This is a genomic window from Bacillus sp. SIMBA_005 (assembly GCF_046535585.1).
In the GTDB taxonomy this organism is placed as follows: Bacteria; Bacillota; Bacilli; order Bacillales; family Bacillaceae; genus Bacillus; species Bacillus pumilus.
Map to the genome: position 1 here is coordinate 57,672 of NZ_JAWRWI010000008.1, position 113,788 is coordinate 171,459.

The 113,788-nt window shown below is 40.9% G+C and carries 131 protein-coding genes, 2 other RNA genes and 1 riboswitch (2 of these 134 only partly in view); of the genes, 96 read left to right on the forward strand and 37 right to left on the reverse strand.

From position 1 onward, the window contains the following. Positions 1-442 carry the 5' portion of a Holliday junction resolvase RecU gene (recU, locus tag SB660_RS14485; protein WP_058014838.1) on the reverse strand. 170 nt of this gene lie to the left of the window's left edge, so 442 of the gene's 612 nt are visible here — the first part of the coding sequence; it begins with the start codon at positions 440-442; the stop codon falls past the left edge of the window. A 46-nt stretch (positions 443-488) separates the two neighbouring features. Here recU and SB660_RS14490 point away from each other — a divergent pair, with 46 nt between their 5' ends. Then, positions 489-1,445 (forward strand): DUF2515 domain-containing protein, encoded by a 957-nt coding sequence (locus SB660_RS14490; protein WP_169057109.1) that lies wholly within the window; start codon positions 489-491, stop codon positions 1,443-1,445. A 23-nt stretch (positions 1,446-1,468) separates the two neighbouring features. Here the strand turns inward: SB660_RS14490 and sspM are convergent, their stop codons facing one another. Beyond that, the gene (sspM, locus tag SB660_RS14495) at positions 1,469-1,573 is read right to left on the reverse strand and encodes an acid-soluble spore protein SspM (protein WP_012010346.1); all 105 of its coding nucleotides are present in this window, start codon (positions 1,571-1,573) and stop codon (positions 1,469-1,471) included. Positions 1,574-1,769: 196 nt separating this feature from the next. Here sspM and SB660_RS14500 point away from each other — a divergent pair, with 196 nt between their 5' ends. From SB660_RS14500 to SB660_RS14510, 3 genes are all read left to right on the forward strand, one after another. Beyond that, the gene (locus tag SB660_RS14500; protein WP_223251159.1) at positions 1,770-2,003 is read left to right on the forward strand and encodes a DUF5446 family protein; all 234 of its coding nucleotides are present in this window, start codon (positions 1,770-1,772) and stop codon (positions 2,001-2,003) included. 57 nt (positions 2,004-2,060) lie between these two features. Further along, entirely contained in the window at positions 2,061-2,432 is a 372-nt protein-coding gene (locus SB660_RS14505) for a YppE family protein (RefSeq protein WP_169057111.1), read from the forward strand. Between the two features lie 106 nt (positions 2,433-2,538). Beyond that, complete coding sequence (locus SB660_RS14510) at positions 2,539-2,991, forward strand: YppG family protein (RefSeq protein WP_058014840.1); 453 nt, start codon at positions 2,539-2,541, stop codon at positions 2,989-2,991. A 20-nt stretch (positions 2,992-3,011) separates the two neighbouring features. Here SB660_RS14510 and SB660_RS14515 read toward each other — a convergent pair whose 3' ends face one another. After that, on the reverse strand, positions 3,012-3,431 hold the full coding sequence (locus tag SB660_RS14515; RefSeq protein ID WP_003215994.1) for an Hsp20/alpha crystallin family protein: 420 nt from the start codon (positions 3,429-3,431) through the stop codon (positions 3,012-3,014). A gap of 167 nt (positions 3,432-3,598) precedes the next feature. Here SB660_RS14515 and SB660_RS14520 point away from each other — a divergent pair, with 167 nt between their 5' ends. After that, positions 3,599-4,105 (forward strand): PTS sugar transporter subunit IIA, encoded by a 507-nt coding sequence (locus SB660_RS14520; RefSeq protein WP_144462821.1) that lies wholly within the window; start codon positions 3,599-3,601, stop codon positions 4,103-4,105. 50 nt (positions 4,106-4,155) lie between these two features. Here SB660_RS14520 and SB660_RS14525 read toward each other — a convergent pair whose 3' ends face one another. Next, the gene (locus tag SB660_RS14525) at positions 4,156-5,274 is read right to left on the reverse strand and encodes an NADH-dependent flavin oxidoreductase (protein WP_235567057.1); all 1,119 of its coding nucleotides are present in this window, start codon (positions 5,272-5,274) and stop codon (positions 4,156-4,158) included. A gap of 160 nt (positions 5,275-5,434) precedes the next feature. Between SB660_RS14525 and SB660_RS14530 the strand changes: the two genes are divergently transcribed. From SB660_RS14530 to pbuX, 12 genes are all read left to right on the forward strand, one after another. Beyond that, entirely contained in the window at positions 5,435-7,681 is a 2,247-nt protein-coding gene (locus tag SB660_RS14530; protein WP_339162883.1) for a DEAD/DEAH box helicase, read from the forward strand. Positions 7,682-7,704: 23 nt separating this feature from the next. Continuing rightward, positions 7,705-8,952, forward strand: coding sequence for a ribonuclease H-like domain-containing protein (locus SB660_RS14535; protein WP_339162880.1), 1,248 nt, complete (start codon positions 7,705-7,707; stop codon positions 8,950-8,952). A gap of 315 nt (positions 8,953-9,267) precedes the next feature. After that, entirely contained in the window at positions 9,268-9,504 is a 237-nt protein-coding gene (gene cotD / locus SB660_RS14540; protein ID WP_080984739.1) for a spore coat protein CotD, read from the forward strand. A 49-nt stretch (positions 9,505-9,553) separates the two neighbouring features. Further along, positions 9,554-10,096 (forward strand): SLOG family protein, encoded by a 543-nt coding sequence (locus SB660_RS14545; RefSeq protein WP_313956009.1) that lies wholly within the window; start codon positions 9,554-9,556, stop codon positions 10,094-10,096. Between the two features lie 75 nt (positions 10,097-10,171). Beyond that, entirely contained in the window at positions 10,172-10,477 is a 306-nt protein-coding gene (gene gpsB / locus SB660_RS14550; RefSeq protein ID WP_012010336.1) for a cell division regulator GpsB, read from the forward strand. 60 nt (positions 10,478-10,537) lie between these two features. Continuing rightward, an RNA gene (rnpB, locus tag SB660_RS14555) (RNase P RNA component class B) lies at positions 10,538-10,921 on the forward strand. Positions 10,922-11,031: 110 nt separating this feature from the next. Beyond that, positions 11,032-12,186, forward strand: a complete 1,155-nt coding sequence (locus tag SB660_RS14560) for a THUMP domain-containing class I SAM-dependent RNA methyltransferase (protein ID WP_339162876.1) — start codon at positions 11,032-11,034, stop codon at positions 12,184-12,186. 106 nt (positions 12,187-12,292) lie between these two features. Then, a complete protein-coding gene (locus tag SB660_RS14565) occupies positions 12,293-12,490 on the forward strand; it encodes a hypothetical protein (protein WP_003215966.1) in 198 nt (65 codons plus the stop codon). Between the two features lie 74 nt (positions 12,491-12,564). Continuing rightward, positions 12,565-14,502, forward strand: a complete 1,938-nt coding sequence (locus SB660_RS14570; RefSeq protein ID WP_410583088.1) for an ATP-dependent DNA helicase — start codon at positions 12,565-12,567, stop codon at positions 14,500-14,502. Between the two features lie 127 nt (positions 14,503-14,629). Further along, a complete protein-coding gene (locus SB660_RS14575) occupies positions 14,630-16,135 on the forward strand; it encodes a carboxypeptidase M32 (RefSeq protein WP_410583090.1) in 1,506 nt (501 codons plus the stop codon). Positions 16,136-16,271: 136 nt separating this feature from the next. Then, a riboswitch (purine riboswitch) is annotated at positions 16,272-16,371 on the forward strand. Positions 16,372-16,488: 117 nt separating this feature from the next. Further along, positions 16,489-17,073, forward strand: coding sequence for a xanthine phosphoribosyltransferase (gene xpt / locus SB660_RS14580; protein WP_144462829.1), 585 nt, complete (start codon positions 16,489-16,491; stop codon positions 17,071-17,073). Next, positions 17,070-18,389 (forward strand): xanthine permease PbuX, encoded by a 1,320-nt coding sequence (pbuX, locus tag SB660_RS14585; RefSeq protein ID WP_144462831.1) that lies wholly within the window; start codon positions 17,070-17,072, stop codon positions 18,387-18,389. Before xpt ends, pbuX begins: the two co-directional genes overlap by 4 nt. Positions 18,390-18,580: 191 nt before the next feature. Here pbuX and SB660_RS14590 read toward each other — a convergent pair whose 3' ends face one another. Next, a complete protein-coding gene (locus SB660_RS14590) occupies positions 18,581-19,435 on the reverse strand; it encodes a polysaccharide deacetylase family protein (protein WP_410583092.1) in 855 nt (284 codons plus the stop codon). A 570-nt stretch (positions 19,436-20,005) separates the two neighbouring features. On the opposite strand from SB660_RS14590, the gene SB660_RS14595 reads away from it, so the two are divergent. The 6 genes from SB660_RS14595 to SB660_RS14620 all read left to right on the forward strand — a co-directional run bounded on the left by SB660_RS14595 (position 20,006) and on the right by SB660_RS14620 (position 26,983). Beyond that, positions 20,006-21,106, forward strand: a complete 1,101-nt coding sequence (locus SB660_RS14595) for a type III polyketide synthase (RefSeq protein ID WP_410583094.1) — start codon at positions 20,006-20,008, stop codon at positions 21,104-21,106. After that, positions 21,103-21,612 (forward strand): isoprenylcysteine carboxyl methyltransferase family protein, encoded by a 510-nt coding sequence (locus SB660_RS14600; protein ID WP_410583096.1) that lies wholly within the window; start codon positions 21,103-21,105, stop codon positions 21,610-21,612. Before SB660_RS14595 ends, SB660_RS14600 begins: the two co-directional genes overlap by 4 nt. Positions 21,613-21,697: 85 nt before the next feature. Next, positions 21,698-21,784 carry a Fur-regulated basic protein FbpC gene (locus SB660_RS14605; RefSeq protein WP_223251174.1) on the forward strand — a complete coding sequence of 29 codons (87 nt, stop codon included), beginning with the start codon at positions 21,698-21,700 and terminating at the stop codon, positions 21,782-21,784. Between the two features lie 132 nt (positions 21,785-21,916). After that, positions 21,917-25,516, forward strand: a complete 3,600-nt coding sequence (gene dynA, locus SB660_RS14610; protein WP_410583098.1) for a dynamin GTPase — start codon at positions 21,917-21,919, stop codon at positions 25,514-25,516. Positions 25,517-25,557: 41 nt separating this feature from the next. Then, positions 25,558-25,821: a YpbS family protein gene (locus SB660_RS14615; RefSeq protein WP_058014851.1), complete on the forward strand. Its 264-nt coding sequence runs from the start codon at positions 25,558-25,560 to the stop codon at positions 25,819-25,821. Between the two features lie 274 nt (positions 25,822-26,095). Next, the gene (locus SB660_RS14620) at positions 26,096-26,983 is read left to right on the forward strand and encodes a 5'-3' exonuclease (protein WP_058014852.1); all 888 of its coding nucleotides are present in this window, start codon (positions 26,096-26,098) and stop codon (positions 26,981-26,983) included. Positions 26,984-26,999: 16 nt separating this feature from the next. Here SB660_RS14620 and SB660_RS14625 read toward each other — a convergent pair whose 3' ends face one another. From SB660_RS14625 to SB660_RS14635, 3 genes are read right to left on the reverse strand one after another with little or no spacing between them, the layout of a single operon-like run. Then, positions 27,000-27,125 (reverse strand): hypothetical protein, encoded by a 126-nt coding sequence (locus SB660_RS14625; protein ID WP_003215584.1) that lies wholly within the window; start codon positions 27,123-27,125, stop codon positions 27,000-27,002. A 44-nt stretch (positions 27,126-27,169) separates the two neighbouring features. Further along, entirely contained in the window at positions 27,170-27,565 is a 396-nt protein-coding gene (locus SB660_RS14630; protein WP_169057123.1) for a reverse transcriptase-like protein, read from the reverse strand. 1 nt (position 27,566) lies between these two features. Beyond that, entirely contained in the window at positions 27,567-28,256 is a 690-nt protein-coding gene (locus SB660_RS14635) for a queuosine precursor transporter (protein WP_058014855.1), read from the reverse strand. A gap of 94 nt (positions 28,257-28,350) precedes the next feature. Between SB660_RS14635 and SB660_RS14640 the strand changes: the two genes are divergently transcribed. The 3 genes from SB660_RS14640 to SB660_RS14650 all read left to right on the forward strand — a co-directional run bounded on the left by SB660_RS14640 (position 28,351) and on the right by SB660_RS14650 (position 29,558). Further along, complete coding sequence (locus SB660_RS14640) at positions 28,351-29,022, forward strand: ribonuclease H family protein (protein ID WP_410583100.1); 672 nt, start codon at positions 28,351-28,353, stop codon at positions 29,020-29,022. Between the two features lies 1 nt (position 29,023). Next, on the forward strand, positions 29,024-29,206 hold the full coding sequence (locus tag SB660_RS14645; protein WP_003215998.1) for a zinc-finger domain-containing protein: 183 nt from the start codon (positions 29,024-29,026) through the stop codon (positions 29,204-29,206). 169 nt (positions 29,207-29,375) lie between these two features. Then, complete coding sequence (locus SB660_RS14650) at positions 29,376-29,558, forward strand: hypothetical protein (RefSeq protein ID WP_003215507.1); 183 nt, start codon at positions 29,376-29,378, stop codon at positions 29,556-29,558. 45 nt (positions 29,559-29,603) lie between these two features. On the opposite strand, the gene cspD is transcribed toward SB660_RS14650, so the two are convergent. Further along, a complete protein-coding gene (gene cspD / locus SB660_RS14655; RefSeq protein ID WP_003215784.1) occupies positions 29,604-29,804 on the reverse strand; it encodes a cold-shock protein CspD in 201 nt (66 codons plus the stop codon). A gap of 259 nt (positions 29,805-30,063) precedes the next feature. Between cspD and SB660_RS14660 the strand changes: the two genes are divergently transcribed. Beyond that, positions 30,064-30,765 (forward strand): AIM24 family protein, encoded by a 702-nt coding sequence (locus SB660_RS14660; RefSeq protein ID WP_058014857.1) that lies wholly within the window; start codon positions 30,064-30,066, stop codon positions 30,763-30,765. Positions 30,766-30,799: 34 nt separating this feature from the next. Here SB660_RS14660 and SB660_RS14665 read toward each other — a convergent pair whose 3' ends face one another. Continuing rightward, complete coding sequence (locus SB660_RS14665) at positions 30,800-31,951, reverse strand: diglucosyl diacylglycerol synthase (RefSeq protein WP_058014858.1); 1,152 nt, start codon at positions 31,949-31,951, stop codon at positions 30,800-30,802. Between the two features lie 228 nt (positions 31,952-32,179). Then, positions 32,180-33,088 (reverse strand): homoserine O-acetyltransferase MetA, encoded by a 909-nt coding sequence (gene metA / locus SB660_RS14670; RefSeq protein ID WP_058014859.1) that lies wholly within the window; start codon positions 33,086-33,088, stop codon positions 32,180-32,182. Positions 33,089-33,226: 138 nt separating this feature from the next. Here metA and SB660_RS14675 point away from each other — a divergent pair, with 138 nt between their 5' ends. The 12 genes from SB660_RS14675 to SB660_RS14730 all read left to right on the forward strand — a co-directional run bounded on the left by SB660_RS14675 (position 33,227) and on the right by SB660_RS14730 (position 44,033). After that, positions 33,227-34,909: a formate--tetrahydrofolate ligase gene (locus SB660_RS14675; RefSeq protein WP_061408284.1), complete on the forward strand. Its 1,683-nt coding sequence runs from the start codon at positions 33,227-33,229 to the stop codon at positions 34,907-34,909. Positions 34,910-34,983: 74 nt separating this feature from the next. Beyond that, a complete protein-coding gene (locus tag SB660_RS14680) occupies positions 34,984-35,466 on the forward strand; it encodes a glutathione peroxidase (RefSeq protein WP_003216059.1) in 483 nt (160 codons plus the stop codon). Between the two features lie 13 nt (positions 35,467-35,479). Further along, the gene (locus SB660_RS14685) at positions 35,480-36,121 is read left to right on the forward strand and encodes an HD domain-containing protein (RefSeq protein ID WP_410583104.1); all 642 of its coding nucleotides are present in this window, start codon (positions 35,480-35,482) and stop codon (positions 36,119-36,121) included. Further along, on the forward strand, positions 36,122-37,258 hold the full coding sequence (locus tag SB660_RS14690; protein WP_410583106.1) for a conserved virulence factor C family protein: 1,137 nt from the start codon (positions 36,122-36,124) through the stop codon (positions 37,256-37,258). It abuts the gene before it with no gap. A 306-nt stretch (positions 37,259-37,564) separates the two neighbouring features. Beyond that, on the forward strand, positions 37,565-39,241 hold the full coding sequence (gene ilvD, locus SB660_RS14695; RefSeq protein WP_012010311.1) for a dihydroxy-acid dehydratase: 1,677 nt from the start codon (positions 37,565-37,567) through the stop codon (positions 39,239-39,241). An 81-nt stretch (positions 39,242-39,322) separates the two neighbouring features. Next, complete coding sequence (locus SB660_RS14700) at positions 39,323-39,757, forward strand: BrxA/BrxB family bacilliredoxin (RefSeq protein WP_003215999.1); 435 nt, start codon at positions 39,323-39,325, stop codon at positions 39,755-39,757. A 66-nt stretch (positions 39,758-39,823) separates the two neighbouring features. Next, a complete protein-coding gene (locus tag SB660_RS14705; RefSeq protein ID WP_339162858.1) occupies positions 39,824-40,612 on the forward strand; it encodes a class I SAM-dependent methyltransferase in 789 nt (262 codons plus the stop codon). 234 nt (positions 40,613-40,846) lie between these two features. Continuing rightward, positions 40,847-41,464 carry a YpjP family protein gene (locus tag SB660_RS14710; protein ID WP_058014865.1) on the forward strand — a complete coding sequence of 206 codons (618 nt, stop codon included), beginning with the start codon at positions 40,847-40,849 and terminating at the stop codon, positions 41,462-41,464. Between the two features lie 18 nt (positions 41,465-41,482). Further along, the gene (locus SB660_RS14715) at positions 41,483-42,010 is read left to right on the forward strand and encodes a phosphatidylglycerophosphatase A family protein (RefSeq protein ID WP_339162855.1); all 528 of its coding nucleotides are present in this window, start codon (positions 41,483-41,485) and stop codon (positions 42,008-42,010) included. Between the two features lie 103 nt (positions 42,011-42,113). After that, on the forward strand, positions 42,114-42,908 hold the full coding sequence (locus SB660_RS14720; protein WP_339162853.1) for a thymidylate synthase: 795 nt from the start codon (positions 42,114-42,116) through the stop codon (positions 42,906-42,908). Continuing rightward, a complete protein-coding gene (gene folA / locus SB660_RS14725; protein ID WP_058014868.1) occupies positions 42,905-43,390 on the forward strand; it encodes a type 3 dihydrofolate reductase in 486 nt (161 codons plus the stop codon). Before SB660_RS14720 ends, folA begins: the two co-directional genes overlap by 4 nt. Positions 43,391-43,409: 19 nt before the next feature. Continuing rightward, entirely contained in the window at positions 43,410-44,033 is a 624-nt protein-coding gene (locus tag SB660_RS14730) for a lysophospholipid acyltransferase family protein (protein ID WP_339162851.1), read from the forward strand. Positions 44,034-44,068: 35 nt separating this feature from the next. Here SB660_RS14730 and trhA read toward each other — a convergent pair whose 3' ends face one another. Then, a complete protein-coding gene (gene trhA / locus SB660_RS14735; protein WP_058014870.1) occupies positions 44,069-44,707 on the reverse strand; it encodes a PAQR family membrane homeostasis protein TrhA in 639 nt (212 codons plus the stop codon). A 14-nt stretch (positions 44,708-44,721) separates the two neighbouring features. Further along, positions 44,722-45,690 carry a sigma 54-interacting transcriptional regulator gene (locus SB660_RS14740; RefSeq protein ID WP_410583111.1) on the reverse strand — a complete coding sequence of 323 codons (969 nt, stop codon included), beginning with the start codon at positions 45,688-45,690 and terminating at the stop codon, positions 44,722-44,724. A gap of 181 nt (positions 45,691-45,871) precedes the next feature. Between SB660_RS14740 and ilvA the strand changes: the two genes are divergently transcribed. From ilvA to ypmT, 7 genes are all read left to right on the forward strand, one after another. Beyond that, the gene (ilvA, locus tag SB660_RS14745; protein ID WP_410583113.1) at positions 45,872-47,140 is read left to right on the forward strand and encodes a threonine ammonia-lyase IlvA; all 1,269 of its coding nucleotides are present in this window, start codon (positions 45,872-45,874) and stop codon (positions 47,138-47,140) included. A 36-nt stretch (positions 47,141-47,176) separates the two neighbouring features. Next, complete coding sequence (locus tag SB660_RS14750) at positions 47,177-47,428, forward strand: YpmP family protein (RefSeq protein ID WP_003215729.1); 252 nt, start codon at positions 47,177-47,179, stop codon at positions 47,426-47,428. Positions 47,429-47,617: 189 nt separating this feature from the next. Then, positions 47,618-48,460 (forward strand): DegV family protein, encoded by an 843-nt coding sequence (locus SB660_RS14755; protein ID WP_012010299.1) that lies wholly within the window; start codon positions 47,618-47,620, stop codon positions 48,458-48,460. A gap of 60 nt (positions 48,461-48,520) precedes the next feature. After that, complete coding sequence (locus tag SB660_RS14760; protein ID WP_058014966.1) at positions 48,521-49,075, forward strand: SCO family protein; 555 nt, start codon at positions 48,521-48,523, stop codon at positions 49,073-49,075. 69 nt (positions 49,076-49,144) lie between these two features. Beyond that, on the forward strand, positions 49,145-49,906 hold the full coding sequence (locus SB660_RS14765) for an SGNH/GDSL hydrolase family protein (RefSeq protein WP_058014873.1): 762 nt from the start codon (positions 49,145-49,147) through the stop codon (positions 49,904-49,906). 9 nt (positions 49,907-49,915) lie between these two features. Next, entirely contained in the window at positions 49,916-50,482 is a 567-nt protein-coding gene (locus tag SB660_RS14770) for a YpmS family protein (protein ID WP_044141181.1), read from the forward strand. Positions 50,483-50,504: 22 nt separating this feature from the next. Further along, positions 50,505-50,702 carry a protein YpmT gene (gene ypmT / locus SB660_RS14775; protein WP_012010295.1) on the forward strand — a complete coding sequence of 66 codons (198 nt, stop codon included), beginning with the start codon at positions 50,505-50,507 and terminating at the stop codon, positions 50,700-50,702. Positions 50,703-50,733: 31 nt separating this feature from the next. Here the strand turns inward: ypmT and SB660_RS14780 are convergent, their stop codons facing one another. From SB660_RS14780 to SB660_RS14790, 3 genes are all read right to left on the reverse strand, one after another. Next, the gene (locus SB660_RS14780; RefSeq protein WP_058014875.1) at positions 50,734-51,399 is read right to left on the reverse strand and encodes a DUF4397 domain-containing protein; all 666 of its coding nucleotides are present in this window, start codon (positions 51,397-51,399) and stop codon (positions 50,734-50,736) included. A gap of 119 nt (positions 51,400-51,518) precedes the next feature. Next, the gene (locus SB660_RS14785) at positions 51,519-51,779 is read right to left on the reverse strand and encodes a hypothetical protein (protein WP_061408261.1); all 261 of its coding nucleotides are present in this window, start codon (positions 51,777-51,779) and stop codon (positions 51,519-51,521) included. A 54-nt stretch (positions 51,780-51,833) separates the two neighbouring features. Further along, a complete protein-coding gene (locus tag SB660_RS14790) occupies positions 51,834-52,247 on the reverse strand; it encodes a MarR family transcriptional regulator (protein WP_370339267.1) in 414 nt (137 codons plus the stop codon). A gap of 155 nt (positions 52,248-52,402) precedes the next feature. Between SB660_RS14790 and msrA the strand changes: the two genes are divergently transcribed. Continuing rightward, the gene (gene msrA, locus SB660_RS14795) at positions 52,403-52,939 is read left to right on the forward strand and encodes a peptide-methionine (S)-S-oxide reductase MsrA (RefSeq protein WP_044141185.1); all 537 of its coding nucleotides are present in this window, start codon (positions 52,403-52,405) and stop codon (positions 52,937-52,939) included. After that, positions 52,936-53,367: a peptide-methionine (R)-S-oxide reductase MsrB gene (msrB, locus tag SB660_RS14800; protein ID WP_012010290.1), complete on the forward strand. Its 432-nt coding sequence runs from the start codon at positions 52,936-52,938 to the stop codon at positions 53,365-53,367. The genes msrA and msrB overlap by 4 nt, the downstream gene beginning before the upstream one ends. Positions 53,368-53,418: 51 nt before the next feature. Here msrB and SB660_RS14805 read toward each other — a convergent pair whose 3' ends face one another. Beyond that, on the reverse strand, positions 53,419-54,447 hold the full coding sequence (locus tag SB660_RS14805; RefSeq protein ID WP_061408258.1) for an SDR family NAD(P)-dependent oxidoreductase: 1,029 nt from the start codon (positions 54,445-54,447) through the stop codon (positions 53,419-53,421). Between the two features lie 244 nt (positions 54,448-54,691). On the opposite strand from SB660_RS14805, the gene SB660_RS14810 reads away from it, so the two are divergent. Then, the gene (locus SB660_RS14810; protein ID WP_339162841.1) at positions 54,692-55,408 is read left to right on the forward strand and encodes an acylneuraminate cytidylyltransferase family protein; all 717 of its coding nucleotides are present in this window, start codon (positions 54,692-54,694) and stop codon (positions 55,406-55,408) included. A gap of 34 nt (positions 55,409-55,442) precedes the next feature. On the opposite strand, the gene SB660_RS14815 is transcribed toward SB660_RS14810, so the two are convergent. Continuing rightward, positions 55,443-56,405: a CgeB family protein gene (locus tag SB660_RS14815; RefSeq protein WP_061408253.1), complete on the reverse strand. Its 963-nt coding sequence runs from the start codon at positions 56,403-56,405 to the stop codon at positions 55,443-55,445. A 15-nt stretch (positions 56,406-56,420) separates the two neighbouring features. Next, positions 56,421-56,822, reverse strand: coding sequence for a hypothetical protein (locus tag SB660_RS14820; RefSeq protein WP_058014881.1), 402 nt, complete (start codon positions 56,820-56,822; stop codon positions 56,421-56,423). A 207-nt stretch (positions 56,823-57,029) separates the two neighbouring features. On the opposite strand from SB660_RS14820, the gene cgeC reads away from it, so the two are divergent. From cgeC to SB660_RS14855, 7 genes are all read left to right on the forward strand, one after another. Beyond that, positions 57,030-57,350: a spore maturation protein CgeC gene (cgeC, locus tag SB660_RS14825; protein ID WP_058014882.1), complete on the forward strand. Its 321-nt coding sequence runs from the start codon at positions 57,030-57,032 to the stop codon at positions 57,348-57,350. Between the two features lie 17 nt (positions 57,351-57,367). Beyond that, positions 57,368-58,663: a glycosyltransferase family A protein gene (locus SB660_RS14830; RefSeq protein ID WP_339162837.1), complete on the forward strand. Its 1,296-nt coding sequence runs from the start codon at positions 57,368-57,370 to the stop codon at positions 58,661-58,663. A 158-nt stretch (positions 58,664-58,821) separates the two neighbouring features. Continuing rightward, on the forward strand, positions 58,822-60,198 hold the full coding sequence (locus tag SB660_RS14835) for a sigma-54 interaction domain-containing protein (protein ID WP_410583119.1): 1,377 nt from the start codon (positions 58,822-58,824) through the stop codon (positions 60,196-60,198). A gap of 117 nt (positions 60,199-60,315) precedes the next feature. Next, on the forward strand, positions 60,316-61,716 hold the full coding sequence (gene kamA / locus SB660_RS14840; protein WP_058014884.1) for a lysine 2,3-aminomutase: 1,401 nt from the start codon (positions 60,316-60,318) through the stop codon (positions 61,714-61,716). Between the two features lie 2 nt (positions 61,717-61,718). After that, a complete protein-coding gene (locus tag SB660_RS14845) occupies positions 61,719-62,000 on the forward strand; it encodes a YokU family protein (protein ID WP_012010281.1) in 282 nt (93 codons plus the stop codon). 79 nt (positions 62,001-62,079) lie between these two features. After that, positions 62,080-62,304 (forward strand): YozE family protein, encoded by a 225-nt coding sequence (locus SB660_RS14850; RefSeq protein WP_044141194.1) that lies wholly within the window; start codon positions 62,080-62,082, stop codon positions 62,302-62,304. Between the two features lie 144 nt (positions 62,305-62,448). Beyond that, entirely contained in the window at positions 62,449-63,129 is a 681-nt protein-coding gene (locus SB660_RS14855) for a hypothetical protein (protein WP_012010279.1), read from the forward strand. On the opposite strand, the gene SB660_RS14860 is transcribed toward SB660_RS14855, so the two are convergent. Beyond that, a complete protein-coding gene (locus SB660_RS14860; protein WP_410583121.1) occupies positions 63,126-63,260 on the reverse strand; it encodes a hypothetical protein in 135 nt (44 codons plus the stop codon). The two genes, SB660_RS14855 and SB660_RS14860, sit on opposite strands and share 4 nt — an antisense overlap. 119 nt (positions 63,261-63,379) lie before the next feature. On the opposite strand from SB660_RS14860, the gene SB660_RS14865 reads away from it, so the two are divergent. The 5 genes from SB660_RS14865 (at position 63,380) to SB660_RS14885 (ending at position 66,288) form a co-directional block, all read left to right on the forward strand. Continuing rightward, entirely contained in the window at positions 63,380-63,550 is a 171-nt protein-coding gene (locus SB660_RS14865; protein WP_012010277.1) for a YozD family protein, read from the forward strand. A gap of 48 nt (positions 63,551-63,598) precedes the next feature. Continuing rightward, a complete protein-coding gene (locus tag SB660_RS14870; RefSeq protein ID WP_058014885.1) occupies positions 63,599-64,207 on the forward strand; it encodes a phosphatase PAP2 family protein in 609 nt (202 codons plus the stop codon). A 55-nt stretch (positions 64,208-64,262) separates the two neighbouring features. Next, complete coding sequence (locus SB660_RS14875) at positions 64,263-64,580, forward strand: YodL domain-containing protein (RefSeq protein ID WP_058014886.1); 318 nt, start codon at positions 64,263-64,265, stop codon at positions 64,578-64,580. A 113-nt stretch (positions 64,581-64,693) separates the two neighbouring features. Next, on the forward strand, positions 64,694-65,389 hold the full coding sequence (gene deoD, locus SB660_RS14880; protein ID WP_012010274.1) for a purine-nucleoside phosphorylase: 696 nt from the start codon (positions 64,694-64,696) through the stop codon (positions 65,387-65,389). Between the two features lie 68 nt (positions 65,390-65,457). Next, a complete protein-coding gene (locus tag SB660_RS14885; RefSeq protein ID WP_058014887.1) occupies positions 65,458-66,288 on the forward strand; it encodes a M15 family metallopeptidase in 831 nt (276 codons plus the stop codon). 50 nt (positions 66,289-66,338) lie between these two features. On the opposite strand, the gene SB660_RS14890 is transcribed toward SB660_RS14885, so the two are convergent. Both SB660_RS14890 and SB660_RS14895 read right to left on the reverse strand, forming a co-directional pair. Next, positions 66,339-66,590, reverse strand: a complete 252-nt coding sequence (locus SB660_RS14890) for a hypothetical protein (protein WP_003216113.1) — start codon at positions 66,588-66,590, stop codon at positions 66,339-66,341. Between the two features lie 92 nt (positions 66,591-66,682). Beyond that, positions 66,683-67,381 carry a class I SAM-dependent methyltransferase gene (locus SB660_RS14895; protein WP_180310638.1) on the reverse strand — a complete coding sequence of 233 codons (699 nt, stop codon included), beginning with the start codon at positions 67,379-67,381 and terminating at the stop codon, positions 66,683-66,685. 151 nt (positions 67,382-67,532) lie between these two features. Here SB660_RS14895 and SB660_RS14900 point away from each other — a divergent pair, with 151 nt between their 5' ends. Next, positions 67,533-68,918: a S41 family peptidase gene (locus SB660_RS14900; RefSeq protein ID WP_144462872.1), complete on the forward strand. Its 1,386-nt coding sequence runs from the start codon at positions 67,533-67,535 to the stop codon at positions 68,916-68,918. A 40-nt stretch (positions 68,919-68,958) separates the two neighbouring features. On the opposite strand, the gene SB660_RS14905 is transcribed toward SB660_RS14900, so the two are convergent. The 3 genes from SB660_RS14905 to SB660_RS14915 form a co-directional block, all read right to left on the reverse strand. After that, positions 68,959-70,452, reverse strand: coding sequence for a sodium:solute symporter family protein (locus tag SB660_RS14905; protein WP_268497046.1), 1,494 nt, complete (start codon positions 70,450-70,452; stop codon positions 68,959-68,961). Next, positions 70,452-70,655 carry a DUF3311 domain-containing protein gene (locus tag SB660_RS14910; RefSeq protein WP_003215965.1) on the reverse strand — a complete coding sequence of 68 codons (204 nt, stop codon included), beginning with the start codon at positions 70,653-70,655 and terminating at the stop codon, positions 70,452-70,454. Before SB660_RS14910 ends, SB660_RS14905 begins: the two co-directional genes overlap by 1 nt. Before the next feature lie 237 nt (positions 70,656-70,892). Continuing rightward, on the reverse strand, positions 70,893-71,510 hold the full coding sequence (locus SB660_RS14915; RefSeq protein WP_058014891.1) for a nitroreductase family protein: 618 nt from the start codon (positions 71,508-71,510) through the stop codon (positions 70,893-70,895). Positions 71,511-71,649: 139 nt separating this feature from the next. On the opposite strand from SB660_RS14915, the gene SB660_RS14920 reads away from it, so the two are divergent. Together SB660_RS14920 and SB660_RS14925 are read left to right on the forward strand one after the other, a co-directional pair. Next, the gene (locus SB660_RS14920) at positions 71,650-71,982 is read left to right on the forward strand and encodes a winged helix-turn-helix transcriptional regulator (RefSeq protein ID WP_058014892.1); all 333 of its coding nucleotides are present in this window, start codon (positions 71,650-71,652) and stop codon (positions 71,980-71,982) included. Between the two features lie 75 nt (positions 71,983-72,057). Beyond that, positions 72,058-72,276 (forward strand): hypothetical protein, encoded by a 219-nt coding sequence (locus SB660_RS14925; RefSeq protein WP_003215921.1) that lies wholly within the window; start codon positions 72,058-72,060, stop codon positions 72,274-72,276. A 40-nt stretch (positions 72,277-72,316) separates the two neighbouring features. Here SB660_RS14925 and SB660_RS14930 read toward each other — a convergent pair whose 3' ends face one another. Beyond that, entirely contained in the window at positions 72,317-72,790 is a 474-nt protein-coding gene (locus SB660_RS14930; RefSeq protein WP_058014893.1) for an Hsp20/alpha crystallin family protein, read from the reverse strand. Positions 72,791-72,885: 95 nt separating this feature from the next. Here SB660_RS14930 and rarD point away from each other — a divergent pair, with 95 nt between their 5' ends. From rarD to bshB2, 4 genes are all read left to right on the forward strand, one after another. Next, the gene (gene rarD, locus SB660_RS14935; protein ID WP_180310641.1) at positions 72,886-73,791 is read left to right on the forward strand and encodes an EamA family transporter RarD; all 906 of its coding nucleotides are present in this window, start codon (positions 72,886-72,888) and stop codon (positions 73,789-73,791) included. Positions 73,792-73,869: 78 nt separating this feature from the next. Further along, on the forward strand, positions 73,870-74,151 hold the full coding sequence (locus SB660_RS14940; protein ID WP_339162822.1) for a hypothetical protein: 282 nt from the start codon (positions 73,870-73,872) through the stop codon (positions 74,149-74,151). Next, positions 74,148-74,498 (forward strand): YojF family protein, encoded by a 351-nt coding sequence (locus SB660_RS14945; RefSeq protein WP_012010262.1) that lies wholly within the window; start codon positions 74,148-74,150, stop codon positions 74,496-74,498. Before SB660_RS14940 ends, SB660_RS14945 begins: the two co-directional genes overlap by 4 nt. A gap of 18 nt (positions 74,499-74,516) precedes the next feature. Further along, a complete protein-coding gene (gene bshB2, locus SB660_RS14950; RefSeq protein WP_012010261.1) occupies positions 74,517-75,182 on the forward strand; it encodes a bacillithiol biosynthesis deacetylase BshB2 in 666 nt (221 codons plus the stop codon). 44 nt (positions 75,183-75,226) lie between these two features. Here bshB2 and SB660_RS14955 read toward each other — a convergent pair whose 3' ends face one another. Together SB660_RS14955 and SB660_RS14960 are read right to left on the reverse strand one after the other, a co-directional pair. Next, on the reverse strand, positions 75,227-76,588 hold the full coding sequence (locus SB660_RS14955; RefSeq protein WP_144462876.1) for an MATE family efflux transporter: 1,362 nt from the start codon (positions 76,586-76,588) through the stop codon (positions 75,227-75,229). A 58-nt stretch (positions 76,589-76,646) separates the two neighbouring features. Next, complete coding sequence (locus SB660_RS14960) at positions 76,647-76,772, reverse strand: hypothetical protein (RefSeq protein ID WP_003215647.1); 126 nt, start codon at positions 76,770-76,772, stop codon at positions 76,647-76,649. Positions 76,773-76,850: 78 nt separating this feature from the next. On the opposite strand from SB660_RS14960, the gene cdaS reads away from it, so the two are divergent. The 7 genes from cdaS (at position 76,851) to odhB (ending at position 87,088) form a co-directional block, all read left to right on the forward strand. Next, positions 76,851-77,477 (forward strand): sporulation-specific diadenylate cyclase CdaS, encoded by a 627-nt coding sequence (gene cdaS / locus SB660_RS14965; protein WP_058014897.1) that lies wholly within the window; start codon positions 76,851-76,853, stop codon positions 77,475-77,477. 405 nt (positions 77,478-77,882) lie between these two features. Further along, positions 77,883-79,208 carry a C40 family peptidase gene (locus SB660_RS14970; RefSeq protein ID WP_058014968.1) on the forward strand — a complete coding sequence of 442 codons (1,326 nt, stop codon included), beginning with the start codon at positions 77,883-77,885 and terminating at the stop codon, positions 79,206-79,208. Between the two features lie 75 nt (positions 79,209-79,283). Further along, entirely contained in the window at positions 79,284-79,862 is a 579-nt protein-coding gene (locus SB660_RS14975; protein WP_058014898.1) for a superoxide dismutase family protein, read from the forward strand. An 89-nt stretch (positions 79,863-79,951) separates the two neighbouring features. Beyond that, positions 79,952-80,830 (forward strand): ATP-binding protein, encoded by an 879-nt coding sequence (locus SB660_RS14980; protein ID WP_003215912.1) that lies wholly within the window; start codon positions 79,952-79,954, stop codon positions 80,828-80,830. Positions 80,831-80,841: 11 nt separating this feature from the next. After that, on the forward strand, positions 80,842-82,758 hold the full coding sequence (locus SB660_RS14985) for a vWA domain-containing protein (RefSeq protein ID WP_061408219.1): 1,917 nt from the start codon (positions 80,842-80,844) through the stop codon (positions 82,756-82,758). Positions 82,759-82,982: 224 nt separating this feature from the next. After that, on the forward strand, positions 82,983-85,817 hold the full coding sequence (gene sucA / locus SB660_RS14990) for a 2-oxoglutarate dehydrogenase E1 component (protein WP_058014900.1): 2,835 nt from the start codon (positions 82,983-82,985) through the stop codon (positions 85,815-85,817). Positions 85,818-85,831: 14 nt separating this feature from the next. After that, positions 85,832-87,088 carry a 2-oxoglutarate dehydrogenase complex dihydrolipoyllysine-residue succinyltransferase gene (odhB, locus tag SB660_RS14995; protein ID WP_058014901.1) on the forward strand — a complete coding sequence of 419 codons (1,257 nt, stop codon included), beginning with the start codon at positions 85,832-85,834 and terminating at the stop codon, positions 87,086-87,088. A gap of 34 nt (positions 87,089-87,122) precedes the next feature. Here odhB and SB660_RS15000 read toward each other — a convergent pair whose 3' ends face one another. The 4 genes from SB660_RS15000 to SB660_RS15015 all read right to left on the reverse strand — a co-directional run bounded on the left by SB660_RS15000 (position 87,123) and on the right by SB660_RS15015 (position 92,495). Continuing rightward, on the reverse strand, positions 87,123-88,073 hold the full coding sequence (locus tag SB660_RS15000; protein ID WP_268497051.1) for a bile acid:sodium symporter family protein: 951 nt from the start codon (positions 88,071-88,073) through the stop codon (positions 87,123-87,125). Positions 88,074-88,219: 146 nt separating this feature from the next. Continuing rightward, entirely contained in the window at positions 88,220-89,041 is an 822-nt protein-coding gene (locus SB660_RS15005) for a superoxide dismutase (RefSeq protein ID WP_268497053.1), read from the reverse strand. Further along, the gene (locus tag SB660_RS15010) at positions 89,034-90,908 is read right to left on the reverse strand and encodes a terpene cyclase/mutase family protein (protein WP_339162815.1); all 1,875 of its coding nucleotides are present in this window, start codon (positions 90,906-90,908) and stop codon (positions 89,034-89,036) included. Before SB660_RS15010 ends, SB660_RS15005 begins: the two co-directional genes overlap by 8 nt. 102 nt (positions 90,909-91,010) lie before the next feature. Continuing rightward, positions 91,011-92,495, reverse strand: coding sequence for an aldehyde dehydrogenase family protein (locus SB660_RS15015; RefSeq protein WP_058014905.1), 1,485 nt, complete (start codon positions 92,493-92,495; stop codon positions 91,011-91,013). Positions 92,496-92,707: 212 nt separating this feature from the next. On the opposite strand from SB660_RS15015, the gene SB660_RS15020 reads away from it, so the two are divergent. The 8 genes from SB660_RS15020 (at position 92,708) to SB660_RS15055 (ending at position 98,423) form a co-directional block, all read left to right on the forward strand. Further along, positions 92,708-92,920, forward strand: a complete 213-nt coding sequence (locus SB660_RS15020; protein WP_058014906.1) for a DUF6501 family protein — start codon at positions 92,708-92,710, stop codon at positions 92,918-92,920. 49 nt (positions 92,921-92,969) lie between these two features. Next, positions 92,970-93,107 carry a DUF4025 domain-containing protein gene (locus SB660_RS15025; protein ID WP_223250615.1) on the forward strand — a complete coding sequence of 46 codons (138 nt, stop codon included), beginning with the start codon at positions 92,970-92,972 and terminating at the stop codon, positions 93,105-93,107. A 278-nt stretch (positions 93,108-93,385) separates the two neighbouring features. Next, positions 93,386-93,724 carry a PH domain-containing protein gene (locus SB660_RS15030; protein WP_024422682.1) on the forward strand — a complete coding sequence of 113 codons (339 nt, stop codon included), beginning with the start codon at positions 93,386-93,388 and terminating at the stop codon, positions 93,722-93,724. Positions 93,725-93,901: 177 nt separating this feature from the next. Further along, positions 93,902-94,549: an SDR family oxidoreductase gene (locus SB660_RS15035; protein ID WP_058014907.1), complete on the forward strand. Its 648-nt coding sequence runs from the start codon at positions 93,902-93,904 to the stop codon at positions 94,547-94,549. Between the two features lie 92 nt (positions 94,550-94,641). Beyond that, entirely contained in the window at positions 94,642-95,142 is a 501-nt protein-coding gene (locus tag SB660_RS15040; RefSeq protein WP_410583133.1) for a TraR/DksA family transcriptional regulator, read from the forward strand. 132 nt (positions 95,143-95,274) lie between these two features. Further along, a non-coding RNA gene (gene ssrS, locus SB660_RS15045) (6S RNA) lies at positions 95,275-95,460 on the forward strand. Positions 95,461-95,593: 133 nt separating this feature from the next. After that, positions 95,594-97,375 carry a DNA helicase RecQ gene (gene recQ, locus SB660_RS15050; protein ID WP_180310649.1) on the forward strand — a complete coding sequence of 594 codons (1,782 nt, stop codon included), beginning with the start codon at positions 95,594-95,596 and terminating at the stop codon, positions 97,373-97,375. Positions 97,376-97,631: 256 nt separating this feature from the next. Beyond that, the gene (locus tag SB660_RS15055) at positions 97,632-98,423 is read left to right on the forward strand and encodes a LysM peptidoglycan-binding and 3D domain-containing protein (RefSeq protein WP_007500712.1); all 792 of its coding nucleotides are present in this window, start codon (positions 97,632-97,634) and stop codon (positions 98,421-98,423) included. 152 nt (positions 98,424-98,575) lie between these two features. Here the strand turns inward: SB660_RS15055 and SB660_RS15060 are convergent, their stop codons facing one another. Beyond that, positions 98,576-99,088, reverse strand: a complete 513-nt coding sequence (locus SB660_RS15060; protein ID WP_257474632.1) for a hypothetical protein — start codon at positions 99,086-99,088, stop codon at positions 98,576-98,578. Positions 99,089-99,286: 198 nt separating this feature from the next. On the opposite strand from SB660_RS15060, the gene SB660_RS15065 reads away from it, so the two are divergent. The 4 genes from SB660_RS15065 to prpB all read left to right on the forward strand — a co-directional run bounded on the left by SB660_RS15065 (position 99,287) and on the right by prpB (position 103,508). Continuing rightward, positions 99,287-99,826 (forward strand): DUF420 domain-containing protein, encoded by a 540-nt coding sequence (locus tag SB660_RS15065; RefSeq protein ID WP_012010243.1) that lies wholly within the window; start codon positions 99,287-99,289, stop codon positions 99,824-99,826. Positions 99,827-99,994: 168 nt separating this feature from the next. Further along, positions 99,995-101,137: a citrate synthase gene (gene mmgD / locus SB660_RS15070; protein ID WP_410583135.1), complete on the forward strand. Its 1,143-nt coding sequence runs from the start codon at positions 99,995-99,997 to the stop codon at positions 101,135-101,137. A 2-nt stretch (positions 101,138-101,139) separates the two neighbouring features. Beyond that, positions 101,140-102,576, forward strand: a complete 1,437-nt coding sequence (locus SB660_RS15075; protein ID WP_410583137.1) for a bifunctional 2-methylcitrate dehydratase/aconitate hydratase — start codon at positions 101,140-101,142, stop codon at positions 102,574-102,576. Between the two features lie 14 nt (positions 102,577-102,590). After that, entirely contained in the window at positions 102,591-103,508 is a 918-nt protein-coding gene (gene prpB, locus SB660_RS15080) for a methylisocitrate lyase (protein ID WP_058014912.1), read from the forward strand. Between the two features lie 34 nt (positions 103,509-103,542). Here the strand turns inward: prpB and SB660_RS15085 are convergent, their stop codons facing one another. Both SB660_RS15085 and SB660_RS15090 read right to left on the reverse strand, forming a co-directional pair. After that, positions 103,543-104,205, reverse strand: coding sequence for a lysozyme family protein (locus SB660_RS15085; protein WP_003215897.1), 663 nt, complete (start codon positions 104,203-104,205; stop codon positions 103,543-103,545). Between the two features lie 97 nt (positions 104,206-104,302). Then, entirely contained in the window at positions 104,303-105,628 is a 1,326-nt protein-coding gene (locus tag SB660_RS15090; protein ID WP_410583140.1) for an APC family permease, read from the reverse strand. A 187-nt stretch (positions 105,629-105,815) separates the two neighbouring features. Between SB660_RS15090 and czrA the strand changes: the two genes are divergently transcribed. Next, entirely contained in the window at positions 105,816-106,145 is a 330-nt protein-coding gene (czrA, locus tag SB660_RS15095) for a Zn(II)-responsive metalloregulatory transcriptional repressor CzrA (RefSeq protein WP_007500691.1), read from the forward strand. A 32-nt stretch (positions 106,146-106,177) separates the two neighbouring features. On the opposite strand, the gene SB660_RS15100 is transcribed toward czrA, so the two are convergent. Then, entirely contained in the window at positions 106,178-106,702 is a 525-nt protein-coding gene (locus SB660_RS15100; protein ID WP_339162796.1) for a CcdC protein domain-containing protein, read from the reverse strand. 118 nt (positions 106,703-106,820) lie between these two features. Between SB660_RS15100 and SB660_RS15105 the strand changes: the two genes are divergently transcribed. From SB660_RS15105 to SB660_RS15135, 7 genes are all read left to right on the forward strand, one after another. Next, a complete protein-coding gene (locus tag SB660_RS15105) occupies positions 106,821-107,753 on the forward strand; it encodes a helix-turn-helix transcriptional regulator (protein WP_058014915.1) in 933 nt (310 codons plus the stop codon). Between the two features lie 54 nt (positions 107,754-107,807). Beyond that, positions 107,808-108,281: a GyrI-like domain-containing protein gene (locus SB660_RS15110; RefSeq protein WP_058014916.1), complete on the forward strand. Its 474-nt coding sequence runs from the start codon at positions 107,808-107,810 to the stop codon at positions 108,279-108,281. A 37-nt stretch (positions 108,282-108,318) separates the two neighbouring features. Beyond that, entirely contained in the window at positions 108,319-109,038 is a 720-nt protein-coding gene (locus SB660_RS15115) for an MBL fold metallo-hydrolase (protein WP_058014917.1), read from the forward strand. A 3-nt stretch (positions 109,039-109,041) separates the two neighbouring features. Beyond that, the gene (locus SB660_RS15120; RefSeq protein ID WP_058014918.1) at positions 109,042-109,614 is read left to right on the forward strand and encodes a TetR/AcrR family transcriptional regulator; all 573 of its coding nucleotides are present in this window, start codon (positions 109,042-109,044) and stop codon (positions 109,612-109,614) included. A 149-nt stretch (positions 109,615-109,763) separates the two neighbouring features. Then, positions 109,764-110,645, forward strand: coding sequence for a hypothetical protein (locus SB660_RS15125; protein WP_169057176.1), 882 nt, complete (start codon positions 109,764-109,766; stop codon positions 110,643-110,645). Further along, positions 110,608-111,213, forward strand: a complete 606-nt coding sequence (locus tag SB660_RS15130; RefSeq protein WP_339162786.1) for a DUF4166 domain-containing protein — start codon at positions 110,608-110,610, stop codon at positions 111,211-111,213. The genes SB660_RS15125 and SB660_RS15130 overlap by 38 nt, the downstream gene beginning before the upstream one ends. Then, the gene (locus SB660_RS15135; protein WP_339162783.1) at positions 111,206-112,831 is read left to right on the forward strand and encodes a YndJ family protein; all 1,626 of its coding nucleotides are present in this window, start codon (positions 111,206-111,208) and stop codon (positions 112,829-112,831) included. Before SB660_RS15130 ends, SB660_RS15135 begins: the two co-directional genes overlap by 8 nt. Here the strand turns inward: SB660_RS15135 and SB660_RS15140 are convergent. Further along, on the reverse strand, positions 112,821-113,300 hold the full coding sequence (locus SB660_RS15140) for a site-2 protease family protein (RefSeq protein WP_003216048.1): 480 nt from the start codon (positions 113,298-113,300) through the stop codon (positions 112,821-112,823). The genes SB660_RS15135 and SB660_RS15140 overlap by 11 nt on opposite strands. Positions 113,301-113,531: 231 nt before the next feature. Here SB660_RS15140 and csaA point away from each other — a divergent pair, with 231 nt between their 5' ends. Beyond that, on the forward strand, positions 113,532-113,788 hold the 5' portion of the coding sequence (gene csaA / locus SB660_RS15145; RefSeq protein ID WP_003215734.1) for a chaperone CsaA. It continues 76 nt past the right edge of the window; only the first 257 of its 333 coding nucleotides appear in the window; the start codon lies at positions 113,532-113,534; its stop codon lies off the right edge, out of view.

A 113,788-nucleotide genomic window follows, 5' to 3' on the forward strand; every position in this document is an offset into this window, starting at 1 on the left:
GCAAATAATAAACGGAGCCAAATGCGGATATAATAACGAAACAAATACCGCCTTGCTTTTCAACCTGTTTCATATGCTCAATTTGATGGTCGTGGAAATTTTTGAGCGGAAACGAGGTGGTGCTTTTGGTTTCCTTTGCTTCAAAATCGATATAGCGCCCTTTGTACACTCCATTATAGTCTGTTGTGGATGATTGTTTAAAGTAGGCTTCTTTGATCACAGCAGCGCTTCTTTTAGGATAATCCACATTCACAATTTGAACGGGGGTAGGCTTTTTATGAATGACTGCGATCCCGTTGACCAAATAGTACTGGTTGGTTTCATTTAAGTCAGCCTCAAGCGTCATCCCGCGGTTACTATAAGAGGATTCGCCGCTGATTCTTTTTTTTGTCCCAATTGGTTGAATGGGCTGATACGATTTTCCGTTTGGATACCGAATCATCAAGTTTCAGCCTCCTTTTAATGCATTTTGTATTGGAGAGATACCTATGTTGTCACAAAAAGAGCACATCATCACTCAGCATATATTGCGTGAAACGAAAGTGAAAAATAAAGACAACCTGACGAGGACAAATGCTTACAAGCGCTTTTATGACCGTCATCCAGAGATGAAATGGTCGCTGCTTGCTTCCTTTGTCTCGAGAAATGCCGGATGGTCTATGACGGATCTAAAGGGCGAGCTCTTCCATCCAGGTTTAACAGATCGAGAGGGGCACCTTTTCTTCACAGCATATGAAAGAGCGAATTGGCTGATCTTTTCGGATGCTTACCCTCAGCTTCTTTTATATGAATGGTCTAAGCGGTGCGGCAAACCCTTGTTTCATCTGCTTCCGTATTTTTCTGTATCTCGTTTTATGAGCACTGAGTGGGAACGATTTTGGTTAAAGCGTGACACAGAGCGCCTGCTTTATGCACTCATCATAAATGAACAATATACTATACAATCTCCTATTATACAAAATCCTCTTCTGAAAAAGAATGTTTTTCACTCGATTCAATATCTGTTCAGCGAGTGGGGACATTTTCAAACCGTTGTTTTTCCAACGGTGGACGGGCATTTATACGGGTTAACCATACGGAAGTTTTCCCACGTAAAGGAGCGTATTACATTAGGGAAAAAACTAGCGAAACTATTATTTCGGGCCGATTTATTTTCGGATTTTTATCATTTTTTGCATACTGTTCCGCATACCGGATCACGGTTTGATTTTGAGCCGTTTTTAGGGATCGCTAGGAGGTCAACACCTTTTCTTCGAACTGTTTATCCAGTGATGACACATTCATTAGACGATCAAAGAGAAGATTGGTTTCAAAAGAAATTGAGCCCATCTTTGTTTGATGCAGAGACGCTGCCAAAACAAATTGAGCTGACCGACTGGTATTTTCATAAAAAAAGACAGCTTCGTTTTCTTTTCTCATTAGAGCACTATTTTTTGCATAAATAAAAAGCAGGGGGTACCTGCTTTTTTTACGTGGATGGTCGATTAGGACCGCCGAGCTTTTTATCAAGCTGATCTGTACTGTTTTCTTTCCCTTTTGGTTTTTGCTCTTTTGGTGCTGGCTGCTTTTTCATGAAATCTACCTCCTTTGTCCTTAGAATTTACACAATCGGACGCAATCATACAAAGAAGGACAAGCATATGTCGAAAAGGGAGAAATAGCGCTCATCTACACTTAGATTGGCGATTTGCTTCTAGTTTTGTCATGTGTGAAGGAGGGTGTGAAAGAAAAGAGAATGTAACGAGAGACGATAAAGGAGGAATCTGATGATGAGCGAATTTGTATCAAAAGAATCCATTTTGCAGTTATTAGAGGAAATCGAGCGAAAAATTGATGCGGTGGAAGAAGAGCTGTCTCTTGCTGTGAACGAAACAACACGTGCAGCCATAGAAGAGCAAGAGCAAATGATAGACCGGCTTGAATCGGAAGTAAAGGACTGTGAAGTGAAGATTCACGCAGCTGAGTATCAACTGGCGGCAAGACCGGCATACCACGCAGGGTAGCTTTCTATTTGAGCAATAAGTAAACGTTTGATAGGATGGTTCATAGAGGTGAACACTTTGGATAATCAAACATTACTTAAACATACACAAGAGCTGAGAATATGGATCGAAGAGGCGTATGAGCAGTACCAAAAGGGAAAGGCTGAAGAGGAATATCCGGTTTATGATTTTCACACAGAAATTCAGCCAGCCGTTGAGACATTTGATCAGAAAATGGAAGAGTGGCTCACTGCTGCGATCTCGTTTATTCATCTGGCGAAACCTAGATATTTACACGAAGAACAGCTTGAAGCCGTCAAAGAAAATGGGAAAGAGGTTGTCCTGCAATCTTATTTTGGCAAACAGCATGCACCCCGTGTGAAAAATTTAGTTGAGTCAGTGATTTACACACTGAACCTTTTAATAGAAGAAATTAACAAGCGCAGCTGAAGATATCGCTGCGTTTTTCTTATGGCTGCTTTAGGCACATCTTCTGTTTTTCATCATAATATATGAGTGACAAGACTATGTGTTGAGAGCGAGAGGAGCGAGATATATGATCCCTTATTCAAACCAGCAGCCGTATGAATTCAATCCATTCAATCAAGGGCCTTTTCCGTATCCAGAAATGCAGCAGCAGCCTCCGCAGCCTCCAGAATATTTCATGCCGCCACATCAAGGTGGCATGAGCCAGGCATCACCTGCTGTCTATCAGCCGCCTTATGGATACCAAGAAAATGGACCGCCTTATCAGCCGCCCGAAGCGATCAATCAACCCCAGATGCAGCCACCAGGCATGATGCCCATGCAGCAGCCTATGAACCCTTATCCTTTGCCTAGACCGCAAAAACAGCAATCATCTCAATTTAAAAGTGTGCTATCGCAATTCAAAAAAACGAATGGACAATTCGACTTTAACAAAATGTTTGATACAGCTGGGCAAATGATGAGTACGATGAATCAAGTAGGCTCATTAGCGAAAGGATTTACGAGCATTTTTAAAGCATAGTGAAAACCCAATAGAAGGATCTATTGGGCTCTTTGCTTTGGTGCCGTTACACGAAGTGTTTGATCTTTCCACACGCTTTTCATGTTCGTTTCATCTATTTTTGCCGGCATTAAAATGGTTTTTGTAAAGCTCGAATACGAGGAAGTTGTATCCGTTTTGATTGTTTCTTGCACGGATAAGTGTAAATATTGGGCTTTTACTTCTAGCGCGATATCGCCTTCAACAAAATGGTCGGGAAATTGGATTGCGATATACACAAACTGCTCATCCTCTGTCACATCGGTCGTAATCGATGCAAGTGAATGCGATGTGGTCATGAGCGCCTCCGCACTATTTAATATCTCATGAAACGGGGAGGATGCGAAAAATTGTTCAATCGCTTCATAGAGAATATCTTCATTTGCCAGCAATTCATGTTTCTTTTCGCCTTCATGTTCCATTTGAATCACCTCTCATCTACAGCCTATGCAGAAAGGAGTCAGGCGGTTATCAATTGATGAGAGGAAAAAATTATGATTAAATAGTGTTGAATGAAGCAAGGTGTATGAGCGTATCGTTTCATACACGGAATAGATCTAGAAGCAAAGCTTGAAGGGAGCAATTGACATTGCTGAAAAAATTATTCGGTTTCGGGAAAAACCAAGATGATGTAAAGGAAGAAATCATTTATTCTCCAGCTGATGGAGAGTTAATGGATATGACGGATGTACCAGACCCTGTTTTTTCTCAAAAGATGATGGGAGACGGCGTAGCAGTCAAACCAAAAAGTGGTACGATTGTGTCACCAGTAGAGGGTGAAATCATCCAGCTCTTCCATACAAAACATGCAATTGGCATTCGAACACTCTCAGGGCTTGAGCTTCTGATTCATATCGGACTTGAAACAGTGGGATTAAATGGTGAAGGATTTGAAGCGCACATCAAAGAGGGAGATAAAGTGAAGATCGGTGACCCTCTCATTACGTGTGATTTAGAACTGATTGAAGAGAAAGCGTCAAGCACAGTGACACCGATTGTCATTATGAATGGTGACTTGATCGAGCATCTCGAAAAAGAGCCAAAGGGATCTGTTGAAAAACAAACATCTAAGCTTTTTACCGTTAAATTAAAATAATCAGGACAAAAAAACTACCCAATCGCATGAGGGTAGTTTTTTTGCTGACATTAATCTTCCATCGGAACCCAGCCTTGACTCGCTTCCATAACAGACCACAATCCTTCTGGGATCAAATACTGATCTTTTTGGCTTCGTTTAATGACAGTTTCAATCTCGCTTTCTCTGCCTTCTTTAATCTTCTTTGCCCAATCTGGATCGACGATCAGTTCACGTGCGACAGCGATAAGCGGAATTCCTTGGTTATAGGCATTTAGTGCATCTTCGGCTGTAATCACGCTGCCTACGCCGATGAGCGGAAGTGTATCGCCGCAGCGATTCTTTAGCAGCTCCATCCGAGTCTTATCCGTATCTGCACCGCGTCTTGCTTTAGAGTCAATCTCCATTAAAGAGATATGCAAATAATCAAGGTTTTTAGTTTTAAGAACATCGACTAAGGTAAACGTCTCTGTCATCGTTAAACCAGGTGTTTCTGGTTCTTCAGGGGATAATCGATATCCAAAGATAAACGGTTTTGTCGCATGTTTTTCGATTGCCTCTTTCACTGCATCCACAACAGCGATAGGGAAAGCTAGACGCTTTTCTTCATTTCCTCCCCACTGATCTGTCCGCTGATTGCTATGCGGAGAGTAAAATTGCTGTAATAAATAACCGTTTGCACCGTGGATTTCCACGCCGTCAAATCCTGCTTCGACCGCTCGTCTTGCTGCTTCTTTAAAAGAGTCAATGATATGGACAATTTCCTCTTCTTTTAAAGCGCGTGCTATCTGATTTCCATCTTTAAACACATCACTTGGCGCAACCACATCACCATTTGGAACTAAGTGAGGGAGAGCCTGAGAGCCGCCGTGATGAATTTGAATGATGGCTTTTGTTCCCTTTGCCTGAATCGCAGAAGCTAGTTTTTTCAGACCGGGTATATCTTCATCTCTTGCGATAGAAGGCTGTCCTTCAAATGCCTTACCATCTGGAGTCACGTTTGCACATGCTGTGATCACCATGCCCATCTCACTAGATCTAGCTGTAATGAAATCAATTTCCTCTTTAGAAATGGTGCCATCCTCGTGAGAACCGAAGTGTGTCATTGGCGCAACGACTAACCGGCCATTAATAGACGCACCTCCTGGAAACGTAAATGGTTCAAATAAAGGCTTAAATTCGTTTTTCACTCTCATCATCTTCTTCCTTGATAAAATCATTTCACTATAGAAGTGTAATAGATACTGTTACAACACTTCAAAGTATTTGCTCATAAGCTGCGCATCAAAAAATTGCCGCCTAGTCATGCAAACAAATATTCGGTACACTATGTAAGAGAGGTGATGCGATATGAAAAAGAAAACAATGAACGAACTCATAGAAGAATTAAAAAAAGATGAACAGGTAGAACATTGGCATGAAATTGAAGCGAAGCCCGCACAGACCTCTCCAGTGCCTGAAAGAGTGAACGAAAAGCTGAAAAAGGCGCTTGAGAAACGAGGCGTGAGTGAACTCTACATTCATCAAAAGGAAGCCTTTGAACGTGTGATGGACGAGGAGCATGTTGTAACTGTCACACCAACAGCTTCAGGTAAAACACTTTGCTACAATCTGCCTGTCCTTCAGTCGATCGTAGAAGATCAGACAAGCCGCTCCCTTTATTTATTCCCAACAAAAGCGCTCGCACAAGACCAAAAGAGTGAACTTAACGAGATCATCCACGAGATGGATGTTCCGATTCATAGTGAAACATATGATGGGGATACCTCACCCGCCATTCGGCAGCGAGTTAGACAAGCAGGACATATTGTCATCACAAACCCGGATATGCTGCATTCAGCCATTTTGCCTCATCATACGAAATGGGTCAGCTTGTTTGAGAATTTGAAGTATATTGTCATAGACGAGCTTCATACATATCGAGGCGTATTTGGCAGTCATGTAGCCAATGTGATTCGCAGGTTAAAACGAATTTGTGCTTTTTATGGAAGTGATCCGATTTTCATTTGTACGTCCGCAACGATTGCAAATCCAAAAGAGCTTGCGCAGCAGCTAACGGGAAGCAAGATGCATTTGATTGAGCGAAACGGGGCACCTAGCGGTAAAAAGAATTTTGTGTTTTACAACCCGCCAGTTGTGAATAAACCACTAAATATTAGACAAAGTGCTGCCACTGTCGTCAATCAACTGGCTAAAACTTTTTTAAAGGAAAAAATCCAAACGATTGTTTTTGCTAGAAGCAGAGTAAGAGTAGAAGTGATTTTAAGTCATATTCAAGAACTAGTGAAAAAAGAAATCGGTCCAAAATCAATTCGTGGATATCGTGGAGGCTATTTACCAAAAGAGCGGCGCGTGATTGAAAAAGGATTGAGAGAAGGAGACATTCTAGGTGTCGTCAGTACGAACGCACTAGAATTAGGTGTAGACATAGGTCAGCTAAAGGTCTGTATCATGACCGGGTATCCTGGCAGTGTAGCGAGTACATGGCAGCAGGCAGGCCGTGCTGGAAGGCGTCATGAGGAAGCACTCATTATCATGGTGGCAAGCTCCTCACCCCTTGACCAATATATTGTCAGACACCCAGAATATTTCTTTAATAGACCACCTGAAGCTGCCAGAATTAACCCTGAGAACCTCATCATTTTAGTGGATCATTTAAAATGTGCATCCTACGAGCTCCCGTTTCGGGAGGATGAACAGTTTGGCGGCATGGACGTAGAAGAGATTTTGCAATACTTACATGAGGAAGGCGTTCTCCATTTTAGCGGGAACCGGTATTATTGGTCAGATCAATCGTTCCCAGCGCATGGCATCAGCCTCCGGTCTGCAAGCCAGGAAAATGTCGTAATTGTGGATCAATCAGATGTGGCGAATGTTCGGATTATTGGCGAGATGGACCGTTTCAGTGCGATGACGCTTCTTCATGATGAAGCCATTTATTTACACGAAGGGGTTCAGTATCAAGTGGAAAAGCTAGATTACGAGCATCTGAAGGCTTATGTGAAACAAGTAGATGTAGAATACTATACAGATGCGAATTTAGCCGTCCAACTTAAGGTGCTTGAAATCGATCAGACGACAGAGAAGGAAGCTGTATCTGTTCACTACGGTGATGTGACCGTCAACGCAATGCCGACGATTTTTAAAAAAATCCGTCTGAGTACCGGTGAAAATATCGGGTCTGGACCGATTCACTTACCGGAAGAAGAAATTCATACGAGTGCTGCTTGGTTTGAATTACATGAGGCAGAGCTGAGATTTGAAGAGAAAACTCTTGAACAGCTGCTTCTAGGCATTGCAAATGTTCTTCAGCACATTGTACCTGCTTTTGTGATGTGTGACCGTTCTGATATTCATGTGGTTTCACAAATTAAAGCGGCACATACCGGAAAACCGACGGTCTTTTTATATGACCATTACCCTGGCGGAATCGGCTTAAGTAAGGAAGTACAAGCTCGCTTCGATGAAATAGCAGGCGCAGCCATTCAGCTCATTGAGCGGTGCCGCTGTGACAATGGCTGTCCATCCTGCATTGGCATGGAAATGAAAGAGGTCAACGGAAAAAGCAGCATCGTTGAATTGATGTCCGTATTTTAAGGGAAAGGAGGGGACACCTGCTCATGTCTTTAAAAGGGAAATTAAACAGAATGAAAAAGCATCTATCGCACAATCAGACACATGAAAACCGGCAGAAAACATCGGAAGGAATACCTCAGCCTGTGACTTCAGAAAATATCCCATTTTTAAAAGAATGGGAAGCATTAGGTGTGTCTCCTTATCATTTTGAGGAGTCCTTTTGTCTGATTCGCGAAGTTACCTACTCATTAGATCATCAGCATGGGCGCTATTCGTTTGCGGAACTGCCGAAAATCATTGAGCAATGGAACGAAAGCGGCATCCAGCATTCGCTATCGGCTAAAGGGTACGAGCCGCACGAGCTGTTTTTCTTTGATACAGAAACAACAGGATTATCTGGCGGTACGGGAAATATGATCTTCTTGCTTGGACACGCACGTGTCTTTTCGGGCAAAGTGGTGGTGAAACAGCACCTGCTCACCAATCCAGGAAATGAAGCGGCTCTTTACAAAAGCTTTCTGGATGAAGTAAACGTAGAATCGTTAGTTACATATAATGGTAAATCATTCGATTGGCCGCAAGTGAAAACGAGACATACGCTTTTACGAGGTCAAATTCCTGCACTTCCTGAATACGGCCATTTTGATCTTCTGCACGGATCTAGACGATTGTGGAAGCATAAATATGAACGAATGGCGCTATCCGTTGTGGAAAAAGAAGAGCTGCACGTGCAGCGTGAAAACGACACGCCGGGGTTTTTGGCACCGATGATTTATTTTCATTTTTTAAAGGAACAAAACCCGAAGCTGATTGAAGGAATCTTGACTCATAATGAACTAGACGTCTTATCGTTAATCAGCCTCTACATTCACCTATCCAAAAAAATACTATCTGAGGATGCGGTAAAGGAACACAATGAGAAATATGCGCTCGCTAGGTGGCATCTTGCTCATCGTGATGTACAGGAAGCAACGAAGCATTTGCAGGAATTAACGAATGCTGACTTTGAGCATGCGAATCAGGCGTCTTATGATCTTTCCTTGCAATATAAACGACAAAACGAGTGGGATCAAGCGGTTCAAATTTGGGAGAAATTATTTGCATCAAGCGATGTCCATTTAGCATTAAAAGCGGGTATAGAGCTTGCGAAGTATCAAGAACATCGTGAAAAAGATGCAAGATCAGCTCTATCTGTTACTGAATCGTTATTATCTTTTTCTACGTTAAGTCAGCGAGAAACTGAAGAACTTGAAAAGCGAAAAAAACGGCTATTGAGAAAAGCTGGGCAATAAACATTATTGCCCGGGAAAGCGCAAAACATGACAACGTTCGGCTCTCGACCGAAAATGAAAATTGTTTAGCACTTTTATTGTAGAAAAGTCACGAATCCTGTAAAATAACGTTAGATATTGAATGAGGAGCGTAGAGCATGTATAAGGGTCTTTTCTACTTGTTTTTTCTTGTTGTCATTTTGGTCGCTTTTGTGTTTTCAAACTATAAGGATGTTTTCCTTGCAAACTTTTAAAATAGGTTAATGCATTAGTACATGTACACCTCTTAATTCATACATTATTAATGTAAGAAAATTAAGGAGAGGGGAATGCTACATGTACCATCATCATCATTGCCAGCCTAATGTTACACAGCCAATTGTTCATCCGACGAATCATTGCTGTACACACAGTGATTCAACAACAATTGTGCCGCATATCCATCCGCAACATGTGACAAATGTTCACCATCAAAATTTCAAACATGTTCACTACTTCCCGCATACGTTTTCTCAGGTGGACCCGGCAACACATCAACACTTTAACTGCGGTGGACCTTGCTGTAACAGATAAAGTGGAATGGGACTTTTATAAGTCCCTTTTTTTAAAAGCAGGTGAAAAAATGAAAATTATTGCTGTCACAGGGTACAAGCCATTTGAGCTTGGGATATTCAAACAAGACGAGCCTGCACTTCAATACATAAAAGCGGAGCTTCAAAAAAGGCTGACAGCTTTAATTGAAGATGGCCTCGAGTGGGTTCTCATATCAGGCCAGCTTGGTGCAGAAATCTGGACGGCCGAAGTAGTATTTGAGCTTCAAGAGGAGTATCCAGCGTTAAAACTTGCCGTCATTACGCCATTTTATGAACAGGAAGAGCGCTGGAATGAACAAAACAAAGAGTTGTATGAAGGAATTCTTGCACAGGCCGATTTTGTAGAAAGTGTCACGCATAGACCGTATGAAAGTCCGGCACAATTTAAACAAAAGAACCGTTTTTTTATTGAAAAAACAGATGGACTCCTCGCCCTTTATGATCCGGAGCATGATGGCTCGCCAAAGTACATGATCAAAGAAGCGGAAAACTGTACCGATTACCCCATTATGTACATCACAATGGATGATTTGAGAGCGCAAGTTGAGGCGGAAGATCCGTTTTTTGACTAAAAGCAAGAGAAAATTTGACAACGTCACGTATTTCTGAAAAAATATACTATGAATTCACGATATGAGGTGAAAAAGATGCTTGCTGATAAAGTAAAGCTTTCTGCGAAAGAAATTTTAGAAAAAGAATTTAAAACAGGTGTCAGAGGATACAAACAAGAAGAAGTCGATAAATTTTTAGATATGGTCATTAAAGACTATGAGACCTTCAACCAAGAAATCGAAAAGCTTCAACAAGAAAACCTCCATTTGTCAAAACAGCTTGAAGAAGCCGTTGAGCAAGGGAAAAGACAGCCTGCACAGTCTAATACAACAAACTTTGATATTTTAAAAAGACTATCTAACCTTGAGAAACACGTTTTCGGAAGCAAACTTTATGATTGAGCCTTGCTGAAAAAGCTTGTGCCTCATGTCATTGTCGTTTATAATAACGCATGTTGATTAACGTTCGGGTAATCGCTGCAATGCGTTTAGACTTTGCAGAGGAAAGTCCATGCTCGCACGGTGCTGAGATGCCCGTAGTGTTCGTGCCTGGCGAAAAAATAAGCCAGGGCAGCCTGGGAAAGGCTGACGGCAGGAAAAATGCCTACGTCCTTTTAGGATATGGCAAAGTATCCTTGAAAGTGCCACAGTGACGAAGTCTCACTAGAAATGGTGAGAGTGGAACGCGGTAAACCCCTCGAGCGAGAAACCCAAACTTGGTAGGGGAACTTTCTCAAAGGAACCAAACGGAGAGAAGGACAGAGTATTCTGTAGATAGATGATTACCACCTGAGTACGAGGCATTTGCCGTTTGCAGTACAATGGAACAAAACATGGCTTACAGAACGTTATATCCGTTATTATAAACATGATGAAAACAAAGCTCTCCTATTTCAACATATGGAGAGCTTTTATCTTGGAATACATAAAAGGACGAGAAAACAGGTGATAAATCAATGAAAACCTATACACTTATCGCAACGGCTCCAATGGGAATTGAAGCGATTGTTGCAAAAGAAGTAAGAGACCTTGGCTATGAATGCACAGTAGACAACGGAAAAGTGATTTTCGAAGGGGACGCGCTTGCGATTTGCCGTGCGAACCTTTGGCTGCGTACAGCAGACCGAATAAAGGTACAAGTCGCTGAATTTTCGGCAAAAACATTCGATGAGCTGTTTGAACGCACAAAGGCGATTGACTGGGCCGCTTTTTTACCGAAAAACAGCACGTTCCCTGTCATCGGTAAATCTGTGAAATCACAGCTTGCCAGTGTGCCGGATTGTCAGCGTATCGTCAAAAAGGCGATTGCGCAAAAGCTCATCTCCTCTTACAACATACAGTCTGAATGGCTTGAAGAAACAGGACCTGAGTATAAAATTGAGGTTGCCCTTTTAAAAGATAAAGCTGTGCTCACGCTTGATACATCTGGTGTAGGTCTTCATAAACGGGGGTACCGCATGGATCAAGGCGGAGCACCTATTAAAGAAACCCTTGCGGCTGCACTCGTGCTATTAACGAATTGGACACCTGACCGTCCGTTTGTTGATCCTTTCTGCGGATCAGGAACAATCGCTATTGAAGCGGCCATGATTGGACAAAATATTGCCCCAGGATTTAACCGGGATTTTGCATCCGAGTCATGGGATTGGATTGGTGAAGACGTATGGAACAAAGCGCGTCACGAAGTGGAAGAAAAGGCAAACTATGATCAGCCGCTCCACATTATTGCAAGTGATATCGATCACCGGATGATAGACATTGCAAAAATGAATGCGGAAGAAGCTGGACTAAGTGAATTGATTGAGTTTAAACAAATGCAAGTGAAAGACTTTCAAACAAAAGAAGATTACGGTGTGATTGTCGGAAATCCGCCTTATGGAGAACGACTCAGTGATAAACCAGCTGTTGAAAAAATGTATCAAGGAATGGGCGAAGCATTTAAAAGCCTAGACACATGGTCCATTTACATCTTAACGTCACACGAAAAGTTCGAAGAGTGCTTTGGTAGAAAAGCAACGAAAAAGAGAAAACTGTTTAATGGTTTTATTAAAACAGACTATTACCAATATTGGGGAAAACGCCCGCCTAGAAAACAGACAACTGAATCATAAAAAATGGTCACACCTACAGAAGGTGTGGCTTTTTTTATCGCAGAAAGGTATAAACCTTCACGGGACGGAATAAACTGAACTTGATTTTAAAAAAAGAGGTGTCTCCATGATACAATATGATCAATTTCAGTTAATCCAAAAAGCACTCGCTTCGACTGCTCAAGAAATTGAAGGGCAAGAAGGTGGACAATCTGCTCAGCTGACTGCAGCCATCGAAGATTTAGCGCTTGCTCAGGCTTACATAGAGCGATCTGAGCATGCATTTTTAATGAAGGAAACCTACCAACATCGTTTGCGGTCATAAAAAAGATTGTCATTCCCCAGCATAAATGTTACTATAGAATGTCTGAATGATTCAAAAGTTGGGGGTTGAAGCAGGTGACAGCATCTCGTTTGCCTTTTTCATTATCAAAAGAACATAATTTTTACGAAGAACTGGGCAACTGGATTGGTGATGTGTTCTATGACATTTTGCCAGAAAAGGGCTTTGATCTTCGAGATGAACAAATATTCATGGCTTTTCAACTAGAAAGAGCCTTTAAAGAAAAAAGTGTGATGTTTGCCGAAGCTGGGGTAGGCACAGGCAAAACCATCGTTTATCTATTATTTGCGGTCACATATGCAAGGTATACAGGGAAACCTGCGATTATTGCATGTGCAGACGAAACGTTAATTGAACAGCTAGTGAAACAAGAGGGTGATATCTATAAAATTGCCAATCACCTTGATATTCAAATAGATGCGAGATTAAGTAAATCGCATGATCAATATTTATGCTTAAAGAAATTAGAGAAAACCATGCAGCGTGAAGATGATGAGAAGTGGCTCGATATTTATGAAACGCTTCCTTCGTTTGTTCATGAATCACATGGGATGCAGAATTTTTATCCGTATGGTGATCGAAGAGAGTACCCAGAGCTATCCAATGATGAATGGTCACGCATTGGCTATGATTCGTTTCAGGACTGCTTGACGTGCGATATGCGTCATCGCTGTGGTTTGAATTTATCAAGAGATCATTACCGGAAAGCAACAGACCTCATCATCTGTTCTCATGATTTTTATATGGAGCATGTGTGGACGAAGGAATCCCGCAAACGCGAGGGTCAGCTTCCGCTGCTTCCAGAACATAGCTCTGTTGTATTTGATGAAGGGCACCTTCTTGAATTTGCCGCACAAAAAGCACTGACATACCGAGTGAAGCAATCAATGCTCGAAACCTTTTTAGAGCGCCTGCTTCAAAACGATATACGCGAAGAGTTTGCCGAGCTCGTTGAAGATGCACTAGCTACAAACGATGAGTTCTTTTATCTCTTAAAAACACATGCCAAAGAAATCAAGGGCTCACATCGACTTGAAATTGGCCGGGTGGATGAGGTGAAGCGTTCTGCAAGTGAATTGTGTGATTTACTTGAAAAAATCGGAGAAGCACTCGTATTTGAATCAGAGATGTATACAATCGATCAATACGAATTGTCTGTTGTAGAAGAGTACATTGAACAAATGGCGTATTCTCTGTCGCTTTATCAAAAAAATGCGATTAGCTGGCTTGAAAAGCAGGAATTAGATACGACATTTGTTGTGATGCCAAAGACTGTCGCAGAGGTACTTGGTGAAAAGGTATTCTCGCAAAAAAGACCATACATTTTCTCTTCTGCTACATTGTCTGAAAATCAATCCTTTGATTATTTAGCTGAAAGTCTTGGGATAAAAGACTACTTATCAATGAGTGTCGCTTCGCCGTATGATTACGATGAACAAATGAAGATTTATTTCCACGGGATTCAGCAGCTTCAAGAGCAAGAAGTAAAAGGACAGCAAGTGATCACTCAGCTGAAAGATAATGGAGGACGGTCTCTCATTTTGTTCCCTTCATTTGATGAACTTCATTTCTTTAGAAAGCAGCTTGAAGCATCGGATGAATCACTGCCTTTCGACGTGTACTTTGAGGGAGACGAGGAAATCAGTACGATTGTTCAAAAGTTTCAAGCGGATGAGACATCTGTGTTATGCTCTGTTCACCTTTGGGAAGGGCTGGATATTCCAGGACAATCATTAACAAATGTGATCATCTGGGGACTTCCTTACCCGCCTCATGATCCGGTATTTGAGGCGAAACGGAATGAAGCAAAGGATGCTCGTGCTGAAGTCGACCTTCCGTATATGCTGCTGCGCTTACGACAAGGTATTGGAAGACTGATTCGGACAAGCCAAGATGCAGGAACCATTCATATTTACTTTGACCGTAAGGAAGATACAGAGCTTCAAAGTAAAATTGAATCCGTTCTGCCAGTAAAGCCAATCATCACATCTTAAATCATATATAACGAAAAAAGAGAGGAGGATACCATCTGCGTATCCTCCTTTTTCATTGACAAAAGAACATTCCTTGAAGTAGCCTTGAAACGTACATACATATTTTATCGATTGGGGGAACAAACGTATGAGTCTTGAAGCACAAGAGAAAGCGTTTTATCAATTACTAGGAAAAATCGCCCACTATACGGAGGCGCTCCATTTACTTTATTGGGACTCAAGAACACAGGCGCCTAAAAAAAGCGCCGATTTCAGAGCTGAAACGATCGGTCAATTATCAAGTGATATTTTTAATATGAAGACTTCTGATAAAATGAGAGATCTTCTTGATGCATTAAATAAACACCGAGATGAGCTGTCAAAAGATACACAAAAGGCGCTCGAATTATCACAAAAAGAGTATGATGAAAACAGCAAAATTCCGAAAGAAGAATTTAAAGAATACTCGATTTTACAATCAAAAGCAGAGCATGTCTGGGTTGAAGCAAGGGAGAAATCAGACTTTTCACTCTTTGCTCCATACTTAAAACAGCTCATTGATTTTAACAAGCGTTTTATTCAATATTGGGGCGTGAAACAAACGCCATATGATGTGCTGCTCAATAACTATGAGCCAGATATGACGGTTGAACAGCTCGATCAAAAGTTTGGTGCACTTCGTGATGCCATTGTTCCTCTCGTGAAAAAAATCGAAGCCTCTCCTCATAAACCGGATACTTCATTTTTATCGAAAAGCTTTCCGATCGACAAACAAAAGGAACTGAGTCTTTTCTTCTTAAAAGAATTAGGCTATGACTTTGATGCAGGACGTCTGGATACAACGGTTCATCCGTTTGCTGTGACATTGAGCAGAGGGGACGTTCGTGTGACGACCCGTTATGATGAGCATGATTTTCGGATGGCGATCTTTGGCACCATTCATGAGTGTGGTCATGCCATCTATGAGCAAAACATTGATGAGGCGCTGAGCGGAACGTTATTATGTGATGGCACATCAATGGGTATCCATGAATCACAGTCTCTTTTCTTTGAGAATTTTATTGGCAGACATGAAGACTTCTGGAAAACGTATTATCAAAAGCTTCAAGAAGCGTCTCCTGAGCAATTTAAAGATGTCTCTTTAGAAGACTTTGTGCATGCAGTGAATGAATCGAAGCCAACTTATATTCGAATTGAAGCAGATGAGCTTACATACCCGCTTCACATTATCATCCGCTATGAAATTGAAAAAGCGATATTCAATGAAGAAGTGGCGGTTGAAGACCTGCCTGCACTGTGGAATGAAAAATATAAAGCATATCTTGGCATTACGCCTCCTAATAATGCACTCGGCATCTTGCAGGATGTTCACTGGTCTGATGGTAGCTTTGGATATTTCCCTTCATATGCCCTTGGTTATATGTATGCGGCGCAACTAAAGCACCAAATGATCAAAGATTTACCGAATTTTGATGAGCTGATTCAAAACGGGTCTTTTGCACCAATAAAAGAATGGCTCACAACACATGTTCACCAGCATGGAAAACGCAAAAAGCCTTCTGAAATCATTCAAGATGCAACTGGTGAGGAATTAAATGTACAATATTTAATCGATTATTTAACTGATAAATATACGAAACTGTATTTATCTTAAATAAAAGGCACCCTTTGCTCAGAAGGGTGCTTTTTTGATGCTTGAATATTCTAAAAACGAACGTTTTGATCTGATTTATTATTTAAGTTCGGTATTTTTCTAGAAAAGTGCTTTCCAAGCGTCTGAAATCTTGTTATAATTTGAACACTATAACACTCATATAATCGTGTGATGATGGCACGCAAGTTTCTACCGGACACCGATACCGTCCGACTATGAGTGAGCAAATGAAACAGCTCTTGTTTGAGCTGAAGATCCGTGGATCGTTTTCGCATTGCTTGCTCCTCATGGACAGCAATGCTTTTTTTATGTGAAAAATAAAAATGTTTGCCAATATGCTGGGAGGAAGAATGATGGAATTGTTACGTCAAAAAATTGAGAACGAAGGAATCGTTCTGTCAAATCAAGTGTTAAAGGTAGATGCCTTTTTAAATCATCAAATTGATCCTGTCTTAATGCATGAGATCGGGCAAGAGTTTGCTAGATTATTCAAGCATGATGGCATTACAAAAATTATCACAATCGAATCTTCGGGCATTGCACCTGCTGTGATGGCCGGACTAGCTCTTCAAGTACCCGTTGTCTTTGCTCGAAAACGTCAGTCACTCACACTAACAGAAAATCTATTAACAGCGAATGTGTACTCTTTTACAAAAAAAGTAGAAAGCACGATCGCTGTCTCAAATACGCATCTCGGTGAAAAAGATTGTGTATTAATCATTGATGACTTTTTGGCGAACGGTGAAGCCGCTAAAGGACTTGCCGCAATCGCAAAGCAGGCGAAGGCAAAAGTAGCCGGATTTGGCATTGTCATTGAAAAGTCATTTCAGCCAGGAAGAGATGCGCTTGTTCAAATGGGCTACCGCGTCGAATCCCTTGCACGTATTGAATCACTTGAGGAAGGGAAAGTCACGTTTGTACGAGAGGTACAATCATGAGTACAGCTAAAAAAGCCAAAACACTCTCGCTAGGGATTCAGCATGTGCTGGCGATGTACGCAGGTGCCGTTCTTGTACCACTCATTGTGGGAGATGCACTCGGCCTCACACCTGCACAACTGACTTACTTAATCTCAGCAGATATTTTCATGTGCGGGGCTGCCACGCTCCTTCAAGTTTGGAAAAATCGTTTCTTTGGTATCGGTCTGCCTGTGGTATTAGGCTGTACATTTACTGCGGTTTCTCCTATGATTGCGATTGGCTCTAAATACGGGATTTCGTCTATCTATGGAAGTATTATCGCTTCGGGGTGTATCATCATTCTGCTTTCCTTTTTCTTTGGGAAGCTTGTGAAATTTTTCCCGCCTGTCGTGACAGGGTCTGTCGTCACCATTATTGGCATTACCCTTATTCCAGTAGCGATGAACAATATGGCAGGAGGAGAAGGAAGTGCTGATTATGGTTCTTTTGAAAATTTAGGCCTCGCTTTCCTTGTACTGTTTATCATTGTGCTGCTCTATCGATTCACAACAGGCTTTATGAAGGCGATCGCCATTTTAATCGGTATTCTCCTTGGGACAGGCGTCGCTGCTTTTATGGGGAAAGTGGAAACAGCTGAGGTGGCGAACGCTCAAGTTTTTCGCATGATTGAACCATTTTATTTTGGCATGCCTACCTTTGAATTTGCACCGATTATGACGATGACATTAGTTGCGATTGTGTCATTAGTCGAATCAACAGGCGTTTATTTCGCACTAGGTGATTTGACAAATCGGTCATTAAAAGAGAAGGACTTAGCGAAAGGCTATCGCGCAGAAGGGATTGCTGTGTTATTAGGGGGTATCTTTAATGCTTTTCCTTACACAGCCTACTCGCAAAACGTTGGGTTGATCCAGTTGACAGGGGTCAAGAAAAATCAAGTCATCGTTGTGACAGGCGCATTGCTCATGTTATTTGGACTTTTTCCTAAAATTGCTGCATTTACAACGATTATTCCAAAGTCAGTTCTTGGCGGCGCAATGGTTGCCATGTTTGGAATGGTCATTGCCTACGGTATTAAAATGCTCTCGCGTGTGGATTTTGCCAAACAGGAAAACCTGCTGATTGTCGCTTGTTCAGTTGGGATCGGCTTAGGTGTCACCGTTGTGCCGCAAATGTTTGAGCATCTGCCAGAATCAATCAAATTATTAACAAGTAATGGCATCGTGGCCGGCAGCTTTACCGCTATTTTACTTCATATTATTTATCACATGATTCCTTTTAAAAAAGAAACCGGGCAGGACCTGATGGAAGAGCCTAAGCAATCTGTTATGTAACCCCTTCTCTTGGAGAGGGGTTTAGATGATGGACAAAGAGCTAAAATGATCTTTATTTTAGCTCTTTGTCTTCTTTTTAGCTTGATAAAAAACCTTTGCAGTCCTAGGATCCTAGGAAGGAGCGTGTGAGGGTTTGTCTACACGCTGAAAGCCCGCATCTTTTGGATACGGGCTTGTTGTGATTAGCACTATTAATGTTGTACCGGCTGCATTGTTTCGTTAATGACTGCAAATGTATAGCCCCGTGCTTTTAGCTGTGTAATCAGGCTATCTAAATAGTTTGTGGTAGAGGGTTGATCATGCATTAAAATAACTTTTGGTTCCCATGGTTTATTTTTCTCAAACATTTGCAATTGATTCAATACCTCTGGAACATATTGTGAGTTTTTATATCTCCAGTCAAGGCTATCAATCGTCCAATCCCAGTAAATAAAGCCATGTTGGTTTAAACGTACTTTTTGATGATATGTTAAATTTGGAACACTGCCATAGGGTGTTCTCACAAGACGGGCGTAGACGCCTGTAACAGAAGCAAGAATGCGCTGAGCTTCTCTCATTTCATTTGCGGGAGACTCACTGTTCTGATAAAAGAGGTTTATATCATGCGTCATGCCATGAAGCCCCAATTGATGTCCTTCTTGATAAAGTCTTTTCACAGCTGCTTGGTGTGCTTGGATTTGCGGTCCAAGCATGAAGAACGTCGCCTTCACATGATGTGCTTTTAATACATCTAACAGCTGATTTGATGTAGCAGAAGGACCATCATCAAATGTTAAAAAGACCGTTTTATTCGTTGCCTGTTGGTTTGGATTGGTCTTAAAATGTGTATCCAATGTTCTTGTAGACTGATCTTTTGCTTCCAGACTGATGCTTGTGTCACGGAAGTCACTGCTGGCAACATTTTTTGCTTGCCCGTTTGTCGCCTGCAAATGGGCTTTAGACATATCCCAGATAAAAAAAAGAAACAGTGTAAGAAGCACTAAACCAATTACCTTCGAGAGAAGTACCGTGTTGTAGGGTGTCTTTTTTTGGGGAACCTTTTTCATTACAATCACTCCAGTCAATTAAATTTTGAGCCAAATCATGTAGTAGATTCTGTCTTTTTTCACTGTTTTTCTTGGTGATCATATTGATTAAGTATATAGTGGAAAAAATCCTTTTAATATAGAAAATTCAAATAAATTAGGAATTTATGGTTATTTTTTTGTGTTGATCAGCAAAAAAAGGTGATCCATTCATGTTTAAATGAAATCATTCTGAATAATGATCGAAACGTTAATATTGATACGCTAAGATAGCATCAGATTTAACCATAAATGCGAAGCGAAGGGGAGATTCCGTATGAAAGTGTTGTATAAGTAAAGGGGGGGCTACGGTCTGAACACTTCTCTTTTAGAGGTGTTTTTTTGCATAAAAAAAGCAGGTTCGCTTGGCTTGGAACGAACCTGTGAAGGAGGAAAACTACATCATGTTTTCATTTATATTATCCAATATTTATCAATTGTCGTCAAGACAAAAAGTTAGACGGGGGAAAATGTTTTGACTGAATTGTGACGATTTGGCATGTATATCCTTTTTTCGATAGGGGATATTATCCGAAAAAAGAGGTGAAGCCGATGGCGTACATTCTTTCAGTTGGAACGAGTCACCCGAAGCATCATGTAGATCAGAAAATAGCTGCCGAATTTGCAAGGTCTCAATTTAAACGATCGTTTAAAGACATTGACCGGCTGCTGAGAGCTTTTCAAAATGGAGAAATTAAGAGCAGGCAGTTTGTGCAGCCCATTGAATGGTATCAAACGCACCACTCTTTTGAAGAGAAAAACAATATCTATTTGGAAAAAGCCTTGACTCATGCAAAAGAAGCGATCATACATTGTCTTCAAGAGAAGACGTTTCTGAAAAAACCAGTCCCGGTTGAAGAGATCGATGCATTGTTTTTTATTTCAAGTACCGGCTTATCGACCCCAAGTCTTGATGCAAAGCTTATGAACGTCCTTCCTTTTTCTCCGTATACAAAACGAGTACCGATCTGGGGCCTAGGGTGTGGGGGCGGTGCGGCAGGGCTGTCTCGGGCTTATGAATACATAAGGGCATTTCCAGAAGCAAAGGTACTTGTCGTTGCCTGTGAGCTGTGCAGTTTAACTTTTCAGCCGCAAGATCAATCAAAAAGCAATTTAATCGGCACCTCCTTATTTGGAGACGGGACGGCAGCGGTTCTTTTAACTGGAGAAAAAGCTGCGCTTGAATATGCCCATTTAAAAACAATCCCTAAAGTACTAAGCACGCAATCCGTCACAATGAAGGATTCTGAGGATGTCATGGGCTGGGATTTTACAAGTGACGGCTTTCGGGTTATTTTCTCCCGTGACATTCCGTCGATGATTTCCGGCTGGTTAAAAGAGCAGGTGGATCAATTTTTAGAGGAGCATGGATATTCAACTAAAAACTTGTCCGTTTTTTTAGCCCATCCTGGAGGAAAAAAAGTGATTGATGCCTATGTTGAAAGTCTATCTTTACAAGAGGATCAGCTGTTTTCCTCAAAAGAAGTGCTCAAACAACACGGAAATATGTCCTCTGCCACAGTTTTGTATGTCATCAAGCATTTCCTTGAACATCAATCTGCTGAAGCGGGGGAGATGGGACTTTGCGGGGCGCTTGGTCCGGGCTTTTCCTCAGAGCTGCTGCTTATGAAATGGGAGGAGGTCTTGTCGTGATCATTTGGCTTTTCATCGGTTTTTTCGTTTGTCAGAGGCTCATTGAAATGCTTGTTGCCAAAAGAAATGAAAAGAAAGTAAAAGCACTAGGTGCCATTGAATTTGGTGCTAGTCATTATCCTTATATGGTCGCTATGCATACGGCTTTTTTTCTCTCACTGATAGTTGAGATAACGCTTTTACATAAAGGGCCATCCCAGTATTTTCTTGTACTGCTCCTTTTGCTGATGGCTACACAGATCATTCGGTACTGGGCTTTATGCTCCCTAGGGACGTACTGGAATACAAAGATTTTAGTCGTTCCAAACGCAACGATTATAAAAAAAGGGCCGTATCGCTGGTTGAAACACCCTAACTATGTCGTCGTGGCAATTGAGCTTATACTGATCCCGCTATTGTTTGATGCATATGTCACTGGCATTTTGTTTACATGTTTAAATGCATGGATGATGGCTGTACGAATTCAAACAGAGGAGAAAGCATTAAATCAGTATTTGCTAAATTAATATTGAAAATCATTATCAATTGTGCTACACTTTCATTAATGATAAGCATTCTCAATCATGAAGGATGGACGGTGATCACATGACAATGATTTTCTTACTCGGTACGGTGTGTGTATACAGCCTATTAATTGGCTTCGTATTAAAAGGTGTCTCCAAAAAATCTGCTTCCTGATTCCAGTCAACTGCGACTGATCGGGCAGCAGATTTTTTTATTTCCCCAGATCAGAAGAAAAATCTCTTTATTTTGTGTAAAATGGTATCACATACATAACTGACTTTTCTAAAAACAAAGGGGTTTATCGTCATGAAAGACTTGTCTATTCGAGATTCGCTCGTTCAAACTACAGGAGCTTTATATCAAAGCTTTCTCAAAAGGGATGATTATGAGCGCGCAGCCAAACTTGCATCGATTATCAAAAAGGAAGCAGAAGAAGAAGTATATATCGCATTTACCGGCCATTATTCTGCTGGAAAGTCATCACTTGTAAATTATCTGCTTCATGATCACATTTTGCCAACGAGCCCAATCCCAACAAGTGCAAACTTGGTCGTCGTGAGGAAAGGCGAAAGTGAAGTCCAGCTTCATACCTCTGATGGCCGATTTGCAAAAATGAGCGGCTCTTATGATAAAGAAGCAGTACAGCGTTTCTGTAAGGACGGAGAACAGATTGAAATGGTGGAAATTAGCGGTGACTATAGAGGACTGGAAGAAAAGGTGGCACTGATTGATACGCCCGGAATTGATTCGACGGATCATGCCCACTTTTTATCTGCTGCGTCTATTCTTCATCAAGCAGATGCTCTTTTTTATGTCGTTCACTACAACCATGTTCATTCGGAGGAAAACATTCGTTTCATTCGCTCCATTAAAGAGAAAGTGCCAAATCTTTATTTTATCGTAAACCAAGTCGACCGGCATGATGAGCATGAGACAGCGTTTGAAGACTACAAAAATCAAGTAGTTGATATGCTTCAAAAAGAAGGCATTGAAGAAGAACATCTATACTTTACATCTGTAACCGATGAGACCCATCCAAGAAATGAAATGATTCGTTTAGTCAAAAAACTGCAAGAATTACAGACATTGCCGAAGGCCTCACTTCGGGCTTATACGGAGCAGAAAATTGAGCATGTCCTAAAAGAACACATTGACTCGTTAAAAGAAGACCTGCAAGGTGAGGAGCTTGAGTCACAGCTCGAAGAAAAAAGAAAAGAAGTAAATGAATTGGAAGCGAAAAATCACTTCATTGAAAATGGGGCCAAACAGTTAGAAGAAGAAGTATCTGCTGAAGTCGAGAGCATTTTGAAAAATGCCAACCTCACTCCATTTAAAATGAGAGAACTCGCAAGCGGCTATATTGAATCAAAAGCACCTGGCTTTAAAGTGGGACTGCTTTTTGCTAAAAATAAAACTGAGCAGGAAAAAGAAAAACGCGCAAATGACTTCTTAACAGATGTCAAAACGAGAATGAAGGCAGAAGTGGACTGGCATATTGCTGAGCTACTAAAAAAAGAAGTCAAGAAACATCAACTTGGTGAAGAATTATTAAATCAAGTGATGGCGTTTGAAACGCCTGTACAAGAATCACTTCTTGAAAGTGTGATTCATCATGGAGCAACGTTCTCTAATGAATACGTACTGCAATATGCAAAAGATGCTGGCGAAGCCTTGAGAAGAAAGGCTAAGCAGCAAGTGATGCCACTGATTGAACAAATGGTGGAGTCGCTGAAAGCCAAGCTGATGGAAGATAAAGCAGAACAGCAAGAAAAATGGGCTCAGTCAGCAAAAGAGCTCCAAACACTCGAGCAGTGCACCAGAAAAAATGAACAAATGAAGCGAGATATTTTGCATGTATGGGATATATGGCAAAATGGAACGGATGAAAAGATCGAAGAAGATTGGTTTTATGCGAAAAAGAGACAAATGCAGCATGACCAGCTAAAGCAGGATCAAGCGACCATTCATCCTGAAGAGAGCGACCAAGATAAACCGAACAAGCAGATAGAGCAACCTCAAATGCGTCAGTCACAGCATGTCACGACGGCACAGTCGATTGCCCAATTTGAGCAGCTTTCTCAGATTTTATTGCCATTAGATGCGCTCCAATCTCAAAGGAAGTCCTTTGAAAAACGAACAAAACGGCTGCAAGCGAAAGAATTCACACTCGCTTTATTTGGGGCTTTTAGTTCGGGGAAATCTTCTTTTGCAAATGCTCTCGTCGGGAGAAAGGTGCTGCCATCCTCTCCCACACCAACAACGGCAACCATTAATAAGCTGACGCGGCCGGCAGAAGGTCATCCGCATGAAAGTGTCAAAGTGGTGTTCAAAACAGAACAGGATATATTAGAGGAGCTCAATCAGATCCTAGGATTTCCGATCTCAGAAGAAAAGGGAGAGACGTTTACATCCAAGCTCGAACGAGCCCTGAAAAAAAGACAGCTTGAACAAGATCATCGCGTTATTGTTGAACATTTTTTACAGGCACATACTCGTTTCCTTCATCACATTACGAAGCAAACGCCGCTTCATGTCACCCTTCAAGAACTGAGGCCATACGTGGCGGAAGAAGCTGTTTCTTGTGTGGTGAAAGAAGTGACGGTTTATTTGAGTACACCTCTAACAGATAAAGGGCTGACTATTGTTGATACGCCAGGCGCCAGTAGTATGAATAAGCGTCATACAGAGATTGCTTTTCAATATATGAAGGACGCAGATGCGCTTCTTTATTTAACTTACTACCAGCACTCTTTTTCGAAGGCAGATCGGTCATTTTTACGTAAGCTTGGGCTTGTAAAAGATTCATTTAGCATGGATAAAATGTTCTTTATTATCAATGCAGCTGATCTCGCAAAGGATCAAGAAGAGCTTGACACCGTCTTTGACTATGTAAAAAGTGAGCTCACAAAAGAAGGCATAAGAAACCCAAACCTTCATCATGTCTCCAGTAAGGAAGAGATCGAAGGAAAGGGAGAGACAGCTTATAATCAATACGCAAAGCTTAGAAAGCAGCTCGACTATTTTATTGAGGAAGAATTAACGAAAGATGCGATCGAGCTGTTATATTTTGAAGCCGGTACATTATGTAGAACAGTCGACAAACTGCATGCGACGCTGCATCAGTCAGAAGATGAGAAGCAAGTGGAAAAGAAAAAGATAGATGCATCCTATGGAGCGATTCTTGATCAAATGAGCCATATAAAACAATCTAAGCTAGTGACAGAAAGCGTAAAAAAGGACTTACATGAACAGCTCTATCATATTGTGCAGCGCCTATCACTATTTGCGAATGATCTGTTAAAGACAGCCTTTTATCCTGGAATATCTCAAGGGAATTTCGGACAGCAATTGAAAAAAGCACTTGAGAAGGCGCTAAAGGATTATGAATTTGAATTTATACAGGAGTTAAAGGCGCTTGATATTCGGATGGAATCGTTTATTCATAAATACTTCCAAGAGGAGTGGGAGAAAGGATTGCAGAAGGCATGTGCAGAAGACCCTTACTTTTCTCTCTCGCTGTCGCCGCCAGAAGAGAAAAATGCTGAACTAAAACAAATTGAAGTCGAAGCTGAACTAACACCATTCGAACCGCTCTTAAAGAAACAAAAATCAGCGAAAGTTTTCTTTGAACAGAATGGTAAGGCTGCGTTTATTGAAGCGATTCGAGACATTCTTCATCAGTTAACCATGAAATGGGCAGATAAAGAAAAAGAAGAATTACTGAGCAGGTACGATATGATGGTGAAGACCTTTACGGAAAGATATGAAACAGAAGCGCTCGAGCAGCTAAGTGAACAAAAACAAACATTTATCATGAGCCTAACAACAGATCCCAAAGAGCAGGCCGTTATTGAACAAGTTTATGAACAAACAAATGAGTGGAAGAACCAGTTGAAAACCATTTGATTCATGGTAGACTAAATAAAAAAGAAAGCAGTTGATACAAAATGACGAGCGTACACGAAGAGATTTCCGCACACTCACAAAAGCAGCATGCTCATATCCAGTCCTTTCTTGAGCTTGAACATAAAAGAGAACAAGCAATAGAGAGGGCTGTTGTCAAATGTGAGCAAAACGAGTCATTTACAACAGACGAGATCAACGCCATTACGTCGAAGATGAATGAGCTTGCACGAGGCGGTATTGTTCCATTGCGAAAGCTTGTGACGAATGATATGGTCAGGGAGTATGTCGAGCGCAAACAGAAGTAAAGAGTAACATTCTCTTTTTTGGTCATCTTAATGAATGTACCGAGAAAGGGGAATGATCATGAAAAAAAAGCAACAGACAAAGCAGCAGGATGAGCGTGACCCTAAACAAAAAGACATGCCGTCCTATGCAGAAGCAGAATCGAAAAAAATGCAATATGGTCAAAAGTAAACAGGCTGCCTCTTCTTTTCCAAAAGAAGAAGGCGCCTTTTTTATGTCTAGTTTTGCGTTCTGTGATAGAATAGGAGTATTGTTTTGAAAAGGGAGTTTATAAGAATGAGTAAACACGTACTGCTTGTAGATGGAATGGCGCTTTTGTTCAGAGCGTTTTATGCGACGGCTGTCCATCGCAATTTTATGATAAATGACCACGGTGTGCCAACAAATGGAGTGAATGGCTATTTGAAGCACTTATTAACAGCTGTACAGACATTTGAGCCAACTCATATTGTGTGCTGCTGGGATATGGGGAGTCAAACCTATCGAAACGAATTGTTTCAAGATTATAAAGCAAATCGTGGAGAGGCGCCTGTCGAGCTCATTCCGCAATTCGATTTAGCGAAAGAAGCGACAGAAGAACTAGGAATTGTGAACATTGGTTTAAAGGGCTTTGAAGCAGATGATTGCATTGGTACTCTTGCTGCGCTTTACCAAAAAGAAGCACGCGTGACTGTCCTCACTGGCGACAAAGATTTACTGCAAATTTTAAATGAACAAGTGACTGTTGCTTTGATGCAAAAAGGAATTGGCAATTATAAGCATTATACAAAAGCTTTATTTGAAGAAGAAATGGGAATCTCACCAAAGGCACTCATTGATATGAAAGCACTCATGGGTGATGCAAGTGATAATTATCCAGGTGTCAAAGGAATCGGAGAAAAAACGGCTTTGAAATTTATTCAAACATATGAAACGATTGATGGTTTGTTAGAAAATGTCCATGAACTAACGGCTGCACAGCAAAAGAAAATGCAAGCAGGATTAGAAGATTTGAAACTTTCTCGTCTATTGGCAGAGATCAAATGTGATGTCCCGCTCAGCTGTCCAATGGATGAGGCGAAAATGAACATCAATCAAGAACGAGCTGCTGCTATGCTAAGGCACCATCAAATCAAAGGAATCGAACCGATGATGAATCGTTTAAATACAATAGAGATCAGCTAAAGCCGATCTCTTAGGTTTATCTTTTTGTATTGCTTTTCTTCGCTCTATTTTCCAGCTGAGATAGTGGCTGTTTATCTTTTGTTTGCGCATCACCTTGTGGGGTTGTCCCATTTGTGACACGACCTTTATTTTCTTTATCCAATCAGTATCACCTCACACACATTAGCATAACCGAAAAAAAGCGATTCATCCTTTAGAAAGGTGAATCGCTTTTCTAGCGAGCTGATCTGCTACTTGATTTTCCTTACTCGGAATCCATTTAATAAAAAATAAATCAAACTGGCTTTGGAGCTCGATCATCTCTTTAATAAAATGCTGAAATGCTGGATTTTTAGCAAATCCTGCATTGGCTGCGCGGTCAACTACTTGTGAATCTGTGCGAAAGGAAACGGTACGCAATCCTTTTTCCACGCAGATTTTCATCCCCTCGATCAGAGCAGAAAATTCTGCTTCGTGATTGCTCATGGATTCAAGAGGAATGGAGAATGATTCAGCCTTTCCATCATATTTGATGAAAATGCCGATGCCAGAAGGACCTGGATTACCTGCACTCGCACCATCAATGTATATTTCAGCTGGCAAATTACTTCATCCTTTCATCAAGCGGAACCATTTTTTTCGCTGCATACGCATATGGTGTGGAAATCGCAGCGACGATAAATTTAATGACATATGTCGTGATAAAAATTTCAATCCATACTTGAGTTGGATACGTGCCAAGAAAGGCAATGGTCGTAAAAATCAGTGTATCAAGAAGCTGGCTAATCATCGTACTTCCAGCATTGCGCATCCAGAGCGCACCATCAGAGGGAAATATCCGGCGAATAAACGAATATACATAAACATCTAGCATTTGACTGATGATATAAGCAGCGAGACTGCCGAGTGCCACCCTTGGCATAAAACCAAATATGGTTTCTAGTGATGATTGTGAGATATCAGATGGAGCAGGATCGAAAAGCAAAGCCTCCTGCATGACAACAGTTAGTGTTAAAAGGGTCGTAAAACCAATCCAAACCGCTTTTTTCGCTTCATGTTGTCCATATTTTTCATTCAACACGTCCGTTGCAAAAAAGACACTGCCGTACAAAATATTTCCAAGTGTGGCTGTTAAGCCAAACAATTCAACGGTTTTCACCACTTGTAAGTTAGCGGCAGCCGTCGCAAAGCCAATCCAGACGAAAAGGCCCATCTTGCCAAATCCTTTATAAAATAGAAGAACAATGATAAAATTAATGATCGCAAATAAGATCCAAATACCTTCATTAAACAAGTGACATGAACTTCCTTTCTCATTGTAAAATGTAACTTTTTGATTATAGCATAACGTATGTTTACCTTAAAAGCACGGGAAGGCGATGTGATCAATGAAATTAAGAGCACACTACACAATGAAAGTGAAATCAATTGGGTCCATTGTTTTTTACCAAGAAGATTGGTTGGAGCTAAAAGAGGCCTTGAGATTAGCTAAACATATTGACAAAAAAGAACCACAGTCACTTCTGTTATTTGAAGATGAAAAAGGGGCTATGTGGTCTATAAAAGAGCTTGAAAAGCTAAATGAAGAATTAAAGCTTGAGCCTGATCAGCTTCAAGTCTATTTTGATGCAAGTTTTCATAAAGAAACAGGTGACTCTGGTCTTGGCGTTGTCGTCTACTATAAGCTAGGAAAAGACGCTTATCGATTGAGAAAGAATCAGCCTTTCCAAGGAAGTACCAATAATGAAGCAGAGTATGCGGCTTTATTTGAAGCAGTAAAAGTTTTAAAAGATCTAGGAGCAAGCAGAAATTCTGTCACGATTAGAGGAGATTCACTTGTTGTCATGAATCAGTTAAAAGGAGAATGGCCTTGTTATGATGATGTACATAACAAATGGCTTGACCGAATTGAAGCGGCTTTAAAAGAGCTGAAGCTGACGCCAACCTATGAAGCCATCGATCGGAAACAAAATGCAGAAGCGGATCAGCTTGCAAGACAGATTCTTGCAGACGTCCCAATCGAAAGTACATTGAAATTAGAAGCAGACGGAGCTGAATAATGTGGATAAAAAAACAGCAGTACAAGAATTGACCGATCTTCAAGACACGTATTGTTCAGATTGTTTGATTAAGAAGCATTTTCGAAAAGAATTTGGCAAAAAATATGCCCATTCCTTTTGTATACAGCAATGCACCGTTGGAGAGAAAATAAAAGAATATGGGCAAACGCTGCTCAAAAAATAAGAGGACGCACCGGTTTTCCCTGCTCAAACATCCGTTCTTGAAAAAAAACGGATAGAATGTGTAAAAAAAGAACATATTCCGAAAAATGAGCCGATATAACTATAGAAAGTTTTGGTTGAGTTACTTTTTGACTAAGTGACGGATATTAGAGGAAAAGGGGAAGGCCGGTATGAATAATAAGGAGTTCGAAACGGTATTACATCGAACATTTCAAGAGGTGTACAGCGATCTAGAGCAACTTGTAGATGTAGCGAAGAAGGGAAGACCTTTTCTCGAAAAAGATATCTCTGAAATTGAACAACGACTGAAGCAAAATATTTTAGCAATTGAAATTCAGCTGAAAATCAAATAAGAGAGGCATAAGCCTCTCTTTATTTTGCATCATTGATTTAGTTGATTAGATTTTTGTTACGTTTGCAGCTTGAGGTCCACGATTACCTTCAACGATTTCAAAAGAAACTTCTTGTCCTTCTTCTAAAGACTTGTAACCGTCACCTTCGATAGCTGTGAAGTGAACGAATACATCGTCTCCGCCTTCAACTTCAATGAAGCCGAAACCTTTTTCATTATTGAACCATTTTACTTTACCGTTTTGCATATTGCTTTTTCCTCCTAGTACTGTAGCATACCTTTAGGCATACTAAAAAAAATTTTCATCACCTAACGACTTTGCAGTTGTTAAATGATGGTTCCACTATACACCATCAAAAGTAAAGCGTCAAGCGGGAGAGCCAAATTTTGAGCAGAATGTTTGATTTTTTTTGACAAATAACAATTATAGCTGAACCGTCCCCATTTTCTGAAACTTTATGCACAGTTTGTCCGTATATAAAAAAAATACAGAAAGAGGTGCTATCATGAATCGTTATACACTCGAAGAATTTGTTCAGAATACGCAGCAGGAAGATAAGGGAGAAGGGGTCTTCGAACTTGAAACACCAAGACTTTTAGAAATTAATTTGACTGATACCATTTGGGCAAAAACAGGTTCCATGGTTTCGTACCGAGGCAAAATCAAGTTTGAACGAGAGGGCGTGTTTGAGCATGGCGTCTCAAAGATGTTCAAAAAAATGCTGTCAGGAGAAGGCACTTCACTCATGAAGGCAACAGGTGATGGGAAATTATATGTAGCAGATCAAGGCAAAAAAATCTCAATTCTTCGCCTGGCTCAAGGGGAATCCATTTTTGTGAATGGGAATGATCTGCTCGCATTTGAACCTTCAGTCCGCTGGGATATCAAATTGATGAAAAAAGTATCGGGGATGCTTGCGGGTGGATTATTTAATGTCAAATTAGAAGGACCAGGCCTTGTTGCGATTACGAGTCATTATGAGCCGCTCACATTGATTGTTCAGCCGGGTGACTCTGTCTACACAGATCCGAATGCGACAGTTGCATGGTCAGGGGATTTAAAAACTGAATTTGTGACAGATGTTTCATTCAAAACCTTTATTGGCAGAGGAAGCGGTGAGTCTATTCAAATGAAGTTTAGCGGAAGCGGATTTGTTGTCGTGCAGCCGTTTGAAGAAGTGTACACAACAAATGGAAATCAAGGATAAAGAAAAAAGGTGTCCGTCATTGACGGACGCCTTTTTATGATAATGCGCGAGCATACGTTTTATTATTCGTGATGAGATCCGATTGCTCAACGATATCTTCCAAAATGGTTTGAGAAGAATGCTTTAAGTGAAGTTTTTTTATATTTTGTTTCATGGTTTCTAGTTTTTCTTCATCTTGCAGTAAGTTGGTCACAGATTCTAAAATGTCTTCATGTCTGTTGATGACAATGGCTGCACCATAATCTTCAAAGAAATGAGCATTTTCCTTTTCTTGTCCAGGGACAGGCTTGTAAAGAATGACTGGGACGCCGATTGCTGTTGCTTCTGTTAAAGTAATGCCGCCTGGCTTTGTGATCATACAATCTGTTACTCTGAACAATTCATCAATTTGTTCCACATATCCAAGCGCCTTCAATTGATCTGGATGTGCTTGTTCAAGATCGCTTAGTGATTGTTTCAGCGCTGCGTTCTTTCCGCATACAACAACAATTTGTACTTCACTGTCTAGAAGCAATGCTTCACATAATTCCTTGACATTTTTCAGTACACCATGAGCACCGGCCATAATCAGAAGAACTTTTTTGTTTGATGATAATCCATATTTTTTATAAATCTTCGATTTTGGCACGTCTGCTTCAAATTGTGGTCTAATAGGTATGCCTGTCACTTTGACATCGCTTGGATGTGTGCCGATTTCCACTAATTTTTGTTTCACATAATCGGTTGCAACATAGTACCGGTCGATGTTTTCATGTACCCAAATCTTATGAAGACAGAAATCTGTCATGACATTAAATGTCGGGATGACTTTTCCTGTTTTGTTCCGATATTCAGGAACAACAATCATCGGGAATGTAATAATAATGATATCCGGATTGTGTAATTGAATAAGTTCATCAAGACGCTTATTTCCCATTTTTAAATAAATGTTAAATTTGCGTTTATTGTAAATTTTATCTACACCGTAATAAAACAAGCGATAAAATTGTTTCCCAATGGAAAAGCTCTTCAAGTATAAATATTGAGTCACTTCCGACACAATGGGATTTGATTCTTGATACAAATTAGAAACTACAACATGCTCAAATCCTTGGGATTTACACTCATCATACAGTGTTTTAGCCACCTGCATATGTCCATTTCCATAATTTGCGGTCAAGATTAATATTTTTTTATTGGTATTCAAGAATATTCACCTCAAATGTAATCAACAACAACAAAACTTCGTACGAAAACTATTAATCTCATAGGTCTACATATACATAAAGATAACATATAAACAACCAGAGCATATCATTCGTTACGAAAGAATTAAACTAATTTTAAAAAACAACAAGACTAAATTGATAATGGAAGACAGAGCCATTTGTATTTTAACACATTTTGGCCATTTATCATCAGACTACAGTCTATTTTATTCCCAAACGTATGGTGTTTCTTGATAAACATAATAATTGAGCCAATTCATAAACAGTAAAGTGGCATGGGCTTTCCATCGATTCACTGGGACTAATGTGTCACCATCTTCTATAAAATAGTGGACAGGTTTTTGGACTGTATCATCCTTCAACAAATCTCTTTCATATTCCTGCTTCAATGTGTCCGTATCATATTCAGGATGTCCAGTTAAAAATACTTGTTTATCATCATCTGAAACAATTAAACAAACACCCGCTTCTTCAGAGACACTCAATACTTTCAAATTCGGCGTATTTTTTAATTGTTCTGTATTAATATCTGTATGCCTCGAATGTGGGACATAGTATACTTCATCGAAACCTCTGACTAATCTTTCTTTTTTCTCTTTCACAAGATGCTCAAATACACCAAATTTTTTCTCAGCAAGCTTGATTTTCTCAATACCATAATGGTGATATAGGCCTGCCTGTGCACCCCAGCAAATGTGAAGAGTTGACGTCACATTCGTTTTACTCCAGTCTAAAATCTCCTGCAGTTCTTTCCAATAGGATACTTCTTCAAAAGCTAAATGCTCAATTGGTGCGCCGGTGATGATCATTCCATCAAATTTCTTATGGCGAATCGATTCAAAGGTCGTATAAAATTCATCTAGATGCTCTCTCGACGTATTCTTCGGTGTATGCGTACTTGGAATCAAAAACGTAAAGTACACTTGTAAAGGAGAATTTCCGAGCATTCTTAGCAGCTGCGTTTCAGTTTGTATTTTTTTTGGCATTAAATTTAAGATCACGATATTCAAAGGACGGATATCTTGATTGAATGCCCTTGTCTCATCCATGACGAAAATATTTTCGCTCTCTAGTATTTGTTTTGCCGGCAGATGAACTGGTATGTTAATAGGCAACTCGCCACCCCCTGAATCAAAGCTAATTTCACTTCATTATAGGAACTTTCTGGCGATATTTCAATGTTTCAATTATGTTACAATGAAAAACAGAGCAAAAACAAAGCTGTTTCTCGAAAAAAAGGAGGCCGTTTATTTATGATCACAAAGCATTTATCAGATATTGATATCGCCCAAAAGGCAAAGCTGAGACCTATTCAAGACATCGCAGCTAAGCTGCAAATACATGACGAAGAATTAGAATGCTATGGTTTCACAAAAGCGAAAATATCTTTGACTATTTTTGACCGTTTAAAAGAACAAAAAGAAGGACATGTGATTCTTGTCACATCCATCAACCCAACGCCAGCAGGTGAAGGGAAGTCCACCGTCACAGTCGGACTCGGCCAAGCCTTCGAAAAAATAGGGAAAAAAGCAATCATTGCAATGCGAGAGCCTTCATTAGGTCCTACAATGGGCATAAAAGGCGGTGCAGCAGGTGGAGGATATTCACAGGTGCTACCAATGGAAGAAATCAATCTTCATTTTACAGGAGATTTTCATGCCATTACTTCTGCACATAATGCCTTATCTGCGTTTATTGATAACCATATCCATCACGGAAATGAACTTGGCATCGACGCGCGCCGCATTGTATGGAAGCGAGTGCTTGATTTAAACGATCGTGCATTAAGACAGGTCGTTGTCGGACTTGGTGGACAGGTAAATGGGTATCCTAGAGAAGACGGGTTTGACATCACAGTTGCCTCCGAAATGATGGCCATCCTTTGTTTAGCAGAAGACTTAACCGATTTGAAAAAACGTCTTTCTTCTATTGTTGTTGCCTATAATCAAGACGGGGAGCCAGTCACTGTTGGCGCACTTGGATATGAAGGTGTTCTAACGTTACTTTTAAAAGACGCGCTCAAACCAAATCTTGTACAAACGATTGAAGGAACTCCGGCCCTCGTTCATGGCGGTCCTTTTGCCAATATTGCGCATGGGTGTAATAGTTTAATTGCGACTAAAATGGCTGCGAAATTAGCTGATTATGTCGTAACAGAAGCTGGATTTGGAGCAGATCTTGGAGCAGAAAAGTTCCTGCACATTAAAACAAGAGCTGGTGATTTCAAGCCTGGTGCAGTGGTCATTGTGGCGACAGTCAGAGCATTAAAGATGCATGGCGGAATGAAGAAAACAGAACTCAAAGAAGAGAATGCAGAAGCTGTATTAAAAGGTATACATAATTTAGAAAAGCATATTGAAACCGTCCAATCCTTCGGTCTTCCGTACATTGTCGCAGTTAACAGGTTTATCACTGATACTAAAGAAGAGATTCAAGCGATAGAAGATTGGTGCCACGCACATGGCCACCCAGTCAAGGCAGTGAATGTATGGGAAGAAGGAGGCGAAGGCGGCACAGCACTCGCCGAAGAGCTCGCAACACTTATTGAAAAGAAGAAGAACAGCTTTTCCTATTTGTATGAAGAGCATGATGCCATCGAAGAAAAATTATCTAAAGTTGCCAAAGTGGTTTACGGAGCAGACGGGGTCACACTCACTTCAAAAGCAAGAAAACAGCTGGCAGCCATCGAGGCAAACGGCTGGGGGCATTTACCGGTTTGTATGGCAAAAACGCAATATTCACTTTCGGATGATCCAGCTTTAATTGGGAGACCTAAGGGCTTCACCATTACGATTCGTGAGTTAAAACCATCTGTAGGAGCAGGATTTATTGTTGCTTTAACTGGAAGCATATTGACAATGCCTGGATTACCTAAAAAACCTGCAGCGCTCGAGATGGATTTATTAGAAGACGGCAGTGTGACAGGACTCTTTTAACCGGAAGCATAAAAAGCGATTTTATAAAAGAAGCATGTTACGATAGAAAAAAGTGAATCCTAGGAGGCTATGAGATGTCAATTTATGATATTCAGGTCAAGACCATTAACGGTCAAGAAAAATCAATGGCAGATTATAAAGGAAAAGTACTCATTATTGTCAACACAGCAAGCAAATGTGGACTAACTCCTCAATTTAAACAACTGCAAGAGCTATATGATCAATATCATGAAAAGGGCCTTGAAATTTTAGGATTTCCATGTAACCAATTTATGAACCAAGAACCAGAAGGGGAAGAAGCCATTCAAGAATTCTGTTCTTTGAATTATGGGGTGACCTTCCCTATGTTTGCAAAAGTAGATGTCAATGGTGACAATGCGCACCCGCTTTTCAAACATTTAACAAGTCATGCAAAAGGTGTACTTGGGACGAAAACAGTGAAATGGAATTTCACAAAATTTATCGTGGATCAAAACGGAGAAGTCACTGAGCGGTTCTCTCCGAAAACATCACCAAAAGAATTAGAAAGCTCCATCATCGCTCTTTTGGACAAATAAGGTGCTTACCGTTATGCAGAAAAAACAATTGGAGACAGCTGCCTCCTTTGTTTCAGATCGGCTGAAATATGAACCTACTGGACACGATGCGGCTCATATTGATCGTGTGCGGCAGCTTGCCCGCCAAATTGCTAATCAGGAAGGCGGCTCTCTGTTTGTGATTGAAATGGCAGCGATTGTTCATGATGTCATTGATGAAAAGCTGCCGGGTGAATGGAAGCTTTCACCAAAGCGGCTTGAGCTTCAGCTCCTTTCTTGGGAAGTTCATACGCGGGATATTCGTTATATCATGGACATCATTACAACGATGTCTTTTCGACATCGACATAAGCAGAATAGACCAATAACGTTAGAAGGGGCTATTGTTCAAGATGCAGATCGTCTCGATGCGATAGGAGCAACCGGTATTGCGAGGGTGTTTACGTATGCAGGCGCAAAAGGGGAACCCCACTATTCAAAGGACACGCAGCAGGGCTCCGTGCTAAAACATATGGAAGAAAAACTGCTCAAATTAAAAGACTTAATGAACACTCGTACAGGAAAGCTGCTTGCTGAGGAGCGGCACGATTTGATGAGCCTATTTATCAAGACGTGGAAAGAAGAATGCGGCCTTACAGATGAGTTGGGTCTTTATGTGTGTAAGGAGGATGTATAGATGAAAATAACAGCGATAGAACCGACGCCAAGTCCAAATACGATGAAGGTCATTTTGACAGAAGCACTTGCCGGCGGTAAAAGCAACAATTACAAAAAGGATCAAAAAGACGAAGCGCCAGAGATGATCAAGCGCATTTTGAACATTGAAGGTGTAAAAGGTGTTTATCATGTCGCAGATTTCTTAGCTGTTGAGCGTAATGCAAAGTTTGACTGGCAGGGCATTTTGCAGCAGGTCAGAGAAGCCTTTGGTCAAGAATCAGAAGGCCTTCAGGAAGGATCGCAGTCTGGCGGTGACACATTTGGCGAAGTCAAAGTGTTTGTCCAAATGTTTAATGGGATTCCGATGCAAGTCAAATTAACAGACGGTGAAAGAGAAGAGCGGTTCGGCATGCCTGAACGCTTCCAAGCAGCTATTTTAAAGCTCAGAAGCAGTTCAGACAATGTCGTATTTGAACGTGTGTGGAAAGAACATGGCGTTCGTTTTGGTGACTTTGCAGATATCGGTCAGGAAGTCACAGAAGAGCTGCAAGCAGCCTATGATGATGAGCGTTTAGCACGCTTAACAGAGGCAGTCAAAGAAGGTCAAGAAGCTGTAGATCGACAAGTGAACCGAAAGGCGTATGATGTAACAGAAGATATGCTGCGCGAGGAAGATTGGAAAAAGCGTTTTGCCCATCTAGAGCAAATGCAGCCAGAGCAAAAGGATATACCTGTTTTAATGAAAGCAATGGAAGACCCAAAAACATCCATTCGCAGACAAGCCGTTGTGAATGCTGGAATGATTGAAGATCCTGCTATTCTGCCTATTTTATATAAAGGGCTTAAAGATAAAACAGTGACGGTCCGCAGAACCGCTGGAGACTGCATTTCAGACCTTGGTGACCCGAACGCTATAGAAGCAATGATCGAAGCATTAAAGGATCCAAGTAAGCTTGTCCGCTGGCGTGCAGCGATGTTTCTTTATGAAGAAGGTGACGAAACAGCACTTGACGCATTAAAAGAAGCTGAGCAAGACCCTGAATTTGAAGTCAGCCTTCAAGTGAAAATGGCGATTGAGCGCATTGAGCACGGAGAAGAAGCGAAAGGTTCAGTATGGAAGCAAATGACAGAAAGTAGAAAAAATGCATCAGAATGATGAGACATTTGAACAAGCTGCCAATGATAGGCAGCTTGTTTTCTTAAAGTCATAGACAGAAAAATTTTTTTAGAAAAATTATTTTGAATATTGTTGAAATATACGAAAAAACTCTATATAGTAGTACCAATATAGAATATTGGAGGTCAGATTTTATGACACGAACCTTGCTGAGCGCTAGCTTCAGCAGCCATGTTGGTCATCAGTCATTCATCGGTGGTCAAATAAACAGAAAATTTGTAAAATAAAATCAACTCAAAATCATACAGTCAACAAGACTTGTAGTATAGGAGGCTTTTTAAACAGATGGCAGAATTACGTAGTAATATGATTAAACAAGGAATTGACAGAGCACCTCACCGAAGCTTACTAAGAGCAGCGGGGGTAAAGGATGAGGACTTCGGCAAGCCATTTATTGCTGTATGTAATTCCTATATTGATATTGTCCCAGGACATGTCCATCTTCAGGAATTCGGAAAGATTGTGAAAGAAGCCATTCGTGAAGCTGGCGGAGTCCCATTTGAATTCAATACAATTGGGGTCGACGATGGAATTGCGATGGGGCATATCGGGATGAGATATTCATTACCAAGCCGTGAAATCATCGCTGACTCTGTCGAAACCGTTGTATCTGCTCACTGGTTTGATGGCATGGTTTGTATTCCTAACTGCGATAAAATTACACCAGGGATGATGATGGCAGCGATGCGTGTCAATATTCCAACGGTCTTTGTCAGCGGTGGACCGATGGAAGCGGGTAGAACAAGTGATGGCAGAAAAATTTCTCTTTCTTCTGTATTTGAAGGCGTTGGTGCATACCAGTCAGGTAAAATTAACGAAGAGGAATTAAATGAATTAGAACAGTTTGGCTGTCCGACCTGCGGATCTTGTTCAGGGATGTTTACAGCAAACTCAATGAACTGTTTAGCAGAGGCGCTTGGAATTGCTCTTCCTGGGAATGGCACAATTTTGGCGACATCACCAGAGCGAAGAGAATTTGCGAAAAAGTCAGCAAAACAACTAATGGAGCTCATTAAAAAGGATATTAAACCACGTGATATTGTAACTGAAAAAGCAATTGATAACGCATTTGCATTAGATATGGCACTTGGTGGGTCAACGAATACAGTTCTTCACACACTGGCGATTGCAAATGAAGCAGGTGTTGAATATTCACTTGAACGTATCAATGAAGTAGCAGAGCGTGTGCCTCATTTATCAAAACTTGCGCCAGCTTCGGATGTTTATATTGAGGATTTACATGAAGCCGGCGGCGTCACAGCTGCGCTAAATGAATTGTCCAAAAAAGAAGGCGCACTTCATTTAGATACAATGACCGTCACCGCGAAAACGCTTGGTGAGAACATTGCAGGTCATGAGGTTAAGGACTATAACGTCATTTATCCAATCGACAAACCATTTACTGAAAAGGGCGGCTTAGCCGTTTTATTTGGAAACCTTGCGCCAGATGGAGCCATTATTAAAACGGGCGGGGTACAAGATGGGATCACACGTCACGAAGGGCCTGCGATCGTATTTGAATCCCAAGAAGAAGCTCTTGAAGGCATCATTAATAGAAAAGTAGAAGCAGGACATGTTGTTATCATTCGCTATGAAGGACCTAAAGGCGGACCTGGTATGCCAGAAATGCTTGCTCCTACTTCACAAATTGTCGGGATGGGACTTGGACCAAAGGTTGCTTTAATTACGGACGGACGTTTTTCCGGCGCTTCACGCGGCTTGTCTATCGGACACGTCTCTCCTGAAGCAGCTGAGGGCGGCCCGCTTGCCTTTGTTGAAAATGGTGACCATGTCGTCGTCGATATTGAACAGCGCATTTTAAGCGTCGATGTTCCAGAAGAAGAATGGGAAAAACGAAAAGCGAACTGGAAAGGCTTTGAACCAAAAGTGAAAACTGGCTATCTTGCTAGATATTCAAAACTTGTGACATCAGCCAATACAGGCGGAATCATGAAAATTTAATCTGAAATAGAACATTTGAAAATTGGCTCTCTCTATAGTATCCTTTATTCACAACATAAGGATTTTAGAGGGGGCTTTTTTATGTCAATGGCATATGAAGAATATATGCGCCAGCTCGTTGTGCCAATGCGCCAAGAGCTGACAAGTGCAGGATTTCAAGAACTGACGACGGAAGAAGAAGTAGAACAAACCATGCAAGAGGCTGAAGGAACAACATTTGTTGTTGTTAATTCTGTATGCGGCTGTGCTGCAGGATTAGCGCGCCCAGCAGCGACTCAAGCTGTAATGAAGGCAGAAAAAGCGCCAGACAAAATCGTCACAGTATTTGCTGGGCAGGACCGGGAAGCCACGGCAAAAATGAGAGAATATTTCACAGGTGAAGAGCCATCATCTCCTTCTATGGCCCTTTTAAAAGGAAATGAACTCGTTCATTTTATCCCGCGTGACGAAATTGAAGGTCATGAAATGGAAGATATCATGAAAAATGTCTTAACTGCATTCGAAAAACATTGCTAATACACGTGTTGAAATGCCCTGTAACTAGATCAGGGCATTTTTTCTTGATCATGATGGAGGAACGATATGCTCATTACAACAAGCTTTAGAGCAAATGAACAAACGATTGAAACAGCGAAGGGTCTTGCAGAGGATTTACATGGTGAGTATGTAGAAAGACGCAAACAATCCGTCAAGCAGCTTGCGGTGAAACGAGGAGATGTCCTTGTTGTCGGGAAAGAAAGATTTGAATGGTATCAGCCAAATGGTGAAAAGTTCTTCTTTCATCCAAGCTCAGCGATGTTCAGGGTGAAGCGGCTCTTGCGCGGAGAAAAGGATCCTTTAATTGAAGCAGCACAGCTAAAGCCGGGCGATTCCTTTTTAGATTGCACACTTGGCTTAGGGTCTGATGCGATAACTGCAAGCTGTGCGTTAGGCAGGAAGGGAAGGGTCGTCGGTATTGAAAAGAATCCCATTACGGCATTACTAGTGCGAGAAGGACTGAATACATGGGAGACGGGAATAGAGGAAGCTGATGAAGCGATGAAACGGATTTCTGTTATCAGTGGAGACAGTATCGAGCAGCTAAAGAAGTATCCTGACTGTTCATTTGATATCGTCTATTTTGACCCCATGTTTGAGGAAACGATTCAAGAATCTACAAGTATAGCGCCGCTGCGTCATGCGGCAGAGCACGACTTTGATCACGAATCAGCCGTGCAAGAAGCATTAAGGGTGGCAAGAAAAAGAGTGGTGTTAAAAGATCATTGGAAAAGCACACGATTTAAAGCGGACTCTTACAAATTTCATGTCATCAAACGAAAAACAGCCCAATTTCATTATGGGTATATCGAGAAAGAAAAAAGCCCTCACTAAGGGCTTTTAATCCGTAATTTCCATATAGACAAAATAAAACAGTGTCAGCAAGGAAGCTGTGATGAAAAAGCCTTCAAGCATACCCATTCCTCCCAAATTTTAGTTGCCTGTACTGTTATTGTAAACGTTTTATTATGAAAAAGAAAGTCTCAAATCAGTGACCAAATTGAATGACTGAAAATTCATTATATGCTAGAATAGCAGTATGATAACTTATGGAAGGAATTAGATATCATGAAGATGTGGATGAGAAAAACGCTTGTTGCGCTCTTTACAATTGCAACTTTTGGTTTGGTTTCTCCTCCGTCGGCTTTGATGACAGACAAGCCATCTGAACTTTCTTCACCTGATAAAACGCCTTATACAGCGGTTTATGATACATCAGATGAATTACGCAGCTGGGAACGATCGCAAGAGGCAAGCGAAGAGCAGGTAGACCCCTTTGAGCAATATAAGGAAGAGGTTCTATCAAGTGCAGAAAATCAATCCTTTCTCAAATTCGGCCGTAAAATCACGCCTGTCATTGAAGACGAGTACAGAGAAGAGATTCAACCGAAAATTGAACAAGTGTTAACCGATGTTTTAACAAATTTCAAAGATGACGAAAAATTTCAAGATGTTGTGTTAACTGATCAGCCTTCAAGCGGAAATGGCGAAAAAATCTTTCACATCTACAATCGGAAGACTGGAGAAGATTTGCTCCGTTTTCATGTGAGAAGAGATCAGCCGCCACACAGCGGATATTGGTTTAACTTTCACTACCATACAGCAGAAGATGGATTCCAGACGCATCATGAACTCGGTAATATTTACTGGGACAAAAACACCCCGCCGAGCTGGATGAGCCACTAGAAGGAGATGTCATGCCAATTGAAAAAATATACAATGAACGAAATGGTGCAGATTACAAAACAAATGTTAAACGAACGTGGAGTGAAAATTGAAGATATTGCACATATTGTGCTAAAGCTTCAAGAAAAATACCATCCAAACCTTCCACTTAGTGTCTGTGTTGAAAATGTTGAGAAAGTGTTGAATAAAAGGGAAATTGTCCATGCAGTTTTAACAGGACTTGCCCTTGACCAGCTGGCTGAACAAAAGCTATTGCCAGAACCTTTGCAGCACTTAGTTGAAACAGATGAGCCGCTATATGGAATTGATGAGATTATTCCGCTTTCCATTGTCAATGTATATGGATCAATCGGTTTGACGAACTTCGGTTATTTAGATAAAGAGAAATTTGGCATTATCAGGGAATTAGATGAAGGTCGCCCAGGTGAAGTGCATACTTTCCTTGATGACCTTGTCGCCGCGCTAGCTGCAGCAGCAGCTAGTCGTATTGCTCACTCACACCAAGATATTAAGGACGAAGAGCAGGATCGAGTGAATCAAGTATAAAAAGAAAAACATGTCTGCTCCTCATGCAGGCATGTTTTTTTGGTTTAAACAAAAGCAGAAATAAGGTAAACTACAACAAGAACATAAATAAAGGATGAAAAAAATGAAACAATACAAAGAGTTATGCCGTCATGTATTACAGCACGGGGATGAAAAAGGTGACAGAACGGGAACAGGCACAATCAGCACGTTCGGTTACCAGATGAGATTTGATTTGCAGGAAGGATTTCCACTTTTAACAACAAAGAAATTGCACCTGAAATCAATTATTCATGAGTTACTGTGGTTTTTAAAAGGTGATACAAATGTCAAATATCTTCAGGAAAATGGTGTCCGTATTTGGAACGAATGGGCAGATGAAAATGGCGAACTGGGCCGTGTGTACGGGGCGCAGTGGCGATCTTGGGCTAGTGGGGATGGTGAGACTGTAGATCAGATCACAAAGCTGATCCATGATATCGAGCATAATCCGAATTCAAGAAGACTGATCGTCAGCGCTTGGAACCCGGGTGAAATTGATCAAATGGCGCTGCCGCCATGCCATTGTCTGTTTCAATTTTACGTATCAAATGGGAAGCTTTCCTGCCAGCTCTATCAAAGATCGGCAGATATCTTTTTAGGCGTCCCATTTAATATTGCTTCATATGCTCTTCTTACGATGATGATTGCCAAAGTCACAAATCTTGAGCCAGGAGAGTTTGTTCATACGCTAGGAGATGCACATATTTATCAGAATCATCTTCCGCAGGTGAACATGCAGCTAGAGCGCGAGGAACGCACGCTTCCGCAGCTTCGCATCGCAAGAGATGTGAAGAGCATTTTCGACTTCACGTTCGATGATTTTGTACTTGAGAACTATGATCCGCATCCGCATATCAAAGGAGAAGTCAGTGTATGATTTCGATGATTGTGGCGACAGGAAAAGACAGAGTCATTGGTCAAGATAATCAAATGCCCTGGCATTTACCAGCTGATTTAGCGTATTTTAAGAAGGTCACAGGCGGCCATACGATTGTCATGGGCAGAAAAACGTTTGAATCCATTGGACGAGCGCTACCTAACCGCCGTAATATCGTGCTCACAACAAGTTCTTCTTTTGAAGCAGAAGGATGTGAGGTTGTCCATTCCATTGCTGATATTTTGGCAATTGGAAAAAGCGAGACAGAGTTATTTATCATCGGCGGGTCTAAGCTGTATGAAGAAATGATGCCATATGCGGATCGTCTATATATTACGCATATTCATCATGCGTTTGAAGGAGACCGCTACTTTCCTGATTACGATGAAAACGAATGGACGGTTGTATCACGCGAAAAAGGCCATCGTGACGAAAAGAACCCCTACAATTATGAATTTGTCGTTTATGACAAAAAAGGATAAATGAGTAGGAGGAGTACGGTTGTTTCGTTATTGGTTTTTAACGATTTATGTTGTTGTATCCCTTTTTAAAAGTATGAGGCATTTGCATGCCCATGAATTAACTGATCCGCGCATTTCCTATACGAAACGAATGCATCTCATTCATGAGCATGCAAAAAGGTTTGCCAGGGGCTGTATTGATCAGTCAGGATCAGTCATGACCATTCACCAGCAAAAGAAGCTGCCGGATGGACCCGTTATTTATTTCACACAGGCACTGAATCCAGCCACAACGGCATTATTGATTGGTCACCTTGAGAAACCATTTGCTTTCATGGCAAAGCCGAATCTTTTTCGATATCCTATTTTAAAACAATGGCTGAAGAAGATGGCGGTTATTCATCAGAATCAATCTGATGATGCCTTATTAGAAGAAGCAAAGGAAAAAATCTTATCTGGGCAGAGTGTATTGCTTTCAGAAGCACAGCGTCACATAGCAGAGGCACTTGGTGAAGATTGTGATTGTCCGCTTGTACCGATTGAAACAAGTGGAACGGATCGTCTATTAACTGGGAAAGTCGTGAAAAGACTGCACCCTGTGAATGTTGATATTCATATTAAAGCACCTGTCATGATGAGCGATTACGCCCAAAAGCGCGCATAGAAAAACCAGCATCCACTTTCGGATGCTGGTTTTTTTCATGCAGCAGGAATGTTCACACAGTAGAAAAGAATACAGAAGAACATGGATGCACTGCCGCCTAGAACAAAGCTGTGCCAAATCGCATGATGATAGGGGATCTTCCGCCAAATATAAAAGATGGTTCCGGCTGAATACAATAGACCGCCTAACAGTAAGAGGCCAAACCCTGGGCCTGTTAACCCAATGTAAAGTGGTTTGATGGCAATGATAATCATCCAGCCCATTAATAAATAAACAAGGGTGGACACAATGATAAACCGTTTGACGAAAAAGATTTTAAAGACAATTCCGCCAGCAGCAAGAGCCCATACAATCGCAAGAAGCGTATAGCCGAGTGCGCCTTTTAATGGTCCTAGTAAAAAAGGCGTGTAGGTACCAGCAATCAATACATAAATAGCCGAGTGATCGAGGATTTCAAATACATCTTTTGTTTTTTTGTGCCGAATGCTATGAAGCAAGGTCGAGCTTAAATAGAGCAGCAGCATAGATGCGCCAAATATTGAAAAGCTTACGATCTCTGTGACAGTGCCGTATTGAACAGCGAATAACACAAGAAAAACAATGGCTGGTATGGATAAAATAACGCCTATGCCATGTGTAATGGCGTTTGCAATTTCTTCTTTTACAGTAAACAATGGATGTCCTCCTTTTATTGAACCGGTATATAACCATCAAGTGACTTCAGGAATGAAAGACCTTCAAGAGTAATCTTCGTGCCGGCCCTGCCCTTTCCTTTCGTCACGTATGCTTTTTTCTCAAGGTCATCTAATCGGCTTCTTACCTGCTGAGGGGTCAGCGGGATGTCGCCTTGCTTGCTTAATTCAGACAAGATGCGTCTGCTGGCTGCTTCACCTTTCTCATTGAGAGATTTAATGGCTTCCAGTAGGAAAACAAACTCTTGTTTTTCCATTAAAGTGAGCTGATGTTCTTCTTTTTTTCCTTTTACCTCCGGCGAAAGAGGGGTTAATACAAAAGGCGGCAGGTGATGTAAAAATACCGTTTGCCCTTCGAGAATGACTGCAGCATAATGAACGATATTTTTGAGTTCCTGCACGTTTCCTTCAAACGGATACTCCTGCAAGGTTTCCCAAACACTTGGATCAATATCAGGCGCCATGCTCAGCTCCTGAAAGAAAGCAGTTGTTAACACAGGAATATCTGTTTTTCGATCTGCTAATGACGGTAAAGGTAAATGGAAAACGTTTAAGCGATAAAACAGCTCAGGTAAAAAGGTAGATGAAACCCTCAATGCCTCTATTGATAAAGACGAAGTGGCAATGATTTTTGTTGCAGGAGAGCTTTCTAGAAAACGAATGACCTGATGCTGCATAGGAATACTTAATGCGGCAATTTCGTCTAAATAAAGAATTTGACGTTTTTTTTCAGTGAAGGCTTTTTGCAAGGTATCTTCATCTAGGATGGGACAATATAGATGTGTCAGTGAAGCGTTTGGAGCCGATGCATGAGCAATTTCATGGGCAAAGCGTGTTTTGCCTGTGCCAATTTCTCCTGTGATCAAGACCGGCTGCTCGTGTTTTGTGAATTGATTTGCCAGGTGAATGGCACGCTTCATTTCTTGGTGCTCTCCATATATAGACGTAAACGAATGTGTGGTCATCGGGTGATTCCTTTCTTTGTGGTTCTAATTGGTTCAATTGTAACACCCAATAAAACCAAATGTACAGAGAAACGAAAAAGTTTATGAAATTTATGCTTGATCTATGATCTATTGGTTTATTTTTTGAATATTCATGTTATAATGACAAATTAAATAAGGTTAAAGAGAAAGGATCTTGTACATGAAACCGTTGCTCAAAGAAAACACGCTAATTCAAGTGAAAGACATTTTAAAGGCCCATCAAAATTTGAAGGATGTAGTCATTCATACACCTCTTCAAAAAAATGAGCGACTTTCTGAACGATATGAATGTAATGTCTACTTAAAAAGAGAGGATCTTCAAGTAGTTCGTTCCTTTAAATTAAGAGGCGCTTTTAATAAAATGAGCCAGCTTCCAAAAGATAAACTAAAAAACGGCATTGTTTGTGCAAGTGCAGGAAATCACGCACAAGGTGTTGCCTATTCTTGTAAATATCTAGGTATCCACGGAAAAATCTTTATGCCTGCTACGACACCAAGGCAAAAAGTATCTCAAGTAGAGCTTTTCGGAAAAGAATATGTTGAAATTATCTTAACCGGAGATACGTTTGATGATTCATATCATGAAGCAGTGAAATGTGGAGATGAAGAAAAGCGTGAGTTTATCCATCCGTTTGATGATTTGGATGTGATGGCAGGACAAGGAACGACTGCTGTAGAAATATTAAATGATATCGAAGTGGAGCCTCACTTTTTATTTGCAAGTGTTGGAGGTGGCGGTCTGTTATCTGGTGTTGGTACATATATCAAAAATATCGCCCCAGAAACTGAAATCATTGCCGTCGAACCGCTTGGCGCAGCTTCACTCCATGCTTCCCATGAAAAGGGCAAGGTTGTGACACTTGATTCCATTGATAAGTTTGTAGACGGAGCAGCGGTTCAGCGGATTGGCGAAAAGACGTTTACATCGCTACAATCTGTTGTCGATAAAATTAGTCTTGTACCTGAGGGGAAAGTATGTACAACCATTTTAGAGCTTTATAATCAATGTGCGATTGTAGCAGAGCCGGCAGGCGCACTTCCGATCGCAGCGCTGGATGCCCATCGCGAGGAGATTAAAGGGAAAAATGTTGTCTGTATTGTCAGTGGAGGAAATAATGACATTGGCAGAATGCAGGAAATCAAAGAACGGTCGATGATCTATGAAGGGCTACAACATTATTTCATTGTCAATTTTCCGCAAAGAGCAGGTGCGCTTCGGGAGTTTTTAGATGAAGTATTAGGGTCAAATGATGATATCTCCCGCTTTGAATATACGAAAAAGAATAACCGAAGCAAAGGACCGGCGCTTGTTGGCATCGAATTGAAAGAAAGAGATGACTATGCGGCGCTCATTGAACGGATGAATAAAAAAGGATTCCATTATGTTGAAGTGAATAAAGATCAAGATTTATTCCACCTATTTATTTAGGCGTAACAGAACATTGGAAAAGAGGATTGATCGTTTGTGCTGCTCAAAACAATATGTTTTAGACGGATGGATGGAGCTCAGATCAAGGTAACAGAAGTTCCTGTACTAAAGGGAGATGAGCCGTATCGTTTCATGCTCACCTTTAGACTTGAAGCTTTCTTGAAAAAAGTCTATGTATCTAAAGGAAAGAGAGCTGTGTACTCTTTCAGAGAGGATGTGAAACGTAACGTCAAGTGGAGCACATATGAGCAGATCTATCAGGAGCCTACACTGAAACACAATGCGTAAAAAAGGAATCTTTGTCAAAGGGAGTGAGCGGCTGTTTTAAAATGGCTGCTGCTCAGATTTGGCAAGGATTTTTTTCATGCAAACAAGCAAATGTGACAATTTCAAAAACGTTCTGACAGTTGTTTTCAAGTACGCACGAAATAAGGTAATATCATAAGTAAAGACTAAGACAGCAAGGATGAGACGATAGTGAAACAAATTAAAATTGTAACAGATTCTACTGTGGATCTTCCGCAAGAAAAAATCAATGATCTTTCAATTCACGTGATTCCGCTCAATATCTCCATTTCTGGGGTTGATTATATTGACCGAGTGAATATACAGCCAGATGAATTTATCGAAAAAATGGAGGCCGCTGAAGAATTGCCGAAAACGTCTCAACCTGCGATCGGTCAATTCGTCGAATTATATGAAAAACTAACGGCAGATGGAAGCGAAGTCATTAGTATCCATTTAACGGGCGGAATGAGTGGTACAGTTCAAACTGCTGAAAGCGCTTCGAAAATGGTAGACGGAAACATCACCGTGATTGATTCAAACTTTATTTCCTATGGATTAGGGTTTCAAGTCACCAAAGCAGCCGAACTTGCACAAAATGGTGCAAGCCGTGAAGATATTATCAAAGAAATGGATAAAATCCGTCTTGAAACAAAGCTATTTGTCACAATCGATACATTAGAAAATCTCGTGAAAGGTGGAAGAATTGGGAGAGGGAAGGCGCTGATCGGCTCACTTCTTCACATCAAACCAATTGCCAGCTTAACAGACGGGGTATATACGCCTGAAGCGAATGTGAGAAGCTATTCTGCTCTTGTCCGCTATTTAACCAAACAGTATGTACAGGCGGTGAAAGGAAAAACAGTTCAAGCCATTGGGATAGCGCATGCAGATGCATTAGAACTCGCTGAAAAGCTCAAATCAGCGCTGCTTGATCATACACCTGAAGCACTTGTTGACATCGCCTACACAACACCGATTATTTCGTGTCACACTGGAAAAGGCGCAATAGGCTTTACTTTTTATACCGATTGACTTGAAAAAGGGGATGGACGTACCGTGCTTAAAAAAAGGAGAGCCTTACTTGGTGCGCTTATGATCATAAGCGTGCTTCTTTTAGTCTCATGTTCAAATGGACAAATCAAAGATGCGTTAAATTATCAAATACAGCCGTTTGAATATGAAAATCAGGATGGGAAAAAGGTGTCATTAGATGATTTGAAGGGGAAAGTATGGGTGGCAGATTTTATTTTCACAAGCTGTGAAACGATCTGTCCGCCGATGACTGCACATATGACAGAGCTGCAAAAACGGTTAAAAGAAGAAAAATTGGATGCACATATCATTTCCTTTAGCGTGGACCCGGAGGTAGACTCACCGAAAAAGCTAAAAGAATTTGCAAAAGCATATCCTTTATCCTTTAAAAATTGGGATTTCCTCACTGGCTATTCACAGTCTGCGATCGAAAAATTCGCAATGAAAAGCTTTAAAACCATTGTGAAGAAACCCGAAGATGAAGACCAAGTGATCCATCAGTCATTGTTTTTCCTAGTTGATCAAGAAGGAAAAGTGATGAAAAATTATGATGGTGTACAAAACACGCCATATGATGACATCATCAAGGACATCAAAACGCTGATCCGAAGCTAGCATAAAGATGTTCAAATGAGCAAAAACATGATACACTTTTTTAATCAGAAAAAGGAGGGACATCATCGTTTGAAGGCTCGTTTGATTTTGATTGTGATGTCTCTAGCTTTTGTTCTTTCTGCATGTTCCGCACAAGAGGCTGGCATAAAGGATAAACTAGAAGACACACAAAACGTAAAAGAACATATTACGATCGCAGCGGTTGGAGATTCCTTAACAGAAGGAATCGGAGATCAACAAAAAAAAGGATATGCAGGCATAACCCGTGACAAGTTAGAAGCGGTGGACGGCGTGCAATCTGTCACATTAAAAAACTATGCCATTAAAGGCAGTAGAACGGTAGATTTATTAAAAAGATTAAAAGAAAAAAAGGTGCAAGACGGTCTGAAAGATGCTGACTATATTTTCTTTACGATCGGCGGCAATGACTTAATGCATGTCGTCCGTCAAAATGTGCTCAATTTGACGTTTGCTCCTTTTCAAAAAGAGCAGGGTCCTTTTGAGGAGCGCTTTAAAACCATTCTTGCTCAACTGAGAGAACATAATGACCACGCGAAGATCATGTATGTAAGCATGTATAATCCTTTTAAATTCAGTCTCACTGAGCTGAAAGACATTGATGAAGTCGTCAAAGACTGGAATGCCGTCGCCAAAAAAGAACTGAAAAAAGACGGCAATGCTGATATGGTCAATGTAGCAGATTTATTTGAGGAAGATTCTGATGAAAAATTACTGGCAGATGATGATTTCCACCCAAACCAAAAGGGATACTCTCTTATGGCAAATCGTTTATTCTCCAAAGTGAAAAAAGAAGGACTGCCGAAGGAATAGGGTGAACGTATGAAAAAGTGGAAAAGCTTATTTTTTATTTTACTTGCAATCAATCTATTGATTGTACTTGCCTGCGGTATTTTGATGTTGCTGCCAGGCGGTCAATCCGCTTCAACTAAAGAATTGAAAAGTGAGTATTCTTTTAATATATCTAGCTCAAAGGAATCACTCACCAGCTTTATCAATGATTACTTGAAAAATCAAGGGTCAAGTGATATGCCAGACTTTCATGTGGCGATCGATCAAGATGTGAAAGTAACAGGCGCCATAAAGGCTTTCTCTTCGACGATTGATGCTAACGTCTCATTTACGCCAACTGTCGAAGATAATGGTGATGTGCTTTTGAAAGTGGATGGCCTTTCAATTGGACAATTGAGCATTCCGATTAGTTTTGTACTAAGCTACATGGGTCAGTTCTATGAACTGCCAGAATTCGTTCATGTGAAACCGGATCAAAAAACGGTTGAAGTGCGCCTTTCAGAAATGCCACTGACGAATGATATGTATGTGAAAGCAAACAAAATTGATCTAGAGAACGATGAAATTGAGTTCTCATATTATCATCCAAAGCAATAGAAAGTAAGTCAGGAGTGAAATCATGAAGCGAGTCTATCAATATTTTAGTTTACTGTCGTTTTTATTTGCTGCATACTTTGGCATTACAGCTGCCACTGATTTAAGAGCAGAAAATATCGATCAGTTTTACTTAAATATTGCCTATTGTGCATTATTTCTAGGTATCATGATTCTTGCTTTTGATTTTCAAAAGCAAGAAAAAGCTGAAGATGTCTCGTAAAGAGCCTTTCCTCTATGGAAAAGGCTCTTTTTTATCTTTGCTGAGACAAGACCACCTTCGCCATAAGCTCTGGCTCTCCATTAGCAAATCCATGAAGCAGAATGAGGTATGCCCGGTTTGCTTGCAGATGAACTTTTGGGATATCAAGCAGTATGCTTTGAGTGCCGGCGGCTTTCAATTCAAAATGATATTTATTCGGGGAGAAATGATGAATGTGAGTGCTGTTTACATAGTGAAGCTCCTTTGCTAACACCCCTTGATCACGTTCATATATATCAATGGAAGGAAGGTCTGGAGAAAGGTGGACAAAGGTAAGAGCTGACAGGTCCTCGTGTTGAATCAGAGGGTCTTGCCGCTCTGTCAGCAGCGCAAAACCTGCATGTGCACCCGTGATACATAGGGTGTAAATCTCGTCACGTTTAATTATCATACGAGAATGAAGAACTCTTTGTTTTGTAGCTAGCTTGAACACTTCTATCTCATACATTCCCTCATCCCACTCCATATAGGCTGTTAACTGGCTGTAAGGCATTTTTTTCAAGACCTCATTCCGGTTCACATAAACAGCAAGCTCACTAAGATCTGGGGCAGCGTGAAAGAGCCGAATAAAGGCTTTGGATGAAACGCTGCTTTGAGGATGCTCGAAACCCGCAGCGAGTGAACGGTATAGATAGTCATGATAAAAGAGCTGCTGCATGTATCAATCCCTACTTTCTCATGCGATGGTGTTTTTTGTAGCGTATGCATGAAAAAGGTGATCTGTATAGGCAAACGAAGCATAGAAAAAAGCCTGACGTTTTCCGTCAGGCCCGCATGTTAAGAAGGAGAAGAATATTGATGATATTCAGCTAGCTTAATGAACGTTTTTTCATCCTCAATGAGACCACAAACACCGCACTGAACTTTTATTTGTGGACCTTGATAGCTCATGTGAAAAGGAGAAAGCTGCTCTCCATCGTATCTTTCGACAACTGCTCCGGTCGCAGGGTCAAGTTTCACAGGTTCTGAAAGCTGCTCAATCAGATTAAAGCGCGTTCTGTTCGTTTTACAGTTTGGACAAAGATAAGGGCTTGTCATGGTTTATTCCACCTCTTTTTATCTGTAGCATGTCCAGTGCGCTAAATTCTATGCTTAATCCTTTTGACTTTTATCCAGCTTTTTAAATAATTTGATCATTGTTTTCAGTTCTTCGTCATCGAATGACTCAAATCGCTCCATAAAGTATTCTGTTTTCTTTTTCTCAAAATGCTCAGTAATTTCCTTACCCTTATCGGTTAAGTGGATTTTGATGATGCGGCGATCCTCTTTAGAACGGATACGGGTGATCCAGCCCTTTTCTACGAGTGTGTCGGTCACAGCTGTGATATGGCTTGCTGACACCCCTAGAATGGACGCAAATTCCGTTACTTTTTTTGCACCTTGCTCACGAAGCAGATTTAAAATGAGAAATTCATTCCGAGATAATTCGTTTTCGAGCAGGCTGTTAATCTCATAACGGATCTGCTTAAATACGGTTCTCAGTAAAGTATCCATTTCATACATCATTTTTTTTCTTTGTTCCAATCATTAAACCCCCATTATATTTTAAAATACGACAAAATGCTTTTTGATCATTTAGATAGACAAGTCGTATCATTTTCATTATTTTTCATCATGTTATAATATGATGATACCATTTTTTAAATGAAGGGGGCACTAATATGTCTGAAAAACAAGAATTAGCCACATTTGCAGGAGGCTGTTTCTGGTGTATGGTTAAACCTTTTGATGAACAGCCGGGCATTATCAAAGTTGAATCAGGGTATACTGGCGGACATACAGTGAATCCGACCTATGAAGAAGTATGTACTAATACAACTGGACATAGAGAAGCGGTTCAAATTACGTTTGATCCAGACGTTTTCCCGTATGAAAAGCTATTAGAACTGTATTGGCAGCAAATTGACCCAACAGATGATGGCGGGCAGTTTGGTGATAGAGGAGAGTCCTACCGCACAGGTATTTATGTTCATCATGACGAGCAAAGAAAGCTTGCAGAGGCATCGAAAGAGAAGCTGAACGAAAGCGGTACTTTCCAAAAGCCAATTGTGACAGAAATATTAGATGCTGCTCCTTTTTATCCCGCAGAGGAGTATCATCAGCACTATTATAAAAAGAACAAAATGCACTATGAACGATATCATGTCGGTTCTGGCAGAGCGGGTTTTATTGAGTCCCATTGGAGTGATAAATCATGACAAACGATAAAGAAAAACGATTAAAAGAATTAAACCGAATGCAGTACGAAGTCACACAAAATAATGGCACTGAGCCGCCATTTCAAAATGAATTTTGGGATCATAAAGAAGAAGGTATTTATGTAGATATCATCTCAGGCAAGCCGCTTTTTTCTTCTTTAGATAAGTTTGATGCCCATTGCGGCTGGCCGAGTTTCACAAAGCCGCTTGAAGATGAAGAAGTAGCGGAGAAGGTGGATAAAAGCCATGGGATGGTGCGGACAGAGGTGCGCAGCAAGACAGCTGATTCTCATCTAGGTCATGTATTTCCTGATGGACCAGGACCAAATGGTCTTCGGTATTGTATTAACTCAGCCGCTTTGAAGTTTATTCCAAAAGATGATCTTGAAAAAGAAGGCTATGGGGATTTGAAACATCTCTTTGATTGATCTATTGAAAAATCGTCACATGGAAAGCATCTGCTTCCGTGTGACGATTTTTTATTTTTTATGATGCGTGTGATGTAATTGTTCAATGATGTGAAATAGCTTTTCTTTTGTAATGAGAGGCGCTTCATTAGATGTGTAATTGGTTAAGTCGACTTTTTGAAAGGCAGGATGCCGTTTTGGTCTTGGTAAAATGGCATAAAATTGTTCATGCTCAAATAGTGTATCTGCTTCGTGCGGAAATGTAAGCTCTTCGTGAAGCTTTTCTCCAGGTCTTTTCCCGACAACGAGAATTTCCGGAGATGCGACATTGATTTGAGCAGCATATTCATGAAACGCTTTTAAGAGATCAGCAAGCTGTAATGACTCCATCTTGAGAATGAACGTTTCGCCGCCTTTCATCATGATGGCTGCTTGAAGTGTGAGGGAGACAGCCTCTTCGATGGACATAAAAAAACGTGTCATATGAGGATCAGTTACGGTCAAAGGTTTTTCATTTAACAACTGCTGGAGCATGATGGGAATGACGGAACCTCTTGATCCAAGCACATTGCCAAAACGCACAGAGCAAAACATTGTTTTTTGGTTCGGAATACTTTCGTTTGCTTGGAAAAATAGTTTTTCTGAAATTAATTTTGTTGCACCCATGGCATTTGTCGGAGAAACAGCTTTGTCAGTGGAGATGTTGACAACATGACTGACTTCATGTTCAATCGCAGCCTCAATGACGTGCTGCCCGCCGATAATATTTGTTTGTACGGCTTCAAACGGATTGTCTTCACAAGTAGGTACTTGTTTTAAGGCGGCTGCATGAAAGATGATATCAACGCCTTTGACGAGCTGTCTCACGCGGCTTGCATCTCGCACATCCCCTAAAGCGAAGACAACTTCTGGGTGATCTGTATACTCATTTTTCATCATGTATTGTTTGCTGTCATCTTTGCTGAAGACGATAATCTTCTTTGGAAAGCATGCTGTTAATTTTTTCACAATTTGACGGCCGATTGAACCTGTACCGCCTGTGACTAATATCGTTTTGTCACGAAAAAAAGCCTTCAAATTCTTTTCTATCTTTTTGGACATATCTAATCCCCCAACTCTCATTTCTCTACTTTGCATCATATGTGAAAGAGTGGTATCCGTTTGAGGAAAAGAACCACTTTCTATATAAATTAGGTGAACACATTATAACCATCTGCTTGACGTCTTAATAGAATATGGAGAGATAAGAGAATAAGTAGAAAAACGAGAGACCTGAATACTTCATTACTGCGATCAGCTCAGGAGAAAATGAAGAGAGCTGCGCGCGAGGGGAGAAGGGGAATATATGTATAGGGGAAATCGTATTTTAGCCTTGATACCAGCTTTTAGAAGCAGGCGCGATCAGCATGATGAACATATCCGCATATTGGCGGAGCGGCCGCTCATCTATTGGACCATTCAGCCGTTACTACAAATGATTGAGTTAGACGAAATCATCGTCTCTACAGAGGATGTCAATACGCAAATCATTTCTTCTCACTACGGAGCCCGTGTGATTGAACTGCCAGACAGTCATGTAACAGAACAAACACCGTCACTCATAGCAGTGAAGCATGCGCTTGCTTATTTAGAGCGTGAAGGGAAGACCTTTGATATTGTTCTCTATTTGCATCCATCGTCTCCTTTAAGACAGCCGGAAGATATAGAGAAATGCTTGCAGCTTCTAGTAGAAGGAAGTTATGACTGCATGGCATCTTTTACAGAGGCGCTAGAAAACCCAAATGAGACATGGACATTGCATGAGAATAATGAAGCCACTTTATATAAGGACAATCATTACTTTTTCATGCCAAAGAAAGAGCAGCCATATACGTATGGTCGTTTAAATGGAGCAGTGTATGCTTTTCATGTTCCATATGCAAAGGAATGCATTCATTCCTTTTTAGAAGGATCTGTTGGAGCGTATATCATGGAACCCCAAAAATCACTTGTGGTGAAACAGGAAGAAGATCTTGAGAAAGCGGAGAAAGTTTTATTGGCTCGCAGAGATGCGGAGGATTAGGCATAAGAAAAATTTTAACGAGAAAAGCGCCCATTCATAGGGCGCTTTTTACGATCTCATAAAGTCTGTGTGGAAATGTCTCAAATGTATTCCAGGAAACGACTTGTTCGTAATTGTTTCGTGCGATTGCTTTTCTTTTCTCGGCATTTGATCCATAATATTCAACCTGCTTCAGCATATCGTCCTCATTTTTATAAAAAGCGAAGCTTGAAAAAGCTTGAGGCGGTTGTAGATCCGTCAATTGAAAACTTCCAGCTGCAGCGATATCAAACGCTCTGTTGTTCAGGCTTACATTTTGAATCATGGCTTTGTTTTTGTTATAGGCAAATTGTGCCGGTCTATGCGGATTAAGAACAATCGCTGATTGTTGATAGATGTCCGCCATTTGCTGAGGGCTTAGCCAATTGGTCAATAATGTGAGATCTCGATATTGTCTTCGTGACTTATTTAAATGACGATGCCATTCCTTACCTGCAACGAGAATCTGCCATTTTTTCTGTTGTAAAAGTGTATCAATGGCTTTCATACGGTTGGGGTAAGGGTAGCCAATGAGTGCGATGTCGTAGATGCACATCTTTTCAGCCGATTCGTTTCTTTGAAAAATACGTGTATTTGCCGGAATGGGAAAGTAGTGGGCGTGACCTATGCCCAATTCCTTGTAAAATGGCAAAGCTCCTTCATCAATCGTTAATATGAGCCGCGCATCACGCGTGCAAGCAGCTGACACATCTGTATAAAAAGGATCTTCTGTCATCCATAAAACGATCGGAATCTTTTCTTGTTTGAATTGATGAAGCACTTCACTCGGAACTTGATCACCGATCATCATCAAAACAAAATCCGGAGAAAATGTCCGGATTTTGTGCATGTGAGCGGGTAGAGATTCTCGGTCAATTTTTACACATGAAAAGGGAGAATCAATGAAGCTCTTTTCTACCCATTGATCAAACATGTGATAGATTCCGCCGTAGCCAGAGCTGATATAAAGAAGCTTCATGATGGCCCTCTCACATTAAGACGTGAACGTAACACTTTCAACTTTATCTACATCTAGTAAAGTCGTTGCAGAGCCTGTTGGTGTGACTGAGCTTTCTTGTGTAACAAAGACAACACCTGTTGACGCATCGAATGATACGAATTGAACTGGCCCGATTAAGTCTCCTGAATCAGTGACAATGCTAATGACGGTTCCTGGTGTAAGTCTTGCAAAAATCCATCTTGCTGGCTGCGATACATCGAGTGTTGTAGCAGAATCTGAAGGTGATGCCTCGGCTGCCACTTCACTTAGTAAATCATTCAATTTTTCTTCCATTTGAACCCCTCCTTCTTCAAGATTAACTGTTAATGCACGAGTAAGTGGTTTGAAAAACACTTTCAATAGTTCTTTTTTTAATTCGGCACGCTTGTCGCTCATTTTTTCCCCATCCTTTCTTCATCAATTCAAACTCACCCCTATGTATATGCCGTTCATTTTTTTTGGTATAAGCAGAACGCTGATTCCTTGCCCTTTTTATCATTTAATCACTTCACACATTTTAAAAAATGTTTTCAAATGTTGAGGCTAAATGAAGTAAATCTCATACTCTAGTAAAGATTAAATGCGAAGAGAGAGGGATTATGAATGGAATTTGAACAATTATTAAATGGTTGGAACGAAGAATTACTAGAAGCAGAAGGAGTACTTGAAGTCATCTTGATTTTACTTCTTCTTCGTCTATTAGAAGAAAGTGAGGAAGAGAGTGTGTCAGACATCAAAGAATTACTTCGTCCGTGGCTGGAGCTTGGGATTCCGCTGCCACGTGTTCATTTGGTCAATGGAGATGTCCTTCAAAACGTAGTTGTTGTGCAGCTCTTTGATACAGTAGCGGTCTTTAAAAACGCGACTAATCAGCTAAGAGTGAATGTTCCTTACGTGAGCATCGTCAGCTGGGGGGCTTTTTAATCTAATTAAAAAGGATAATGATCATGAAAGTATCGGTGATTTTAACAAGCTACAATAAACCTGATTTCATTGATCGTGTGCTAAAAAGTATGGTGGAACAAACGTATTCCAATTGGGAGCTTCTCATTATGGATGATGGCTCAGAACAAGGCACCATCCAAAAGATCCAGCCTTATTTAGATGATGAACGCATTCATCTGTATTCACGCTCGGTTCATCCTGCAAAACGGCTGTTAACCGTACGGTATGCGACGCTTATTAATGAAGCGTTAGCTCGTATAACAGGTGAGCTCATTTGTTATTTAACAGATGATAGCGTGTATCATCAAGATCGTTTGCAGAAAATGGTGGATGTTTTTCAGTCGAAGCCTCATATAGATATTGTGTATTCCTCGCAGCGGGTCGTGCATGTGAATAAGCAATTAGTCGAGACGATGAGTTTTGTGCGTGAAGCTGACCAAATATTGGAGCATGCGTCCTTTCAAGTGGATCATTGTTCGGTCATGCACAGAAGGCGTTTGCTTCCGCTAATTCATGAAAAATACGGACAATATTGGGCTGATGAGCCAAAACACTGGCATCATGCAGATTCCGTTTTTTGGATGAGGCTGAATCAATTTGCTGCGTTCTTTCCATTAAGAGATGTACTTGATACAACGTATAAAACGCCTCATTCCTTTCATCATTTATTTTCGAGTATGCCGTATGATCTCATTGACGGAACGGTGATTGAAAAGGAAGGGGATTACTACCAAATCGCAAACGGAAATCTTCATAGAATTGAAAGGTGCTGGGTGAATGAAAAAAACAGGCGTGCGATTCGAGTTCCGTCGTTATGTGCGATGAAATATGAGATAAAAGATATGCTGACAGTACCCAATTATACAGTTGTCACGGCAGATCATGGGAAAACGTTCTATTATATTGAAGATCAGAAAAAAAGGCAATTTGCTTCAAAGCGTGACGTGCAATATTTTCAGTTTCACCCTAACGAGATCTATACGATTTCAAATGAACGGCTTCAGATGTTTAAAGATGGAGGAATGATTCAAGTGTCTCCAGCATTTCATCCGCCAAACAGGCGGCTCTTTAAATGGAAACAAGATGTGTATTTACTGATGCATCATACCTTTTGCCGTATTGATCCTGAGGTTGTAAAGCGATTTGCTTTTTATCATCAGCCCATTAATTTATACCCTTCCCAATTTACGTTATTTCAAGAAGGGAAGCCGATCGTGCCGCTGTATATGGAATCGCTGCAAGAATTCGATATGTCTCTTTATCAAACATCAGGGCGAAAGCACTCCTCATAAGAGGAGTGCTTTTTTGATGCTATTGCCAAAAAAAGCAGGAAGTTGCAAGGAAAAAGCGAAACATGAAAGGACAGGAGAACGTGTGATGAAGATGATTAAGCCGCTGAAAACCCGGCAATGGATGCCGGTTTTCCGGCACTGAAAGTGAGGGGGAAAGAATGGGGAAGGTTGTCGAAAGAGCGGATTGGTTTGAATTAATTTTAGAAGCCATTGATGAAGCGATCCATGTTGTAGATGATCAAGGAATGACGATCTTTTACAATCATAATGCCGCTAAGTTTGACTGTTTACAAAAAGAAGAAGTGATTGGCAAGTACATCCTTGATGTGTATCCCTCTTTAACAGAAAAAACAAGTACGCTTATGCATGTTTTGAGAACAGGGAAGCCCATTTATCATTCGCTGCAAACCTATTTGAATAAAAACGGCGAAAGAATTGAGACCGTCAACACGACATTGCCTATTATTGAAGACAGCCAGTTAATAGGTGCGGTCGAAGTCGCAAAAGATGTATCGAAGCTGTCAGCCCTTTCAAATCGTTTAGATCAAAAAAAACGAATACATGATGCGGCTGGGGCAGAACAAATGCATGATTTTTCTTCATTTTTAACAAATGATCCGCTCTTAAAAGAAATGCTTGAAAAGGCAAAAAAAGCTGCTGCTTATCCGTCATCAGTTGTTGTCTACGGGGAAACAGGGACAGGGAAAGAAGTGCTCGTTCAAGCCATTGTTCATGAATCTGACCGAAAAAACCAAGTGTTCATTCCGCAAAACTGTGCAGCACTCCCAGAATCGCTACTTGAGAGCCTATTGTTCGGATCTGTAAAAGGGAGCTATACAGGCGCAATTGATCGTAAGGGGCTCTTTGAATTGGCTGATGGAGGCACGCTTTTTCTTGATGAACTGCAAGCGATGCCGCTCACGCTGCAGACGAAATTATTACGTGTGTTAGAGGATGGTGTGGTGCGCCGCATTGGGGATGCAAAAGCAATTCAAGTAGATGTCAGACTCATTACTGCACTCAATATGGACCCATTTGAAGCGGTGAAAAAGCAAATTTTAAGAGAAGACTTATTTTATAGACTGCATGTGTCATCTTTTCATATCCCGCCGCTTCGTGAGAGAAAACAAGACATCCCGCTGCTTTCCCGCCATTTCATTCAAACCTATCATCAGCAGTTTTCAAAAAACGTCAAACGCCTTTCTGAAGAAACAAAGCAAATGTTTATGGCTCACCACTGGCCAGGGAACGTTCGAGAATTAAAACATACCATTGAGCATGCCGTATTGATGATGCCAAAGGAAGTGGAAGACATCACACCTTCATACCTTCCTGCTCATTTACGTACGCAGAAGCTTGAGGAAGAAACAACCGATGCGTCCTTAAAAAGTCAGGTTTCTTCATTTGAACAAACACTTATTCAAGAAGCTTTAAACAAGCATCATGGCAATATTCAAAAAACCGCCGCCGCCTTAAAAATCCCTCGACAAACGCTGCAATATAAACTGAAGAAATTTGCAGATGCCGAAATATAGGCACCACCATCCATTGAATATCACGGGTAAAGCTCCTTTTATAAAGAATAGGGGCATTTTCCCATGTTGGCACATAACTTGCATAGTATAAGGTGAATGCTGATAGGGGGAATGGATATGAATCAAAAACTATATGAACCGGCGCGTCATTGGAAGGACATTGAGCTTTGGAAAGATGTACCTGAAGAAAAATGGAACGACTGGATTTGGCAGCTGACGCATACCGTGAAAACGCTTGAAGATTTAGAGAAAGTCGTAAACTTAACAGAAGAGGAAAGAGAAGGGGTGAAGATCTCCACCAAAACCATTCCACTCAACATTACACCCTACTATGCCTCATTGATGAATCCAGACGATCCAAGATGTCCAGTACGTATGCAATCTGTGCCAATAGCTGAGGAGCTTCATAAAACAAAATATGACCTAGAAGACCCTTTGCATGAAGATGAAGACTCACCTGTCCCAGGGTTAACGCATCGGTACCCAGATCGTGTGCTCTTTCTTGTAACAAATCAGTGCTCCATGTACTGCCGCTATTGTACGAGAAGACGTTTTTCCGGACAGATCGGTATGGGCGTGCCAAAAAAGCAGTTAGATGCTGCCATTGGATATATTAGAGAAACACCTGAGGTGCGGGATGTGTTAATTTCCGGCGGAGATGGACTCTTAATCAACGATCAAGTGCTTGAATACATTTTGAAAAACTTACGAGACATTCCGCATGTTGAGATCATTCGCATAGGGACCCGCGCGCCGGTCGTCTTTCCGCAGCGCATTACAGATGAGCTGTGCGAGATTTTGAAAAAATATCACCCGGTTTGGCTGAATACCCATTTCAATACAAGCATTGAAATTACGAAAGAAGCAAAAGAAGCGTGCGAACGTCTTGTAAATGCCGGCGTGCCTGTAGGTAATCAGGCCGTCATCCTCGCAGGAATTAACGACAGTGTGCCGATTATGAAGAAGCTGATGCACGATCTCGTGATGATACGGGTCAGACCTTATTATATTTATCAGTGTGATTTATCTGAAGGCATTGGCCACTTTAGAACACCAGTATCAAAAGGTCTTGAAATCATAGAGGGCTTAAGAGGGCATACGAGCGGCTATGCCGTGCCAAGCTTTGTTGTGGATGCACCAGGAGGCGGAGGAAAGATCGCCTTGCAGCCAAATTATTTATTATCGCAAAGCCCTGACAAGGTCGTCCTTCGTAACTTTGAAGGTGTTATCACCTCTTACCCTGAACCGGAGCATTACGTTGCAGGTCAGGCAGATGCGTATTTTAATGAAATTTATGAAGAGAAACAAGATCCGGCGATTGGTATTACCGCACTATTTCAGGATGAAGCGAAATCGTTTACGCCAGAGAATTTAAGCCGGATGAAACGAAGAGAAGCATATGAGACAAATCCTGAGCATGACACACTCAAAAACAAACGTGAAAAACGAGATGAATTAAAAGAGAAAAAATATCAAGCGCAGCTCAAAAAAGATCAAACTGTAAAGGAGGAGAAATAACCGTGCTGACATGTGACTGGTGTGAGGAAAATAAAGCAAACGCAGAGCAGACAACAGTCTATTGGGAACTGATTACTGGCACACAATCCATTGAAATCATCGAAACACCGTCCATTTCCTGCACGCACTGCGGTATGACATATCAAAAGGATGAGACGGTCAAAGAGATAGAAGATCAATTAATTTTAGTGGATCAGACAAAACTTCCAGAAAAAATTTCATACGAAGAATTAATGAGCATGGAGCGGCTATTAAAGCGAAATTACTTTGACTTTTCATCATAAGTTGTACCTCCGCCTATACAAGTCATCAAATTGCTGTATAATATAACAACAAAATAGAGTGTCGCGGAGGGAAAAACAGGTGAAGTCGTTTTACCATTATTTAATGAAGTACAGACATCCAAAACCGAAAGATGAAATCAGCCATTTTGCAAATGCTGCTTATGAGGATCACAGCTTCCCGAAAGCGTCCACTGATTATCATGAGCTGTGTGCCTATTTAGAATTAAACGGCGATTATTTAAGCTCAATGACAACATTTGACGAAGCGTTTGAGCAATATGATGTAGAAGTCAAAAAAAAATAACACACAACCGCTTTTTCCAGATGGGAGAAGCGGTTTTTTGATGAGAAATAAAATGGCGTTTTGCATGGTGTGGTTGCCCATGCAGAATTCCTTGCGCCGGCATACGATACGTTAAGACCAAAAGTCGGGCAAGGGGGAGACAGAATGAAGGCGAAAGCACCAAAATATCAAGTAGGGGATATTGTCGTCGTTGTCATGTACGGCACAGTCGGAACGATTACAAAAGTCCATCAAATTGACCAGCACTATTTGTATGAGGTCAATCATAATGAGGTGCTTTATTTTGAAACATCACTCCAGCTTTACGATGAGTACGACGGGGTGATTGTGGATACAGAAAAGCTGGACATTGAATATGAGTTCCTCATTGGCGATGTTGTATATGTAAAAGATTACGGAAAAGAGCTATTTAAAATTATTGGTCATCGGACTGAAATATGGCGATACCTTGATGACGGCTGGGAAGATGTCATTTACGAACTCACAAGGTTAAAGGATGGAGAGTGGCTGGAAACAGAAGAGGAAGACTTAACGCTTGTCCTGAGGAAATATGAAATGGACCAGTTTGTTCATCAGCTTCTTTTTGTGCATTATGTGGGTGAAACCTCTAAAGAAATGGAAGAAGATATGGTGCAAACGGCTCTATTACAATTAGAAGAGAAACAAGAAAGCGAAGCATCACTAGAATTTCTCGCTGTATCTATAGTGGATGAGCTTCTTGATATTTATAATGACTATAAAATTCTCTACGAATTTTTCGAAGATCCAGAATACAAAGATATGATGGATTTTATATTGGAAAGTTTACACGAGCATTTTGGTTAAAGAAAGACTTGTCCTAACACGAATAAAAAATAAGGTACACAGAAAAAAACAATCACATAAAACCATCCCCTCAAGATACGGCCCATCATCTGATCAAACGTTTCTCCATCTAATATGCTTAACCATTTCATTGCCTCAAACCCCTTTTCTTTTTGTTTACTGCATTTATATGTATGGAATGAGCCATTATGACAAACTGTAATAAAAAACAGGCGTCGTTCATACATCATAAAAAAGGAGGCGGAATGGAATGAAAGAAGCAGATTTGGTGATCGATACAGAGGAAATTGCGGAATTCTTCTACATGGAGCTGATCAAAAGAGGGTACATACCTGCTGAGCTGGAAACGTTTGAGCTGGCTGACATTACGTTTGAATATATGCTGAAAAAAACAATGATAGTTGAAGAAGAGGCGTGGTAGGCACTATACTTTGAAGAGATTCTAAAGAGAGGGAGGAGAATCTTTGGCGTGTATATCCTATTTCTTTTGATTTTATTTGGCGCCATTGCTGCGCTCATGGTATCTAGAGCGGCTCAAGCATTGGACAACCAGATCATCTTATGGTTTGAGAGCATCAGACTCCCTTTTTTAAATGATGTCATGCTGACTTTGACGGATTTTGGCATTAGTGCGCTGCTCGTGCCCATCATGCTCATTTTTAGTGTCGCTTTATTCATGTATAAGCGCTATTACTCTATCATGATGCTTTTTCTATTATACCTCACAGAAAAAACCATCAATCATGAACTAAAGGGGCTGTTTGCTAGAGAGCGTCCGGCCTTTGATCATCTTGTCAATGAAACGTATTACAGCTTTCCGAGCGGACATTCCATGAATGCAGCCACAATCTATCCGTTTATAGCTTATCTACTCGTTGAAATGATTCCATGGCTGAAAAAAAGACAAAAAATCGTCTACTTGATCACAGGGGTCTGTGTTCTTATGATTGGAATCAGCAGAATGTATATCGGCGTTCATTTTTTGACAGATGTTGCGGGCGGTTTTGCGATAGGACTTGCTTTATTTCTCATTTGTAAAAAGATTGACGAAAAGTTGTCTGTCATTCGACAAAAATAGAAGAAGGAAATTGACAGATCCCAGCCAATTTTATATAAAAGGGGAGGGGATTTGAATGCAATTGACGTTGAGATTTTTTCAAAAAAAACCTTCAGCATTTCACTTAACCATTTATCAGACACCTGAATATGGCGCTGCAAGCGGGCATCAACCTGTGTACCGAACAAAGATTGGCGGCAGAACACACCTGGATGTTCTGGAAAAAGCATTCTCGACATTTAATGTACATGATACAGTCCCTAGTGATTACAATGCACGCTTTATGACAACAGGCGATATTGTTGTGATTGATGATAAGAAAAAAGGAAAGTGCTATTATCAGCTTTTTCCGGCAGGATGGAAACGCAGTAAGCGGCTGATGACAATGAGTTAAATAGATGATAGACGATGCCAGCTTGAGCTTCAGCTGGTATTTTCTTTTTTGGACTCAATCGTTTATACTAAATAGGACAAATCACATAGTAAACGTAAGTGGAGGCTAAAAAAATGAGTGTACATATTGGAGCAGAAAAAGGACAAATTGCAGAAACGGTATTGCTGCCAGGCGATCCGCTTCGTGCGAAATATATTGCAGATACATATTTAGAAGATGTCGAATGCTATAACGAAGTGCGCGGAATGTATGGTTATACGGGAACCTACAAAGGAAAGCGCGTTTCTGTACAAGGTACCGGAATGGGCGTACCTTCTATTTCGATTTATGTGAATGAACTCATTCAAAGCTATGATGTTCAAAACTTAATCCGCGTCGGATCTTGTGGGGCTATTAAAAGGGATGTCAACGTACGTGATGTCATTTTAGCTCAAACATCTTCAACAGATTCACAAATGAATCGTGTGGCGTTTGGACCGATTGATTACGCACCTTGCGCTGATTTTGGACTGCTTAAGAAAGCCTATGACACAGCAGAAGCAAAAAATGTTGCTGTACGTGTCGGAAATGTATTTACAGCAGACCAATTTTACAATGAAAAACCACTTGAGCTCATGGCTCAATACGGAATTCTAGCAATTGAAATGGAGACAACAGCTCTATATTCGCTTGCAGCAAAATTTGATCGTAAAGCGTTATCCATTCTGACAGTGAGTGATCATGTTCTCACAGGAGAAGAAACAACGGCTGAAGAGCGTCAAACGACATTTGACGAAATGATCTTAATTGCACTAGACTCCGTTTTATAATAGTATAAAGGGTGTGCTACGATGTAGCGCATCTTTATTTTTTTAGAAGAGCAAAAGGAAGGTATGTCATGAAGAAAAGCTATAAAATACTCTCAATCGCATCGATTCTTGGTTTGACAGCCGCACTATCGGGCTGCCAGTTGCTGGATCAAAAGAGCGGTACATCTGAATCGAACAAAACAAACGAACAAAAGAGCGCAGCAAATTCATCTACCCAGCAAAACTCAAACAATACAGCAGGTTCATCGGATCAAGAGCTGACGTTAAAGAGTGAATATTTCAATGACATCAAAGTGGTAAGCGGGCTGAAAACCATTCAAAATCCTGCAAACGTGCTAGCACTTGTCAACAAAGAATACGCATTACCAGGAACCTATAAACCTTCTGATCTCGTTGTACCAAAAGTAGAATTCTCTTTTTCAGAGGATATTGAAAAACGATATATTCGTAAAGAAGCAGCGGAAGCACTTGAAACATTATTCAAAGATGCGAAAAAGAAAAACTTTGAGCTGGCTGCCGTATCTGGCTATCGCTCCTATGACCGTCAAAAGGTCATTTTTGATAGTGAAGTCAAGTTAAAAGGCAAAGACAAAGCGCAAGAAGCAGTCGCTTTACCAGGCGAAAGTGAACATCAAACAGGTCTTGCAATGGACATTTCCTCAAAAAGTGCCGGCTTTGACATCTCTGAAAAGTTTGGTGAAACACCTGATGGCAAATGGGTGGCTAAAAACGCCTATAAATATGGTTTTATCATTCGTTATCCAAAAGGAAAAGAAGACATTACGAAATATGAATATGAGCCGTGGCATCTGCGCTATGTTGGAAAAGAAGCGGCAAAAGCGATGCATGATCACGATTTAACATTTGAAGAGTACATGAACAAAGTGAAGAAAATTTAATCAAAGTAAAAGGCCTCCCAGCTATTCGGGGGGCCTTCTTTATTCTTCTTTTAAAAAAAGAACAATCCTGCTAATGCGAAACCTGTAATGAAACCAAGCCCGATGCCATAAGCGGCACCCCAGCCGTAATACCCTCCGTAATAACCAAAGCCAAAGCCGCCGCGAGAACCGCCGACTGGACGAATATACACTTTGCGGTTTGTCACCCGCTCAATGCGTCCGACATGTACTCTGCCATTACGATCTGTGATTCTAGCGACTTTCCCCATATGCTGCTGACAAAGCTTTTGATAGCGCTCCATATTTTTCCTCCTTATGACAAACTCTTTTCACTCTTATCCTATGCGAGAGACCTCATAGAGTTTGGACAAAACATATAGGAGATTCGCTCATTTTATACCGTACATTCAAATAGAATGTGGCTTAGCTGCTTTCGGTGCGCTTGAATGAGATCGTAGTGTGTTTGCATCGTTTCGTAAAGAGAAGGCGGGATATATTCAGATAATTCCATTTCTGTCGGCTCCTCTTGTACCATGTGTTCATCAAATGAGAGAATGCGAACGTCATGAAATCCTGCTGCTTTTAACTGCTCCTTCCATTCTTCAAGTGAAAAGAGTGCGTGAAACCCGTAAAAATCTCGAACGTCGGCAAGCTCCTTCTGTGTAAGGGGTTCTTTTAATACTGCTTCATTTGCAATCATTTGACTTCCAGGGGCAAGCACGCGTTTGATCTCAGCAAGTGCCGCTGGAAGGTTGGTAAAGCTCAAAACAGATTCACTGATCAGAAGAGAGAACGCTTCATCTGGAAATGGCAGCTGTTCGATTGATGCTTGCAATGCGCGGATCGGCAGTTCTTCTCGCTCAAATCGCAGATTGGCCTTTTCAATCATTAAAGGGTGTGTATCAATCGCCTCCACCTGATAACCGATATTGCCTAAATATGCTGCCGTTTGTCCAGTCCCGCATCCCGCATCCAGTATGCGTGCATCCGGCGTCAATTTTATATGCTCAAGCATCGTTTTTGTTAACTCAATTCCACCAGGATGGGCACTAGATACGCCAAAATAGGCAAGCATTTCTACATAATCACTCATAAAATCCCTTCTTTCCTTATCAAGTTCCTCTTTAAAGATTATGCAATGTAAGGTCAAATGGCTTATCTTTTCAAAGAGAACTTCGATCCTTTGGTTGACGGATGATGCATCGTCCTTGATAATAATGAAAGGAGATAAAGGTGGTGTTTTTTTGAGAAAACAATTTAAGATCGTCATCGCTATTCTGGTGACAGCGGCACTGTCCTCAGCGATTACATTTGTGATCACAAAACAAGGGGCCGTCAATGTCTCAGGAGATGAGAAGTTTAGTAAACTCATGGCTGCGTATACGAAGGTAAAAGATGAGTATTACGAAAAAACGGATGATCAAAAACTAGTAGATGGTGCGATTCAAGGAATGATCGCATCACTTGATGATCCATACTCTACATATATGGATCAGGAGGAAGCCGAAGGATTTAACAACACCATTTCTTCATCATTTGAAGGAATTGGTGCACAAGTAGAAGAGAAGGATGGACAAATTTTAATTGTCGCACCGATTAAAGGCTCTCCTGCTGAAAAAGCCGGGTTGAAACCTCATGATCGTATTTTAAAGGTGGATGGAAAAAGCACAAAAGGCATGTCGGTCAATCAAGCAGTCTCTCTAATCAGAGGGAAAAAAGGAACGGATGTCAAGCTTCACCTTAACCGCCAAGGAGTGGGAAATGTTGATGTGACCATCACAAGAGACACCATTCCAGTTGAAACAGTGTATGCAAAACTCACAAAAGACAAAATAGGAGAAATCCAAATTACGTCCTTTGCTGAAACAACATCGAAAGAGTTAGATAAAGCCATTGATGACCTCGAGAAAAAAGGGGCAAAAGGGTTTGTCATCGACCTGAGAGATAATCCAGGCGGTATCATGACAGAAGCGATTGAAATGAGTAATGACTTTATCGATAAAGGGAAAGTCATCATGCAAGTTGAAGAAAAAGGGAAGAAAGAAGAGTACAAGGCTGAAAAAGAACGTAAAGTTCATCAGCCGGCAGTTGTCCTTGTAAATGGCGGTTCAGCCAGCGCTGCAGAAATCATGGCGGCGGCTCTGCACCAATCTTCAGGTATCAAAATTATTGGTGAAAAGACATTTGGTAAAGGAACTGTTCAAAATGCGCAAAGCTATAATGATGGTTCTAGTGTCAAGTTAACCATTGCCAAGTGGCTGACGCCGGATGGTTCATGGATTCACAAAAAAGGAATTGAACCACAGGTCAAAGCATCACTCCCAAGTTATGCAAAGCTGCCATACTTAAGCCCGAAAAAAACGTATCAGCTGAATGACAATGGAGATGAAGTCAAAGCGGCTCAAAAAATGTTCCAAGCGCTTGGCTACAAAGCAAAAGCAAATGGTGAGTACGATCAAGCCTTCCAGACGATCGTCAAAAGCTTCCAAACAGACAACGATCTGAAAGCAGACGGAATTCTGACGGGAGATACAACGACAGTACTGATGACAAAGATCCAAGATAAGCTAAAGAATAATGATACTCAAATGAAAAAAGCGATTGAAGTCTTGAAAAAAGAAATGAAATAAAGAAAGAGCAGTCCTCTTAGGGGGACTGCTCTTTTTATACTTACGCGTTGTTTACAATTGCTTCTGTTTTTTCTTGATCTTTTTCAAATAGATCATTCATGACAGAATTAGATGTGACCTTCTTCTGGAAGAATGGATTCAACATCAGGATGACCACAACGTTTGCTAGTAAACCAAGAAACCCTTCATAAAGACCGAACGTGACTTGTGAGATATTGGCTGTAAAGGTGACGATAATGCCAACAACTAACCCCGCAATCGTTGCTTCTCTCGATTGTTTTTTCCAGAATAAGCTGATCGCAATGGCTGGGAAGATTTGAACCATTCCTGAAACACCAATAAGCTGAAGTGTCACAAGTGCTGTTGGGAAGAGCATTCCGAATAATAGAGCCAGTCCGATAACGATAAATACCATTGAACGAGTGATCATGGTCAACCGTTTAGGTGATACATTCGGATGAATTAAGTCACGATATAAATTATTGGCAAATAAATTCGATGCACCAATGGCCATGATTGAGCATGGAATGAGGGAAGCCAGTGCAATCGTTGAGTAAGCAAGACCTTGCATCACGCCGCCATATGACGTTTGAATTAAATGAAGAAGTGCAAATCTTGGATTCGTATCTTCTGGTAAGACTAAAAAGGCAATAAATCCAAGGAAGATGACCAAAATCAATACGATGTTATAAAGAGGCAAAAACATGCTGTTTTTACGGATAGCATCTGCACTTTTGGCTGTGAAAACCCCTGTTGCCGCATGTGCCCACATAAACAAAGCAAGGGCAGAAACGCCTGAAGCGGTAATGAACCATAAAATGCCTTTAGGACCCCCGTCAGGAATTGTCAGAAGCTGTGGCGCTTCCTTCGCTAACGTATTCATCATCGGGGTCCAGCCGTTAAAATGAATGATTGGCAGTGAAACCACCATAAACAGCATGATGACCCAAACGAGAATATCCTTAATAATGGCTGTATAGGTAGGACCTTTAATCCCGCTGAAAAATGTATAAAGTGCAACTAAAATAAATGAAATAATAACAACTGCATTCACATTAATATAACTAGTTCCAGCGACAGTTAACGTATCTTGAATCCCGCTTAGTTGAAGACAAATATACGGAATGAGCATAAGTACTCCAATAATCGCAATGAGACTGGATAACAGCTTGCTGTCAAAGCGCTCACGTGCATAATCAGCGAGCGTTGTGAGATTGTGATTTTTCGCAACCGTCCATAGCTTTGGTAAGAAGAAATAAGCAATAAAATACGCTAGAACTGAATAGGGGATAGCGAAAAAAGCGACACTTCCAGCTGTATAGGCTGTACTAGTGAGTCCTAAAAAGGTATAAGCTGTGTATAAATCTGCACCAACAAGGAACCAAACGAGCAGCCCGCCAAATTTCCTCCCGCCAACAGACCATTCCTCTACTGACTGTCTGGATGATTTATCACGGCCAGCGGCAAATCCAATGACCACGACGATGAAAATGATACTTGCTGTAATCAATAAAGCTGTCAAATTTCCTTGCATTAGTCAGTTCCTCCATTTGAATGTTGCATCCGATAAATGATAAATGTACAGACTGGTGTGAGAACAATCCATAGTAAGAGCCAGAAGTGGAAAAAAGGCAGGCCGATCACAAATGGATGAATACGATTCGCAAAGGGCAGCAGTGCGAGCTGTCCGATGAATGGAATCGCTATAAGTAGTGCCAGTATCAATTTTTTATTCATGATTCCCTCCTGAATTTTTTGTAATTTCATAATAATAGCAGTTGTCAGATTAGATCACAAGACCATTTTCAGAAAAAACAATCATTTTGCAGAATATCATCCTAATATAACGCTTTCATTCTTAAAAAGGAGAAAAAGTGTAGATGAAAAGGGGGGAAGTGAAAAGAAAATATGTAGAAATAATATTTAAACCAAATAAAAAAAGCCTCAGCATGAAAGCTGAGGCCTTGCCATTTTTTAAAGAAAATCAGATACTTCTTCGATGTCGAAGCGGTTGCTTTTATGAGCTTCTTTCGCTGCTTTACCAACTGAAATCAGCATAACTGGCTCATAACGGCCGCTTACATTGAATTCTTTGATAAAGGCTTCTTTACTGAAACCACCCATTGCACATGTATCATAGCCCATTGCTTTTGCAGCAATCATTAATTGCATAGCAGCTAATGAAGCATTTGAATACGCAGCTTCACGTGCATACTGCTCGCTTTGGTATGCGCCATTGATTTGAGTCATCAATGTTTCTTTGATGTCTTCAGTAATGAACCCTTGTTCTGCCAGCTCACCATAGATTTTTTCTCCATTTTGATTGGCTTCAAGATCACCTAGTACAGCAATAACAGCCGATGCTTGTGAGATTTGCTTTTGGTTATAAGCGATTGGAAGTAACTTTGCTTTGGATTCAGCACTGTGGAAAACAGTAAAATGCCAATGCTGAAGGTTCCACGCAGATGGTGCTTTTGTTGTGATATCAAGTAGCTCAGTTAGCTCTTCTTTTGTCATTTCATGAGTCGTATCATACTCTTTTACTGAAGCTCTTTGTTTTAAAATGTCAATCGTTTTTTGATCAGTCGCCATATGGATATTTCCTCCCGTTTTTGCAAATAGTATGGTACAATAACTAAAAAAGTGAGAAACTTACTTATTGTAACTAGAGATATTTTAAATTGTATACCGTTAGTTTGTCAAACAATCATGAAAAGAAAGGCTGAAATTTATGGAATTTCAATTATGTCCACACATTCAGCAAGCTTTTTTACTGCTAGGCAAAAGGTGGAATGGTCTCATTATTCATGTATTGCTTGATGGTCCAAAGCGATTTAAAGACATGACGGACATTATCCCATCTATCAGTCAGAAAATGCTCGCAGAGCGTTTAAAAGAACTTGAGCAAGAAGGGATTATAAAGCGAACTGTACTTCCTGAGACGCCTGTTAAAGTCATTTATTGTTTAACTGAAAAAGGAAATGCGCTACATGATGTGTTTCATGAGGTATCTAGGTGGGCAGGGGAATATACAGAATCTCATGAAAAAAAGGAGCAAGCCTAGTTTCAGGTTTGCCCAAACGTTTTGACTCCTGATGAATATGCTGATCTTAGGCACATGACAAAGGAGGAGAAATGCATGTACCCTCATACTCCGTATTTCCGAGGCGGCGCCCCTGGCATTCCGCCATATGAATCCAGAGTCCCTTTGTTTTTTGGTTTTGGCGCTCCTTTAGTCGGCGGACTGCTTGGCGGATTTTTAGGAAGTGCGATTTTTAATTATCCCCGTCCATATTACCCGCCACCACCACCGCCTGTTCCACCACCTTATGGCGGAGGATATCCACCATACTATTAAGAAAAAAGAGTAAGCCTGCTTCTATATCAAAGCAGGCTTTTTATAATGGAATATCGATTTCAGAAATCCCCGGATCATCATGCTTTAAAAACATAATCTCCAAAATACCGTCCTGATACGAAGCCTTCGTTCCTTTTCTTTTGACAGCAGCAGGGAGGACGACTTTCTTCTGCGTGCCCTCCTCAGGAAAATGATCAATAAATAGCAGGTTGGCAGTATGTTTGATTTTTACTTTTTCTGTGTTCGGCCGAGCAAGCTCAATCTTAACGAACACGTGATCAGTTGTTTCAAACACTTCTATTTCGGGTTCTTTTTCTTTTTTGACATCTGTTTCTCTCGTTTTTTGATGTTGAGAGAGTGGGTCCTGAAAAGGGAACTGAGCAGGATAATTGGAGCCGAATACACTTTCCATCACTTGATTGACGTACTGCTCGACATCTTTAGGGTCTGAATTCTTTAAGGCTTCTTTTGAAAATTGCTTTTGAAAAGGGAATAATCGGTTCCAGTCAAACATGAAAATCATCCTTTCTAAATGCCCTGAATTAGTATATGCCCATTCACTTGAGTGCGTGCTATAATATACGATAGGTTTAGAAAGGAATGGTTAGATTGAACGAACAACAGCAATCAAAAGGTGTTCTCTACACGGCAGCATCTTTTACATTATGGGGATTATTCCCATTATATTGGAAGCTGATGGAACATATTTCGTCAGGCGAAATTTTAGCGCACAGAATTTTATGGTCATTTGTTTTTATGTGCGGTATTCTTTTGTATTTAAAACAAATTCGGCCAGCCATGCAGACCGTGAAGGGTCTCATGCTCGATGGTAAAGCATTTTTTTCATTACTATTATCTGCTATATTAATATCGGTTAACTGGTATGTGTACATTTGGGCAGTCAACCATCATCTTATGCTAGAAGCTAGTTTAGGGTATTATATTAATCCGCTTGTCTCTGTTTTACTAGGGATCATTTTCTTGAAAGAGCGGCTCAATAAAATACAAACCATTGCGATTCTAATTGCCGCCGCTGGGGTAATTCTTTCTACGATCCAGTACGGTTCATTTCCTGTCGTTGCAATATTACTTGCCTTTAGCTTCGGCTTTTATGGATTGATTAAAAAAAGAATGAGCTTCACGAGTGCCATTGGTTTGACAATTGAAACGCTGCTTCTCGCCCCGGCAGCTCTTGTGTATTTATTGTTCTTCTTAAAAGAACCTGTGGTGACAATGAATCCTAACAGCTTCGGATCGCTTGGTCTCTTATTCTTTGCAGGGGTCTTTACTGCGGTACCGCTTCTTTTATTCTCTGAAGGCGCAAAAAGAATCCCTCTTTATCAAGTGGGCATTTTACAGTACATAGCACCAACGATTACGCTGTTTTTGGGGTTGTTTGTGTATCACGAGCACTTAACTTCAGCTAAAATTGTGACGTTTCTTTGTATCTGGGTGGCGATTTTATTGTTTACGACCTCTCAATTACGCATGAAAAAAACAGCGAATTCTCATTAAGTCCTACGAGCAGTTTGCTTTTTTTTGAAGGCGGATCATGTCATAATAAGTTGTTACCAAAACTGTAGAGGTGATTACATGTCATCAGCCAATGAGCTTACAGCTGCTTATCAATCTTTATGGAAAAATCGTCAGCTTGATGTCGATGATATGTCTTCTTTACTCGGGGCAATCTGTGATGATTTAAGCGATGCGCGGACTCATCCGAGGGCGAGAAAATCACTTCATCAAAAATATGTGCTCGCTGTAGAAAGAATATTAGAAAGTGAGCTTGAGCATGATCATCAACTGCAGCTGATCAGCTTACATACAAAAAAGCTGCGCGAATTAATTCAAAATGAAGGAAGGAACCACTCATGAAACCAATTCAAACGGAAGATGTCACAGCACATCTTGAATCGTTTTTAAATCGTCCAGTCTTCGTTCATCTTGAAACGACTACTGGTTCTTATTCAGCTCATGTAAATGAACAAAATATGACGGTCGTTGCCTATATCCGCAATGCCAAAGTTGTCTATTCTCAGGCGAAAATAAAAGGACAAGGTCCATACCGTGTTGGAATGAAAACAGAAGATGGCTGGATTTACGCAGAAGGCTTAACCGATTATGAGTTTGATGACCAAGGCCGCCTGCTGTTAGCAGGGCACTTGCCAGACGGGAAACTAGCGATCTCATTACAAATTAGCGAAACACCATTTCAGGTGTAGAAGAAAGGGTGACGAGTCATGAACGAACATGTACTAGTGATGCTGCCTCACCCAGATGATGAATCGTTTGGGGTTGCAGGTCTCATTGCACAAAGCAGAAAACGCGGCATCCCAGTCACGTATGCATGCGGGACACTTGGGGAAATGGGTAGAAATATGGGCAGCCCAACATATGCCAATCGCGAAACACTTCCTGAGTTAAGAAAACAGGAATTAATCAATGCCTGCAAAGAAATGGATATCACAGACTTGCGTATGCTTGGACTGCGTGATAAAACTTTGGAATTTGAGGATGACGAGTATTTAGCTGATGTGATGGAAACCATCATTGATGAAGTCAAACCTACACTGATTGTCACGTTTTATCCTGGACATGGTGTACATCCTGATCATGATGCGACAGGGGAAGCGGTGATTCGTGCTCTTTACCGTAAGAAAAAAGAAGACCGTCCTGTCACATACTGCATGGCTATTACCAAAAATAGAGAAGAAGTGCTTGGAAATGCAGATATTACGATCGACATTACAGATGTAGCAGATATCAAATTAAATGCACTAAGAGCACATAGAACGCAAACAGAAGGCATGCTGAGAGAACTTGAACAGAAGCTGAAAAACAAAGAACCTGTTGTCCAAAAATGGTTCGATGAAGAAATTTTCTGGACATACCAATGGAATGACTAAATAAAAAAGCAGCTGACATCGATCAGCTGCTTTTTGTCTCGTATTTAGTGGTTGGGCGCTTTCTGAAGCAGTCGTTTTTCCATCAATCTGAGACGGATAAAGAGGACAATGGCACCAGCGGCAAGTCCTGCAATCAGACCAATCCAATAACCAAATGCTCCAAATGAGGTATAGGTGCCGATCAGATAGCCGGAAGGAAGGCCGATCACCCAGTATGAAACAAATGCGGCAATGAGTGTATAGTTGACATCTTTATAGCCGCGCAGCGCTCCTTGAATAGGTGCAGCAATGGCATCTGATAGTTGGAAAAAGATCGCATAAATCAAAAAGTGCTGTGTCATCTGTAAAACAGCCGATTCAGTTGTGTATAAACCAGCAATCTCTGGTCTAAATAATAAAATGAGTGCTGCCGTAAACAAGGAGAATAATATCGCCGTTCCAATTCCGATATAGCTATAGCTTTGAGCATCTTTATAACGCTTGGCACCGGCTTCAAACCCAACGACAATCGTTAAAGCCATTGAGATACTGAGCGGTAAAATATATAAGATAGAAGCAAAGTTCATCGCAGCCTGGTGACTTGCAATCGTCACAGTATCAAAGTGACCCATTAATAAGGTAACTGCTGCAAAGATACTCGTTTCAAAAAAGATCGCAAACCCGATAGGAAGACCGATTTTCAGTATTTGCCCCATACGGGAGATATTAAGTCGAGGCAGTTTTTGAAACAAACGAAATGAGGCAAATGGTTCTGCTTTTATGACAATACAAATACTCATGATAAAAATTGCCCAATACGTCATCGCAGAAGCAAGGCCAGCTCCCGCGCCGCCAAGCTTTGGAAAGCCAAAATTCCCAAAAATAAATACATAGTTTAACACAAAGTTAATCGGAAGTGCTGTTAACGTGATAAACATCGTCACTCGTGTTTTTCCTAATGCATCAATAAATGACCTGAGCACCGAATAACCAAATAGCGGAATGATACCAAAAGCAAGAAAACGTAAGAAATGCTGCGCAATATCCTCTACGGATTGCTCAAGTCCAAGTCCCCCTAATACGTAAGGGATGCTAATTGTCCCAATCGCAATCACACAAATACTTAAAAGAAAGGATAAATAAATCGCCTGAAAGACAGCCTTGGGAACATCTTTTTTATGCCCTGCGCCCATCAGCTGAGCGACAATTGGCGTAACGGCCATTAATATACCAGCAAGCCCTGTATAAACGGGTGTCCAAATACTTGAACCGATCGCCACACCCGCAAGGTCTTCTGCACTCACTTTTCCAGACATCACGGTGTCTAAAAACGTAATAAGTGAAAGACCCGCTTGAGTGATTAAAATCGGAATCAAAATGGTTAAAAATAGTGTCACCTTAGCTCGAATGCTATTTGTTTCTCTCATCATAAGTTCCTCTCTGAACAGAAATAACGAGAGGATTATATCATGCTATGTAAAAAAATCAATTCTCTGTCGGATTATTTTTCTTAGATGGCTTCGTTTTTTTAAACATTTGGGCATAAATAAAGGAAAGACTGACAACACCTAAAATGCTGCAAGCATATTGAATCACTTTCTGAATGGTCATATTAAGTCACCTCCATAACAATAGCATGCGCATCATTTGTTATTTTATGACAACGAAAAAGAGGAGGGAAAAGGTCAAATGATCAATCGTACGAATGAAGAAGTGCAATTTAAAGTGGGCATGAGAACACACTTGATGAAAATTATGAAGGATGCAAGTGACATTATTGATTCCCTTGATGAGATTGAGCAATGTCTACTTTGTGATCTCGAGTCATTACATGATGAGTTTAATGCAATGCATGCAGAGGCTTCCTCATTTTATTTACAATCGTATATGGAAGAATACACACCCGGATTTGCTCAATTTTCTTTAGCCATTGAGAACTTATCAAAACAAAAGCACGGGGCACTGATTGTGATTCAAAGGCGGGATGAGGTTGAGGATTTTATTCAAAGAGGGACAAATCTTCATGCGAAAATAAGTGCTTCATTAATCGAAAGCATTTTCTACCCAGGAAATCCACTTCATGATGGTGCGCTTTTAGTCAAAGAAAATACGCTCGTATCTGCGGCAAATGTGCTGCCGCTTACTTCAAAAAAAGTCAGTCCTTCTCTCGGGACAAGACACAGGGCTGCAATTGGACTCTCTGGCATGACCGATGCACTTGTTCTCGTCGTTTCAGAGGAAACAGGGAAAATGTCATTTGCGAAAGAAGGAGTCCTTTATCCGCTCACTGTAAAAGAACCTGAAATCAGAAAATAAAAAATCAATCGCTGCATTCTTCATTCGGAAGGATGCTTTTTTCATTCGAGGAGAAAAAACAGGCAATTAAGTAAAAAGTCATTTGATACAGAAAAATTTGTCATGTAGAATAGAACTATGAAACTAGCAGCGTGCTTGTTTTGACAAATTTCTAAACGTCAACTTAAAAATTCCTTAAAAAATGTTTATAAATACAGTAAACTGCCGATACAAACGATATGGCTTAGTTTTAGCATTTTGAGTTGACTGCTTTAGCCTATTTGTTATTGCCCAACGTCTACATGTCGAGTAATATAATAGAAATAAAGATAAAATAGTGCAAGAGAAGCAGAATCATTTAATGCGAAACTTAAAACTAGTACATAAGTCTTATTGGATGAAATCATGAAAGGCGGAGATTTATCTATGAAGAAAAAAGTAGTAACCGGCCTCACAGTTTCAGCGATCGCTGGCTCAGCTGTGTTTGCTGCACCGGCAGAAGCACAGACGATCAAGGTGAAAAGCGGTGACTCACTTTGGAAGATTGCCGAACAGTACAATACAAGTATTTCGGAGCTGCAATCTCTTAATCAACTAAAAACGACGATGATTTTTGCAGGACAAAGCTTGAAAATTCCTGCCGCAAAAAGCACAAAATCCAGTTCTTCAACAGGTTCAAAAGCAACAAAATCAAATGCTTCAACGACATCAAGCTACACTGTAAAGCTTGGAGATTCTTTATGGCTCATTGCAAACAATCATAAAATGTCAGTTGCAAGCTTAAAAAGTCTAAACAGCTTAAACAGTGACTTGATTCGTCCTGGACAAAAGCTAAAGGTATCTGGAAGCACGAAGACAAGCGGGAGCCAGTCATCAAACTCCTCTTCAAATTCCAGCTCGAACAATAAGACAACGAACTCAAATAGTTCATCTTCATCAAGTACATACAAGGTCAAATTAGGGGATTCTCTCTGGAAAATTGCGAATTCGCTCAATATGACGATTGGTGAAATCAAAACATTGAATGGGCTCAAATCTGATACGATTTATCCGAATCAAGTATTGAAAGTAAAAGGGACGGCTGCATCAAAACCAAGTCAGCCCCAAGCCCCTGCAAAACCAAGCAACCCGCCTTCTAACAGTAACCAGTCTTCAAGCGGGAAAGCGACATCTTATACCGTAAAATCAGGAGATTCTTTATGGAAGATTGCGAATCAATTTAAAGTGCAAGTTCAATCCATCCGTACAGCTAACAGCTTAAAAAGCGATGTGCTTAGAATTGGACAAGTTCTCAAAATTAATGGTGCAGCTTCAGGCTCAACTGGATCGAATGGTTCTACGTCCAACGGCTCGACAACTCCAGTGAACAATAACAAAAACGATGTGCCGATGAATGCAAAAATCACTACGATGATCCAAGAAGGCAAAAAACTGACAGGCATTCCTTACAGATGGGGCGGCAACACACCATCTGGATTTGACTGCAGCGGCTTTGTTTATTATCTCATTAACAAGGTTTCATCTGTATCGAGATTAAGCACAGCAGGCTACTGGAGTATGATGACACCAGTGAGCACACCTCAAGTTGGCGATTTTGTTTATTTCACAACGTACAAAGCGGGTCCATCTCATATGGGACTATATCTTGGCGGAGGAGATTTCCTTCATGCAAGTGACAGCGGTGTGGGGATCTCGAACTTGAGCAACCCATATTGGAAAAAAGCCTATTTAGGTGCAAAACGTTTCTTCTAAAAAAGCCGATTTTCGGCTTTTTTTGTTTGCCTATTGATCAGGTTGTCCATACTGATATCAAAAGGGGGCAATCATATGAAAAAGTCAGTGTGGTTGATCATGATGAGTCTGGTCTTTGTTGCAACAGCTTGTCATGCACCGCCGAAAAAAGAAACGACAGAAGAAACCATTGAAGTTGCAGCACCTAAACAAGCACTAGTTACCACGTCACTCATCAATGAAAACGGGCAAAAAATAGGGAGCATCGAAGTAAGAGAATCCTCAGAAAACGGGCTGGATTTACATGTGAAAGCGAAAAACCTGCCGCCAGGTCCTCATGGCTTCCATATTCACGAAACTGGAAGATGTGAAGCGCCAGATTTTGAAACGGCAGGGGCTCACTTTAATCCAACACACCGGGAGCATGGCTTTGACAACCCAAAGGGTCATCATGCTGGAGATATGCCTAATTTAGAAGTTGGGGCAGATGGACAGATTGATGTTGTCGTAAATGTACCAGATGTGACGTTAAAGGGAGGACCAACCCAATTAATTGATCAAAATGGGCGGAGCTTTATCATTCATGCAGAAGCAGATGATTACTTAAGCAACCCTTCTGGAAACTCAGGGAAACGCATCGCCTGCGGAGCAATCACAAAAGAAATGGTAAAATAACAGATGTCTAGCCTTTATGTATTGAGTGCATAAAGGTTTTTTTAGTATACTTGGTGAGGAAAATGATCGAAGAGAGGAATTAATCATACATGTTTAACGAACAATCACTCCCAGAAGAAATTCAAGCAATGATTGAAGCAAAAGCAAAAGGACTAGAAGAAGAATTCCGTCCGCTTATTGGAACAGGCGGCTATGAATCACAGGACACGTCTATCATACAAGATGCGATGATTGCACTAGCACTCGGCAAAAACGTTCTTTTAAAAGGGCCGACCGGTTCAGGTAAAACAAAACTAGCAGAAACTTTATCTGCTTTCTTTCAGCAGCCGATGCACAGTGTGAACTGCTCAGTTGATCTTGATGCAGAAAGCTTGATTGGCTATAAAACCATTCACAATGATGGTCAAGTTGCTTCTATTGAATTTATTGAAGGACCTGTAACGAAAGCAATGAAAAAAGGCCATCTTTTATATATTGATGAAATCAACATGGCGAAGCCAGAAACTCTGCCTATTTTAAACGGTGTACTCGACTACAGAAAAATGATGACAAATCCATTTACAGGCGAGGTCGTTCGAGCAGATGAAGGCTTTGGCGTGATTGCGGCCATCAATGAAGGCTATGTCGGTACAGTGCCTCTAAATGAAGCGTTAAAAAATCGTTTTGTTGTCATTGACGTTCCATATATCGGCGGCGGCATCTTAAAGGATGTACTGCAATCTCAATCTGTATTAAAGGATGAACGATTAATCGATCAATTCGTGCAGCTCTCATCAGACCTCATTACACAGGCGCACAACGGGCAGGTAAGTGAAGAAGCAGCATCCATTCGCGCACTCCTAGACACATGTGATCTTGCGCAATACATCCCGCCGCTTCGTGCAGTTGAACGAGGGATTGTTGAAAAGCTAGAAGATGACCGGGAAAAAGCAGCGGTAAGAAATATTGCCCAAACATTATTCGAGTGAGGTTCTGAGTTTTGAAATTCATCAAATTTAATGACAGCAGAATCGATTCATTTTTATTTATGGAATTAACGGATTTAGCCAAAACGTTAGCAAAAAGTGATGATGTCGAGCTTGAATACGGTGTGCAGTCCTACTATGATCCTTTTGAAAAGAAAATTTTCATCAGTCATTTTTGGGATGACCGCAAACAAGAAGACATGACAGCCGGACTGAAAAGTGATGTATTCCTCCGTGCAGTAGGAACCGTTTATAGTGATCTGACTGTCTTTCAGGAAATCATTCGCTATGCTCATACATTGTCCATTCCTGACCTATGTAAACAACTGTTCATGCTCTTTGAAGATATCCGGATTGAAGAGCGGATTAAACGTGACCGCCCAGGAACAAAAAAGGTATTTAAACGAAGAAGAGAACTTTACCGGCGTCATTTTAAGACGCAATTAACGATTAACCAAGAGCGGAGCATTTTAACCGATGCACTTTATTGTGCAATGTATGTGAAGCTGACAGCGGATTCGCCGTTGGAAGAAGTTCCGCCACTTCACGAGCGGATCAACCCGATGATTCCGTTTATTGAATCAAGTCTTGAGCGTGTATATGAAGCGCGTTCAACCGGAGATATCGCAGTCATCGTCAAAGAATTAATGGAAGGCTTTGATGAGCTTCTTGATAAAGATATGCTGAATACGTACTTTTTCTTCCCAGAATTGGACTATGAAAAAGCGGCAAAAGAACCGCTGTTTCATGACTTGAAAAGAAAACCTAAACTAAGTGAAGACATCAAAGTAGACAGGGAAAAAGAGGGCGATGAAGACATCCATCAAGAGTATATGGAAGTGTGGCATCGAGAAACAGAAGCGCCGTCAAAAAGCTTCCTTCAATTTGATTTAGAGCACGGAGGGAAAAGTGATCTCGGGAAGGATGCAGCAAGAGAAGGCGATGACGGAGATCAAGCACTTGGCACTGTCCAAGGCTCTGCCAAGCAGACTCACCGAAAAGATTATTCAAAGCTTGAAGCGCTGGAAGAGGCTGAAGGCGAAGAAAGCGGGGCGGATGCTCATGAGAATGGAAAAGAGAACAAATATGCATTTCCAGTCATGATTTCACCAGATCCTCCCGCGCCAGAACAAATCGACGTATACAAGCAGCACGCCAAGGAGATTGAGCCTTATCAGAAACGCTTAAAACAGATGATTCAAAAAACACTTGAACACAAAAAAACATGGCCAAAAACGGACCTTCATGCAGGACGTCTGAGTAAAAAGCTCATTCGTTATTTTACAGAGTCAAATCCGCGTCTTTTCTATAAAAAACAGGCACCTTCTTCGGAGATTGATGCTGTTTTCACTTTATTAGTGGATTGTTCTGCCAGCATGTTTGACAAGATGGATGAAACGAAAAAAGGCATTGTTCTATTTCATGAAGCCTTGAAGTCAGTTCAAGTCCCACATCAAATTGTGGGTTTTTGGGAAGATACAAACGATGCATCAGAAACAAGTCAGCCGAACTATTTCAACACAGTCGTGTCGTTCAAAGATTCTTTATTTGATGCAGGTCCTTCCATTATGTCTCTTGAACCAGAAGAGGATAACCGGGACGGCTATGCGATTCGCCAAATGACAAAAATGATATTAAAACGAAGAGAAGAGCAAAAGTTTCTCATTGTTTTTTCCGACGGAGAGCCAGCTGCATTCAGCTACGAACAAAATGGGATTGTCGATACACATGAAGCAGTTCTTGAGGCGAGGAAAAAAGGCATTGAGGTAATCAATGTGTTTTTATCCAATTCACCGATCGAAGAAGCACAGATGAAAACGATTCAAGATATGTATGGCAAGTTCAGCATTTTTGTACCAGATGTCGATACATTGCCAGATGTTTTATATCCGTTACTGAAGAAATTACTGCATAAAAGCATTGGGGCATAAGGTTTTGCCCCTTTCTTCAAAATATTTTTCGGAATGATTTAAATTTTTTGTTTTTCTGTGAATTTTTTATCTTTAATTGAACAAAGAATGTAGAAAGTAATCCGAAACAGTGGTAGAATATTATTGGAAGCGTTTTATTACATAAATTTGGTCATTGTGTTCTGGAAGTTATATCGAGATAGTGTTCAATCACTTGATGATCAAAGTTGGGGGTAGTGTTCAAAATGTTTCAAAATGATGTGAAACAACCGTTGAGTTGGGAAGAATTTCATGGTCCGAACCTCGGCTATGTGCTCGAGCTCTACGATCAGTATGTCCAGGATCCTACTAGTGTTGATGAAGATCTAAGAGGCATATTTGATGAACTTGGTGCACCACCGAGTGAAATGAAGGAGGAAATTGGGAAAAAAGAAAATAGCGTAGTTACTTCTGAACAAATCCAAAAGATAGCATCAGTCGTTAAACTGGCAGAAGACATCAGAACGTATGGCCATTTAAATGCTTCCGTCAATCCTCTTCGCAAAGAAAAGGAATTACAAGAGCTGTTTCCTTTAAAGGAGTACGGTTTAACAGAAGAAGACGTCAAGAATATACCAATATCTATTATTAGTCCTGACGCACCAAAACACATTTCAAACGGCATAGAAGCCATTAACCATTTGAGAAATACGTATAAGCGTACCATTTCATTTGAGTTTGATCACGTACATGATTTCGAAGAACGCAACTGGCTCTCAAAATCAATCGAGTCTGGTGAACTATTTAAGAAAAAACCAGCCGATAAACTAGTTTCTGTATTCAAGAGATTAACAGAAGTTGAGCAGTTCGAACAGTTTCTTCATAAAACATTTGTTGGGCAAAAGCGCTTCTCGATAGAAGGATTAGACGCACTTGTCCCAGTACTTGATGAAATTATTTCAGAGTCTGTTACACAAGGGACTTCAAATATTAACATTGGAATGGCACACAGAGGCCGTTTAAATGTATTAGCACATGTGTTAGGAAAACCATATGAGATTATTTTTTCGGAATTCCAGCATGCGCCAAATAAAGAGCTTGTTCCATCAGAAGGCTCTATTGGCATCAGCTACGGGTGGACAGGTGATGTAAAGTACCATCTTGGAGCAGATCGTCAAATTAAAGACGAAGATACAAAGAGTGCGAGAGTCACGCTTGCTAATAACCCAAGTCACCTGGAATTCATTGATCCAATCATTGAAGGAAGCACACGTGCCGCTCAGGAATTACGTACTCAAAAGGGCTATCCAGTACAAGACGTTGAAAAGGCTCTAGCCATCTTAATTCATGGTGATGCGGCATTTCCTGGAGAAGGAATTGTGGCAGAAACATTAAATTTAAGTCAACTTGTAGGCTATCAAGTGGGCGGAACAATCCATATCATTGCAAACAATATGATCGGATTTACGACGGAAAGTAATGAATCTCGCTCAACGAAATATGCAAGTGACCTTGCAAAAGGGTTTGAGATTCCAATTGTTCACGTCAATGCAGATGATCCAGAAGCATGTTTAGCGGCTGTTCAATTAGCTGTAGAATATCGCAAACGCTTTAAGAAGGATTTCTTAATTGATTTGATCGGTTACCGCAGATACGGTCATAACGAAATGGATGAGCCTTCTACGACTCAGCCGATGCTGTACGATGCCGTCAGAAAGCACAAAACGGTCAAGAATATCTTTGCAGATAAACTTGTCACAGAAGGTCTTCTAACGAAGGAGCAGCGTGAAGAAATCGAGCAGGCTGTAGCGACAAGAATAGAAGAAGCCTATCAAAAAGTGCCTTCAAAGAAAGAGCATACGATTCATGAAATTGAACTGCCAGAACCAGTATCAAATGGCTTCCCAGCAGTGGATACATCCGTAGAGTTTGATGTATTACGAAAGCTGAATGAAGAATTGATCAGCTGGCCGGACGATTTCCAAGTATTTGGTAAGCTTAAACGGATCCTTGAAAAACGTGCAAAAGTGTTTACAGATGACCGTAAAGTAGAATGGTCACTTGGAGAAGCACTTGCATTTGCATCTATATTAAAAGACGGTACGCCAATTCGGATGACCGGACAGGATTCAGAGCGCGGTACTTTTGCTCAAAGAAACCTTGTTCTTCACGACAGTCAAACTGGAAATGAATTTATTGCTCTTCATGAGCTGAGTGATGCAAACGCATCATTTACTGTTCATAATAGTCCACTGTCAGAGGGCTCAGTCATCGGGTTTGAATATGGTTATAATGTCTATTCTCCTGAAACGTTAGTCATTTGGGAGGCTCAATTTGGAGACTTCGCAAATGCGGCTCAAGTGTATTTCGATCAATTTATTTCAGCTGGACGCGCAAAATGGGGACAAAAATCAGGTCTAGTGATGCTCTTGCCTCATGGATATGAAGGACAAGGTCCTGAGCATTCAAGTGGAAGAACAGAGCGGTTCCTGCAATCAGCTGCTGAGAATAACTGGACAGTGGCGAACCTCACAAGTGCAGCGCAATACTTCCACATTCTTAGAAGACAGGCGAAAATGCTGCTTCGTGAAGAGATTCGTCCGCTTGTCATCATGACACCGAAGAGTCTGCTTCGTAACCCGAACACATTGTCTGAAGTCCAGGAATTAACGGATGGACAGTTCCAACCAGTTCTTGAACAACCAGGCCTTGTGCATGATCACGAAAAAGTATCGCGCCTCGTGCTATCTAGCGGGAAGGTATCAATCGATATTAGTGATCGCTTTACTCAAATGGAAGAGCCGAAAGATTGGCTTCACATTGCGAGAGTGGAACAGCTATATCCATTCCCAGCCAAAGATATTAAAGCGATATTATCAAAACTAACAAACTTAGAAGAAATCGTATGGGCACAAGAAGAGCCACAAAATATGGGGGCTTGGGGATATATTGAGCCATATTTACGTGAAATTGCGCCTGAAAAAGTAAAAGTACGTTACATCGGCCGAAGAAGACGTTCAAGTACGGCTGAGGGTGATCCAACTGTGCATAAAAAAGAACAAGAACGAATTGTATCTGATAGCTTGACTCGCAAAAACTAAGGGGGAAATGAAAAATGGCGGAAATTAAAGTACCTGAATTAGCGGAATCGATCTCGGAAGGAACGATAGCTCAATGGCTCAAGCAGCCGGGCGATTATGTGGAGCAGGGAGAATACCTGTTAGAACTTGAAACAGATAAAGTCAATGTCGAACTGACAGCCGAAGAATCTGGTGTACTCAAAGAAGTACTGAAAGATTCTGGTGACACTGTACAAGTTGGAGAAGTCATCGGAACAATTGCAGCGGGTGAAGCTGGCGGAAGCGAGTCCGCAGCTCCAGCACCTGAGCAAGAGTCTGCACCAGCTCCGAAAGATGAACCGGCAGCTGCTCAAAAAGAAGAAGCAGTGAAAGAAGAGCCGAAATCTGGTAATGGCAGAACCATCGCTTCTCCTGCAGCTAGAAAACTAGCGAGAGAGAAGGGACTAGACTTATCTGAAATTCCAACCGTAGATCCGCTGGGCAGGGTACGAAAGCAGGATGTCGCTTCCTATCAAAAGAATGAAGCACCTGCAAGTGCACCAAAAGCCGCGCCAAAAGCAAATGCTGCGGTGCAAAATGAACAACAAGGAAAGCCAGTTGAACGTGAGAGAATGTCGCGCCGCAGACAAACGATTGCTAAACGTTTAGTTGAGGTTCAGCAAACGGCTGCAATGCTGACGACATTTAATGAAGTAGATATGACGGCTGTGATGGACTTAAGAAAACGCCGTAAAGATGCCTTCCTTGAACAAAATGATGTAAAACTTGGCTTCATGTCTTTCTTCACAAAAGCCGTTGTAGCAGCACTGAAGAAATATCCGCTGCTTAACGCAGAAATTCAAGGTGATGAGCTTGTCTTGAAGAAATTCTATGACATCGGCATCGCTGTTGCTGCTAATGAAGGACTTGTCGTACCGGTTGTTCGTGATGCAGACAGATTGTCGTTTGCAGGGATTGAAAAGGAAATTGGTCATCTTGCGAAAAAAGCTAGAGATAACAAATTGTCTCTAAATGAGCTACAAGGTGGATCATTCACGATCACAAACGGCGGAACATTCGGTTCACTGCTTTCAACACCAATTTTAAACAGTCCTCAAGTTGGAATTTTAGGGATGCACAAAATTCAGCTTCGACCTGTGGCAATTGATGAAGAACGTTTTGAGAACCGCCCGATGATGTATTTAGCTCTTTCTTACGATCACCGGATTGTCGATGGTAAAGAAGCAGTTGGATTCCTTGTCACGATTAAAAACTTACTTGAAGATCCAGAGCAGCTATTGCTTGAAGGATAATCTTTCATTTGAAAAGCTAGCACCTTAATGGGTGCTAGCTTTTTTTCTTTTCATTTTCAGCATTTCCTCTTTTTGACCAATATGTCGCAAGCCAGGAACCGGATAAATTATGCCACACACTAAAAATGGCACTTGGTACGGCTGCAAGTGGAGAGAAGTGTGCTGTTGCTAAAGCTGCACCAAGTCCAGAGTTTTGCATGCCTACTTCAATCGAGATGGCTCTTCGAGAAGGAATATCCATTTTGAACCACTTTGCAATAAGGTAACCAAATAAAAGACCAAGTCCATTATGTAAGATCACAACGGCCAATATTAGCAGCCCAGATTGAAGAATCTGTTCTTTATTTGCACTGACAACCGCTGCAATGATCACTACGATTCCGGCGACAGACACAAGCGGTAATGCTTGAACTGCATAGGTTACTTGTTTTTTGAAAAATAATTTAACGATGACGCCTAAGATAATAGGGATCAACACAACTTGTACAATTGACAAAAATAGTGCTTCCGGCGATACAGGTAGCCATGATCTTGCAAAGAGTAAAATAAAGACAGGTGTTAAAAAGGGAGCAAGAAGGGTCGATATGGTGGTGACGGCTACAGATAATGCCGTATTTCCTTTCGCCAAAAAGGTCATAACGTTCGATGCTGTACCGCCTGGGCAACAGCCTACGAGAACAACTCCTACTGCGATTTCGGACGGGAGCCTTAGTCCGTACGCTAATAAAAAGGCGAGAAGCGGCATGAGTGTGTACTGCGTCAGTACCCCGATCAGAACATAAAGAGGTTTTCGAAACAGTTCTTTGAAGTCTTCAGCGGATAATGTCAGCCCCATCCCAAACATTATGATACCGAGTAAAAAAGGAATATAAGGTCCGATTTTTGAAAATTCCGCAGGAAAGGCAAATCCAAGAAACGCAAAGACAAGAACCCAAATCGCAAAGGTCCTACCTGCAAAGTGACTAATAGATAAAAGAATCTTCATATATTGCTTCAACTCTCTTTCTTTACATATCTTTTCTATTTTAAATGAATTTTCTGAAAAAACAACCCCATTCTTATAGTGTTGATAATAATATTATGTAAACTATAAATACTCCATATAAGCAAATGCCTACATGGAGTAGCGTTTTAAAATGGGGTCCATTTCACTTGCTGAGCTTGCTTAAGTCGTGCTTCTGGCTCACGCCAGTCAACGACATTCCACCAGCGATCTACATATGTCGCTTTTTCATTCAGATATTGCAGATAGTAGGCGTGCTCCCATACGTCAAGAGCTAGAAGAGGGATCACATCCCATTGTGATAAAAATTGGTGGCGTTCTGCTTGTAAAATCTCTAATCGCTGAGATCTGGGCGCCCAAACAAGAATCGCCCAGCCAACACCTTCTACTTGTTTGGCTGCAGCAGAAAATTGGGATTTGAATGCATCATAGCTTTCAAATGATTGTTCAATAAGACGAAGCATTTGCCCAGTGGGCTTTCGTTTGCCTGAAGGGCTCATAGAAAACCAAAAAATGCAATGTAAATAGTGTCCCGCACCATTGAAGGCAAGCTCCCGTTCCCAATGCTTGATCATTTTAAAATCATTGGTTCTTCTCGCTCTTTTTAAGGCAAGCTCAGCTTGGTTCAGACCATCAACATATGATTGATGATGCTTCTGGTGATGCAAATACATAATCTCTTTTGAAATAAACGGTTCTAGTGCATCATAGCGGTAAGGGAGAGGGGGTAATTTGTGGCCGCCAGCTGCCACATCCCGAGTAGCATCTTGTGGGATGATATCTTCTGCAATACTCTCGGCTAATTCATACCACTCTCCTTCACTGGAATGTTCATCATTCATGATGAACGATAAATGTTCTGCTTTCTGGCGGAGGTTGTCATCTTGAATTGCATCTTGAATGGAGCTAAGCCATTCTTTAAGCTGCATGCGATATTCTTCCTTATTCATTTTTACGCCTCATTTCTTCTAAAAATGTGGAACAAGCCATCATTGGAAAGACATATGGATAGCTATGATAGGTGATGTAAAATTGCTTTGGAAGACCAATGCCTACTGGATAGTGTAAGGCTTCACTCGAGTGCTGATGTTGAATCAAAAATGAGATGGCTTTTAAAATTGCTTTGTCATCTGGCTGCTCGTATTGTAAAAGTGCCTCAGCGGCCCAAGCTGTTTGAACCACTGTTCCAAATGGAAGCGAGACGTATCTTTTAACCTCTGCACTTTTACACGATTCTCCGAAGCTGCCATCTTCTAATTGACTTGTTTTTAAAAATCGACATGCTTTTTGAACAGCAGGATGCGATGAGGGGATGCCAGCAGCCTTTAGACCTGTTAACGCAGCCCAAGTACCATAAATATAGCAAACGCCCCATCTGCCGAACCATGATCCGTTTTTCTCTTGATGATCAAGCAGCCATTTCACACAATGATCTTTTTGCCTTTGCATGAGTGGTGACTTGCTGCTATCTTCAAGAGCGATAAGATGAAGCACACGACCTGTAATATCAGGAGTAGAAGGGTCAATGGCCGCGTCCTCAGCAGATTCGAGCGGGAGATGACGAAGCAAGAAGTGATCTTGATTTTTTTCAAAAGCTGAGAAGCCGCCATCTCGGTTTTGCATGGAAAGAAGCCAATCAAATCCTCGTTTCCACTGAACGGGAGCGTAAGTTTGAGGAATGGCTTTTAACACAATCTGCGTATCATCACAATCTGGGTTATTTGTATTCAAATCTGAAAAACCAAAGCCTCCCGGAGCCGCATGCCGGTTATGGACCGCCCAATCTGCTTTCTTCATTTGCTGCTTGTTCAGTAAGTACGTAAAAGACTTTTTGATCACTGGATCACCTTGTGTTCTGCCTGCCCGCTGAGAAGCATAACTGACAAGGGCTGTATCCCAAACAGTGGATGTAGAATTCTCAGCATATTTCATGCCCCCGCAGTCAGTGACTAGCTGTTTCATCCCTTTGACTGCTTTTAAAATGAGATGATGTCCTGGAGAGTATCCAAGACTCATGAGTGCATAGACCATAAAAATACTGGCACTTAAATAGCTGTACAGCGTTCCATCTTTTTCAAGGCGGTCAAACATATACCTCTTCGCTGCCTCATACCCGAAAAAGTCGAACCGTCTGTCGAGTGATGTATACGACCGCATGTATGTTAGAAATTGGTGAGTGGAACGTTCTTCTTTTGCCATAAACCAGTCAAAAGGATTTTTAGACATGTTTGCATCAAGATGTGCTAAGCTTGGAAACGGTTCATGTGAGGTATATCGTTTGTTGAGTGCAATCATCATTGGGACAAAATGAATTCTTGCATATGCACTAAGATGATAGAAGTGAAGCGGGAAGTATGTAGGGATGAGTAAAAATGAAAGTGGTGCATAGAAGTATGGCCAAGGGTGCATGCCATTGACGGCAAGCATCCACTTTGTCATAAAATGAACGTCCTTCAGACCGCCATTTGATCGAATAAAATGTGCTGCTTTTTCCATATGCGGCTCATCTTGTTGATACCTGCCTGACACAAGCATCCCGCAGTAGCCTTGCACAGTCGCGGTTACATGTCCCGCCTGATCATGATACAAAGAAAAAGAACCATCCTCATTTTGCTTTTCGTGAATTGCTTCTGCTAATTGATGAACCAAAGCCTGATCCGAATCGCCGACAGCCTTTAAGAGCATAATCAAAAAAGCATTTGTCATCATTGGTCCTTCAAAGCAGAAGACAAAAGCGCCATCTTCTCGTTGTCTGTGCTGCAGTTGCATGTGCAATTCATCAATATATTCGTTTACTTTCATTTTGAAATCTTGCATATTCGGCCATGCTCCTTTCCTTTATTACTATATTCAGGAGCCTGCCTGTCACATGCAATCACAAAAAAGCCGATGACATGGTCACCGGCTTTAAAGGCGTCATTAGTCTTGGAGATTAATCCACACACTTTTGACCTCTGTATAGTTGTTAAGGGCGTATGATCCCATTTCTCTGCCAAGACCTGATTGCTTGTATCCTCCAAACGGGGAGGCAGCATCAAAAACGTTATAGCAGTTGACCCAAATCGTGCCTGCTTCAAGACGTGCAGCAATATCATGGGCATGTTTTAAGTTTTCTGTCCAAAGTCCTGCTGCTAATCCATAGTCAGACTGGTTGGCTCTTTCGACCACTTCTTCAATGGAATCGTAAGGAATTGCAGATAGGACAGGTCCAAAGATTTCTTCTTTTGCGATGGTCATGTCATCTTCTACATCTTTAAAAACAGTAGGGGAGACAAAATAACCAGCCTCATAAGGGCAATCGCCACCGACAACGGCTGTTGCACCTTCTGATTTACCTTTTTCAATATAGCCTAACACGCGCTCATGCTGTTCTTTACTGACAAGAGGTCCGATTTGCGTATCTTGATGAAGACCAGCTCCTTGTTTGAGGGATGTCGCATATTCAGCCATTTGATCGACAACCTCATCATATTGGCTCCGGTGAACAAAAACCCTAGAACCTGCACAGCATACCTGACCTTGGTTAAACATGACCCCATTTAAAGCACCTGGAATAGCTTTCTTTAAATCGGCATCTGGCAAAATAATGTTTGGTGATTTTCCGCCAAGTTCTAATGTGACCCTCTTAATGGATTTGGCTGCTTTCTCCATGATGAGTTTCCCAACACTTGTTGACCCCGTGAAGGCAAGCTTATTTACATCAGGGTGATCGGTTAAGGCGTTCCCAGCTGTTTCACCGAATCCAGGAACGATGTTAATCACACCTTCTGGGAAGCCGGCTTTATCTACTAATTCAGCTAAATAAAGCGCAGAGAGGGGTGTTTGTTCTGCTGGTTTTAACACGATGGTGCAGCCAGTCGCAAGTGCAGCACCCATTTTCCACATGGCCATAAGCAGCGGGAAGTTCCAAGGAATGATTTGTCCTACAACGCCAACAGGCTCATGACGGGTATAATTAAAATATCCTTGGCTGACAGGAATGGTTTGTCCGCTTATTTTGGTTGTCCAGCCCGCATAATAGCGCATATGCTCGATTGCGAGAGGGATGTCTGCATTGGTTGTTTCATTAATTGGCTTTCCGTTATCTAAAGTTTCGAGCTGAGCGAGCTCTTCTTGGTTTTCTTCCATTAAATCGGCAAGCTTAAACATGAGGCGGGCGCGTTCTGCGGCAGACATGGAGCGCCAAGGACCATGAAAGGCTTTTTTGGCTGCTTTTACTGCCTCATCAATGTCTTTTGCACCTGCTTCATATACATCAATAAGGGTTTCACCTGTGGCTGGGTTAGGAGTTGAAAAGGTTTTGTTATCGTGACTTGTGACAAACTGACCATTAATGTAGAGTTTTTTCGTCCCTTGGAGAAAAGATTCGAGTTTTGAACTAATTTGAAGTGTTGTAGAGCTCATAAATAAACAAACCTCCTTAAAGATATGGGTTGTTCTGCGAGTTCTAGGTGAAAAAGCGGATTTGAGTAAATGATCTAGTATACGCACATGGATGTAAACGTATACATTCATCATATTACACCACATGTTTGAAAGCAATCCATAACACTCATTGCATTTCATGAAAAATTGGCTACAATAAATATATAGATGAAAAAAGGAGTTTTTAAATCATGATCCATCAAAACTGGCAAACAGCTCAAACGTTAAAACAAGTAAAATGTATACATACGAATGCGAAAAAATATATGGTCGACCGTGCACTAACGGCTGGAAGCACATATGAAGTGAAAAATGAAACAGAAGAATTCCTGTTTGTCGTTGATAATACAGGTAAAGTAGGCGGGTATTATAAAGAGTATTTCGAAGCCATTTCTGCTGAATGATTTTGGTGATCATCACTCATACTAAGAAAAACAGTAAAGGGTGATGATGATGAAAAAGAAGCAAACAGATGAGCAGAATCAACAAAATGCTTGGCATGATAACGAAGATGCTGATATGGCAATTACGCTTGAGCAGATTTCCGATGTATATGCCGAGGGAACCATTGAAACACCAAAAGACGAATAGTCATTCTAAACAGTGATTTGAAAAAATCACTGTTTTTTTATTGGCCACAACTCAACCATTTTTCTCAAAAAGAACTGAAACTTTTTTCCTGCTTTAACAGTCTAAATAAGTAGAGGAAAGAGCATCGAATCAAAAAGAAAAAGTTAAATGAAATTTAATCTATTCGTAATGGAATAACGACCATTTATAGCGTATTCTATAAGTGAGAACAAAACGTATCCACAGAGCGTGTGGCCGTTTTTTCATAAAGGAATTTGATGGAGGAAGAGGGGGTTTACGTGGGTATTTTTTCTGTCAGTAAACAAAATGATAAGAAATTCGAATCCTTACTAATTGAAGGGGAGAGAATTGAAGCTGTTTACAGACTGCGTCACGACCAAATTTGTTTCACCAATAAACGACTGATCTTTGGCGATAACCGCGTATTTTCTAAGAAGAAAGTCAGGGTCTCCTTGCCGTATCGATCAATTGAAAGTTTTGCCATTCAAGAAGCTGGCGTGTTTGATCAGGACACAGGTATGCTGCTTGTCACAAGCTCAAAAGTATTTGAACTCGATTTTTCGAAAGAGACGGATTTGAGTGATGTGCAAGCCATTTTGACAAAACATCTTTGCTGATCAACCTTGCGATTACATAGATCACATGCACTTTTCTCATTCTTCGTATTTATTTTCATAGATCGCACATTTCCTGAACCCTTCCCCATATTTTCTGGGAAGGGCTTTTTTGTTTAGGTGTTTGAATGATAGCAAAAAAGGATAAAGATGAAACAGATACAGAAAGGAGAATGAACAATGAAAGTATTAGTTGCAGGAGCAAATGGACATACAGGTAGACTCGTTATTCGTTATTTAAAAGAAAAAGGACATGAGCCGCTTGCTCTCATTCGAGATGAAAAACAAGCGGATGCGCTAAAAGAACTTGGTGCAGCGCCTGTCATCGGTGATCTTGAACAGGATGTGACAGATGCTGTGAAACAAGCAGATGCTGTCATTTTTGCAGCTGGTTCAGGCTCAAAAACAGGTGCAGATAAGACGATTGCAGTGGATCAAGAAGGTGCAAAACGTCTTGTTGACACAGCAAAAAAAGAAAATATTCAGCATTTTGTGATGCTGAGTTCCTATAATGCCGATGATCCAAACCAGGGAAAAGGGCAAGGAAGTATGGAAATTTATTATGAGGCAAAAAGAAAAGCAGATGAACACTTAAAACAGTCTGGGCTTTCCTATACCATTGTCCGTCCAGGTGCCTTGCTGCATGAGGAAAAGACAGGAAAGATCGAAGCTGCAGAGCATATTCCAGATGATCAAAACATTGAGATTTCAAGAGAGGACGTAGCCGCTGTACTTGTGGAAAGCTTAACAGAATCCAATGTGAAAAATAAATCCTTTGACTTAATTAAAGGGGATAAGCCAGTAGAAGAAGCACTTCGCATCCTGTAAGAGAAGAAAGGCTGCTGCCAATCAGGCAGCGGCTTTTTTGATGTTTTCATTTCGTTAGCATCGGGAAGGTAATAAGAAAGGAGTGATTGACCGTGGGCTTAACGAAAGAACAAAAAGCTGATTTATACGAAAGATTGAATCAATTAAAGGAAGATGTAAAAGGGTCAAAAAAGAAAGAAGAATCTATGCTAAGTGAATCGAGCGAGATTTCAAATGGTGTTGGGAACCATATCGCTGATCATGGGAGCATCTATTTAGACCGCATGACCGAACAAACGCTGGACCAAGTTGATGGCCAGCTTGAAGCTGAAATTGATGCAGCACTGAAACGAATGGAAGACGGAACATATGGGATTTGTGAGAAAACAAGGAAAGACATTCCATATGAACGTTTAAAAGCAGTTCCCTATACACGTTATTCAATCGATGCGAAGAAAAACGAAGAAACCACTCAAGATCCAAACGAGTTTGATCGTAATTTCTCTGATCAAATGCGTGATTTAACAAATAGACAAACTATGGATCAGATGCATTCAGATACGTATGAACGATTAGAGGAAGAGCAGGATGTTGACATAGACGAAGAAAAATAGGATAATTAGTGAACTTTACATTTTTTCAGAATAATTTTTTCTTATATGTACAAGGACAAATCTCTTGTATACACGAGTCTTTCATAGAAAAAAGATCTCTTGAAATTTAATAAACTTTCGTGTAATATAGTTTAAAGGCTGCGATGCGCGTAATGTTAATTAAGTTTTAACCTTTAAGCTGTAATAGGGAGTTTTATATTGAAGCCGGAATGTCATGCCTCCTTAGAGAGGAAGACAGGAACGTTTCTGCAAACACCCACTTTGAGGAGTGGTGGTTTAAAACTTTCTTACTTAGATTACGGCATCCGCAGCTTTTCCTAGGATGATTCAAGCCATTTTCCATTTCGGAAAATGGCTTTTTATTTTGTGAAAAGACGAAATTAGACTGATCGCCTGTAGAGCCAAGAATCTGTGTTAAAATGGACAAAACAAATGACGGAGAGGGAATTGGATGTTAGAACAAGCAGAAGCACTCCTGAAACAATATTATGGCTTTGATGCCTTTAGAAAAGGACAGAAACAAGCCATTGAAGCAATTGTAAATAAACAAAAGGATACTGTCTGCATTATGCCGACAGGCGGAGGGAAGTCAGTTTGCTATCAGATTCCTGCACTAATGATGGAAGGTACAACGATCGTCGTATCTCCGCTTATTTCATTAATGAAGGATCAGGTTGATGCGTTAAATGAGATGGGCATACGTTCTTCCTTTTTAAACAGCACCCTGTCCGCAGCTGAAATGAATGAAAGGCTGAAAAAATGCGAAAATGGGGAATATGAACTGCTTTATATCACACCTGAACGCTTACAAAATGAACGTTTTTTTCAGCTGCTAGATCGGTTAACGATTCCTTTAATTGCGATTGATGAAGCGCACTGTATATCTGAGTGGGGACATGATTTTAGGCCAAGTTATCGCTTCATTCAAGAATGCTTGAACAAGCTGTCAAAAAGACCGGTGATTGTTGCATTAACAGCTACAGCGACGAAAAAGGTCCATCAAGATATATGTGAACAGCTTGGTATAAACGGAGAAGAAACCATCTTTACTGGGTTTGCTAGAGAAAATTTGTCCTTTCAAGTGATCAAAGGAGAAAACAGTGAACGTTTTATCACACAGTATATGAAGAAAAACAGTCTTGAGTCTGGCATTATATATACCGCCACTCGTAAAGAAGCGGATAATATTTATCATCGTCTAAAAAAACAAAAGATCAAAGCTGGCGTTTATCATGGGGGATTGGATGATCATACGAGAGAAGAGCAGCAAAACCTCTTTTTAAATGATGACATCCAGGTGATGGTCGCAACATCAGCATTTGGCATGGGAATCAATAAGTCGAATGTGCGTTTTGTGATCCATCATCAAATTCCTAGGGATATTGAAAGCTACTATCAAGAAGCTGGCCGTGCCGGCAGAGATGGGCTTGAAAGTGAATGCATCTTACTGTTTTCACCTCAAGGTGTAAGAGTGCAGCGCTTTCTCATTGAGCAGTCAATAGAAGATGAGACGCGCTACCAGCATGAGCTGCTTAAATTAAGGCAAATGGTGGATTACTGTCATACTGAGCAATGTTTGCAGCAATTTGTGATGGACTATTTTGATCAAACAGCTAGTTCGCCTTGCGGTAAATGCAGTAACTGCCTTGATGAAAGAGAGCGTGAAGAGGTCACAAGAGAAGCACAGATGGTGTTATCCTGTACAGTGAGAATGAATGAGCGATTCGGTAAAATGATGATCGCCCAAGTACTGGCAGGCTCTAAAAACAAAAAAGTGCTAGAGCTAGGTTTTGACCGTCTCCCTACATATGCTTTAATGAAACAACATTCGACTCAGCAAATCAGTGACTTCATTGAATTTTTAATTACAGAAGAGTATTTGCACATGTCTGAAGGTGCTTATCCAACACTCAAGGTGACCCATAAAGGGAAGAAAGTGCTAGTTGGACAAGAGGCAGTGTATAAAAAGCAGGCGATCAAAGCAGAAGCCATTCAAGAAAATGATGCATTATTTGAGCAATTGAGATCACTGAGAATGAAGCTAGCTAGAGAGCAAGGAGTCCCGCCGTTTGTTGTTTTTTCTGATCAAACATTGAAGGAAATGTCAGCGGTAGAGCCTCAAACAGATGAAGAATTACTCCAAATTAAGGGGATTGGCGCTCAAAAAAGAGAGAAATACGGAGATGTTTTTTTAGAAGAAATTCGTTTATTTATAGAAAAAGAGAAAAAATAAAAGGTTTGAAGAAGAAAAATAATTTTTTTTTGCTGCACTTGGACACGTTTTCATCAGGCTGTTTTTGATCCTTTTAAAACCTTGATATGGCGGGGAATAAAGCCATTTTGTGGTCTGATTTACCAATGGAGAGAGATGTTTCATGTAAAGGAACTGTAATCTAAAACATATCGTTTTGTTATTGAAATGACATTTACATATGTTACGATAGCACTCGTTAGCCGCCATAAAAAGCTAACAAGGGAGGATTTACTTTATGAAGAAGACTATTATGTCCTTGGTTGCTGTTGCAGCAATCTCAACAACAGCATTAGGAGCACAGCAAGCTTCTGCAAAGGAAATCACTGTACAGAAAGGTGATACACTTTGGGGAATCTCTCAAAAAAATGATGTGTCTCTAAAGGACCTAAAGGGTTGGAACAATTTATCTACAGACATGATCTATGTAGGAGATAAATTGACAATCTCTTCAAAAGAGAAAACTCAGGAGCAGTACAAAGTCCAGAAGGGGGACAGCCTCTGGAAAATCGCTCAAAAATTCAATGTGTCAATTAGCGATATTAAGTCTTGGAATAACTTAAACTCAGATATAATTATGATTGGTTCAACATTAAGTGTTGCTGGTCAAAGCTCAGCTCCGGTAAGCTCAGAACCTGTTCAAAAACAGGCACCTGTCCAAAAAGAGCAAACAACGAAAAAAGCTGCTCCTAAAAAGGAAACAGCTAAAGCAGAATCATCTTCTGCTAGTCAAAGTGTACAAAAAGAAATGACTGTAACGGCTACGGCGTATACAGCAAATGATGGTGGCATCTCAGGTATCACTGCAACAGGGGTAAACTTAAACAAAAACCCAAATGCAAAAGTGATTGCAGTAGATCCTAATGTCATTCCATTAGGAAGTAAGGTTTATGTTGAAGGCTACGGTGAAGCCATCGCAGCAGATACTGGCGGCGCAATTAAAGGTAATAAAATTGATGTACATGTACCAAGCAAATCCCAAGCGAAAAATTGGGGCGTAAAATCAGTCAAAGTAAAAGTACTTAACTAGTAGTCTATTGTTTTTTGGAAGAAAGCATCAGGTGGCGGCCTGATGCTTTTATTATACCTTTTTTTGGTCAGAAATACACATATTTTTCTGAAAAATTCGCATTTTCGACAAAAACCAGCGTATAAGCCCATACAACGCTGGTTTTTGTGTCGTTAGCTGTCAACCCAATAAATTTCTCCGCTTTGTTCTTTCCAATTGATCTGGACATCAAATTGATGCTTTTCATAAAAATGAATTAAGCGGTCCACGTGATCCCAGTCTCTTTTGACGAGGTCGCCAGTAATCACTGGGATGTTCTGCTCTCTTGCAATTTCTTTTAAATGCTTCATGCAGATAGAGCCGTACCCATTATCTGGCGGGCCTTTAATATCGGCAATATGAATCTTTCCTTCTTCAGGATATTCCGCAATTAAGGAAAAATCAGATTGTCCGCGAAAAGCTTTTTCACAATCGCTGAGCATTATTTTACATGTATCTGCACTTTCAATGGCAGAGACGATCAGCCACTCATCTTCTTTCGCTTGATCGATGCCAATGATTTTTGCTTTTTTCGAAATATCTTTCATATTTTCTTGCATTCGATACATTTGGAACTGCAATTGCTGTAATTCTTGCTCTAATGTCTTCACATCTTTGGCTGTTTCTTGTAAGATTGACAAGTCCATTACTCCTATCCTATCAGAAATGATAAAAATCACATAAATTCCAATTTTAAAGGAAGTGGATGGATCTTTCAAGCCGTTAAAACACCTGTAACCTGCAAGTTTGTCTAAAATTCGACGAAGACAGCGAATTCATTGACTTTATAGAGAAATTTAAATAACATACTCTTAGTCGGAACTAATAAAGAGAGGTTTTCAAACATGAAAGAACAGAATCAAAAACCGAAAAATTTCACTGGTATTGTGATCATTTTAACAATTGCCATAAACGGATTAATCGCTTTATTATTTTTAATGCCAAAATCAGATAAATTTAGTCATCTGGATATTACATTTTTGCCGTTACTGAATGCCGTGATGAACAGCTTTACGTTTATCTTTTTACTTTCAGCACTTATCATGATTAAACAAAAGAACATTAAAGCGCATAGACGATTTATCTTTGCTGCATTTTCAACGACACTTGTCTTTTTAATTTCGTATGTCACCTATCATTCAATGGCAGCTGATACTCATTTTGGAGGAGAAGGGATCATCCGCCCGATTTACTTCTTTATTTTAATCACACATATCGTCTTATCAGCAGTCATTGTACCGCTTGCCTTGATTACGCTGTTTAGAGGCGCACAGATGCAAGTCGAGCGCCACCGTAAAATTGCTCGCTGGACAATGCCGCTATGGCTTTATGTCAGTCTCACTGGCGTCATTGTGTATATGATGATTTCTCCATACTACAGCTAACGTATGTCCAACTGGACATACGTTCTTTTATTTACAAGATGCAGTGCTTTGGATAAAATAGGAATTGGGTATCCGACTTGCACGGTATCTTCCCATCTATAGACTCACATCATTTCTGGCCGTTTGCTCGTTTGGAGAACAACAATTGAACGAAACGGGGGTTATATGATGACTGAACAATTGCAGTATAAACCGGGGCTTGAAGACATTGTGGCAAGCGAAACGTCTATCTCATACTTAGATGTGCAGCAAGAAGAGATTGTAATTCGCGGGTATGACCTCATCGAGTTGGCACAAAAAAAGACCTATTTAGAAACAGCCTATCTGCTTATTTATGGAAGATTACCAGATGCCATGCAATATCACCAATTTCAGCAAGACATTTCCTCACAAACCAACTTACATCCAACCATTCAATCCATTTTAACAAAACTGCCAAAAACCACTCATCCGATGGATGCCATGAGAACGTGCATATCTGCTCTTAGTGGGTACGATGATGCATTACAAGATCGATCAGAAGCGTGCCAGCAAAAGCGTGCTGTTCGATTACTCGGCCAGCTGCCGGCGATTGTCGCTGGAAGCTATCATATTCTCACAAAAGACGCCGCTATTTCTCCAGATCAGACCAAATCCTACACTGAAACCTTTTTAACCATGCTAACCGGACGCACGCCAACCCAAGACGAAATCACCGCTTTTGACCAAACACTCACATTATATAGTGAACATGAGCTGCCTAATTCAACGTTTGCCGCTAGAGTCATCGCATCCACACATTCTGACATGTATAGTGCTTTTACTGGAGCAATTTCTTCATTAAAAGGTGACTTGCACGGGGGAGCGAATGAAGCTGTCATGCATATGCTTCTCGAAGGAAAAACAACGGAAGGCTTCCTTGCGCTGATTGAGCGAAAATTAGCCGCAAAGGAAAAAATGATGGGCTTTGGCCATAGGGTATACATGAGAAAAATGGACCCAAGAGCTGCTCTTTTAAAACGATCATTGAAAACGCTTACGGAATCAAAGGGAGATACAACGCTTTATGACATGTGTGTAGCAGGAGAGGCATACATGAAAGAGAAGAAAAACCTCTATCCGAACCTTGATTATTACGCCGCACCTATTTATTACGTGCTCGGGATTCCAATTTCGCTTTATACACCGATTTTCTTTGCTGCAAGGGCAAGTGGATTAGCTGCTCATGTCATTGAACAGCATTTGCATAATCGCATTTTTAGACCGAGAGTCCGGTATTTAGGGCCAAGAGGATTAAAAGTTTCAGATGATGATAGAAAAACGGGGGAATGATCATGAATAAAACAGCAGTCGCCAATCAAACAGATCAGCTATTAGAAGAAATCGCAGCCTATGCAGTAGATGGGGAAATTACGAGTAAAGAAGCCATTGAAACGGCACGATATGTGCTCATAGATACACTTGGCTGCGGAATGCTGGCGCTCAATTTTCCTGAATGTACGAAACATCTAGGACCGATCGTACCTGGAACCGTTGTACCTAACGGAGCAAGAGTTCCAGGCACTTCCTTTGTGCTAGATCCTGTTCAAGCAGCTTTTGATATAGGCTGTATGATTCGCTGGTTAGATTATAATGACACATGGCTTGCAGAGGAGTGGGGGCATCCGTCAGATAACTTAGGCGGAATATTAGCTGTGAGTGATTACATCAGCAGAACACGTCTTGCAAACGGAGAAGAGCCGCTTTCGATGAATGACGTATTGCATGCGATCGTCAAAGCACATGAAATTCAAGGTGTGCTGGCTTTAGAAAATTGTCTAAACCGCAATGGCTTGGATCATGTGCTATTTGTCAAAGTAGCAACTAGTGCTGTTGTGTGTGCATTGCTTGGCGGAACAAAGGAAGAAGTCCAGCATGTTTTATCACAAGCGTTTGTTGATAATTCACCGCTTAGGACGTATCGCCACGCCCCAAACACAGGATCTAGGAAATCGTGGGCAGCGGGTGATGCAACAAGCCGCGGGGTGAGACTGGCAATGATGACGCTAAAAGGGGAAATGGGCTATCAAACGCCGCTTAGTGCAGAGAAGTGGGGCTTTGAAGATGTTCTGATGAAAGGGAAATCTCTCACACTTGCTCAGCCGCTAGGATCATACGTCATCGAAAATGTGCTTTTCAAAATTTCTTATCCTGCTGAGTTTCATGCCCAGACGGCTGCAGAGGCTGCTATGATCCTGCATGACGCTGTAAAAGGTCGATTAGATGAAATTGACCGAGTAGAGATTAAAACACATGAATCAGCGATTCGGATTATCGATAAGAAGGGACCGCTGTATAACCCAGCAGACCGAGATCATTGCTTGCAATATATTACTGCGGTTGGATTGATCTATGGTGAGCTTACTGCTGACCATTATGAAGAAGAAACGGCGCAAAATCCGGCCATTGATCGTCTCCGGGATCAAATGGTTGTCAAAGAAGATAAACAATATACAGCGGATTATTTAGATCCGAAAAAGAGATCTATTGCAAACAGTGTGCAGATCTTCTTTAAAGACGGGACGATGACAGACCGAATTGAAATTGAATATCCACTTGGTCATCGCAGAAGAAGGCAGGAAGGCATTCCTCTGCTTGAAAAGAAATGGCTTTATCATTTGAAGACAAGATTTCCACAAAAACAAGTGGATCAAATTGTGTCACTCTGTCAAAACCCAAATCAATTAAAAACAACAACCGTACCAGCATTTATGGACCTATTCGTCATATAAGGGAGGGAACTAGTGTGTGGATCGTGAATGATGAATCAAGTCAAGCAGATTTAGCCGCAGCCTTTCAAGAACAAATGCACAAATCAGCTTTATTTCAAATCCCAGGCGTTCACGATGGAATGTCTGCGCTCTATGCAAAAAAAATGGGCTTCCAAGGGCTCTATTTATCCGGCGCCGCTTTTTGTGCCAGCAAAGGATTGCCTGATCTCGGCATGATTCATTCAACGGAAATGGCGGAAAAAGCGAAGGAAATCATTCGAGCTTCTCAGCTGCCGCTTTTGGTCGATATGGATACTGGCTATGGCGGTGTATTGAATGCTGCAAGAGCGGCAAAGGAAATGGTAGAAAGTAAGGTGGCAGCAGTTCAAATTGAAGATCAGCAAATGCCGAAAAAATGCGGGCATTTAAACGGAAAATCACTCGTTCCAGTAGAAGAAATGGTCGCAAAAATCAAAGCCATTAAACAAGCGGCACCAACGCTTTTGGTGATTGCAAGAACCGATGCAAAGTCTGTAAACGGGATGGAGGATGTCATCCACCGGGCCAATCTTTACGTAGAAGCAGGAGCTGATGCTATTTTTCCTGAGGCACTCATCACAGCAGAGGACTTCACGCATGCGTCAAACAATATTAAAGGACCGCTTCTTGCAAATATGACGGAGTTTGGCAAGACGCCTTATTATCATGCAGACGAATTTTCTGTATTTGGTTTTCAAATGGTCATTTACCCTGTGTCATCACTAAGAGTCGCTGCAAAAGCGTATGAGCGTTTATTTACAGAAATCATGGAGAAGGGGACGCAGCAAGGAATGCTAAAGGACATGCAAACGAGACAAGAGCTGTATGAAACGATTCATTATGATGAATATGAGGAAATGGATCAGCATTTAGCGAAAACGATCCTGCCGGAAATCGGGAAAGAACATCGATAAAATGAAAAGCACTTCCATTGAGGAAGTGCTTTTTTTACGATGATGGTGAGGATGACGAAGCCAATTTCATCTTTTCTTCAACTGTTTTCGTTTTTTCTTTTACTTTTTCAGCATAAGTGAAGTCACCGAAGCAATATGGGTAGCGGAAGTTATCTTTGTTGCCTCCGCACGTATAGACTTCTGGGTTTCGTTTCACTTGCTTTTTAGAGTATTGCTTTGCCAATTTCTCGGAATGTTTTCCACCGTTTTTTGCAACAAAATCAATATAGCCAATTCCCATATTATAGCTTTGGATAATAGTTTCCAAATCAACGCCTTTTTTCTTCCCATGCTTGTACATAGTAGAAAAATGATGGACTCCTTGTCTAATGCTTTTCTGAGGGTCATTGATTTCATTTCGTTTCAAACCAAGAGATTCAGAGGACTGCATTGGATCTCCCCCTCTGCCTTTTGATTCTTGATACATCATACCGAGGATTAACGCGGTATATTGATCTAAATCTTGATCTCTTAACTCTGTTTCTACAAGCGGTTTGAAATCATCCAATCTCGACAAAACAATTGATTCCGTATCAATCGGCAGCTTTTTTAACTCCTTTTGATTAAAGGACATGACAATGGCTGCTAATACGAAAACAAACAGAAAAATCGTGAAGCAGCCTGAAATGGCAAAACATCCTGTTTTTTTCTTTTTCAAGGTCAGTTCACCCCTGTTTTGCCCCGCTTTTAAAAGGGAAGTACAGCCTTTTTATTATGCCATATCCTGCACAAGATACCAAGTGAAAACCTTATAATCAATCGTACCCAAATGTAAATTCGGGTCTTGTTTTCAGTCTGTAGCAGAAATAAACAAAACCGATAATTAGCCAAAGCAAACCAATGATTAATGCATTTGTACTGATGCTCGTTAACAGCCATATACAAAAGGCCGTCCCGCACAGAGGGATCACTGCGTATCTCAATGTATTGAGTACACCTCTTTGTTTTTGTCTAATGAAATAGTACGCAAAAACAGATAAGTTCACAAATGTGAATCCAATCAACGCACCGAAGCTGATAAAGGAATAAATGACTTCAAGTTCGCCAACGACTGCGGTTAAGGAGAAAGCACCAATTAATAAAATATTAAAAACAGGCGTTTTTAATCTCGGATGAATATATCCGAAGAAACGCTTCGGTAACGACTCATCTCTACCCATTGCATATAACAGCCTTGCTGCACTTGCATGTGACGATAAGGAAGAAGAGATAACAGCGACCATTGTGCCAGCTAAAAAGAACGAGTGGAGAAAGGCGCCGCCCACAAATTCCGCAATTTCAAGTGACGCCGCATCTGGATGCTTGAACTGCTGAAAATTTGGAAATACTTGCTGCAAAAAATAAGACGTCAAGGTAAACAGTACGCCTCCAATGGCGACGGTTAAGAAGATGGCAAGTGGGATCGTCTTTTTTGGCTTAATGGTTTCCTCAGACATGGTTGAGATGGCATCAAATCCTAGAAACGAAAAACATAAAATGGTTGCTCCTGAAAAAATAAGCGCTGGATCTAAGCTTTCCGAATAAAAAGGCCGGGCGGATAATAATTCTCCGCTGCCTGCGTTTTGCTTGAGCCCATAAATAATAAACCCAACAAAAGTGACGGCGACAATGACCTGGAAGGTCACAAATAGTGCCGTGATGTTGGCTGTAAGCCGGATACCGATTACATTGACAGTCGTTATGGCGATAGCAAGTATGATGATCCAAATGTAATGAGGTACATCAGGAAAGGCTGCGGTTAAATAAGCACTTCCAATCGCAAAATTCACCATAGGCAAAAATAAATAATCCAGTAAAAGTGTCCAGCCTACAAGAAAGCCAACATGAGGATGAATACTTTTTTGCGCGTATGTATAAGCAGATCCTGCTTTTGGAAAAGCCTTCACCATATTCCCATAGCTAAGCGCTGTCAATAGTAATGCAAGTAACGTAAATATATAAGCTGCAGCGACGTGTCCTTTCGTCAGCTGAGCCACAATGCCGTATGAATCAAATACGACAAGTGGATCCATATAAGCAAGCCCGATCACAATAAGTGGAAAGACAGTCAGGCTGCGTTTTAGTCTTGGCTCTTCAGTCAATTTGCCTATCAGCTCCTCTAAAAAAAATGAATAAATAATGCTCATTTTAAAAAGAATGCTACCAAGTGTCAATGCTATTTGAGTAAATCTTTTTTCTGAAGTGTGCTCTCTTTGCATGCCGGAGGTTTTGGTATATGATGATACATAGAATAAGTCGTGATTTGACGGACAAGAAAGGTGAAGCAAAATGAAGGAAGAACTGAATACAAATCAAGAACAGGAACGGATGGAGCTGGATGAAGAAAGTCTATTTCTTGTCTCCCAAACCTTTAAAGCTTTATCTGATCCGACACGTATTCGAATTCTGCACCTGCTGTCTCAAGGTGAACACTCGGTAAATGATATAGCAGAAACACTGAATCTCATGCAATCAACCGTTTCTCATCAGCTGCGCTTTTTAAAAAATCTTCGTCTTGTGAAATCTAGACGAGCAGGGACCTCAATTTTTTACAGTCCTGAGGATCAGCATGTAATGGAAGTGCTTGAACAGATGATTCACCATGCACAGCACGATTGATAAAAAACCTTCCTACGCCAATAGGAAGGTTTTTATGCATGATGTACATGTGTCGATCGTTTACTTGCTTTCATCATGTGAAAAGAAAAGACAACATAGTAAGCCGCTAAAAGGAAAAAGCTGAGCATGGTCATCGCATCATCGCTCACGATATGCTGATACAGTTCAACGACACTGATCTTGGCCATCGAATGGTTTGTCAGTTCAACCAGCTTAAAACTAAGCCTGGATAAAAACAAGCATAAAATGAAGCTTTCAATCCATTTACTCGTTTTCATATACAGCCGGCCATTTTCTTCTTTCATACGAATCGTCTGATAGGCATGAACAGCAAGGCTGCTTCCAAAAAGCATACCAATAGCGGCATAGATCAAGATATTGTGATTTTGCCATCCTTCTGATAGGAGAATAAGGGCTGAAAGACCAAAGAGATACATTCTCATCAAAAGCCTGATGGGGCGTACAAGCTGATAGCGTCTCATTCGATTCATTCGAATCATGATGCAGATCAACATAATGCTCCCAATCATGAACAATTGCCACACGTTATGTGTCATGATGCAACCTCCTCCTGCACGTGCAGGGATGTAAACGAATGCTGGCTGTTACTTATCTTTACCATTCTTTCTTTTTTTATCAAAACAAAACCTACATTTATGAAAAAGAGGAAAAGTCATGAAAATTGACCGCATTTTATCTACTGTGATGCTGCTCATTAGCAAGAAGCAAGTACAGGCGAAAGATCTTGCTGAACTTCACGAAGTGAGCACGAGAACCATTTATCGTGACATTGATACCATCAATCAAGCGGGAATCCCTGTTGTGACAACCCAAGGAGCAGGTGGAGGCATTTCACTTGTTGAGGACTATCGTTTAGAGAAAAAATTATTTACCGATGATGACATCGAAGTCATTTTAACAGCTCTTGAAAGCATGACGAGTGCATACTCCTTTAAAGAAAGTGAACATGTACTGAAAAAAATCAAATCTCTCATTGCCCCGCATACCGATGAAGGCGAGAAACAGCACCATGTCTTCATTGATTTAAGCTCCTGGGGAAAAGACAGCCAGGCAGAGCAGAAGCTCCAGCTCATTCATACAGCTGCGTCAGCGCACCAATACATTCAGTTTACTTATCGCAATGCGAAAGGTGAAACTCTTTCGCGCAAAGTGGAGCCTTATACGCTCGTTTTAAAAGGGAGGCATTGGTATTTGTATGCGTTTTGCTGTGTAAAAAAAGCTTTTCGTCTGTTCAAGCTGACTAGAATGACCGATCTTGTCACCATTTCAGGGTATTTTCAACCGAAAAGAGTCAAAAACGAAGAGAAGCCTTGGAATGATTCTTGGCAAGAACAGCCGTCTGTCAGCCCAGTCATGCTCAGGTTAACGGAAGCATCAGTGGGGAAAGTGAAGGAATGGGTAGATGAGAACGAATTGAACGTCTGTTCAGACGGTACCTATCTTGCCACCATCACAGTACCTCTTGATGATTGGTTAAATAGTTTCCTATTCCATTTAGGTCCAGATGTTGACATTCTTTCTCCGAAGCATGTCAAAGAAGGGTTTGATCTCCAGCTGAAACAATTTCTCAAACGAATAGAAACTTGACACAATGTTGTCAGGTTTCTTTTTATATGATAGAAAAAAAGGAGATGAGAATGTATGTACGATATCGTGACATTAGAGAAACAATGGATAAAAGGGCTGTCTGTTCGAACAACAAACGAAATGGAGCAAACAAAAGAGCGGAAGATTGCTCCACTCTGGCAGCAATTTTTTGCGCAGCAGCTTCACGGAGGGCAAGCGCCCGTCATAGGATTGTATTCAGATTATGAAAAAGATGAGCATGGCTCTTATTTATTTACTGCTGGGCAATTCGTGGATCAGCAGTTAGAACATATCATAGAGATTCCTGCCTCCGCCTACGTAAAATTCCGAACGAGAAAGGGTCCGATTGAAGAGGTCGTGTGGGAAACATGGCAGCAGATTTGGACGTGGGATGAGCGCCATTACCGCACATATACAGGCGACTTTGAATGGTATGACGAAAGATCTATTGATCCAAAAGAAGCGCAAATTGATATTTATATTGCGGTTGATGAAGAAATGCTTGCTAAAACTAATAGTATTAGTTAATATAAAACTAACAATATTAGTTTTAGGGGGACACTTGATGAGATTGACAACTTTTGACCGTCTGCACCAGCTCACATTGATGCCGAGATTATTCCCGGTAAACTGTTATGTTTTTGAGGAAGAGAATGGACTGATCTTAATTGATGCTGCGTTAAAAATGGCAGCAAACTCGATCATCGAATTTGCTCGACAAAAGAACAAGCCCATCCACAAAATCATTCTCACCCATAGTCATATGGATCATATCGGTGCATTAGATGAAGTGAAAAAGGTTTTTCCAGAGGCTGTCGTCTATTTATCAAAACGCGATGCCCGCCTATTTGAGGGTGACTTGTCCTTACTTCCTGGCGAACCCCAGCAAAAAATCAAAGGCAGTTTTTCGAAACATATTCGTACAAAACCGGATGTGCTTGTCGAAGAAGGGGATGAGATTGGACCGCTGAAAGTCATTGCAACACCAGGGCACACACCTGGCAGCATATCCTTATACGAAGAAAGATCAAAAGTTGTGATTGCTGGGGATGCCCTTGTGACAAAAGGCGGCTTATCTGTTACGGGTGAATTTCGCTGGTCTTTCCCTTTCCCGGCTTTTGCTACATGGGATGCAGAAACCGCACTCAAAAGCGCCGAAAAATTACTGGCACTTCGCCTATCCTGTCTTGCTGCAGGACATGGCGATCTCATTATAGAACCTCATGAAAAGCTTCAAGCTGCCGTTCGAAAAAGGCAGCAGCAGCTGAAGAAAGGGGAGCAGTAAACCGTGTCTCCAAGAATGGGAATCACGCAAGAAAAAATCATCGATACAGCAGCTACATTTGTTGATGAAGAGGGTTTTTCTGCTTTGACCATTGCTACATTGTCTAAAAGACTGAACATCAGACCACCCTCTCTTTATAATCATGTATCTGGTCTTCATGAAATTCAGGCGGCACTCGCAGAAAAAGGGCTGTCCATGCTACGTGAAGAAGGCATACACGTAACAGAGGGGCTGGATAAAGAAGAAGCTGTGTTAGCCTTTGCCAAACAGTATGTTCAATTTGTCCGCGAACATCCAGGTCTTTATGAAGCAGCCTTTTCACATATGGAGGAGAAAAAAGTAAGAAGTGAGGCAGAGCGCCTTGTTGAATTTGTCCAAGCCATCATGGCCCGTTTTGGTGTCAAAGAAGAAGAGATGACACATGTGGTCAGAGGACTAAGAAGTTTATTGCACGGCTTCGGTGATATTTCAAATAAAAATGGATTTCAACGAAAAGAACAGCTTGAAGACAGTGTGAGCTATGCGGTCAAGCTTTATATCTCAGGTGTGTTGCAAAAAGAAGATCTGTCTCATTGACAGGTCTTTTTTTGGTAGTGGATCGATATGTTTTAGAGGCGGTCATCTTGAACCAATTTTTTGACAAAAAAAAGAATAAAGATTTGACAGTTTTGTGAAACATGGTATGCTTATTATGTGAAATAATTCACATAGAGGAGTAGAGGCAGATGAAAAGAAAGCCCGTTTATGTGGAAACAACCATTCATGCACCGATAGAGAAAGTATGGGAGTATACGCAAAATCCAAAGCTTCATGAACAATGGGATTTGCGCTTTTCAACCATTTCATTAAATGAACCTCAAAATGAACAGCCCCAATCCTTTTTGTATGAAAAGCATCTTGGGTTTGGTTTAAGTGTCACAGGGACAGGAGCTTATCGAACAAGAATGATGGATGAACGGAATGAGCGGGCATCCTCACTTCATTTTAAATCGTCACACCCATTGTCTTTTATCAAAGAAGGCAGCGGCTACTGGAAGTATATGAAAACAAGCGATCACATTGTGTTTCAAACTCAATTTGATTACAAAACGAAAGAAGGAAAAGGATGGACATGGGCAGATCGGATTCTTTTTCGCCCAATGATCGGGTTTATGACAGCCTTTAGTTTTGGTGCATTAAAGACGTGGCTTGAAAAGGGAACGCACCCTCGGTTATTACTAGAGAGAACCCTTGCTCATTACGGGATTTGTTTGCTGTTTGCCATCGTCTGGCTAAGCCAAGCAGCCAATCCTTTTTCACATTCGGCTTTTGATCATAGCACGAGTTTCCGATTGTTTTATGCGCTTTTAGGCGTATCATGGTTAATTCCCAAACGATCAAAGAAATATCTCTTCATTTTACAAAGTATGTTTCTTCTCATTATGCTTTGTATAGGGATCCTATCCCCGCAAACGACGCTTCATGAGCCGCTTGTGATGAGTGCATTTTTTATTTTGTCGATTGCAGGTATGATCAATTTAAAAGATTGTGTAGATGTATTTTCAATCAAGCGAAAAAGGGGCGGTAGACATGGTCGTTCATCGTCATCAAGTAAAGGATTACGATAAACTGCATCCAAAGCTAAAAGAGAGATACAACCGCGCGTTTTCTGCTGAAGGTACTATGGAGGAAATAGGCGGCGGGTCAAGATTCATTCGGTTGATCTTCAGAATGGGTCCACTGTTTCGTTGCTTTTTCCCCGAACGAGGTAAAAACATTCCTTTCCGAATTGTGAACGAGCCCTTTGTGACAAATAAGGGGGAGGAAGGGATGCACTGGTATCGAACGTTTTATTTCCCAAAGAAGGAGCGGCATTTTGATGCGGATATGATTATTGATCAGGAGAGTCATACAGTACTAGATTACTTTGGAAAGCCTAGACTTCTTGTGTCAGAGCTTCATTTTACAGTAACAAAGCATGGTTTCTTGCACATCCAATCCGGCCGGCAGAAGTTTTTGATGTTCAGAAAAGAATGGCCGCTGCCTTCATGGCTTTATGGAGTGTCAGATGTAACGGAAGGCTACGATGAGCATGCAGGTGAATATAACATTGATGTCCACGTGAAAAACCGCCTGTTTGGTACTCTTTTTACATATAAAGGCCGTTTTACAGAAAGGATGGCTCATAATGAATAAGTGGCATTTGACATCCAGTTTGATCTTCATGTCTTGGTTTATTGTCACCCGTTTCATGACAGGCCGGGTAGCAGAATTTTTTGTTCTCATGGCGATTCTATTTTTTCTTCCCGCTGCCTTACACTTTTTTGAGAAAGAAGGGGAGAAACACAAGCCAGGGATGCTGATCGGCTTTTTAATGAAAGCCTTTCCGATAGCGGCTCTTTGTGCAACCACCGCTTTTATCTATCATTCCGCTTGGTTTGCATCGGGATGGCTTTTATATACAATCTTATTGGCGTTATTTGGCTTTTCTCGTTTATTGAAAAGAGGAATCTTTCCGCTTCATGAGCTGATGATTGATGGCGCATGGATGTATCTCGCTTTAGGGGGTCTGTGGTTTTGGCTATACACAGCAGATATACAGGTGATGACATTTTCGCCGATCATTGTTCTTTTGACCGCTATTCATTTTCATTACTCCGCTTTTTTTATTCCGCTTTTTTATGGATTATTAGGGAGGCAGCCAGCAAAAGAAACAGCTTTATACAAAGCAGCGGGATGGGTGATTTTGCTGTCGCCTCTGATGATTGCTGTTGGGATTAGCTTTTCCCGTCTATTTGATACGTTCAGCGTCATACTTTATGTGATGGCCCTCTACATATATGGCTTCCTTTGTGTGAAAACAAGATTTCGTTCAACTTTGGCGAAAGGTCTCGTTGTGTTTTCTAGCTTTGTTTTAATGGGGACGATCGTGCTATCACTTCTTTATTCCGCAGGTATGCTGATGCGTGTGACCTACATTAGCATTGATCAGATGATTTGGTTTCATGGCAGTATCAATGCTTTTTTTGTGATTTTGCCAGGTTTGATTGGCTGGCTGATTGAAGGACCGAAGCATCAATTAAAGCAGAAGAACTTTCCGATGTCGAAAATGCATGGCCGGTTTCAGATGAACTCGATTCAAGAGGACAGCGCGCATGACTTTGAGAAGCTTGGTTTAGTCGATTCTCTTGATGAATTAAATGGAAAGACATTTTCAGCTGATAGGGTGTCACCCGTGATTCGCAGATTTTATGAAGACCCTATGGCATTTACATTAAAAGCAGCCGTCAGCTTTCATAGGTGGGTAAGGCCGTTTGTTTTTTTACTTCAGCCAATGTTTAAGAAAATAGGTCAGCTTTATTTGGGGTTATCTCGTCATCCATATGAAATGAAGGGACGTCTGACTAGATTTCAACATCCAAAGGAAGAAAGGAAAAATGTTCGGGCTTGGATACGTTACAACGCAAAAGGAGAGCAAGTCTTTTTTGCACTTTATGCTCTTCATTACGATGCAGCTGGGGGTTATTTGAATATTGCGCTGCCACTTCCTTATTCTCAGCTGACAGCTATTTTAAAGCCTTTTGATGAAAAAGGAGATTTTTTATTAAAAAGTACATGTCCAAAAGGCAGTACCGGTGACGAAGGATTGTATGTTCATACGCCTTTTATCACCATGAAACTGCCAATGGAAGAAAGCTTTCATATGAAGCCGCAGACGGATGAAAGTCTCACAGCGGTACATCAAATGAAGCTGTTCGGTATTCCTTTTTTAACGATTCATTATCATATTGACAGTCATCATGTTAGTCAATGATGTCACATGGTTCACCGTGCCGAATGATGTTCACAATCGCTTGCCCATCACTCGGATGATGATCTGCATACTGGACTGGCAGAAGTGCAAAAAATACATAGTAGACTGAGAAGTAAGCAAATTGATAGAAAAATTGGTGCTCTGGCAGGAAATCATTGGCGATCATTGTGTTCAGTATGAGAACACTGAGCAAGTTGCATAATGAACCGCCTAAGTAGACAAGAATGTGCGACAATCGGTTATTTTTCCTCATTTCTTCATAGTGGCAAAATGCATCTAGAAAATAGATTCGTCTAATTTCAACGACGCCTACTTTCAACACTTTTTTGCCTCTGCCAAGAGCAAAGGAAACCTTTGCTCCAAACATCCACGCGACCACAATATGGCCAAGTTGATGCAGGATGGCAACAATAGGAAGAATGACAAAAAACGACCAGCAAAACGTCCACATATCTGATAGTGTAAACAAGTGTGAACCCTCCCCAAATGATTCGAGAGGAAGCAGTAGGATTATTTGCCATTCTACCGAATTCATTTTTAGGATGCAAACATTTAATACGCGACTATAAATTTATTATGTAAACTATAAAGATGATGTTAGCGCTGTATAGGCTTTTTGAACCTCCTTTTTGACAAAATGAATGTGCTACAATGGATAATCAATAGATTACGTTATCATTGACGAAGGGGAGAGAGTCAGATGGCAGATATTGAACAGTTTTTGGCGTTAGATATTCGTGTTGGAACGATCATAGAGGCAGAATTTTTTGCAGAGGCAAGAGTGCCTGCGTTGAAACTCAAGATTGATTTTGGCGAAGAAATCGGTGTGAAGCAATCTAGTGCTCAGCTGACAAAGCGTTATACAGCGGAGAATCTTACTGGCAAACAAATCGTAGCGGTTGTTAATTTCCCGCCTAGAAGAATTGCTGGGTTCAAATCAGAAGTGCTTGTCTTAGG

Coding starts and splice junctions, on each gene's coding strand:
- SB660_RS14490 (WP_169057109.1), top strand. CDS start 489: ATGTTGTCACAAAAAGAGCACATCATCACTCAGCATATATTGCGTGAA.
- sspM (WP_012010346.1), bottom strand. CDS start 1,573: ATGAAAAAGCAGCCAGCACCAAAAGAGCAAAAACCAAAAGGGAAAGAA.
- SB660_RS14500 (WP_223251159.1), top strand. CDS start 1,770: ATGAGCGAATTTGTATCAAAAGAATCCATTTTGCAGTTATTAGAGGAA.
- SB660_RS14510 (WP_058014840.1), top strand. CDS start 2,539: ATGATCCCTTATTCAAACCAGCAGCCGTATGAATTCAATCCATTCAAT.
- SB660_RS14515 (WP_003215994.1), bottom strand. CDS start 3,431: ATGGAACATGAAGGCGAAAAGAAACATGAATTGCTGGCAAATGAAGAT.
- SB660_RS14530 (WP_339162883.1), top strand. CDS start 5,435: ATGAAAAAGAAAACAATGAACGAACTCATAGAAGAATTAAAAAAAGAT.
- SB660_RS14535 (WP_339162880.1), top strand. CDS start 7,705: ATGTCTTTAAAAGGGAAATTAAACAGAATGAAAAAGCATCTATCGCAC.
- cotD (WP_080984739.1), top strand. CDS start 9,268: ATGTACCATCATCATCATTGCCAGCCTAATGTTACACAGCCAATTGTT.
- SB660_RS14545 (WP_313956009.1), top strand. CDS start 9,554: ATGAAAATTATTGCTGTCACAGGGTACAAGCCATTTGAGCTTGGGATA.
- gpsB (WP_012010336.1), top strand. CDS start 10,172: ATGCTTGCTGATAAAGTAAAGCTTTCTGCGAAAGAAATTTTAGAAAAA.
- SB660_RS14560 (WP_339162876.1), top strand. CDS start 11,032: ATGAAAACCTATACACTTATCGCAACGGCTCCAATGGGAATTGAAGCG.
- SB660_RS14565 (WP_003215966.1), top strand. CDS start 12,293: ATGATACAATATGATCAATTTCAGTTAATCCAAAAAGCACTCGCTTCG.
- SB660_RS14575 (WP_410583090.1), top strand. CDS start 14,630: ATGAGTCTTGAAGCACAAGAGAAAGCGTTTTATCAATTACTAGGAAAA.
- xpt (WP_144462829.1), top strand. CDS start 16,489: ATGGAATTGTTACGTCAAAAAATTGAGAACGAAGGAATCGTTCTGTCA.
- pbuX (WP_144462831.1), top strand. CDS start 17,070: ATGAGTACAGCTAAAAAAGCCAAAACACTCTCGCTAGGGATTCAGCAT.
- SB660_RS14590 (WP_410583092.1), bottom strand. CDS start 19,435: ATGAAAAAGGTTCCCCAAAAAAAGACACCCTACAACACGGTACTTCTC.
- SB660_RS14595 (WP_410583094.1), top strand. CDS start 20,006: ATGGCGTACATTCTTTCAGTTGGAACGAGTCACCCGAAGCATCATGTA.
- SB660_RS14605 (WP_223251174.1), top strand. CDS start 21,698: ATGATTTTCTTACTCGGTACGGTGTGTGTATACAGCCTATTAATTGGC.
- dynA (WP_410583098.1), top strand. CDS start 21,917: ATGAAAGACTTGTCTATTCGAGATTCGCTCGTTCAAACTACAGGAGCT.
- SB660_RS14615 (WP_058014851.1), top strand. CDS start 25,558: ATGACGAGCGTACACGAAGAGATTTCCGCACACTCACAAAAGCAGCAT.
- SB660_RS14620 (WP_058014852.1), top strand. CDS start 26,096: ATGAGTAAACACGTACTGCTTGTAGATGGAATGGCGCTTTTGTTCAGA.
- SB660_RS14640 (WP_410583100.1), top strand. CDS start 28,351: ATGAAATTAAGAGCACACTACACAATGAAAGTGAAATCAATTGGGTCC.
- SB660_RS14650 (WP_003215507.1), top strand. CDS start 29,376: ATGAATAATAAGGAGTTCGAAACGGTATTACATCGAACATTTCAAGAG.
- cspD (WP_003215784.1), bottom strand. CDS start 29,804: ATGCAAAACGGTAAAGTAAAATGGTTCAATAATGAAAAAGGTTTCGGC.
- SB660_RS14660 (WP_058014857.1), top strand. CDS start 30,064: ATGAATCGTTATACACTCGAAGAATTTGTTCAGAATACGCAGCAGGAA.
- SB660_RS14675 (WP_061408284.1), top strand. CDS start 33,227: ATGATCACAAAGCATTTATCAGATATTGATATCGCCCAAAAGGCAAAG.
- SB660_RS14680 (WP_003216059.1), top strand. CDS start 34,984: ATGTCAATTTATGATATTCAGGTCAAGACCATTAACGGTCAAGAAAAA.
- SB660_RS14685 (WP_410583104.1), top strand. CDS start 35,480: ATGCAGAAAAAACAATTGGAGACAGCTGCCTCCTTTGTTTCAGATCGG.
- SB660_RS14690 (WP_410583106.1), top strand. CDS start 36,122: ATGAAAATAACAGCGATAGAACCGACGCCAAGTCCAAATACGATGAAG.
- ilvD (WP_012010311.1), top strand. CDS start 37,565: ATGGCAGAATTACGTAGTAATATGATTAAACAAGGAATTGACAGAGCA.
- SB660_RS14700 (WP_003215999.1), top strand. CDS start 39,323: ATGTCAATGGCATATGAAGAATATATGCGCCAGCTCGTTGTGCCAATG.
- SB660_RS14705 (WP_339162858.1), top strand. CDS start 39,824: ATGCTCATTACAACAAGCTTTAGAGCAAATGAACAAACGATTGAAACA.
- SB660_RS14710 (WP_058014865.1), top strand. CDS start 40,847: ATGAAGATGTGGATGAGAAAAACGCTTGTTGCGCTCTTTACAATTGCA.
- SB660_RS14720 (WP_339162853.1), top strand. CDS start 42,114: ATGAAACAATACAAAGAGTTATGCCGTCATGTATTACAGCACGGGGAT.
- folA (WP_058014868.1), top strand. CDS start 42,905: ATGATTTCGATGATTGTGGCGACAGGAAAAGACAGAGTCATTGGTCAA.
- SB660_RS14740 (WP_410583111.1), bottom strand. CDS start 45,690: ATGACCACACATTCGTTTACGTCTATATATGGAGAGCACCAAGAAATG.
- ilvA (WP_410583113.1), top strand. CDS start 45,872: ATGAAACCGTTGCTCAAAGAAAACACGCTAATTCAAGTGAAAGACATT.
- SB660_RS14760 (WP_058014966.1), top strand. CDS start 48,521: ATGATCATAAGCGTGCTTCTTTTAGTCTCATGTTCAAATGGACAAATC.
- SB660_RS14770 (WP_044141181.1), top strand. CDS start 49,916: ATGAAAAAGTGGAAAAGCTTATTTTTTATTTTACTTGCAATCAATCTA.
- ypmT (WP_012010295.1), top strand. CDS start 50,505: ATGAAGCGAGTCTATCAATATTTTAGTTTACTGTCGTTTTTATTTGCT.
- SB660_RS14780 (WP_058014875.1), bottom strand. CDS start 51,399: ATGCAGCAGCTCTTTTATCATGACTATCTATACCGTTCACTCGCTGCG.
- SB660_RS14785 (WP_061408261.1), bottom strand. CDS start 51,779: ATGACAAGCCCTTATCTTTGTCCAAACTGTAAAACGAACAGAACGCGC.
- SB660_RS14790 (WP_370339267.1), bottom strand. CDS start 52,247: ATGATGTATGAAATGGATACTTTACTGAGAACCGTATTTAAGCAGATC.
- msrA (WP_044141185.1), top strand. CDS start 52,403: ATGTCTGAAAAACAAGAATTAGCCACATTTGCAGGAGGCTGTTTCTGG.
- msrB (WP_012010290.1), top strand. CDS start 52,936: ATGACAAACGATAAAGAAAAACGATTAAAAGAATTAAACCGAATGCAG.
- SB660_RS14805 (WP_061408258.1), bottom strand. CDS start 54,447: ATGTCCAAAAAGATAGAAAAGAATTTGAAGGCTTTTTTTCGTGACAAA.
- SB660_RS14810 (WP_339162841.1), top strand. CDS start 54,692: ATGTATAGGGGAAATCGTATTTTAGCCTTGATACCAGCTTTTAGAAGC.
- SB660_RS14815 (WP_061408253.1), bottom strand. CDS start 56,405: ATGAAGCTTCTTTATATCAGCTCTGGCTACGGCGGAATCTATCACATG.
- SB660_RS14820 (WP_058014881.1), bottom strand. CDS start 56,822: ATGAGCGACAAGCGTGCCGAATTAAAAAAAGAACTATTGAAAGTGTTT.
- cgeC (WP_058014882.1), top strand. CDS start 57,030: ATGGAATTTGAACAATTATTAAATGGTTGGAACGAAGAATTACTAGAA.
- SB660_RS14830 (WP_339162837.1), top strand. CDS start 57,368: ATGATCATGAAAGTATCGGTGATTTTAACAAGCTACAATAAACCTGAT.
- SB660_RS14835 (WP_410583119.1), top strand. CDS start 58,822: ATGGGGAAGGTTGTCGAAAGAGCGGATTGGTTTGAATTAATTTTAGAA.
- kamA (WP_058014884.1), top strand. CDS start 60,316: ATGAATCAAAAACTATATGAACCGGCGCGTCATTGGAAGGACATTGAG.
- SB660_RS14855 (WP_012010279.1), top strand. CDS start 62,449: ATGAAGGCGAAAGCACCAAAATATCAAGTAGGGGATATTGTCGTCGTT.
- SB660_RS14860 (WP_410583121.1), bottom strand. CDS start 63,260: ATGAAATGGTTAAGCATATTAGATGGAGAAACGTTTGATCAGATGATG.
- SB660_RS14865 (WP_012010277.1), top strand. CDS start 63,380: ATGAAAGAAGCAGATTTGGTGATCGATACAGAGGAAATTGCGGAATTC.
- SB660_RS14875 (WP_058014886.1), top strand. CDS start 64,263: ATGCAATTGACGTTGAGATTTTTTCAAAAAAAACCTTCAGCATTTCAC.
- deoD (WP_012010274.1), top strand. CDS start 64,694: ATGAGTGTACATATTGGAGCAGAAAAAGGACAAATTGCAGAAACGGTA.
- SB660_RS14885 (WP_058014887.1), top strand. CDS start 65,458: ATGAAGAAAAGCTATAAAATACTCTCAATCGCATCGATTCTTGGTTTG.
- SB660_RS14890 (WP_003216113.1), bottom strand. CDS start 66,590: ATGGAGCGCTATCAAAAGCTTTGTCAGCAGCATATGGGGAAAGTCGCT.
- SB660_RS14895 (WP_180310638.1), bottom strand. CDS start 67,381: ATGAGTGATTATGTAGAAATGCTTGCCTATTTTGGCGTATCTAGTGCC.
- SB660_RS14905 (WP_268497046.1), bottom strand. CDS start 70,452: ATGCAAGGAAATTTGACAGCTTTATTGATTACAGCAAGTATCATTTTC.
- SB660_RS14910 (WP_003215965.1), bottom strand. CDS start 70,655: ATGAATAAAAAATTGATACTGGCACTACTTATAGCGATTCCATTCATC.
- SB660_RS14915 (WP_058014891.1), bottom strand. CDS start 71,510: ATGGCGACTGATCAAAAAACGATTGACATTTTAAAACAAAGAGCTTCA.
- SB660_RS14920 (WP_058014892.1), top strand. CDS start 71,650: ATGGAATTTCAATTATGTCCACACATTCAGCAAGCTTTTTTACTGCTA.
- SB660_RS14925 (WP_003215921.1), top strand. CDS start 72,058: ATGTACCCTCATACTCCGTATTTCCGAGGCGGCGCCCCTGGCATTCCG.
- SB660_RS14930 (WP_058014893.1), bottom strand. CDS start 72,790: ATGTTTGACTGGAACCGATTATTCCCTTTTCAAAAGCAATTTTCAAAA.
- SB660_RS14940 (WP_339162822.1), top strand. CDS start 73,870: ATGTCATCAGCCAATGAGCTTACAGCTGCTTATCAATCTTTATGGAAA.
- SB660_RS14945 (WP_012010262.1), top strand. CDS start 74,148: ATGAAACCAATTCAAACGGAAGATGTCACAGCACATCTTGAATCGTTT.
- bshB2 (WP_012010261.1), top strand. CDS start 74,517: ATGAACGAACATGTACTAGTGATGCTGCCTCACCCAGATGATGAATCG.
- SB660_RS14955 (WP_144462876.1), bottom strand. CDS start 76,588: ATGAGAGAAACAAATAGCATTCGAGCTAAGGTGACACTATTTTTAACC.
- SB660_RS14960 (WP_003215647.1), bottom strand. CDS start 76,772: ATGACCATTCAGAAAGTGATTCAATATGCTTGCAGCATTTTAGGTGTT.
- cdaS (WP_058014897.1), top strand. CDS start 76,851: ATGATCAATCGTACGAATGAAGAAGTGCAATTTAAAGTGGGCATGAGA.
- SB660_RS14970 (WP_058014968.1), top strand. CDS start 77,883: ATGAAGAAAAAAGTAGTAACCGGCCTCACAGTTTCAGCGATCGCTGGC.
- SB660_RS14975 (WP_058014898.1), top strand. CDS start 79,284: ATGAAAAAGTCAGTGTGGTTGATCATGATGAGTCTGGTCTTTGTTGCA.
- SB660_RS14980 (WP_003215912.1), top strand. CDS start 79,952: ATGTTTAACGAACAATCACTCCCAGAAGAAATTCAAGCAATGATTGAA.
- sucA (WP_058014900.1), top strand. CDS start 82,983: ATGTTTCAAAATGATGTGAAACAACCGTTGAGTTGGGAAGAATTTCAT.
- odhB (WP_058014901.1), top strand. CDS start 85,832: ATGGCGGAAATTAAAGTACCTGAATTAGCGGAATCGATCTCGGAAGGA.
- SB660_RS15000 (WP_268497051.1), bottom strand. CDS start 88,073: ATGAAGATTCTTTTATCTATTAGTCACTTTGCAGGTAGGACCTTTGCG.
- SB660_RS15005 (WP_268497053.1), bottom strand. CDS start 89,041: ATGAATAAGGAAGAATATCGCATGCAGCTTAAAGAATGGCTTAGCTCC.
- SB660_RS15010 (WP_339162815.1), bottom strand. CDS start 90,908: ATGCAAGATTTCAAAATGAAAGTAAACGAATATATTGATGAATTGCAC.
- SB660_RS15015 (WP_058014905.1), bottom strand. CDS start 92,495: ATGAGCTCTACAACACTTCAAATTAGTTCAAAACTCGAATCTTTTCTC.
- SB660_RS15020 (WP_058014906.1), top strand. CDS start 92,708: ATGATCCATCAAAACTGGCAAACAGCTCAAACGTTAAAACAAGTAAAA.
- SB660_RS15025 (WP_223250615.1), top strand. CDS start 92,970: ATGAAAAAGAAGCAAACAGATGAGCAGAATCAACAAAATGCTTGGCAT.
- SB660_RS15035 (WP_058014907.1), top strand. CDS start 93,902: ATGAAAGTATTAGTTGCAGGAGCAAATGGACATACAGGTAGACTCGTT.
- recQ (WP_180310649.1), top strand. CDS start 95,594: ATGTTAGAACAAGCAGAAGCACTCCTGAAACAATATTATGGCTTTGAT.
- SB660_RS15055 (WP_007500712.1), top strand. CDS start 97,632: ATGAAGAAGACTATTATGTCCTTGGTTGCTGTTGCAGCAATCTCAACA.
- SB660_RS15060 (WP_257474632.1), bottom strand. CDS start 99,088: ATGGACTTGTCAATCTTACAAGAAACAGCCAAAGATGTGAAGACATTA.
- SB660_RS15065 (WP_012010243.1), top strand. CDS start 99,287: ATGAAAGAACAGAATCAAAAACCGAAAAATTTCACTGGTATTGTGATC.
- mmgD (WP_410583135.1), top strand. CDS start 99,995: ATGACTGAACAATTGCAGTATAAACCGGGGCTTGAAGACATTGTGGCA.
- SB660_RS15075 (WP_410583137.1), top strand. CDS start 101,140: ATGAATAAAACAGCAGTCGCCAATCAAACAGATCAGCTATTAGAAGAA.
- czrA (WP_007500691.1), top strand. CDS start 105,816: ATGAAGGAAGAACTGAATACAAATCAAGAACAGGAACGGATGGAGCTG.
- SB660_RS15100 (WP_339162796.1), bottom strand. CDS start 106,702: ATGACACATAACGTGTGGCAATTGTTCATGATTGGGAGCATTATGTTG.
- SB660_RS15105 (WP_058014915.1), top strand. CDS start 106,821: ATGAAAATTGACCGCATTTTATCTACTGTGATGCTGCTCATTAGCAAG.
- SB660_RS15110 (WP_058014916.1), top strand. CDS start 107,808: ATGTACGATATCGTGACATTAGAGAAACAATGGATAAAAGGGCTGTCT.
- SB660_RS15115 (WP_058014917.1), top strand. CDS start 108,319: ATGAGATTGACAACTTTTGACCGTCTGCACCAGCTCACATTGATGCCG.
- SB660_RS15125 (WP_169057176.1), top strand. CDS start 109,764: ATGAAAAGAAAGCCCGTTTATGTGGAAACAACCATTCATGCACCGATA.
- SB660_RS15130 (WP_339162786.1), top strand. CDS start 110,608: ATGGTCGTTCATCGTCATCAAGTAAAGGATTACGATAAACTGCATCCA.
- SB660_RS15135 (WP_339162783.1), top strand. CDS start 111,206: ATGAATAAGTGGCATTTGACATCCAGTTTGATCTTCATGTCTTGGTTT.